The 113,052-nt window shown below is 72.9% G+C and carries 101 protein-coding genes and 1 other RNA gene (1 of these 102 only partly in view); 61 read left to right on the top strand and 41 right to left on the bottom strand.

Features of this window, described 5'->3' with window-relative positions; translation table 11 throughout:
* Together ACBI99_RS11555 and ACBI99_RS11550 are read right to left on the bottom strand one after the other, a co-directional pair.
* Window positions 1–235, bottom strand: the beginning of a protein-coding gene (locus ACBI99_RS11555) for a winged helix-turn-helix domain-containing protein (RefSeq protein WP_219499599.1). The gene continues 962 nt to the left of window position 1, outside the view; only the first 235 of its 1,197 coding nucleotides appear in the window; the start codon lies at window positions 233–235; its stop codon lies beyond the left edge, outside the window.
* Window positions 236–344: 109 nt separating this feature from the next.
* Window positions 345–605 (bottom strand): HGxxPAAW family protein, encoded by a 261-nt coding sequence (locus ACBI99_RS11550; RefSeq protein ID WP_219499584.1) that lies wholly within the window; start codon window positions 603–605, stop codon window positions 345–347.
* Window positions 606–830: 225 nt separating this feature from the next.
* Here ACBI99_RS11550 and secA point away from each other — a divergent pair, with 225 nt between their 5' ends.
* A complete protein-coding gene (secA, locus tag ACBI99_RS11545) occupies window positions 831–3,620 on the top strand; it encodes a preprotein translocase subunit SecA (RefSeq protein WP_375072280.1) in 2,790 nt (929 codons plus the stop codon).
* Window positions 3,621–4,287: 667 nt separating this feature from the next.
* On the opposite strand, the gene ACBI99_RS11540 is transcribed toward secA, so the two are convergent.
* The 4 genes from ACBI99_RS11540 to ACBI99_RS11525 form a co-directional block, all read right to left on the bottom strand.
* The gene (locus tag ACBI99_RS11540; RefSeq protein ID WP_219499580.1) at window positions 4,288–4,659 is read right to left on the bottom strand and encodes an Rv3235 family protein; all 372 of its coding nucleotides are present in this window, start codon (window positions 4,657–4,659) and stop codon (window positions 4,288–4,290) included.
* 155 nt (window positions 4,660–4,814) lie between these two features.
* Window positions 4,815–6,107 (bottom strand): PTS transporter subunit EIIC, encoded by a 1,293-nt coding sequence (locus ACBI99_RS11535; RefSeq protein ID WP_375072279.1) that lies wholly within the window; start codon window positions 6,105–6,107, stop codon window positions 4,815–4,817.
* A 65-nt stretch (window positions 6,108–6,172) separates the two neighbouring features.
* Window positions 6,173–7,450 carry a PTS transporter subunit EIIC gene (locus ACBI99_RS11530; RefSeq protein ID WP_219499946.1) on the bottom strand — a complete coding sequence of 426 codons (1,278 nt, stop codon included), beginning with the start codon at window positions 7,448–7,450 and terminating at the stop codon, window positions 6,173–6,175.
* 69 nt (window positions 7,451–7,519) lie between these two features.
* A complete protein-coding gene (locus ACBI99_RS11525) occupies window positions 7,520–8,260 on the bottom strand; it encodes a GntR family transcriptional regulator (RefSeq protein ID WP_308125580.1) in 741 nt (246 codons plus the stop codon).
* A gap of 126 nt (window positions 8,261–8,386) precedes the next feature.
* Between ACBI99_RS11525 and ACBI99_RS11520 the strand changes: the two genes are divergently transcribed.
* The 6 genes from ACBI99_RS11520 to nagZ are packed head-to-tail and all read left to right on the top strand — an operon-like array spanning window position 8,387 to window position 13,482.
* Window positions 8,387–9,421: an SIS domain-containing protein gene (locus ACBI99_RS11520; RefSeq protein ID WP_364173003.1), complete on the top strand. Its 1,035-nt coding sequence runs from the start codon at window positions 8,387–8,389 to the stop codon at window positions 9,419–9,421.
* A gap of 50 nt (window positions 9,422–9,471) precedes the next feature.
* A complete protein-coding gene (locus tag ACBI99_RS11515; protein ID WP_049564709.1) occupies window positions 9,472–9,708 on the top strand; it encodes a glucose PTS transporter subunit EIIB in 237 nt (78 codons plus the stop codon).
* Between the two features lie 12 nt (window positions 9,709–9,720).
* Window positions 9,721–10,167: a PTS glucose transporter subunit IIA gene (locus ACBI99_RS11510; protein WP_049564710.1), complete on the top strand. Its 447-nt coding sequence runs from the start codon at window positions 9,721–9,723 to the stop codon at window positions 10,165–10,167.
* A gap of 20 nt (window positions 10,168–10,187) precedes the next feature.
* Window positions 10,188–10,448, top strand: coding sequence for an HPr family phosphocarrier protein (locus ACBI99_RS11505; protein WP_219499565.1), 261 nt, complete (start codon window positions 10,188–10,190; stop codon window positions 10,446–10,448).
* Window positions 10,445–12,124, top strand: coding sequence for a phosphoenolpyruvate--protein phosphotransferase (gene ptsP / locus ACBI99_RS11500; RefSeq protein ID WP_308125579.1), 1,680 nt, complete (start codon window positions 10,445–10,447; stop codon window positions 12,122–12,124). The genes ACBI99_RS11505 and ptsP overlap by 4 nt, the downstream gene beginning before the upstream one ends.
* Before the next feature lie 56 nt (window positions 12,125–12,180).
* On the top strand, window positions 12,181–13,482 hold the full coding sequence (nagZ, locus tag ACBI99_RS11495; RefSeq protein ID WP_375072278.1) for a beta-N-acetylhexosaminidase: 1,302 nt from the start codon (window positions 12,181–12,183) through the stop codon (window positions 13,480–13,482).
* Here the strand turns inward: nagZ and atpB are convergent.
* Window positions 13,479–14,273, bottom strand: coding sequence for a F0F1 ATP synthase subunit A (gene atpB, locus ACBI99_RS11490; RefSeq protein ID WP_219499561.1), 795 nt, complete (start codon window positions 14,271–14,273; stop codon window positions 13,479–13,481). The genes nagZ and atpB overlap by 4 nt on opposite strands.
* A 139-nt stretch (window positions 14,274–14,412) precedes the next feature.
* Between atpB and ACBI99_RS11485 the strand changes: the two genes are divergently transcribed.
* The 4 genes from ACBI99_RS11485 to ACBI99_RS11470 all read left to right on the top strand — a co-directional run bounded on the left by ACBI99_RS11485 (window position 14,413) and on the right by ACBI99_RS11470 (window position 17,027).
* Window positions 14,413–15,057, top strand: a complete 645-nt coding sequence (locus tag ACBI99_RS11485; protein WP_219499559.1) for an HAD family phosphatase — start codon at window positions 14,413–14,415, stop codon at window positions 15,055–15,057.
* A 31-nt stretch (window positions 15,058–15,088) separates the two neighbouring features.
* Complete coding sequence (locus ACBI99_RS11480) at window positions 15,089–15,598, top strand: DUF6912 family protein (protein WP_219499557.1); 510 nt, start codon at window positions 15,089–15,091, stop codon at window positions 15,596–15,598.
* A gap of 10 nt (window positions 15,599–15,608) precedes the next feature.
* Window positions 15,609–16,235, top strand: a complete 627-nt coding sequence (locus ACBI99_RS11475) for an HAD family hydrolase (RefSeq protein WP_219499556.1) — start codon at window positions 15,609–15,611, stop codon at window positions 16,233–16,235.
* Between the two features lie 72 nt (window positions 16,236–16,307).
* A complete protein-coding gene (locus ACBI99_RS11470) occupies window positions 16,308–17,027 on the top strand; it encodes an HAD family hydrolase (protein WP_219499944.1) in 720 nt (239 codons plus the stop codon).
* Here ACBI99_RS11470 and ACBI99_RS11465 read toward each other — a convergent pair whose 3' ends face one another.
* Window positions 17,028–18,608 carry a penicillin-binding transpeptidase domain-containing protein gene (locus tag ACBI99_RS11465; RefSeq protein WP_375072277.1) on the bottom strand — a complete coding sequence of 527 codons (1,581 nt, stop codon included), beginning with the start codon at window positions 18,606–18,608 and terminating at the stop codon, window positions 17,028–17,030. It lies immediately after the preceding gene.
* Window positions 18,609–18,716: 108 nt separating this feature from the next.
* On the opposite strand from ACBI99_RS11465, the gene ACBI99_RS11460 reads away from it, so the two are divergent.
* From ACBI99_RS11460 to ACBI99_RS11450, 3 genes are read left to right on the top strand one after another with little or no spacing between them, the layout of a single operon-like run.
* The gene (locus tag ACBI99_RS11460) at window positions 18,717–19,634 is read left to right on the top strand and encodes a LysR family transcriptional regulator (RefSeq protein ID WP_219499552.1); all 918 of its coding nucleotides are present in this window, start codon (window positions 18,717–18,719) and stop codon (window positions 19,632–19,634) included.
* Window positions 19,631–20,488: a serine hydrolase gene (locus ACBI99_RS11455; protein ID WP_357584009.1), complete on the top strand. Its 858-nt coding sequence runs from the start codon at window positions 19,631–19,633 to the stop codon at window positions 20,486–20,488. The genes ACBI99_RS11460 and ACBI99_RS11455 overlap by 4 nt, the downstream gene beginning before the upstream one ends.
* A 58-nt stretch (window positions 20,489–20,546) precedes the next feature.
* Window positions 20,547–22,508: an acetoacetate--CoA ligase gene (locus tag ACBI99_RS11450; protein ID WP_219499548.1), complete on the top strand. Its 1,962-nt coding sequence runs from the start codon at window positions 20,547–20,549 to the stop codon at window positions 22,506–22,508.
* Here ACBI99_RS11450 and ACBI99_RS11445 read toward each other — a convergent pair.
* Window positions 22,498–23,055 carry an NADPH-dependent FMN reductase gene (locus ACBI99_RS11445; RefSeq protein WP_219499546.1) on the bottom strand — a complete coding sequence of 186 codons (558 nt, stop codon included), beginning with the start codon at window positions 23,053–23,055 and terminating at the stop codon, window positions 22,498–22,500. The two genes, ACBI99_RS11450 and ACBI99_RS11445, sit on opposite strands and share 11 nt — an antisense overlap.
* Window positions 23,052–23,963: an NADP-dependent oxidoreductase gene (locus tag ACBI99_RS11440; protein ID WP_375072276.1), complete on the bottom strand. Its 912-nt coding sequence runs from the start codon at window positions 23,961–23,963 to the stop codon at window positions 23,052–23,054. Before ACBI99_RS11440 ends, ACBI99_RS11445 begins: the two co-directional genes overlap by 4 nt.
* A 106-nt stretch (window positions 23,964–24,069) precedes the next feature.
* On the opposite strand from ACBI99_RS11440, the gene ACBI99_RS11435 reads away from it, so the two are divergent.
* Window positions 24,070–25,011 (top strand): AraC family transcriptional regulator, encoded by a 942-nt coding sequence (locus ACBI99_RS11435; RefSeq protein ID WP_219499544.1) that lies wholly within the window; start codon window positions 24,070–24,072, stop codon window positions 25,009–25,011.
* Between the two features lie 38 nt (window positions 25,012–25,049).
* Window positions 25,050–25,679, top strand: coding sequence for a GNAT family N-acetyltransferase (locus ACBI99_RS11430; protein WP_219499542.1), 630 nt, complete (start codon window positions 25,050–25,052; stop codon window positions 25,677–25,679).
* On the opposite strand, the gene ACBI99_RS11425 is transcribed toward ACBI99_RS11430, so the two are convergent.
* Genes ACBI99_RS11425 through ACBI99_RS11410 form a run of 4 tightly spaced genes read right to left on the bottom strand, consistent with a single transcriptional unit; the run spans window position 25,676 to window position 30,080 of the window.
* Complete coding sequence (locus tag ACBI99_RS11425) at window positions 25,676–27,157, bottom strand: NADH-ubiquinone oxidoreductase-F iron-sulfur binding region domain-containing protein (protein WP_308125577.1); 1,482 nt, start codon at window positions 27,155–27,157, stop codon at window positions 25,676–25,678. The genes ACBI99_RS11430 and ACBI99_RS11425 overlap by 4 nt on opposite strands.
* A 28-nt stretch (window positions 27,158–27,185) precedes the next feature.
* A complete protein-coding gene (locus tag ACBI99_RS11420) occupies window positions 27,186–27,965 on the bottom strand; it encodes a hypothetical protein (RefSeq protein ID WP_219499541.1) in 780 nt (259 codons plus the stop codon).
* Window positions 27,966–28,014: 49 nt separating this feature from the next.
* Window positions 28,015–29,439 (bottom strand): DUF1996 domain-containing protein, encoded by a 1,425-nt coding sequence (locus tag ACBI99_RS11415; protein ID WP_375072275.1) that lies wholly within the window; start codon window positions 29,437–29,439, stop codon window positions 28,015–28,017.
* Window positions 29,436–30,080, bottom strand: a complete 645-nt coding sequence (locus ACBI99_RS11410; RefSeq protein WP_219499539.1) for a DUF4142 domain-containing protein — start codon at window positions 30,078–30,080, stop codon at window positions 29,436–29,438. Before ACBI99_RS11410 ends, ACBI99_RS11415 begins: the two co-directional genes overlap by 4 nt.
* A 117-nt stretch (window positions 30,081–30,197) precedes the next feature.
* On the opposite strand from ACBI99_RS11410, the gene ACBI99_RS11405 reads away from it, so the two are divergent.
* The 4 genes from ACBI99_RS11405 to ACBI99_RS11390 all read left to right on the top strand — a co-directional run bounded on the left by ACBI99_RS11405 (window position 30,198) and on the right by ACBI99_RS11390 (window position 36,737).
* On the top strand, window positions 30,198–30,743 hold the full coding sequence (locus ACBI99_RS11405; protein ID WP_219499940.1) for a sigma-70 family RNA polymerase sigma factor: 546 nt from the start codon (window positions 30,198–30,200) through the stop codon (window positions 30,741–30,743).
* Entirely contained in the window at window positions 30,743–30,943 is a 201-nt protein-coding gene (locus ACBI99_RS11400) for a zf-HC2 domain-containing protein (RefSeq protein WP_219499537.1), read from the top strand. Before ACBI99_RS11405 ends, ACBI99_RS11400 begins: the two co-directional genes overlap by 1 nt.
* Window positions 30,944–31,026: 83 nt before the next feature.
* The gene (locus ACBI99_RS11395; RefSeq protein ID WP_219499535.1) at window positions 31,027–31,833 is read left to right on the top strand and encodes a tryptophan 2,3-dioxygenase; all 807 of its coding nucleotides are present in this window, start codon (window positions 31,027–31,029) and stop codon (window positions 31,831–31,833) included.
* A gap of 38 nt (window positions 31,834–31,871) precedes the next feature.
* Window positions 31,872–36,737, top strand: coding sequence for an NAD-glutamate dehydrogenase (locus ACBI99_RS11390; RefSeq protein WP_219499533.1), 4,866 nt, complete (start codon window positions 31,872–31,874; stop codon window positions 36,735–36,737).
* A gap of 48 nt (window positions 36,738–36,785) precedes the next feature.
* Here the strand turns inward: ACBI99_RS11390 and ACBI99_RS11385 are convergent, their stop codons facing one another.
* From ACBI99_RS11385 to ACBI99_RS11370, 4 genes are all read right to left on the bottom strand, one after another.
* The gene (locus ACBI99_RS11385) at window positions 36,786–37,196 is read right to left on the bottom strand and encodes a VOC family protein (protein WP_219499531.1); all 411 of its coding nucleotides are present in this window, start codon (window positions 37,194–37,196) and stop codon (window positions 36,786–36,788) included.
* Between the two features lie 5 nt (window positions 37,197–37,201).
* Window positions 37,202–37,672, bottom strand: a complete 471-nt coding sequence (locus tag ACBI99_RS11380) for a helix-turn-helix transcriptional regulator (RefSeq protein ID WP_372455323.1) — start codon at window positions 37,670–37,672, stop codon at window positions 37,202–37,204.
* A complete protein-coding gene (locus tag ACBI99_RS11375; RefSeq protein WP_219499528.1) occupies window positions 37,672–38,280 on the bottom strand; it encodes a glyoxalase in 609 nt (202 codons plus the stop codon). Before ACBI99_RS11375 ends, ACBI99_RS11380 begins: the two co-directional genes overlap by 1 nt.
* 71 nt (window positions 38,281–38,351) lie before the next feature.
* Window positions 38,352–39,374 carry a hypothetical protein gene (locus ACBI99_RS11370; protein WP_375072274.1) on the bottom strand — a complete coding sequence of 341 codons (1,023 nt, stop codon included), beginning with the start codon at window positions 39,372–39,374 and terminating at the stop codon, window positions 38,352–38,354.
* 47 nt (window positions 39,375–39,421) lie between these two features.
* On the opposite strand from ACBI99_RS11370, the gene prfB reads away from it, so the two are divergent.
* The gene (prfB, locus tag ACBI99_RS11365) at window positions 39,422–40,537 is read left to right on the top strand and encodes a peptide chain release factor 2 (protein WP_357583999.1); all 1,116 of its coding nucleotides are present in this window, start codon (window positions 39,422–39,424) and stop codon (window positions 40,535–40,537) included.
* Here the strand turns inward: prfB and ACBI99_RS11360 are convergent.
* The gene (locus ACBI99_RS11360; protein WP_219499522.1) at window positions 40,523–40,714 is read right to left on the bottom strand and encodes a hypothetical protein; all 192 of its coding nucleotides are present in this window, start codon (window positions 40,712–40,714) and stop codon (window positions 40,523–40,525) included. The two genes, prfB and ACBI99_RS11360, sit on opposite strands and share 15 nt — an antisense overlap.
* Window positions 40,715–40,916: 202 nt before the next feature.
* On the opposite strand from ACBI99_RS11360, the gene ftsE reads away from it, so the two are divergent.
* The 13 genes from ftsE (at window position 40,917) to ACBI99_RS11295 (ending at window position 56,596) form a co-directional block, all read left to right on the top strand.
* Window positions 40,917–41,606, top strand: coding sequence for a cell division ATP-binding protein FtsE (gene ftsE / locus ACBI99_RS11355; RefSeq protein ID WP_091079803.1), 690 nt, complete (start codon window positions 40,917–40,919; stop codon window positions 41,604–41,606).
* 20 nt (window positions 41,607–41,626) lie between these two features.
* Window positions 41,627–42,529, top strand: coding sequence for a permease-like cell division protein FtsX (ftsX, locus tag ACBI99_RS11350; RefSeq protein WP_219499519.1), 903 nt, complete (start codon window positions 41,627–41,629; stop codon window positions 42,527–42,529).
* Between the two features lie 23 nt (window positions 42,530–42,552).
* The gene (gene smpB / locus ACBI99_RS11345; RefSeq protein WP_219499517.1) at window positions 42,553–43,020 is read left to right on the top strand and encodes an SsrA-binding protein SmpB; all 468 of its coding nucleotides are present in this window, start codon (window positions 42,553–42,555) and stop codon (window positions 43,018–43,020) included.
* The gene (locus ACBI99_RS11340) at window positions 43,017–44,876 is read left to right on the top strand and encodes a penicillin-binding transpeptidase domain-containing protein (RefSeq protein WP_375072273.1); all 1,860 of its coding nucleotides are present in this window, start codon (window positions 43,017–43,019) and stop codon (window positions 44,874–44,876) included. The genes smpB and ACBI99_RS11340 overlap by 4 nt, the downstream gene beginning before the upstream one ends.
* A gap of 303 nt (window positions 44,877–45,179) precedes the next feature.
* Window positions 45,180–45,563, top strand: a transfer-messenger RNA (tmRNA) gene (gene ssrA / locus ACBI99_RS11335).
* Between the two features lie 409 nt (window positions 45,564–45,972).
* Entirely contained in the window at window positions 45,973–47,292 is a 1,320-nt protein-coding gene (locus ACBI99_RS11330; protein ID WP_375072272.1) for a hypothetical protein, read from the top strand.
* A gap of 174 nt (window positions 47,293–47,466) precedes the next feature.
* Window positions 47,467–48,306 carry a phosphatidylinositol-specific phospholipase C/glycerophosphodiester phosphodiesterase family protein gene (locus ACBI99_RS11325; protein WP_375072271.1) on the top strand — a complete coding sequence of 280 codons (840 nt, stop codon included), beginning with the start codon at window positions 47,467–47,469 and terminating at the stop codon, window positions 48,304–48,306.
* Between the two features lie 160 nt (window positions 48,307–48,466).
* Window positions 48,467–49,837 carry a hypothetical protein gene (locus tag ACBI99_RS11320; RefSeq protein ID WP_375072270.1) on the top strand — a complete coding sequence of 457 codons (1,371 nt, stop codon included), beginning with the start codon at window positions 48,467–48,469 and terminating at the stop codon, window positions 49,835–49,837.
* Window positions 49,825–50,931 (top strand): hypothetical protein, encoded by a 1,107-nt coding sequence (locus ACBI99_RS11315; protein WP_375072269.1) that lies wholly within the window; start codon window positions 49,825–49,827, stop codon window positions 50,929–50,931. The genes ACBI99_RS11320 and ACBI99_RS11315 overlap by 13 nt, the downstream gene beginning before the upstream one ends.
* Before the next feature lie 14 nt (window positions 50,932–50,945).
* Window positions 50,946–52,439, top strand: coding sequence for a protein kinase (locus ACBI99_RS11310; protein WP_375072268.1), 1,494 nt, complete (start codon window positions 50,946–50,948; stop codon window positions 52,437–52,439).
* Window positions 52,440–52,444: 5 nt separating this feature from the next.
* Window positions 52,445–55,372: a BTAD domain-containing putative transcriptional regulator gene (locus tag ACBI99_RS11305; protein WP_375072267.1), complete on the top strand. Its 2,928-nt coding sequence runs from the start codon at window positions 52,445–52,447 to the stop codon at window positions 55,370–55,372.
* A 77-nt stretch (window positions 55,373–55,449) separates the two neighbouring features.
* Window positions 55,450–56,073, top strand: coding sequence for a hypothetical protein (locus ACBI99_RS11300; RefSeq protein ID WP_219499505.1), 624 nt, complete (start codon window positions 55,450–55,452; stop codon window positions 56,071–56,073).
* Entirely contained in the window at window positions 56,057–56,596 is a 540-nt protein-coding gene (locus ACBI99_RS11295) for an OmpA family protein (RefSeq protein WP_219499497.1), read from the top strand. Before ACBI99_RS11300 ends, ACBI99_RS11295 begins: the two co-directional genes overlap by 17 nt.
* Before the next feature lie 25 nt (window positions 56,597–56,621).
* Here ACBI99_RS11295 and ACBI99_RS11290 read toward each other — a convergent pair whose 3' ends face one another.
* Both ACBI99_RS11290 and ACBI99_RS11285 read right to left on the bottom strand, forming a co-directional pair.
* The gene (locus ACBI99_RS11290) at window positions 56,622–57,701 is read right to left on the bottom strand and encodes a trypsin-like peptidase domain-containing protein (RefSeq protein ID WP_357583982.1); all 1,080 of its coding nucleotides are present in this window, start codon (window positions 57,699–57,701) and stop codon (window positions 56,622–56,624) included.
* Window positions 57,702–57,731: 30 nt separating this feature from the next.
* Window positions 57,732–59,192, bottom strand: a complete 1,461-nt coding sequence (locus tag ACBI99_RS11285) for an AMP-binding protein (protein WP_357583980.1) — start codon at window positions 59,190–59,192, stop codon at window positions 57,732–57,734.
* A 460-nt stretch (window positions 59,193–59,652) separates the two neighbouring features.
* Between ACBI99_RS11285 and ACBI99_RS11280 the strand changes: the two genes are divergently transcribed.
* The 7 genes from ACBI99_RS11280 to ACBI99_RS11250 all read left to right on the top strand — a co-directional run bounded on the left by ACBI99_RS11280 (window position 59,653) and on the right by ACBI99_RS11250 (window position 72,251).
* Window positions 59,653–60,048: a hypothetical protein gene (locus ACBI99_RS11280; protein ID WP_375072266.1), complete on the top strand. Its 396-nt coding sequence runs from the start codon at window positions 59,653–59,655 to the stop codon at window positions 60,046–60,048.
* 62 nt (window positions 60,049–60,110) lie between these two features.
* Window positions 60,111–62,288, top strand: a complete 2,178-nt coding sequence (locus ACBI99_RS11275) for an acyl-CoA dehydrogenase (RefSeq protein ID WP_219499489.1) — start codon at window positions 60,111–60,113, stop codon at window positions 62,286–62,288.
* 37 nt (window positions 62,289–62,325) lie between these two features.
* Complete coding sequence (locus ACBI99_RS11270) at window positions 62,326–63,795, top strand: hypothetical protein (RefSeq protein WP_375072265.1); 1,470 nt, start codon at window positions 62,326–62,328, stop codon at window positions 63,793–63,795.
* A 335-nt stretch (window positions 63,796–64,130) separates the two neighbouring features.
* Window positions 64,131–65,330, top strand: coding sequence for a glycosyltransferase family 4 protein (locus tag ACBI99_RS11265; protein WP_375072264.1), 1,200 nt, complete (start codon window positions 64,131–64,133; stop codon window positions 65,328–65,330).
* On the top strand, window positions 65,327–69,469 hold the full coding sequence (locus ACBI99_RS11260) for an alpha-(1->3)-arabinofuranosyltransferase family protein (RefSeq protein ID WP_375072263.1): 4,143 nt from the start codon (window positions 65,327–65,329) through the stop codon (window positions 69,467–69,469). Before ACBI99_RS11265 ends, ACBI99_RS11260 begins: the two co-directional genes overlap by 4 nt.
* Window positions 69,466–71,280 carry a hypothetical protein gene (locus tag ACBI99_RS11255; RefSeq protein ID WP_375072262.1) on the top strand — a complete coding sequence of 605 codons (1,815 nt, stop codon included), beginning with the start codon at window positions 69,466–69,468 and terminating at the stop codon, window positions 71,278–71,280. Before ACBI99_RS11260 ends, ACBI99_RS11255 begins: the two co-directional genes overlap by 4 nt.
* 2 nt (window positions 71,281–71,282) lie before the next feature.
* Entirely contained in the window at window positions 71,283–72,251 is a 969-nt protein-coding gene (locus ACBI99_RS11250; RefSeq protein WP_357583971.1) for a DUF3068 domain-containing protein, read from the top strand.
* Here ACBI99_RS11250 and ACBI99_RS11245 read toward each other — a convergent pair.
* The gene (locus ACBI99_RS11245; protein WP_219511298.1) at window positions 72,192–72,944 is read right to left on the bottom strand and encodes a methyltransferase domain-containing protein; all 753 of its coding nucleotides are present in this window, start codon (window positions 72,942–72,944) and stop codon (window positions 72,192–72,194) included. The two genes, ACBI99_RS11250 and ACBI99_RS11245, sit on opposite strands and share 60 nt — an antisense overlap.
* Window positions 72,945–72,964: 20 nt before the next feature.
* Between ACBI99_RS11245 and ACBI99_RS11240 the strand changes: the two genes are divergently transcribed.
* Window positions 72,965–74,782, top strand: coding sequence for a hypothetical protein (locus ACBI99_RS11240; RefSeq protein ID WP_375072261.1), 1,818 nt, complete (start codon window positions 72,965–72,967; stop codon window positions 74,780–74,782).
* Here ACBI99_RS11240 and ACBI99_RS11235 read toward each other — a convergent pair.
* Window positions 74,728–75,972 (bottom strand): acyltransferase family protein, encoded by a 1,245-nt coding sequence (locus ACBI99_RS11235; protein ID WP_375072260.1) that lies wholly within the window; start codon window positions 75,970–75,972, stop codon window positions 74,728–74,730. The two genes, ACBI99_RS11240 and ACBI99_RS11235, sit on opposite strands and share 55 nt — an antisense overlap.
* 119 nt (window positions 75,973–76,091) lie before the next feature.
* On the opposite strand from ACBI99_RS11235, the gene ACBI99_RS11230 reads away from it, so the two are divergent.
* The 5 genes from ACBI99_RS11230 to ACBI99_RS11210 all read left to right on the top strand — a co-directional run bounded on the left by ACBI99_RS11230 (window position 76,092) and on the right by ACBI99_RS11210 (window position 81,148).
* Window positions 76,092–77,000, top strand: coding sequence for a DUF3068 domain-containing protein (locus tag ACBI99_RS11230; protein ID WP_219511290.1), 909 nt, complete (start codon window positions 76,092–76,094; stop codon window positions 76,998–77,000).
* Entirely contained in the window at window positions 76,997–77,884 is an 888-nt protein-coding gene (locus ACBI99_RS11225; protein ID WP_375072259.1) for a decaprenyl-phosphate phosphoribosyltransferase, read from the top strand. Before ACBI99_RS11230 ends, ACBI99_RS11225 begins: the two co-directional genes overlap by 4 nt.
* A complete protein-coding gene (locus ACBI99_RS11220) occupies window positions 77,881–79,188 on the top strand; it encodes an FAD-binding protein (RefSeq protein ID WP_375072258.1) in 1,308 nt (435 codons plus the stop codon). The genes ACBI99_RS11225 and ACBI99_RS11220 overlap by 4 nt, the downstream gene beginning before the upstream one ends.
* Window positions 79,185–79,958: an SDR family NAD(P)-dependent oxidoreductase gene (locus ACBI99_RS11215; RefSeq protein ID WP_357583963.1), complete on the top strand. Its 774-nt coding sequence runs from the start codon at window positions 79,185–79,187 to the stop codon at window positions 79,956–79,958. The genes ACBI99_RS11220 and ACBI99_RS11215 overlap by 4 nt, the downstream gene beginning before the upstream one ends.
* Window positions 79,959–80,041: 83 nt before the next feature.
* The gene (locus ACBI99_RS11210) at window positions 80,042–81,148 is read left to right on the top strand and encodes a nitronate monooxygenase family protein (protein ID WP_357583961.1); all 1,107 of its coding nucleotides are present in this window, start codon (window positions 80,042–80,044) and stop codon (window positions 81,146–81,148) included.
* A gap of 8 nt (window positions 81,149–81,156) precedes the next feature.
* Here ACBI99_RS11210 and ACBI99_RS11205 read toward each other — a convergent pair whose 3' ends face one another.
* A complete protein-coding gene (locus ACBI99_RS11205; RefSeq protein ID WP_219511281.1) occupies window positions 81,157–81,966 on the bottom strand; it encodes a crotonase/enoyl-CoA hydratase family protein in 810 nt (269 codons plus the stop codon).
* Between the two features lie 108 nt (window positions 81,967–82,074).
* On the opposite strand from ACBI99_RS11205, the gene ACBI99_RS11200 reads away from it, so the two are divergent.
* The 5 genes from ACBI99_RS11200 to ACBI99_RS11180 are packed head-to-tail and all read left to right on the top strand — an operon-like array spanning window position 82,075 to window position 88,255.
* Window positions 82,075–83,619 carry an acyl-CoA synthetase gene (locus ACBI99_RS11200; protein WP_375072257.1) on the top strand — a complete coding sequence of 515 codons (1,545 nt, stop codon included), beginning with the start codon at window positions 82,075–82,077 and terminating at the stop codon, window positions 83,617–83,619.
* Window positions 83,609–84,511 (top strand): Zn-ribbon domain-containing OB-fold protein, encoded by a 903-nt coding sequence (locus ACBI99_RS11195; protein WP_375072256.1) that lies wholly within the window; start codon window positions 83,609–83,611, stop codon window positions 84,509–84,511. The genes ACBI99_RS11200 and ACBI99_RS11195 overlap by 11 nt, the downstream gene beginning before the upstream one ends.
* Window positions 84,508–85,527 carry a lipid-transfer protein gene (locus tag ACBI99_RS11190; protein ID WP_219511277.1) on the top strand — a complete coding sequence of 340 codons (1,020 nt, stop codon included), beginning with the start codon at window positions 84,508–84,510 and terminating at the stop codon, window positions 85,525–85,527. Before ACBI99_RS11195 ends, ACBI99_RS11190 begins: the two co-directional genes overlap by 4 nt.
* Window positions 85,527–86,675: a thiolase domain-containing protein gene (locus ACBI99_RS11185; RefSeq protein WP_219511304.1), complete on the top strand. Its 1,149-nt coding sequence runs from the start codon at window positions 85,527–85,529 to the stop codon at window positions 86,673–86,675. Before ACBI99_RS11190 ends, ACBI99_RS11185 begins: the two co-directional genes overlap by 1 nt.
* On the top strand, window positions 86,675–88,255 hold the full coding sequence (locus ACBI99_RS11180; protein WP_219511276.1) for an acyl-CoA synthetase: 1,581 nt from the start codon (window positions 86,675–86,677) through the stop codon (window positions 88,253–88,255). The genes ACBI99_RS11185 and ACBI99_RS11180 overlap by 1 nt, the downstream gene beginning before the upstream one ends.
* On the opposite strand, the gene ACBI99_RS11175 is transcribed toward ACBI99_RS11180, so the two are convergent.
* The 3 genes from ACBI99_RS11175 to ACBI99_RS11165 form a co-directional block, all read right to left on the bottom strand.
* On the bottom strand, window positions 88,256–93,205 hold the full coding sequence (locus ACBI99_RS11175; RefSeq protein ID WP_375072255.1) for a hypothetical protein: 4,950 nt from the start codon (window positions 93,203–93,205) through the stop codon (window positions 88,256–88,258).
* A gap of 249 nt (window positions 93,206–93,454) precedes the next feature.
* A complete protein-coding gene (locus ACBI99_RS11170) occupies window positions 93,455–94,081 on the bottom strand; it encodes a LysE family translocator (RefSeq protein ID WP_375072254.1) in 627 nt (208 codons plus the stop codon).
* A 22-nt stretch (window positions 94,082–94,103) separates the two neighbouring features.
* A complete protein-coding gene (locus ACBI99_RS11165; protein WP_375072253.1) occupies window positions 94,104–95,012 on the bottom strand; it encodes a LysR family transcriptional regulator in 909 nt (302 codons plus the stop codon).
* 87 nt (window positions 95,013–95,099) lie between these two features.
* Between ACBI99_RS11165 and ACBI99_RS11160 the strand changes: the two genes are divergently transcribed.
* Entirely contained in the window at window positions 95,100–95,642 is a 543-nt protein-coding gene (locus ACBI99_RS11160; protein WP_375072252.1) for a cysteine dioxygenase, read from the top strand.
* On the opposite strand, the gene ACBI99_RS11155 is transcribed toward ACBI99_RS11160, so the two are convergent.
* Together ACBI99_RS11155 and ACBI99_RS11150 are read right to left on the bottom strand one after the other, a co-directional pair.
* The gene (locus tag ACBI99_RS11155; RefSeq protein ID WP_364182240.1) at window positions 95,597–96,310 is read right to left on the bottom strand and encodes an alpha/beta hydrolase; all 714 of its coding nucleotides are present in this window, start codon (window positions 96,308–96,310) and stop codon (window positions 95,597–95,599) included. The two genes, ACBI99_RS11160 and ACBI99_RS11155, sit on opposite strands and share 46 nt — an antisense overlap.
* A 2-nt stretch (window positions 96,311–96,312) precedes the next feature.
* Window positions 96,313–96,801, bottom strand: coding sequence for a pyridoxamine 5'-phosphate oxidase family protein (locus ACBI99_RS11150; protein WP_364182242.1), 489 nt, complete (start codon window positions 96,799–96,801; stop codon window positions 96,313–96,315).
* Between the two features lie 44 nt (window positions 96,802–96,845).
* Between ACBI99_RS11150 and ACBI99_RS11145 the strand changes: the two genes are divergently transcribed.
* Both ACBI99_RS11145 and ACBI99_RS11140 read left to right on the top strand, forming a co-directional pair.
* Entirely contained in the window at window positions 96,846–97,481 is a 636-nt protein-coding gene (locus ACBI99_RS11145; protein WP_375072251.1) for a winged helix-turn-helix transcriptional regulator, read from the top strand.
* 47 nt (window positions 97,482–97,528) lie between these two features.
* A complete protein-coding gene (locus ACBI99_RS11140) occupies window positions 97,529–98,023 on the top strand; it encodes a pyridoxamine 5'-phosphate oxidase family protein (protein WP_375072250.1) in 495 nt (164 codons plus the stop codon).
* A gap of 14 nt (window positions 98,024–98,037) precedes the next feature.
* Here the strand turns inward: ACBI99_RS11140 and ACBI99_RS11135 are convergent, their stop codons facing one another.
* Window positions 98,038–99,393 (bottom strand): M20/M25/M40 family metallo-hydrolase, encoded by a 1,356-nt coding sequence (locus ACBI99_RS11135; RefSeq protein ID WP_219511258.1) that lies wholly within the window; start codon window positions 99,391–99,393, stop codon window positions 98,038–98,040.
* A 232-nt stretch (window positions 99,394–99,625) separates the two neighbouring features.
* Here ACBI99_RS11135 and ACBI99_RS11130 point away from each other — a divergent pair, with 232 nt between their 5' ends.
* Complete coding sequence (locus ACBI99_RS11130; protein ID WP_219511257.1) at window positions 99,626–101,008, top strand: aspartate aminotransferase family protein; 1,383 nt, start codon at window positions 99,626–99,628, stop codon at window positions 101,006–101,008.
* A gap of 62 nt (window positions 101,009–101,070) precedes the next feature.
* Entirely contained in the window at window positions 101,071–102,186 is a 1,116-nt protein-coding gene (gene ald / locus ACBI99_RS11125) for an alanine dehydrogenase (protein WP_357583938.1), read from the top strand.
* Window positions 102,187–102,214: 28 nt separating this feature from the next.
* Here ald and ACBI99_RS11120 read toward each other — a convergent pair whose 3' ends face one another.
* The 6 genes from ACBI99_RS11120 to ACBI99_RS11095 all read right to left on the bottom strand — a co-directional run bounded on the left by ACBI99_RS11120 (window position 102,215) and on the right by ACBI99_RS11095 (window position 105,901).
* Window positions 102,215–103,642: a tetratricopeptide repeat protein gene (locus ACBI99_RS11120; RefSeq protein ID WP_219511254.1), complete on the bottom strand. Its 1,428-nt coding sequence runs from the start codon at window positions 103,640–103,642 to the stop codon at window positions 102,215–102,217.
* Window positions 103,643–103,696: 54 nt separating this feature from the next.
* Complete coding sequence (locus ACBI99_RS11115) at window positions 103,697–104,521, bottom strand: sulfite exporter TauE/SafE family protein (RefSeq protein ID WP_375072437.1); 825 nt, start codon at window positions 104,519–104,521, stop codon at window positions 103,697–103,699.
* A 50-nt stretch (window positions 104,522–104,571) separates the two neighbouring features.
* Window positions 104,572–104,772 carry a hypothetical protein gene (locus ACBI99_RS11110; RefSeq protein WP_219511251.1) on the bottom strand — a complete coding sequence of 67 codons (201 nt, stop codon included), beginning with the start codon at window positions 104,770–104,772 and terminating at the stop codon, window positions 104,572–104,574.
* Between the two features lie 93 nt (window positions 104,773–104,865).
* Entirely contained in the window at window positions 104,866–105,111 is a 246-nt protein-coding gene (locus ACBI99_RS11105; RefSeq protein ID WP_375072249.1) for an SHOCT domain-containing protein, read from the bottom strand.
* Between the two features lie 116 nt (window positions 105,112–105,227).
* Window positions 105,228–105,695 carry a Clp protease N-terminal domain-containing protein gene (locus ACBI99_RS11100; RefSeq protein WP_375072248.1) on the bottom strand — a complete coding sequence of 156 codons (468 nt, stop codon included), beginning with the start codon at window positions 105,693–105,695 and terminating at the stop codon, window positions 105,228–105,230.
* Between the two features lie 8 nt (window positions 105,696–105,703).
* On the bottom strand, window positions 105,704–105,901 hold the full coding sequence (locus ACBI99_RS11095; RefSeq protein ID WP_197094079.1) for a hypothetical protein: 198 nt from the start codon (window positions 105,899–105,901) through the stop codon (window positions 105,704–105,706).
* A 57-nt stretch (window positions 105,902–105,958) separates the two neighbouring features.
* On the opposite strand from ACBI99_RS11095, the gene ACBI99_RS11090 reads away from it, so the two are divergent.
* The gene (locus ACBI99_RS11090) at window positions 105,959–107,131 is read left to right on the top strand and encodes an FAD-dependent monooxygenase (RefSeq protein ID WP_375072247.1); all 1,173 of its coding nucleotides are present in this window, start codon (window positions 105,959–105,961) and stop codon (window positions 107,129–107,131) included.
* On the opposite strand, the gene ACBI99_RS11085 is transcribed toward ACBI99_RS11090, so the two are convergent.
* Together ACBI99_RS11085 and ACBI99_RS11080 are read right to left on the bottom strand one after the other, a co-directional pair.
* The gene (locus ACBI99_RS11085) at window positions 107,112–107,759 is read right to left on the bottom strand and encodes a response regulator (protein WP_375072246.1); all 648 of its coding nucleotides are present in this window, start codon (window positions 107,757–107,759) and stop codon (window positions 107,112–107,114) included. The genes ACBI99_RS11090 and ACBI99_RS11085 overlap by 20 nt on opposite strands.
* On the bottom strand, window positions 107,759–108,868 hold the full coding sequence (locus ACBI99_RS11080; protein ID WP_219511238.1) for a sensor histidine kinase: 1,110 nt from the start codon (window positions 108,866–108,868) through the stop codon (window positions 107,759–107,761). The genes ACBI99_RS11085 and ACBI99_RS11080 overlap by 1 nt, the downstream gene beginning before the upstream one ends.
* A 94-nt stretch (window positions 108,869–108,962) precedes the next feature.
* Here ACBI99_RS11080 and ACBI99_RS11075 point away from each other — a divergent pair, with 94 nt between their 5' ends.
* A complete protein-coding gene (locus ACBI99_RS11075) occupies window positions 108,963–110,705 on the top strand; it encodes a gamma-glutamyltransferase family protein (RefSeq protein WP_375072245.1) in 1,743 nt (580 codons plus the stop codon).
* A 69-nt stretch (window positions 110,706–110,774) separates the two neighbouring features.
* Here the strand turns inward: ACBI99_RS11075 and ACBI99_RS11070 are convergent, their stop codons facing one another.
* Window positions 110,775–110,945 (bottom strand): hypothetical protein, encoded by a 171-nt coding sequence (locus ACBI99_RS11070; RefSeq protein WP_219511226.1) that lies wholly within the window; start codon window positions 110,943–110,945, stop codon window positions 110,775–110,777.
* Window positions 110,946–111,048: 103 nt separating this feature from the next.
* Between ACBI99_RS11070 and ACBI99_RS11065 the strand changes: the two genes are divergently transcribed.
* A complete protein-coding gene (locus ACBI99_RS11065) occupies window positions 111,049–111,834 on the top strand; it encodes an SURF1 family protein (RefSeq protein WP_219511225.1) in 786 nt (261 codons plus the stop codon).
* 2 nt (window positions 111,835–111,836) lie between these two features.
* A complete protein-coding gene (locus ACBI99_RS11060) occupies window positions 111,837–112,154 on the top strand; it encodes a DUF3817 domain-containing protein (RefSeq protein WP_357583929.1) in 318 nt (105 codons plus the stop codon).
* Window positions 112,155–112,179: 25 nt separating this feature from the next.
* Here ACBI99_RS11060 and ACBI99_RS11055 read toward each other — a convergent pair whose 3' ends face one another.
* Together ACBI99_RS11055 and ACBI99_RS11050 are read right to left on the bottom strand one after the other, a co-directional pair.
* Window positions 112,180–112,374, bottom strand: coding sequence for a hypothetical protein (locus ACBI99_RS11055; protein ID WP_219511221.1), 195 nt, complete (start codon window positions 112,372–112,374; stop codon window positions 112,180–112,182).
* 105 nt (window positions 112,375–112,479) lie between these two features.
* The gene (locus tag ACBI99_RS11050) at window positions 112,480–112,686 is read right to left on the bottom strand and encodes a hypothetical protein (protein ID WP_219511219.1); all 207 of its coding nucleotides are present in this window, start codon (window positions 112,684–112,686) and stop codon (window positions 112,480–112,482) included.
* Window positions 112,687–113,052 lie beyond the last annotated feature (366 nt).

Genomic DNA, 113,052 nt, shown 5'->3' with positions numbered 1-113,052 from the left:
AGCTCTGGGCGGGATTGTGCCAGTAGGCCCGCTCGACGGTCTGCCGGCCGACCGCGCCGAGGCGGGCGTAGGCGACCAGCTCGTGGGAGCGGGCGAGCACCGAGATCGTGTCGAGCTGGATCGCGCCGAGCCGCCGCAGCATCGCGTGCGGCCCGCCCCGGCGCGCGTCCGCGCCCACGAAACCCTGGGCACGCAGGATGAGCCGGCGCGCCTCATCGGGGGTCAAGGCGGTCATCGGGGCGATTCCGTACGGCGAAGCATGCCGGAATGCTAGCGATGGGCACCGACAGAAAGTTCGATGCCCGGTGCGGGGGCGGATCGGCCCGAGGGAGGGGCCTCGGGCGTCAGCGGTGGTCTTCGGCGCGCATGCCCACCCGGGGGGCGTCGATCACGACGTCGGTGAAGATGTCGAACACCAGGGCGAGGATGCCTCCCACCACGAAGAGCCCGACGCCGACCCACACGATCGGCCAGTTGGCGGCGGTGAGACCGAAGCCGCCCACGATGGTGCCCACGAGCATCACCGTCACGGCGAGCCACGAGGACGCGCGGCCGCCGTGGCTGCCGAGGTTCTCCGTGTGCTCCGACTTCTTCCCCTCAACCATGACAAATCCTTCCTTTGCCGGAAATCCCGTTAATCGGTGCGAACCGGCTGTCAACCGGCATACTCTCTGCCTGACCCCCATTCTCCCAGACGTGGTCCGCGCCCTTGTCGTCACGGTGGCTGTGTCTGGTTGCAGAACCGCCTACGATGGCAACCGGGGAAGTTTGTCTCGGCCTCTCCTCCTGGCGGCGCCGCCGGGGTAGACCTGCGAGGAGCTTTACATAAAGTGGCAGCCATTCTCGACAAGATCCTACGTGCCGGCGAGGGCAAGACTCTGCGCAAGCTCAAGCGGATCGCAGACCAGGTCAACTCCATCGAGGACGACTTCACGAGCCTGTCCGACGCGGAGTTGCGCGCGATGACGGACGAGTTCAAGCAGCGCTACGCCGAGGGCGAGTCCCTTGACGATCTGCTTCCCGAAGCGTTCGCGACCGTACGCGAGGCGGCCCGCCGCGTGCTCGGTCAGCGGCACTTCGACGTGCAGATCATGGGCGGCGCTGCCCTGCACATGGGCAACATCTCCGAGATGAAGACGGGTGAGGGCAAGACCCTGACCTGTACTCTGCCCGCCTATCTCAACGCCATCTCCGGCAAAGGCGTGCACGTCATCACGGTCAACGACTACCTGGTCAAGGTCGGCGCCGAGAACATGGGGCGCGTCTACCGCTTCCTCGGCCTAGAGGTCGGCATGATCCTCTCCGGCCAGCAGCCCGACGAGCGCCGCAAGCAATACCAGGCGGACATCACGTACGGCACCAACAACGAGTTCGGCTTCGACTACCTGCGCGACAACATGGCCTGGTCGCTCGACGAGTGCGTCCAGCGCGGCCACAACTACGCGATCGTCGACGAGGTCGACTCCATCCTCATCGACGAGGCCCGTACGCCGCTGATCATCTCCGGCCCCGGCGAGCAGTCCGGCAAGTGGTACGCCGAGTTCGCCAAGATCGTTCCGCGCCTCCGCAAGGGCGTCGAGGCCAAGAACCCCGGCGAGGAGAGCACCGGCGACTACATCGTCGACGAGAAGAAGCGCACCGTCGGCGTGCTGGAGGACGGCGTCGCCAAGGTCGAGGACTGGCTCGGCATCGACAACCTCTACAAGCCCGAGCACACCCACCTCGTCGGCTTCCTCAACAACGCGCTCAAGGCCAAGGAGCTCTTCAAGAAGGACAAGGACTACATCGTCTCCGACGGAGAGGTCCTGATCGTCGACGAGTTCACCGGCCGCATCCTGCACGGCCGCCGCTACAACGAGGGCATGCACCAGGCCATCGAGGCCAAGGAAGGCGTCAAGGTCAAGGACGAGAACCAGACCCTGGCGACCGTCACCCTGCAGAACTACTTCCGCCTGTACGACAAGCTCGCCGGCATGACGGGCACCGCCGTCACCGAGGCCAACGAGTTCCACCAGACGTACAAGCTCGGCGTGGTGCCCATCCCCACCAACCGGCCGATGATCCGCAAGGACCAGCCGGACGTCGTCTACAAGACCGAGGACGCCAAGTTCAACGCGGTCGTCGACGACATCAAGGAGCGCCACGAGGCCGGCCAGCCCGTCCTCGTCGGCACCACCTCCGTCGAGAAGTCCGAGCGGCTGTCCAAGGCGCTCAAGCGCCGCGGCGTCACGCACGAGGTCCTCAACGCCAAGAACCACGCGCGTGAGGCCGCGATCGTCGCCGAGGCCGGCCGCAAGGGCGCCGTCACCGTCGCCACCAACATGGCCGGTCGAGGCACCGACATCATGCTCGGCGGCAACCCCGAGTTCCGCGCCGACGCCGAGCTGCGCCAGCGCGGCCTCGACCCGCTCGAGACCCCCGAGGAATACGAGAAGGCCTGGCCCGAGGCGCTGGAGAAGGCCAAGGCCCAGGTCAAGGCCGAGCACGACGAGGTCAGCGCGCTCGGCGGCCTGTACGTGCTCGGCACCGAACGCCACGAGTCGCGCCGCATCGACAACCAGCTCCGCGGCCGCTCCGGCCGCCAGGGCGACCCCGGCGAGTCGCGCTTCTACCTGTCGCTCGGCGACGACCTGATGCGCCTGTTCAACTCGGCCCGGGTCGAGATGATCATGACGCGCCTCAACATCCCCGACGACCAGCCGATCGAGTCCGGCATCGTCTCCAAGGCCATCGCCTCCGCCCAGCACCAGGTCGAGCAGCAGAACTTCGAGATCCGCAAGGAAGTTCTCAAGTACGACGAAGTGATGAACCGGCAGCGCAAGGTCATCTACGCCGAGCGCCACCGCGTCCTCGAAGGCGCCGACCTGCACGAGCAGGTGCGCGGCTTCATCGGCGACGTCATCGACGGCTACGTCGCCGGCGCCACCGCCGAGGGCTTCGCCGAGGAGTGGGACCTCGACAAGCTGTGGAAGGCCTTCGCCGGCCTCTACCCGGTCTCGCTCAAGCTCGAGGACCTGGTCGAGGAGGTCGGCTCCCGCGAGGAGCTCACCGCCGACATCATCAGCGAGCGGATCAAGGCCGACGCGCTGGAGGCGTACGCCAGACGCGAGGAGGAGTGGGGCGCCGAGGCGACCCGCGACCTGGAGCGCCGCGTCATCCTCTCCGTCCTCGACCGCAAGTGGCGCGAGCACCTCTACGAGATGGACTACCTGCGCGAAGGCATCGGCATGCGGGCCTACGCGCAGAAGGACCCGCAGATCGAGTATCAGCGCGAGGGCTTCGAGATGTTCGCCGCGATGCTCGAAGGCATCAAGGAGGACTCGGTCGGGTTCCTGTTCAACCTTGAGGTGGAGGTTCAGGAGAACCCCATCGTCGAGGAGGTCGAGGACCCGATGATGACCGAGACCCGGTCCATCATCGCCCGCGGACTCCGCGGCCCCGAGCGTCCGGCCGAGCTGGAGTACACGGCGCCGGGCGAGCAGGGTGACGTCGAGCGCACCCGGGTCAGCACCGCCGCCGAGCGCGCCGCCTACGGCAACGTCGAGCGCAACGCGCCCTGCCCGTGCGGGTCCGGCAAGAAGTACAAGCGCTGCCACGGCGACCCGAAGAACGCCGCCTGACCCACGACCCCGAGCAGCCCCCGCCCCTCCCGGGCGGGGGCTGCTCCGCGTCCGGGCCCCTCGAAGGCCCGACGCCACCCCGAAGGGCCGACGCCACCCCGGCCCCCGCCACCGGGCGTCCCGCGCGCCCCAGGCGTCAGGGGCCCAAGGCCCCGGCCCTCCGGCCCCGGCCCCCGGGCGTCCCGCGCGCCCCAGGGGTCAGCGGCCCAAGGCCCCGGCCCTCCGGCCTCGGCCTCCCAGCCCTCCGCCCCCGCCCCCGGCCGCCCGGCCCCACGGGCTCCAAGGCCCCCAGGTGTCCGGGCGGCCGGGCGTCAGGGCCCTGGGTGACCGGGTGCCGAGCCGTTCCGAGACCCGAGCGTCCGGCCCTGGGCGTCCAGGGTCCCGGCCTCTGGGGTCCGGGTGTTGAGCGTTCGAGGCCCCGAGCGCCCGGGCCCGTGTTCGGGACTCCCGAGCGTCCGGTCCCCGAGCGTCCGGGCCCCTGGGGCGGGGTTTCGGGGTGAGGGGCCGGGGTGGGGCTCCCTGGGGTCGGGGTTCCCACGGGCGGACCCTGCGGGCGCTCCCCCGTGGGTCGGGACCGGAGGGGAGCGCCCGCCTCTGGTTCGGAGAGGTGGGGCGCGGTGGCTCAGGGGCAGTGCGGTCGCAGGCTGCCCCGGGGCGCCGGGTGGGGTCAGGCGGTTTCGAAGTCGGTGCAGAGCCATTGGACGCCGCGGCGTTCCAGGCGGAGGGCGAGGACGCGGGCGCGGTCGCCGCAGTGGACGAGCAGGCACATCTCGATGGCCCCGTCCCGGGGCTCCTTGACGTGGGGGACGCCGACGAACGGCGGCCGGGGGGAGTCGATCATGCGGCCGGCCCGGACCAGTTCGCGGTAGGCGCGGTCGGTGAGGCGGTCGATGAGGGTCTCGGGCGGCCGGCGGCCGGCGAGGACCTCGGCGAGGGCCTGGCCGAGCTGCCGGAGCCGCCGCTCGTCGGGCAGGGCACCGGGGGCGCCCCAGACCAGGGTGGTGAGGGCGAGCGATCCGTGGGTGTCGTGCGAGGGCATGGGTCCTCCATCAAGGGGGGCGACAGATCGGTACTAGGAGGTTTCGGCGCGGGCGGCAGATACATCGGCCGCCAACTTGTCCGGAGCGTGTCCGGGTATGGGGCGGCGGGCGTAGAAGGTCGCGGGAAGCTGGAGCGGTGCCGCAGCCTTTCGGGTCAGGCCGGGGGCCGGTCGGGGGTGTCCTCAACTTCGCGGCCGGGGGTGGGGAGCGACAGGGCGCGGATGAGGAAGGTGAACAGCGCGTAGTAGACGACGGCGTAGGCGAGCCCGGCCAGGATGATCAGGTCGATCCGGTGCGTGTTGGACTTGCTGGCGTTGAGGAGCAGGTCGATGGCGCCGCCGGAGAAGGTGAAGCCGAGGCGGGCGCCGAGTTCGGCCATGAGGGCCATCGACAGGCCGGTGAGCACGGCGTGCACGGCGAACAGGGCGGGCGCGACGAAGATGAACGCGAATTCCAGGGGTTCGGTGATGCCGGTGATGAACGAGGTGAGCCCGGCGGAGAGCATGATGCCGCCGACGGCCGCGCGGCGGTGGGGGAGGGCGGCGCGCCACATGGCGATGGCGGCGCCGAGCAGGCCGAACATCATGATGGGGAAGAAGCCGGTCATGAAGATGCCGGCGCCCTGCTCCCCGGCGAAGTAGCAGTTCAGGTCGCCTGCCGCGTCGCGGGTGGCGCCGTGCTGGCCGGCCCGGCATTCGGGGAGCGTGAACCAGACGATGGTGTTGAGCACGTGGTGCAGGCCGAAGGGGATGAGCAGCCGGTTGGCGAGGCCGTAGATGCCGGCTCCGGCGGTGCCGTGGGCGGAGAGCCAGTCGCCGGCGACGGCCAGCCAGTCGGCGACGGGCCGCCACAGGATGCCGAGGACGACGCCGAGCAGGAGGGCGGCGACGGCGGTGATGATGGGGACGAACCGGCGCCCGCCGAAGAAGGCCAGCCAGGAGGGGAGCTTGATGCGGTAGAACCGCTCCCACAGGAGGGCGGCGGCCAGGCCGATGAGGATGCCGCCGAGGACGCCGGTGGGGTTGGCGGCGGCCAGGTCGAGGGCGGGGGCGGTGGCGCCGTCGCGCACGGTGGTGATCATGACCCGGTCGTAGACGGCGCCGCTGCCCGCTTCGAAGAACAGGGTCTTGGTGACGCGGTCGAAGACGAGGTAGCCGACGAGGGCGGCCAGGGCGGTGGAGCCGTCGGCCTTGCGGGCGAAGCCGATCGCGACGCCGATGGCGAACAGCAGCGGCAGGTTGTCGAAGAGCGCGCCGCCGGCCGCGGCGAGCACGTTCGCGACGGGGAGCAGCCAGGGCCAGGTGCCGCCGAGCCCGTCCTTGCCGAGCAGGTCGTCCTGGCCGAAGCGGAACAGCAGGCCGGCGGCGGGCAGGACGGCGATGGGCATCATGAGCGAGCGGCCGACGCGTTGCAGCACCGCGAACGCCGAGCCGCCCTTGCTGGTCATGCATCCCCCCGCACGTCACGGGGGTCGGTCGGTTCCTACCACGCGGGAGGGCGGGGAAAACGGCGCTAGGGGGCGCGGGGCTCGCCGGAGTCGACGTCGGGTTCCGGCTCGCGGCCAGGGGTCATGATGTCGAGTTTGCGGATGAGGAAGCTGAACACGACGTAGTAGACGACGCCGTAGACGACGCCGAGCAGGAGGATGCCGGGCACGTTCTGGGTGTTGGACTTGCTGGCGTTGAGCAGCATGTCGAGCAGTCCCGCGGAGAAGCCGAAGCCGAGTTGCCCGCCGATGAGCGTGGTGAGGGCCATGGCGAGGCCGGTGAGCACGGCGTGCACGACGAGCAGCACGGGGGCGACGAAGATGAACGCGAACTCGATGGGCTCGGTGATGCCGGTGACGAACGAGGCGAGGGCGGCGGTCAGCATGATGCCGCCCACGGCCGTGCGCCGGTGCGCCGGAGCGGCCCGCCACATGGCGAGCGCGGCGGCGGGCAGCGCGAACATCATGACGGGGAAGAACCCGGCCATGAACTCCCCGGCGGTGGGGTCGCCGGCGAAGTAGCAGTTCCAGTCGCCGCCGAGGGCGCGCCCGCCGACGTCGCACTGGGGCACCACGTGCCAGACGATGGAGTTGGCGAAGTGGTGCAGCCCGAGCGGGATGAGCAGCCGGTTGATCAGCCCGTAGATGCCGGTGCCGAGCGGACCGAGCGTGGTGAGCGCCTCGCCGGCGTGGCCGATCCACTCGCCGAGTATGGGCCACACCCAGCCGATGACCACGCCGAGCACCAGCGCGGCCAGCGTGGTGATGATCGGGACGAAGCGCCGCCCGCCGAAGAAGGCGAGCCAGGAGGGCAGCTTGATCCGGTGGAAGCGCTGCCACAGCAGGGCGGTCACCAGGCCCATGAGGATGCCGCCGAGCACCTTGGTGGGGTTCTGCAGGCCGAAGTTGATGACCTCGGCGACGCCCTGGTCCTGGGCCTCCCGGATGATCACGGTGTCGCGGATGCCGGAGCCGGCGAACATCACCTTGGTGACCCGGTCGAAGACCAGGTAGCCGACGACGGCGGCCAGGCCGGTGGTGCCGTCGGCCTTGCGGGCGAAGCCGATGGCGACGCCGACGGCGAAGAGCATCGGCAGGTTCTCCAGCAGGGCGTCGCCGGCGGCCTCCATGACGAGGGCGACGTCGTTCATCCAGGCGAACCCGGCGACGTCGGCCAGGCCGCCGGGTTCGGCGCCGTTGGAGCCCAGCATGTCGGACTGGCCGAAGCGGACCATCAGCGCGGCCACGGGGAGGGCGGCGATGGGCAGCATGAGCGAACGGCCCATCCGCTGGAGCACGTTCATCACGCGTGCTAACGGCGAAGGCCGGGCGGCGGTGGTCTCGTTCACCGGGCGTCCCTCCGGGTCGGGCCCTCAACCCCGTCTTGCGGGCATTTCCAGAATGGTGCGGAGCTGGTAGCGGTCGGCGCGGTAGGTGGAGACGCCGAGTTCGGCGCAGACGCCGCCGGAGAACGAGCGCCGTTGCAGCAGCAGGACGGCGCCGCCGCGGGCCAGCTTGAGCAGGTCGGCATCGCTCGGGTCGGCGATGCCGCCGTCGATGGTGAGCTCGCCGGCGTCCATGACGAGGCCGTAGCGGCTCTCCAGCAGCTCGTAGAGCGAGCGGCCGGACAGGTCGTGCTCGGCGAGGTCGGGGGCGAGCTTGACCGGGATGTGCGCCCGTTCGATGGACAGCGGCTCGCCGTCGGCGGTGCGCAGCCGTTCGATGAAGTGGACCTCCTCGCCCGGCTGGATGCCGAGCTCCTTGGCCAGGTGGGCGCTGGCGCGCACGACGCGCCGGTCGAGGTCGCGCGAGCCGGGCACCATGCCGCGGGCGCGCATGTCCTCGGTGAAGGAGGTGAGCTGGAGCGCCAGCTCGATCTTGGGCCGGGCGACGAACGTGCCCTTGCCCGGCACCCGGTGCAGGCGCCCTTCGGACACGAGATGGTCGACGGCCTGCCGCACGGTCATGCGGGACAGGCCGAACCGCTGGCAGAGCTCGCGCTCTGACGGGATCGCGGCGCCGATGCTGAGCTCGTCGCTGTCGATGAGGTCGAGCAGGATCTCGCGCAGCTGGAAGTACTTGGGCACCGGGCTGTCCGGATCGATGTGTGCCACGGATCCTCCCCTCGATCTGACCTGGGTCATGGGCTATGGTTCGTACTGGTCTAGTCCGGACTAGACCACCACATGACGCAAAACAGGGTCAAGTCCGAACGGTAACAGTTGAGGGATGAACACGAGATGACCACCAAGATGCGCAGCGAGATCGCCGAGCAGCCCGAGGCGCTGCGGGCCACGCTCGACTCCCTGCTCCCCAGGGTCGGCGAGGTGAAGGCGCTGGGTGAGCAGACCCGCCAGCTGCTGTTCATCGCGCGTGGCACCTCCGACAACGCCGCCGTTTACGGCCGCTACCTGGTCGAGTCGCACGCCGGCAGGCTGTCCGCGCTTGCGGCGCCGTCGATCGCGACGACGTACAAGCGCAAGCTCGACCTCGACGGCGTGCTGGCCGTCGCGATCTCCCAGTCGGGGCGCACCGAGGAGATCGTCGAGACGCTGGCCTGGGCGAAGGACTGCGGCGCCCGTACCGTCGGGGTCACGAACGGCGGCGAGGACAGCCCGCTGGCGCAGGTGGCCGACCTGGCGCTGTGCACGCTCGCGGGCGAGGAGAAGGCCGTTCCGGCGACCAAGACCTACACCACGCAGCTTGCCGCGCTGGCCGTGCTGGCGCTGGGCCTGGGCGCCGAGGTGGACGCCGACGAACTGCGGCGGGTGCCGGAGGCGGTGGAGAAGCTGATCTCCGAGCCGGGCGACCTGGACGCGGTCGTGGAGGGGCTGGCGGACAAGCCGGGCGTGGTGGTCTCGGGGCGCGGGATGGCGTTCTCGACGGCGCTGGAGACCGCGCTCAAGCTCAAGGAGGCCTGCTACCTGCACGCGATGGGCCTGTCGTACGCGGACCTGCTGCACGGGCCGATCGCGGTGGTCGACGCCGACACCCCGGCGCTGCTGGTGGCGGCGGAGAACAGCCCGACGCTGCAGGGCACGGTGGCGCTGGCCGAGCGCGTCGTGGCGGCGGGCGCGGCGGCGTTCACGATCGGCGGCGGCGAGGGCCTGGCGCGGGCGGGCACGGCCGCGCTGAACGGCCCCGACCTGCCGGAGTGGCTGGCGCCGATGGGTCTCATCGTCCCCGGGCAGCTGCTGACCGAGGCGCTGGCCAGGCGGCTGGGCATCGACCCCGACGCGCCGCGCGGGCTCAACAAGGTGACCCAGACGGACTGATCACGCAGCGTCGTTTAGCCTGGTCGCAGAGTCATGACGAGGAGGACCGGATGGCGGCGGACGTGAACGCGATCATCGCCGGTCTAGGCGGTGCCGACAACATCATCGAGATCGAGCCCTGCATCACCCGGCTGCGCACGGAGGTCGCCGACGCCACGAAGGTGGACCAGGCCGCGCTCAGGGCGGCCGGCGTCCACGGTGTCATGGCCGCCGGCAACGTGGTGCAGGTCGTCGTAGGGCCGGAGGCCGACACCATCGCCAGCGACATCGAGGACATCATCGGCTAAGAGGGCGAGACCATGACGACTGTTCTCGCCCCGGTCGAGGGGGCGGCTGTGGGACTGGCGGCGGTGCCGGACCCCGTCTTCTCGGCAGGCATGGTGGGGCCGGGAACGGCGATCGACCCGTTGCGGGGCCCGGGGAAGGCTGTTGCCCCCATAGCTGGGAAAATCATGAAACTGCACCCGCATGCGTACGTCATCGTAGGAGATGACGGCAAAGGCGTGCTGGTGCATCTGGGCATCGACACGGTGCAGCTCAAGGGAAAGGGATTCCAGTTGCTGGCCGCCGAAGGCGACAGGGTGAGCGCCGGGCAGCCCGTGGTGTCCTGGGATCCGGCCGCCATCGAGGCGGGCGGGCGTTCGCCCGTCTGCCCGGTGGTGGCTCTCGACGCGGTCGCCGGAGCGGTGACGGACGTGGCACGGGGCGCCGTGCACGCGGGCGACGAGCTTTTTCGATGGACGTAGCAAGAGGGAAGGAAGGGTTCATGGGCGAGCGCAAGGCGACCGTGGCGGCGGAGGTGGGGCTGCATGCCCGGCCCGCGGCCACGTTCGTGCAGACGGCGATGAAAGCCCCGATGGACATCCGCGTCGCCAAGGTCACGGGCGGCGAGCCGGTCAACGGCAAGAGCATCCTGCAGATCATGGCGCTGGACGTCCGGCAGGGGGAGACCATCGTGATCACGGCCGAGGGCGAGGGTGCCGAGGAGGTTCTCGACCAGCTCGCCAGCATCGCCTCCACGCCGTGAACCTGCGGGGGGTGGGGGTCAGCCCGGGCATCGGGCACGGCCCCGCGTACCTCCTGACCGCCCGCGTGCCCGAACCCCCCGAGGGCGCCACACACGCGGGAGACGCGGATCAGGAGAAGGAACGCGCGGTCATGGCGCTCGCGCAGGTCGCGGGCGAGCTTGAGGCGCGCGGTGACCGGGCGGGCGGCGAGGCCCGCGAGATCCTCAAGGCACAGGCCCTGATGGCGGAGGACCCCGGGCTGGTCGTGAAGATCAGGTCGCTGATCGACCGGGGTACGGCCGCCCCCAGGGCCGTGCACGAGGCTTTCACCAAATATCGGGACGTGCTGGAGGGGGTCGGCGGCTACCTCGGTGAGCGGGCGGCCGACCTCGACGACCTCAGGGACCGGGTGATCGCCCAGCTCACCGGCCAGGAGCTGCCCGGCCTGCCGCCGCCGGGCGACACGCCGTACGTGCTGGTCGCGCACGATCTGGCGCCCGCCGACACCGCGCTGCTGTCCGGCCACGCGGTGGCCGCGTTCGTCACCGAGGAGGGCGGACCGACCAGCCACACCGCGATCATGGCCAGGGCGCTGGGCGTGCCCGCCGTCGTGGCCTGCGCGGGCGCGACGACGCTGCGTCCCGGCGTCGAGGTGCTGGTCGACGGCACCTCAGGAGAGGTACGGGCGCGGCCGACGGAGTCCGACGTGGCCAGGGCGGAGAGCGTCGACACCGCCAGGCAGGCCGCCATCGACCGGGTCACGGGCCCGGGGCGGACGAAGGACGGCCACCCGGTGCCGCTCCTGGCGAACGTCGGCGGCCCGGCCGACCTCGAAGCGGCGCGCTCCTGCGGCGCCGAGGGCGTCGGCCTCTACCGCACCGAGTTCCTCTTCCTGGGCCGCGCCGAGCCTCCGGGCGCCGAGGAGCAGGAGCGCGCCTACCGGGCGGCGCTGGAGGCGTTCCCCGGCGGGCCGGTGATCGTGCGGACGCTCGACGCGGGCGCCGACAAGCCGCTGGCGTTCCTGCCGCCCGGCTCGGCCGAGCCGAACCCGGCGCTGGGCGAGCGCGGGCTGCGCCTGCTGCGGGCCCACCCGGAGGTGCTGGAGACGCAGCTCGACGCGCTCGCCACGGCGGGCGCGGGGAGCGGGGGGCGGCTGCGGGTGATGGCGCCGATGGTGACGACGGCCGAGGAGGCCCGGTGGTTCGCCGCCGCGTGCCGGGCCGCCGACCTGCCGGAGGCGGGCGTCATGATCGAGGTCCCGGCGGCGGCGCTGCGCGCCCGCGACCTGGTGGCGGAGGTGGACTTCGTCTCGGCCGGGACCAACGACCTGGCCCAGTACGCCTTCGCCGCCGACCGCGAGCTCGGCGCGCTGAGCGAGCTGCACGACCCGTGGCAGCCGGCGCTGCTCGACCTGCTCGCCGGCCTCCTGGCCGCCGCGGCGCAGGCGGGCAAGCCGGGCGGCGTGTGCGGCGAGGCGGCGGCCGATCCGGGGCTGGCCTGCGTGCTGGCGGGGCTCGGCGCGGCGTCCCTGTCGATGGGGCCGGCCGCGCTGCCCGCCGTACGGGCCGCGCTGGCGTACCACACGCTGGAGCAGTGCCGTGCGGCGGCGGAGTCGGCCAGGGCGGCGACGACGGCGGCCGGGGCCCGGGCGGCGGCCCGCGCCCACCTGACGGAGCTGGAGGCGCTGGGGCTGTAGCAACTTTTGGCCGTCGTCCGGCACGGGCACGTCGCCGCGTGGATACGGTGGTGTTCATGGTTCGACGGATCGGTGCGGCAAGCGTCCTGACGATCGCCCTGGCGGCGTGCAGCGGCGGCGGCGGGGCGGCGACCGCGGCGCCGCCGGCCCAGCAGTCCGCCCAGCAGCCCGCCCAGCCGCCCGCGACCGGCGGCGAGCCCGCCACCTCCGCGCCGCCGTCCGCCCAGGACCCGGTCAAGCGGGTCCTGGCGGGCCTGAGCACCGAGCAGAAGGTCGGCCAGCTCTTCATGCCCGTCCTGTACGGCACCGCCGCCGACACCGTCTCCGGCGAGAACCAGGCCCGCTACGGCGCCCAGACGCCCGCCAAGGTGATCCGCAAATACCATCTCGGCGGCGTCATCCTGTTCCCCGCCAACGTCAGAACCACGGCCCAGGTCGTCGAGCTGACCAACGGCATGCAGCGCGCGTCCGGGCTGCCGCTGCTCGTCGGCACCGACCAGGAGAACGGCCTGGTGTCGCGGATGTCGGCGCTGATGACGCGCTTCCCCGGGGCCTCGCAGATCGGCGCGACCGGCGACACCGGCCTGTCGCGGGCCGTGGCCAGGGCCACCGGCGAGGAGTTGCGCGCCCTCGGCGTCAACCTCGACTTCGCGCCCGTCGCCGACGTCAACATCGACCCGAGGAACCCGGTCATCGGCCCGCGCGCCTTCGGTGACGACCCGGCGAAGGTGGCCAAGATGGTCGCCGCCGCCGTCAAGGGGTTCGGCGACGCGAAGGTGGCCTCCACCGCCAAGCACTTCCCTGGCCACGGCGACACCCGGATCGACAGCCACACCGGCCTGCCGGTGATCAAGCACACCCGCGCGCAGTGGGAGCGCCTGGACGCGCCGCCGTTCCGGGCGGCCATCGCGGCCGGGGTCGACGCGGTGATGAGCGCGCACATCGTCTTCCCCAAGCTCGACCCGTCGGGCGACCCGGCGACGCTGTCCAAGCCGATCCTGACCGGGCTGCTCAGGAAGGAGCTCGGCTTCAAGGGCGTCATCTCCACCGACGCGCTCAACATGGAGGGCGTGCGCAAGAAGTACGGCGACGGGGAGGTGGCCGTCCGCGCCGTCCTGGCCGGCGCCGACCTGCTGCTGATGCCGTACGACCTGCCGAAGGCCTACGGCGCCGTGCTGGCGGCGGTCAAGGACGGGCGGATCTCGCAGCAGCGGCTCGACCAGTCGGTCACCCGGCTGCTCAAGCTCAAGCAGGCCCGCGGCCTGCTCCAGGAGGCGCCGGTGGCGTCGGCGAAGCGGGCGGCCCAGGTGCTGCGTTCGCCGGAGCACCGCAAGCTGGCCGCCCGCGTCATCCGTTAGTGCTCGCCGTGCAGGCCGCTCGCCACGTACATGGCGGCGAGCATGGCGAACAGGTAGGCCTGCAGGAACTGGATGAACATCTCGAACGCGGTCAGCAGGATCGTCATGAGCACGCCGACCACGCCGATCCCGGCGCCGAGCGGCGTGAGCTTCTCGAACAGGAACCAGAAGCCCACGGAGCTGAAGAACGCCAGCAGGATGTGGCCGGCGAACATGTTCGCGAACAGCCGGATGAGGTGCGTGAACAGTGACAGGAAGAACACCTCGGCGAGGATGAGCGGCGCGTACAGCGGATAGGCCCAGCCGGGCAGCCCCGGCAGGATCACGATGCCCTTGAGGTAGCCGATCAGGCCGTGGTGCCGGACGCCGAGGTAGATCTTGATGCCGTACACGAGCAGCGCCAGCGTCGCCGGGAACGTGATGTGCGCGGCGACGGGGAACTGGACGAACGGGATGACGCCCATGAGGTTCCAGGCCATCACGGTCAGGAACAGGCTGAGCAGGAAGCCCATCCACCGGTCGGCGTCCTTGCCCAGGTTGGGCCGGGCCACCTGGTCGCGGACGAACTCGTAGACGTACTCGCCGTAGCTCTGCCAGCCGCGTGGCACGAGTTTGGGCCGGGCGAAGGCGGCCCATGACAGGGCGATGACGAGGACCGAGCAGAGGAGGGCGACCAGGACGGGTTTGGTGAGCCAGGCCGGTCCGCCGGCGAAGATCGGCGGGAGGTCGAAGAGCTCGAGTCCGGGAGCTCTGAACCGGTCGGGGGAGGTGATCAGGATCGTCGTTCGCAACGGCGGTCCCTTCAGGGATCGGACAGGAATCTCACGATAAACAGGTGATTTGGCGATCCCTAACAGGGGGTTTATAACCGGCGAAACGCCCTGTGCGAGGCTCTACGCTGGAGTGCCGGACTGCCACGAGGAGGCGAATGTGGTCGCAGGTGTGCTGATCGACTGGGGCGGGGTGCTCACGACCAGCCTGACCGACTCCATCGCCAGGTGGATCGAGGCCGACCGCATCGACGGCGACCACTACCGTCAGGTCATGCGCGAGCTCGTCGAGGCCGCCTACGACGGCCAGGAGGAGAACGTCATCCACGCCCTGGAGCGCGGCGAGCTCGACGGATCGGCGTTCGAGCGCGACCTGGCGGCCCGGCTGCTGACCCTCGACGGCGCGCCGCCGGAGGCCGAGGGCCTGCTGGAGCGCATGTTCGCGGGCTTCGAACGCGTCGAGGCCATGTACGACATGCTGGCCGAGGTCAGGAAGGCCGGGCTGAAGACCTGCCTGCTGTCCAACTCGTGGTCCAACACCTACCCGCGCGACGGCTGGGACGAGGTGTTCGACGCGATCGTGATCTCCGGCGAGGTCGGCATGCGCAAGCCCGAGCCGCGCATCTTCGAGCACGCGCTCGGCGCGATCGGCCTGCCGGGGGAGTCGTGCGTGTTCATCGACGACATCGAGGCCAACATCGCGGCGGCGCGTACCCTGGGGATCACCGGAATCCACCACCGCGACGCGGACACGACCATCCGGGAACTCGAGTCCCTCCTCCGGCTGCCTCTGCGGCGGGCATGATGGGACCCTCGCACGCTGTGAAAGGTTCGTGATGCGCGTCTACCTGCCGTGCACCCTGCCCGCGCTGGCCAGGGCCGCCGAGGCCGGGGAGCTGGCCCCGGCCCCGCTGACCGGCTACGCGGTGACCCCCGCGCTGACCGAGTGGTACGCCTCGGGCGACACCGAGGAGCTCGAGTACGTGGCGCTCACCGAGGCGGCCCGCGCCTCGCTGCGCATGCTGGCCGCCGACCACGCCGACGGCGTGGCCGTCCCGGCGCGGCGGGTGGTCGTCGCGGCCGAGGTCGACGGGCCCGTGCCGCACAACGGCGCCGACCTCCAGGAGAAGGCCCGGGTCCGGCTGACCGAGCCGATCCCGCTGGCCAAGGTGGCCGCCGTGCACATCGACGACCTCTACGCGGTGCCCGACATCGAGGCGGCGATCGCCGCGCTGCCGGCGGCCGACAAGGGCGACGACGACGCCCGTTTCACGGTCGACGGCGCGGAGGCGCACGAGCTCATGTGGTACGCCACCCAGGAGATCCCGGACCTGCTGGCCGGATAAGCTGGACATGATGACCAAGCACATTGTCTGGGACTGGAACGGCACGCTCTTTCACGACATCGACGCCGTCGTCGGCGCGACCAACGAGCTCTTCCGGCCGTACGAGCTTCCCCCGCTGACGGCCGACGGGTTCCGCGCCGTCTACACCCGGCCCATCTGGGTGGCCTACGAGCGGATGCTCGGCCGCCCGCTGTCGGAGGGCGAGTGGGAGCGGCTCGACGTCGGCTTCCACGACCACTACTTCCGGCTGGCCGCGGAGTGCGGGCTGGCCGAGGGCGCGGAGCTGGCGCTGAGCGGCTGGACGGGCACGCAGTCGCTGTGCTCGATGGCCCCGCACGACCACCTGGTGCCGAAGGTCGACTCGTTCGGCATCAGCCGCCACTTCACCCGCATCGACGGCCTGATCGGGGTGACCGGAGGGGAGAAGGCGGCGCACATGGCCGCCCACATCCGGTCGGCCGGGGTCGACCCGCGCGAGGTGCTGGTGATCGGCGACAGCGTCGACGACGGCGTGGCCGCCCGCCACGTGGGCGCCCGCGCGGTGCTCTACACCGGCGGCATGTCCACCAGGGCCGAGCTGGAGTCGACCGGGTTCCCGGTCGTCGACACGCTCGCCGAAGCCCTGGATCATGCCTGATTCGACCGGTCACCCGCCGCCCGAGGGGGCGGTGGCCCTACTCTGGGGGCGGTTCGCAGTCAGGAGGCCGCCATCAACCGCCTAGTTCTCTGGAACGTCGACCTGACCCTGGTCGACGTCGCGATCGTGACGCGTGACGCCTACGCCGAGGCGTTCCGCGCGGTCACCGGGCGTCCGCTGGTCAAGCTGGTGCCGCCGATGGGCCGGCCCGACTCCGAGATCGTCTTCGAGACGCTCGCGGTCAACGGCGTCGAGGCCGAGGACGACCACCTGCCGCGCTTCCTGGCCGCGCTGGCCTCGGCCTTCGCCGACCGGCGCAAGCGGCTGCCCAAGGAGGGCAAGGTGATGCCCGGGGCCAAGGACGCGCTCAGGTCCGTGGCCCGGCTCGACGGGGTGATCCAGACCGTGCTCACCGGCACGATCAAGAGCAACGCGGTGCTCAAGCTCCAGGCGTTCGGCCTGGACCGCTACGTGGACTTCGAGCTCGGCGGCTACGGCGAGGAGGTCTACCCCAAGGCGTCGCTGCTGCAGGTCGCGCAGGGCCGGGCCAAGCAGCGGCTCGGCGTCCCGTTCACGCCGGCCAACACGGTGCTGATCGGCGACTCGGCCCGGGACGTGCAGGCGGCCAGGATCGGCGGGGCCGCGATGATCGCGGTGGCCTCGGGCCGGTCGACGGCCGCCGAGCTGCGCGAGGCCGGGGCCGACGTGGTGCTGCCGGACCTGTCCGACGCCGCCGAGGTGGTGGCCGCCGTGGCGGCGCTCACCACCCCGCTCGACCGCAAGGCGGGCTGATCAGCTCAGCTCGGCGAGGAAGCGGGCCGCGACCGGGGCCGCCACCGCCGAGCCGGCGCCGCCGCCCTCCACGATGACGGCGAAGGCCAGGTCGTCCTTGTAGCCGATGAACCACGAGTGCGCGGGCGGCTCCTTGCCCGACCCGTACTCGGCGGTGCCGGTCTTGCCGGCCGTCCCGCCGGGGAAGCGGACGGCGTGGGCGGTGCCCTCGGTGACGACGGCGGGCATGAGCGTGCGCAGCGCGCTCACCACGTCGGCGTCGAGCTTGCGGGGCCGCAGGTCGCCGGGCGCGATGTCGGCGCCGACCAGCCGGGGCGGACGCCAGGCGCCGTCGGCGACGGCGGCGGCGACCGAGGCCATGTTGAGCGGGCTGGCCAGCACCCGGCCCTGCCCGATGGAGGCGGAGGCCAGGTCGGTGGCGTCCTTGGGGGCGGGGAAGTCGGCCTTGACCGCCGGGACGCCGGGCTTGATCGGGGCGCCGAAGCCGAAGCTGGCGGCGACCTCGGCGAGCCGTTCGGCACCCAGGTCGCCGACGACCATCGCGCCGAACGTGGTGTTGCACGAGTGCGCGAAGGCGTCGCGGAAGGCGAGCGTGCCGTAGTCCTTGAAGCCGGCGTTGTGGAAGGGGAAGCCGCCGATGTTCTGCTCGGCCGGGCAGCTCACCCGCTCGTCCGGCCGGACCCCGTCGGCGACCAGCGCGGAGGCGGTGACGACCTTGAACGTCGAGCCCGGCGGGTACTTGCCGAGCAGCGCCCGGTTGAACCCGCCCGGCTTGTTGACCGCGGCCAGGATCTCGCCCGTCGAGGCGCGCACGGCCACCAGCGAGGCGGGCTTGCCCACGCTGTCCAGGGCGTCGGCGCCGGCCCGGTGCACCTTCAGGTCGAGGGTGGTCCTGATCGGCTTCCACTTCGGCGGGTCGAGCAGGTTCTTGACGACCTCGCCGTTCTCGACCAGCTCGATCCGGTCGCTGTCGCGCTCGGCGAACCAGTCGGGGTAGGTCTGCGCCAGGCCCGCGACGAGCTGCTGCACCGAGCCGGGCGCGTCCGGGGTGTCGATGCGGGTGCCGTCGGCGGCCTGCACCTCCAGGCCCTTGACCCGCTCGGTGACCAGCCGCACCGTGCGGTCGCGGGTCAGCGAGGGGTGCAGGGTGGCCGGGGTCCAGTCGATCTTCCAGGTGCGGTCGCGCTCGACGAACTTCAGGTCGCCGAAGTACTTCCAGTCGACGGCGCCGCTGAGGGTGGCGCCGAAGCTGACCTCGCCGGTGTCGGCGCCGTCGGCGGCGAAGACCCCGCCGGTGGTGATCCGGTGGAAGGTCTGCCGCTCGGCCTTGACGGCAGCGCTGAACTGCCGGTGCCGCTGCTCGAAGTCGGCCGGCGGATCGGCGACCAACTCGCGCATGGCCCGGTAGTCCCCCGCGGACCAGGCCGACAGGTAGGCGTCGGCGACCTGCTCCGGCGATCCGGTCGTGCGCAGGATCCAGAACGTCCCGGCCGCCGCGACGACCGGGACGAGCACCCCGGCGACCCAGGGCCAGCGCCGCCTCCGTCTGGGCGGGTTCTCCGGCCGGAGATGTGCGTACATTGCCCCCGTTTGTGAAGCCATGCGTCAGAGGACAGCAGAGCCCCGGCCTGGCTGTCCAATACTGATATGACCGGTTCATCGATATGGATTTGGCTATAGTCACTGCTCATGGACCTGGTCCGGCACTTGCGTTACTTCACCGTGGTCGCGGAGGAGCTGCACTTCGGCAACGCCGCGATCCGGCTCGGCATGGCCCAGCCCCCGCTCAGCCAGCGGATCAAGCGACTGGAGGAGGAGCTCGGCGTGCGGCTGTTCGACCGCTCGGCCCGGCAGGTCAGGCTCACCGAGGCGGGCCGGCTGCTGCTCGGCGAGGCCAGGGAGATCGTCGCCCGCGTCGACCGGCTGCACGAGGTGGTCCGCCACGGCCAGGCCGCCGTCCTCAAGGTCGGCGTCCCGCCCGACCTGGCCGCCGCCGTCCTGGCCGCCCTCGTCGAGGGCTTCCGCGAGAGCAACCCCGAGGTACGCCTCGCGCCCGCCGAGATCTGGACCGCCGACCAGGTCGGCGCGCTGGCCGAAGGCGTGATCGACGTGGGCGTGGTCCGACACCCGGTCACCGCCCCCGGCCTGCACTTCGGCCGGACGCTGGTGCAGGCGCAGGGCGTGCTGCTCGCCGCCGGCGACCCGCTCGCCGGATCGGGCGAGCTGCACCTGGCCGACCTGGCCGGCCGCGAGCTGCTCATGCCGCCCCGGGAGGGCGAGCCCGGCGCCCACGCCGAGCTGCTGGCCGAGTGCCGCCGCCACGGCTACGTGCCCGCGCAGGTCCACCAGGGCGCCGGGCTCGGCCTGGTGATGGCCGGGGCCGCCGTCGCGTTCGGGCCCAAGGCGGACGTGGCGGGGCTGGCCTGGCGTCCGCTGCTAGGCTCGCCCATCGCCTACCGGGTCTCCACCGCCTGGCGGGCGGCCACGGCGACGGTGACCGACTTCTCCGCCGTGGCCGTACGGATCTTGAAGGAGCGCGCCGGGATGACCGACGAGGACGCGACGCCCGTGCGGCGGGTCAGCCGCAGGCCGGGGATGCTGGCATGAGCGGTCCGGACCTGGAGGCGGTGTTCCGCGCGGCCGGCGTGCGCGGCTGGCTGCTGGCCACCGACGTCGACACCGGCCGGGAGATCGGTCACGGGGCCGACGACCCGGTGCCCACCGCGTCGATCTTCAAGGTGCCGCTCATGGTGGAGTTCTGCCGGCAGGCCGACGCCGGGCTGCTCGACCCGGCCGGCCGCGTCACCGTGACCGGCCGCGACCGCGTCTCCGGGCCCACGGGACTGTCCGCGATGCTCGACGACGTCACGATCTCGCTGCGCGACCTGGCCTACCTGATGATCGCCGTCAGCGACAACACCGCCGCCGACGCGCTGCTCGCCCGGGTCGGCAGGGAGGCGGTCAACGCCATGCTCGACGGGTTCGGCCTGACCGGCACCCGGGTGCTGCAGAGCGCCGGGGAGATCAACACGAGCATGGCCGACGACGCCGGACACGGCTGGCCGTACCTCGAACCCGACGACCTGGCCCGGCTGCGCGTGCTCGACCCGGCCCGCACCAACCACAGCACCGCGCGGGAGCTGACCCGGCTGTTCGGGCTGATCTGGCGGGACGAGGCGGCCTCGCCCGGCTCCTGCGCGTGGATGCGCGGCGTGCTCAACCTCCAGGTGTGGCCGCACCGGCTGGCCTCCGGGTTCCCGTACGACGACGTGGCGGTCAGCGGCAAGACCGGGACGCTGCCGACGCTGCGCGGCGAGGCGGGCGTGGTCGAGTACCCCGACGGCGGGCGCTACGCGGTGGCCGTGATCACCCGCTCCTACTCCACCGCGCTCAACCAGCCACGCGCTGACGCGGTGATCGGCACGGCCGCGCGTATGGCGGTGGACCACCTGAGGAGATAGCAAGTTATGTGGGAGGTCGGGTATGACTTTCCGCCTACCGGCCGACAGGATGGGGCACATGGTTGCTGAAGGTGCACTGCTCTGGGAACCCACCGACGAGACCACCGGACGGGCGCGGCTGACGCGCTATCTGGAGTCGGTGGGCCGCGCCGGTGAGCCCTACGAGGACGTGTGGCGCTGGTCGGTCGAGCGGCCGGAGGAGTTCTGGACGTCGATCTGGGACTACTTCGAGGTCATCGGGGAGCGTGGCGACGGGCCCGTCATCTCCGGAACGATGCCCGGCGCCGAATGGTTCACCGGAAGCACGCTCAACTACGCCGAGAACGCGCTGCGCCGCACCGACGGCGTGGCCGTGGTGTTCGTCTCCGAGGACGGCGCCCGGCAGGAGATCAGCTACGCCGAGCTGCGCGAGGAGGTGGCGCGGGTGCGCGCCGGGCTGGTCCGGCTCGGGGTCGGGCGCGGCGACCGGGTGGCCGGCTACCTGCCGAACATCCCGCAGGCGCTGATCGCGTTCCTGGCCACCGCCTCTCTGGGGGCGATCTGGTCGGCCGGGTCGCCCGACTTCGGCGTGCCCAGCGTGGTCGACCGGTTCAAGCAGATCGAGCCCAAGGTGCTCATCGCGGTCGACGGCTACCACTACAACGGCAAGACCTACGACCGCTCGGCCGCCGTCAACGAGATCGCCGCCGCGCTGCCCGGCCTGCGCGCCACCGTGTGGATCCCGTACCTGGCCGCCGTGGACGAGGGGCGCGCGCCGCAGCAGGCCGAGCCCGCGCCCGGCCACGACGAGGAGCTGCCGCGCGGCGAGGTGATCGGCTGGGAGGGGCTGCGCGCGCAGAGCGCGCCGCTGGAGTTCGAGCGCGTGCCGTTCGGCCACCCGCTGTGGATCCTCTACTCCAGCGGCACCACCGGGCTGCCCAAGCCGATCGTGCACGGGCACGGCGGCGTGGTGCTGGAGCACCTGAAGTCGCTCACCTTCCACCAGGACCTGGGGGAGGGCGACGTGTTCTTCTGGTACACCACCACGGGCTGGATGATGTGGAACTACCTCATCGGCGCCCTGCTGGTCGGGGCCACGCCGGTGCTCTACGACGGCGCGGCCACGCATCCCTCGCCCGCCGCGCTGTGGCGCATCGCCGCCACCGAAGGGGTGACCTACTTCGGCGTGGGCGCGCCGTACATCATGGCCTCGCTGAAGGCGGGCCTGACGCCCGAAGGGCTGGAGCGGCTGCGCGGCATCGGCTCGACCGGGTCGCCGCTGCCGCCCGAAGGGTTCGCCTGGGTGGCGGAGAAGCTGCCCGGGGTGCCGCTCGGGTCGTTCTCCGGCGGCACCGACGTGTGCACCGGGTTCGTCGGCGCGACCGTGCTGCACCCGATCCGGGCGGGCGTCATCCCGTGCCGGTCGCTGGGCGCCCGGGTCGAGTCCTTCGACCCCTCGGGCAAACCGGTCTTCGGCGAGGTCGGGGAGCTGGTGCTGACCGCGCCGATGCCGTCGATGCCGGTGATGTTCTGGAACGACCCGACCGGCGAGCGCTACCGCGACAGCTACTTCGACGTCTACCCCGGCGTGTGGCGCCACGGCGACTGGATCAAGCTGGAGCGCGACGGGAGCTGCGTCATCTACGGCCGCTCCGACTCCACGCTCAACCGGGGCGGCGTCCGGATGGGCACCAGCGAGTTCTACCGGGTCGTCGAGCGCTTCGAGCCGATCGTCGACAGCCTCGTCATCGACACCGGCCGGCTCGGCCGCGAGGGCAGGCTGCTCCTGTACGTGACCCTCGCCGAGGGCGCCGAGCTGACCCCCGCCTTCGAGCAGGAGCTGCGCACGACGCTGCGCCGCGAGCTGTCGCCCCGGCACGTGCCCGACGAGATCCACGCGGTGCCCGGCATCCCCCGCACGCTGTCGGGCAAGAAGCTGGAGGTCCCGGTGCGCAAGATCCTGCTCGGCACCCCGGTCGAGGAGGCCGCCAACCCGGATGCGATGGCCAACCCGGAGGTGCTGCGCTACTTCACGCCCTGAGCGGGCGCAGCGCCCGGCTCCAGGAGACGAGCTGGTCGAGCATGACGGTGACGCGCTCCTCCTGGTGGGCCGCGGGCCTGAACTCGGAGAGGTTCTCGAAGTCGGCGAACAGCGAGAGCGTCACCTGGGCCTGGACGGTGGCGACCTGGAGCTGGCCGAGCACCTGCCGCAGGTGCTCGGCCGCCCGCACGCCCCCGTCGACGCCGTAGCTGACGAACGCCGCCGCCTTGTCGGCCCACTCGGCATAGAGGAAGTCGATCGCGTTCTTCAGCACGCCGCTGGTCGAGCGGTTGTATTCAGGCGTCACGAAGATGAAGCCGTCGAAGCGGGCGATCCGCTCCGACCACGCCAGCGTGTGCGGGTTCTCGTAGCTGCCCGCCGCTGCGGGCTGCGGCTCGTCCAGGTGCGGCAGCGCGTGCTCGTGCAGGTCCACGAGCTCGAACCGGGCGTCGTCACGCTTGGCGGCCAGGTCGTGCACCCAGCGGGCGACGTTCTCGCCGTTGCGTCCGGGACGGGTGCTGCCGATCACGATGCCGATGTCGATCACGAGTTCTCCAGGGTGATGAGGATCTTGCCACGGGTGCGACCGGCCTCGGCCCTGCGGTGCAGCTCGGTCAGGCCGGTCAGGGGATGGGTCTCGGCGATCTCGACGACGAGCTCGCCCTTGTCGATCAGGCCGGCGAGCTCGGTGAGCTGACCGGCGTCGGCGCGGCCGATGAAGTGGCGCGCGTTCGGCGCGTCGACCGGGGTGGCGATCGTGATGACGGTCCGGCCCAGCGGCGCCAGCGCCGCGGCCTGCTCCGGCGGCACGGCGGCCAGGTTGAGCACCACGTCCATGCCGCCGGGCAGCGGCGTGGTGGTGTAGTCGACCACCTCGTCGGCGCCCAGCCGGCGGACCGCCTCGGCGCTGCGCGGGCTCGCGGTGGCGATCACGGTCGCGCCCGCGAGCTTGGCGAGCTGGACGGCGAACAGGCCGACCCCGCCGCCCGCGCCGTTGACCAGCACGCGGGCGCCGCTTCCCGCCTGCCCGATCCCCGCCTGTTCGTGGACCGCCTGCCACGCCGTCAGCCCGGCCACCGGGATCGCCGCCGCGTGCGCTAGCGGGATCGAGCGCGGCGCCGGGGCCAGCAGGTCCACGGGCGCGACCACGTACTCGGCGGCGGCCCCCGCGACCAGCCCGATGACCGGGTCACCCACCTCCAGGGCGGTGACGCCGGGGCCGAGCGCGGCCACGGTGCCCGCCACGTCCCAGCCCAGCGTGTGCGGCAGCGTGATGCCCAGCGCCTCGTGCAGGTACCCGGACCGCAGGCCCGCGTCCGACGGGTTGAACGAGGTCGCGGCCTGCCGCACGAGCACCTCGCCCGGGCCGGGCGACGGCACGGGGAGCTCGTCGTAGCGGATGACGTCCGGGCCGCCGTAGGCGTGCACCCGGGCGGCCCGCATGGTTCGGCTCACGTGGAGCTCCTTTCGGTTGATGCAACCGTAGGAGGCTCAGACGCGACATCCAATGCGTGAGTGACTGCCTTTTATACGCGATCGTCTTTCACGGTAGACTCAGGTCATGGACGTGCTCAGTGACGTGATCGCCGGCATGCGGGTCGGGCTGCCCAACTCCACGCGGATCGCCTGGCACGCGCCGTGGGGCCAGCGCTTCGCCTCAGGGCCCGGCTCGGCCGGGTTCCACGTGATCCTGGAGGGCTCCTGCTGGGTGATCCCCGACAAGGGCGAGCCCTTCCCGCTGGGCGTCGGCGACGTGATCTTCTTCCCTCGCGGCGACGGCTACGCGCTGGCCGACTCTCCCACCACGCCCATCACCCACACCGCCTGCGACCCGGGCGACGAGGCCCAGCTCTACGCCTCGGCCTCCGTCGGCGGGCCCGGGGCGGTCACGGTGACGCTCTGCGGCGGCTACCGGCTCGACGAGTCGCGCTCCCACCCGATCCTGCTCAACCTGCCCGGCCTGATCCACCTGCCCGCCCGGCTGGGCCACCATCCCGAGCTGCGCACCGCCGTCAGCCTGCTGGCCAGCGAGGTTGCCGACCCGCGCCTGGGGGCCGACACCGTCGTGGCGTCCCTGCTCGACATGCTGCTGCTCTACATCCTGCGCGCGCACATCGAGGCCGACCCCGAGCGGTGCGAGTCCCACGGCTGGGCGGCGGCGCTCGCCGACCCCGCCGTCAGCGTCGCGCTCGACGCCATCCACCGCGACCCGGCCCACCCGTGGACCGTGCAGTCGCTGGCCGCGCGGGCCGGGCTGTCGCGGGCCGCCTTCTCACGCCGCTTCTCCATGCTGGTCGGGCAGCCGCCGCTGGGCTATCTCACCTGGTGGCGGCTCTCCACCGCAGCCCGGCTGCTCCGCTCGTCCGACGCGCCGCTGAGCGAGGTGGCCACCCGGGTCGGGTACGGGTCCGAGTTCGCCTTCGCGAACGCGTTCAAAAGGGAGCACGGCATGGCCCCGGGAAAGTACCGCCGCCTGAGTTGCCCGCTCCCGCAATCCCGATAATGGGGTGTTCTTCAGTTTGATCGCGGAAGTGGGAAAATATGCGTAATTGGCCGTTCTTCAATCTTTCAGTCACCACCCCCAGGATCGAACTGCGCTTCCCGTCGCTCGAGGATCTCGACGAACTCGCCGAGCGCGCCGCCGAGGGCGTGCACGAGGCCGGCGTCATGCCGTTCGTCCACCCGTGGAGCGAGGCCGCGCCCGCCGACCGGGCCCGCTCCACCATCCAGTACCACTTCCGCCAGTGGGCCGCGCTCACCCCCGACGACTGGTCGCTCAACTTCGTGGCCGTGTACGAAGGCCAGGTCGTCGGCACGCAGGGCATCATGGGCGCCGACTTCCCCGTCCTGCGCGAGGTGAAGTCCGGCTCCTGGCTCGGCCACCGCTTCCAGGGCATGGGCATCGGCACCGAGATGCGCGCCGCGATCCTGCACCTGGCCTTCGAAGGGCTCGGCGCCGCCCACGCCACCACCGAGGCGTTCGCCGACAACCCGTCGTCCCTGGCCGTGACCGGCAAGCTGGGCTACCACGACGACGGCGTCACCCTCTACAAGCGGCAGGGCAAGCCGGTCGTCTCCCGCAGGTTCCGGCTCCCCAGGGCCGACTGGACCCCGGTGCCCGGCATCGAGATCCACCACCTGGAGCCCTGCCTGCCCCTGCTCGGCCTCTAACCGGCGCGGGCCAGCCGCAGCGCGAGGGCCGGGCACATGCCGACCGCGCGGCTGGCCTCCTTCACCATCCAGCCCGGCACCGTCCGGAACGACGGGAAACCGTAGTCGTCCAGCTCCACGAACTCCGGCAGCAGGTGCGCGCACAGGCCGTGGCCCTGGCAGCGGGTCCAGTCCACGTCCAGGCGATACTCGGGCTCGTCCTCCGGCTCCGGCAGCGGCAGCACGCCGCGCACCGGCCGGCCGCACGAACCGTGCTCCAGGTGCAGGGCGATGTCGCTCTCGAACGCGTCCAGCGACGACAGCACGAACCTGGCCGTGCCGTCCGGATGGAAGCACGCGCCCCGCCTCTCGACCGAGCGCACCGAACGCCGTACCGCGTCGATCGAGCCCGTGCCCTCCACCAGGGCGCCGAGCGCCCGCGCCACGTCCGGGAGGCCGAGCCGGCACGGGCCGCACTGGCCCGACGACTGCGCGGCCAGGTACGCGGCGACCCGGGCGGCCTCGCCGACCGGGCAGGTCGACTCGCCGAGCGGCACCACGATGCCGGCGCCGAGGCTGCCGCCCGCCAGCTTCATGCCCTCGCGCGAGACGACGGCGGAGACCGCGGTCTCGGCGTCCAGCCAGGCGCCGTGGTAGCCGCCGATCAGCACCCCGTCGCCGATCTCCGCCTCGCACAGGTCGAGCACGTCGATCAGCGGCGTGCCGGTCGGCGCCTCCACGACCGCCGCCGTCGCCGCCCCGCCGCTCACGCTGAGCAGCACGGTGCCGGGCTCCCTGCTGGTGCCCGTCTTGGCGTACTGCTCGGGGCCCAGCTCGGCGAGCACGGCGAGCTGGGCGAACGTCTCGGTGTTGGACAGCAGCGTGGGCAGTCCGTCGACGCCGCTCTCGCTGGCTCGCCGCTTGCGGCCGGGCGGCACCGGGTCCATGCCGTTGACCGCCCGCACCAGCGCGCCGCCCTCGCCGGAGATGAACCGCTCCCGCAGGCCGACGACCCTGATGCCGATGCGGCTCTCGGCCGCGCCCGCCACGTTGGCGGCGCGCCGCTCGGCGACGGCGGCGGTGATCGACGCCTCCGCGACCTCGCCCTCGACCGTGGCGACGACCACCTCGCGGGCGTTCAACGCCTCGGCCGCGAGCACCGCGCCGTCGAGCACCAGGTGCGGGTTGCGGACCAGCAGCATCGCGTCCTTGGAGCTGGCGGGCTCGCCCTCGGCGCCGTTGACCAGCACCACGCTCTCCCGCCCGCGGCGGGCGTCGGCGACCGCCCGCAGCTTGCGCGCGAACGGGAACGCCGCGCCGCCCCGCCCGCGCATGTCCACCTCCTCCACCTGGGCGATGATGTCGTCGAGGGTGCGCGGCACCTGGTCGCCGTGCAGCGTGCGGTGCGCCGGCAGGTCGAGCCGCCGGGTGTGGTCGAGGCCGGCGGTGAGCCGGGCCGGTCCCATGCGCAGCACGCGCGGCACCGAATGCGGGATCAAGGCCACTCCTGCTCTGTCCTGTGCGGGTTCATCCCGCTTCCCGGTACTTCCGCCGGGCCTCGGCGAGGCTCACCGGCGCGTCCATCCGCTCGGCCGGCTCGGCCGGAGCGGCACTGACCGCAGGCGCGTCCACCTGCTCGGCCATCAGCGGCGGCCGCAGCATGGTGGCCAGCAGCCGCACGAGCAGGGCCGACGCCACGGCCGCCAGGCTGGCCATGTACGACCAGGCCACCCAGCTCGCCGCCCACCGGCCCGCCGTCAGCCCGTGCAGGATGGCGACCGGCCACGACACGTACGCCGTGGCGTGCATCAGCCGCCACATCCACGGCCTGCCGGTCACCGCGAACCGGCCCCGGGCGATCCCCGTCACCACGACGACGATCATCAGGTCGAAGGCCAGCGTGCCCAGGCCCACCCAGATCCCCGCCATCGGGATCAGCAGCGCGGCCGGCGGCACGTGCCCCAGCGAGACCATCAGCGCCACGTGCGTGAGCAGGAACGCCGTGCCCGCGAACGCCGCCGCCCGGTGGGCGAGCTGCGCGCGGACCCGGTTCGCCGGCGACAGGAACACGCGCTCGGTGGTGAGCAGCCCGAGCGCCACCGTCGCCGTCAGCGACACCAGCGCGAACACGCCGGCGAAGTACTCAAGGAAGGCCACCCCGCGGCCGAGCAGCTCGATCCCGCGTTCCGTCATGGTCAGGGCGATCCCCGACAGCAGGACGGCGGCGATCGACGCGCTCACCCCGAGCCGGACGTTCCTGGCGTCCAGGCCGCCCGGGGCGTGCCGCGGCTGTCTTCTGTGGAGCATCGGTTCCCTCCAAGGTCGGGTGAGGGTGCGACTCGGGAGGGTCGCCGGGTCAGCAGCGCCGGCCGCGGTTGATGCAGTTGACGGCGAACGACATCAGGCGGTCGGGCATCACGTTCACGAAGTCCGCGTGGTCCGTGACCGGGTTGTGCAGCTGTTCGGGGAAGGCGTCCACGGCGAACGAGCGGCCCGGCGGCACCGAGTACGTCAGCGTCATCCGCAACTGCGGGACCGCCCTGGTGCCCTGCGGGCAGGCGCCGCCCTCGTCGGGGAAGACGATGTGGTTGCGATGGTTGGCGCTGTCGGTGTTCTGGCCGTCCCAGCAGCTCGGGAAGTCCAGGATGCGGGCCACCTGGCTGCCGCGCGGGCACAGCGGGTACTTGTCCGGGCTGATCCGGTTGGTGAAGCCGGTGCAGCTCCAGCCTGCGCGGGCGTTGGCGCCGCCGTTCGTCGCGGCCTTGGCGTCGCCCATGATGATCCGCAGGAAGCGGGGCATGGCCGTCACGCGGGAGGTCGCGTTGCCACGGAACTGCAGCGTCACCGAGCGCGGCCGGAGCACCTGGCCCACGTTGCCGTCCGGGTCGTCGGCGTTGGCGTCCACCTGGCGGTTGCGGAGCACCGGCCAGTAGTAGGTGGACTTGTCGCCCAGGCGGCAGGTGGTGCCGGACGCCTCCAGGCTCTCGTCGGTCGAGAAGGCGTCGGCCGACAGGTTGCCCACGTAGTCGTGCAGGTGGTGTGCGCCGTTGCGGACTCCGGGGGCGACGATGAAGTTGTCCGGGTTGTGGTGGCCTTCGCCGTTCGTCCCGCAGCGGGAGACGAACGAGCCTCGGGAGCCGGTCCGGCCGAGGCGCGCGTCGCCCTGGGACGGCGGGACCTGCCGGATGTCGACGAAGTCGGCGGGGAAGGGGCCGACGTCGGTGCAGTCGCTCTCCTCACCGGTGGGGGAGGGGGAGGGCGACGGGGACTCGGTGGGCTCCTCGGTGGGCTGGCCGGTGGGCTCCTCTGTGGGCTCGTCCGTGGGCTGCTGGGTGGGCTGCTGGGTGGGGGTGCGGGTGGGGCGGCCTCGGCGGCCGAAGGTCTCCGCGGTGGGCTCCTCGACGGGCTCCAGCGCCGGCGCGACGCCCCCGCCCTGGACGAACACGTCGCCGTCGTCCTGCTGCTGCCCCCGGTCCCGGTCCTGGTTCTGGTCCCGGTCCCGGTTCTGGTCCTGGTCCTGGTCCTGGTCCTGGTCCTGAGGGGCTTGCGGGTCCTGGGGTTCCTGCGGGTCCTGGGGGGCCTGGTCGTCGGGGTCCTGCGGCACCTGCTCCTCGGGGTCCTGCGGGGCCTGGTCCTGGCGCTGGTCCGGGGGTCGCTGATTGTCGACCTCGCACTGGTCCGCGCTGGCTGGTGGCGCGCTGCCGATGACGGCCGCGGACACCAGCCCGCCGGCCACCATGGCCAGGGCGGACATGGCCGCGGCCATGCGTCTGGATCTCAAGGTTGTCTCCTTGGGTCGGCCGCCGCGGGGGCGGGTGCTGCGGGTACGGGCATCGGGGGTTCGGGCAGCTCGTCGAAGTCGACGAGCCCGGTGGACTCCAGCAGCGTCATGTGGCGCATGACCACCGTCACCGCCGTCTGGGCGAACTTTCTGATCTCCGTGTTGCGGGTGCCGGCTCGGACGTCCGCCACGACGGCGAACACCTTGCCGTGCGCGGCGCGCAGCAGCCTGGCGAAGTCCCGGTCGAACGCCGGACCGGTCTCGGCGGCCAGTTGAGCCATCCACCGTTGCTGGTCCGGGCTCGGCCGGTCGGGCAGCGGCACGGCGAGCCGTGCAGCCAACCGGCGGACCTGGGCGTCGAGCTTCTTGTGGTCCTCCACGAGGTGCGCTCCGACGTCCTTGACCCGCGCGGAGTCGCCTCGTTGCTGGGCCCACTGCCCGACGGGGATCTCCCAGAGACCCGCCTGCCGTACCTTGACCAGGAAGTCGCGGTCGGCCGGCCCGAGGGGGCCGGCGGCCGTCTGGGTGACCTCGGTCAGGACGGCGGTGTTCGCCTGCGGCATGATCAGCAGAATCGTGAGCGATGCCGCGAGTGCGAAGCCGCCGAACATCACTACTTCGCCGCGCAAAAGCCTGTGCATGGTCGAAGGTACGCGGTCTTTTCCCGACTGGTTCAGCTATGCCCAGAGATAGTTAGAAATGACTGGAGTTATCGGAGTGGCTGCCAGAGTGATAACGAAGGTGTAAAGATGTGCCCCGTGCTAGGTCACCTCGACGGCAGGTTCGAGAGTGCGGATGCCGAGGCCGAGCACCGCATCGCGGTGCTTTACCAAGAGTTCGGCGGCCCTCTACTGCGCCACGTACGCAAGTCGACCGGTAACGATCTTCAATGGGCCGAGGACGTGGTGCAGGAGACGATCGTCCGAGCTTGGCGTAACTCGGCAAGACTGCAATGGGAACCGGGCCTCATCTGGGCGTGGCTGCTGACAGTAGCCCGCAGAATCGTCATCGACGGACGTCGGCGCAGGAGCGTGAGACCTCACGAGGTCGAGCCGCCTGAGGTCGACATGCTCGCGGTGCCGGACGGCTCCGAGCGCGCGTTGTCGGCCATCGTGGTCGCCGATGCGCTCCGTAGCCTTTCGGACGAACACCGTGAAGTCATTGAACAGACCTACCTTCGGGACCGTACGATAAGTGAAGCGGCGGAGATTCTGGGGATCCCGCCGGGCACGGTGAAGTCCCGGCTCTACTACGGCATCCGGGCGCTCCGTGAACTTTTGCGGGACAAGGGGGTAGCCGGCTGATGCATGACGGGGTGGCCGCCTACGTTCTCGGCGTCCTCGACGACGAGGAGCACGAGGCGTTCGAGCGTCACCTCGACGTGTGCGCACGGTGCCAGGCCGAGCTGGTCGAGCTCGCCGGGGTTCCCGACCGGCTCGACGAGCTCAAACGCGAGCCCTCCGCCTCCTCCGGAGACGATCCGCCGATGTCGATGTCGCGTTGACGTATTTCCCCTTTTCGGGTGATATCGGTACGGCGAGGCGTACGCCCGGTCACCCAGGACCGGGCGGTCAGGGGAGGTGTTCGGTGGGCATCGGCGAAGATGCGGCCGCTCCTCGCGACCGCCAGTTCGGTGAGGAGGGCGGCCGCCTGTCCTACGGCGGCTACCTGCGCCTGCCCGAGCTGCTCGACCAGCAGCGCCCCGAGTCGCAGGCGCCCGACGAGCTGCTGTTCATCACCATCCACCAGGTCTACGAGCTGTGGTTCAAGCTGCTGCTGCACGAGCTGGAGGTGGCCAGGACCGCCATGTTCGACGGTGAGCTGTGGCGGGCTCGGCACCAGTTCAAGCGGGTGCACGCGGTGGAGCGGGTGCTGATCGAGCAGGTCGAGGTCCTGGAGACGATGACGCCCCAGGACTTCCTGGCGTTCCGGTCCAAGCTGGCGCCGGCCAGCGGGTTCCAGTCCGTGCAGTTCCGCGAGCTGGAGTTCCTGTCAGGCGCCAAGGACGCCCGCTACCTCGCGCGGCTCCGCGACGCCGACGACACCGAGATCGCCCGGCTGAGACGGCGACTGGAGGAGCCCACGCTGTGGGATGCTTATCTGACCGCCCTCTCCCAGCGTGGCCTGCCGGTCTCCGACGATGACGAGATCATGGGCTCGCTGCTGGCCGTGGCGAGGGACCGCCGGTCGTACGACGACCTGTGGCAACTGGCCGAAGACCTGCTGACGCATGACGAGACCACCGCACAGTGGCGCATGCGCCACGTGCAGATGGTCGAACGGCAGATCGGTACGAAATCGGGCACCGGCGGCTCGACGGGCGCACCCTACCTGCGGGGACGCGTCCGACTGCACTACTTCCCGCAGCTGTGGGAACTCAGAGCCTGGCTGTGAGAAGTCCAGGCGAACCCTCACAAAGGAGTGAGAGCGAAATGCCGCTCGACGAGGCCAAGGATGAGCTGCTCCAAAGAGCCGCGCAACGGTGCGCGGTGAGCAGCGATCATGTGAGCCCCGATGAGGCACTGTCCTTCCTGCGCGTCTACTACCGGCACGTCGCGCCGGAGGACCTGCTCGATCGCAACCCCGTCGACGTGTACGGCCCGGCGATGTCCCAGCGCCAGCTCGCCGAGACGCGCCCCCAGGGCAGAGCCGTCGTCCGTGCCTACACCCCCACCCTGGACGAGAACGGGTGGGACCCGGGCCACTCCGTCGTGGAGGTCGTCACCGACGACATGCCGTTCCTCGTCGACTCCGTGACCATGGAGCTCGACCGGCACGGCATCGGCATGCATCTGGTGGTCCACCCGCAGATGCGGGTGCGCCGCGACATGACGGGCAGGATGCTCGGCCGCGGCCAGGAGGACGTCACCGGCCAGATGCTGGTCGAGTCCTGGATGCACATCGAGATCGACAGGCAGCCGGACCCCGAGGTCCTGCGGAGCCTGGAGACCGACCTGCAGCGGGTGCTCACCGACGTGCGCCACGCGGTCGAGGACTTCGCCAAGATGCGCGCGCTGGCCGTGCAGACCGCCGAGGACCTGAGCGTCAACCCGCCGCCGCTGGAGCCCGCCGAGGTCGAGGACAGCCTCGACCTGCTGCGCTGGCTCGCCGACGGGCACTTCACCTTCCTCGGCTACCGCGAGTACCGGCTGGAGGAGACCGAGCAGGGCGAGGCGCTGCGCGCGCTGCCCGGCGCCGCGCTCGGCATCCTGCGCCACGACAAGATCGGCTCGGAGAGCTTCTCGGTGCTGCCGCCCGAGGTGCGCGCCAAGGCCCGCGAGAAGCAGCTCCTGATCATCACCAAGGCCAACTCGCGCGCCACCGTCCACCGCGCCGCCTACCTGGACTACATCGGCGTCAAGCTGTTCTCGCCCGACGGCGAGGTGATCGGCGAGCGCCGTTTCCTCGGCCTGTTCACGCACGTCGCCTACAACGAGTCGATCTCGCGCATCCCGGTGCTGCGCCGCAAGCTCGCCGACGTGCTGCAACTGGCCGGGCTGACCCCCGACAGCCACGACGGCAAGGACCTCATCGAGATCCTGGAGACGTTCCCGCGTGACGAGCTGTTCCAGACCTCGATCGACCAGCTCCTGCCGATCGCGATGGGCGTGCTGCGGCTGCGCGAGCGCAAGCAGGTCAAGCTGTTCCTGCGCCGCGACGACTACGGGCGCTACATCTCCTGCCTGATCTACCTGCCGCGCGACCGCTACACCACGGACGTGCGGCTGCGGATGCAGGAGGTGCTGCTCAAGGCGCTGGGCGGGCGGACGCTCGACTACAGCGCGATGATCGGCGAGTCCGCGCTGGCCCGGCTGCACGTGGTGATCCGCGGCGAGCGCGGCAAGCAACTCCCGCCGCCGGGCGTGGACGTGGAGGAGCTGGAGGCGCGGCTGGCCGCGATCACCCGCTCGTGGACCGACGACCTGGGCTCGGCGCTGCTGGAGCTGACCTCCGAGGAGGAGGCCCCGGCCCTCCTGAGGCGCTACCAGTCCGCCTTCCCCGAGGGTTACAAGGCCGACTTCCCGCCCAAGATGGCGGTCAACGACCTGCGCCGCCTGGAGCAGGTCGCCGCCGACGGCGAGATCGAGATCAACCTGTACGAGCCGTACGACGCGGCCGAGGGCGAGCGGCGCCTGAAGATCTACAAGGTCGGCTCGCCGATCTCCCTGTCCCAGGTGCTGCCGCTCATCCAGCGCCTCGGCGTCGAGGTCGTCGACGAGCGGCCGTACGAGATCGACCGCGACAACGACCCGCGCACCAAGAACGCCTGGATCTACGACTTCGGGCTGCGCTACACGCCCTCTCCCGAGGTCGACCGCGACGCGTTCAAGCAGCTCTTCCAGGACGGGCTCATGGCCCTGTGGCGGGGCGACGTGCAGGCCGACAACTTCAACGCGCTCATCCTGAAGGCCGGGCTGACCTGGGAGCAGGTCGAGATCCTGCGCGTCTACGCGCAGTACCTGCGCCAGGCGGGCAGCACCTTCTCCCAGCGCTACATGGAGCGGGTGGTGCTGGGCAACATCCGGCTGGCCCGGCTGCTCGTCAAGCTGTTCGAGGCCCGGCTGGACCCGCGGCGCACCGACGAGTCGCGGTTCGACCTGGCCGAGGCGCTGCACGAGGAGATCCTGGGCGCGCTCGACGAGGTCGCCTCGCTCGACGAGGACCGGATCCTGCGCGCGTACCTGGAGATGATCCAGGCGACGCTGCGCACCAACTACTTCCAGACGGTCGACGGGCGGCGCAAGCCGTACATCTCGCTGAAGGTCGACCCGCAGGCGATCAGCGTGCTGCCGCTGCCCCGGCCGAAGTTCGAGATCTTCGTCTACTCGCCCCGCGTGGAGGGCGTGCACCTGCGGTTCGGGAAGGTGGCCCGGGGCGGGCTGCGCTGGTCGGACCGCATGGAGGACTTCCGGACGGAGATCCTCGGCCTGGTCAAGGCCCAGATGGTGAAGAACACCGTGATCGTGCCGACCGGCTCCAAGGGCGGCTTCGTCGTCAAGCGGCCGCCCGTGGGCGGGTCGCGCGAGGAACTGCTCGCCGAGGGCGTCGCCTGCTACCGGATGTTCATCTCCGGCCTGCTCGACGTCACCGACAACCTCGTCGACGGCAAGGTCGTGCCCCCGCCGGACGTCGTCAGGCACGACGGCGACGACACCTACCTGGTCGTGGCCGCCGACAAGGGCACCGCGACGTTCTCCGACATCGCCAACGGCGTCGCCAAGGAGTACGGCTTCTGGCTCGGCGACGCCTTCGCCTCCGGCGGCTCGATCGGCTACGACCACAAGGCCATGGGCATCACCGCCCGGGGCGCCTGGGAATCGGTCAAGTACCACTTCCGCACCACCGGCGTGGACGTGCAGACGACCGACTTCACCGTGGCCGGCATCGGCGACATGTCGGGCGACGTGTTCGGCAACGGCATGCTGCTGTCGCAGCACATCCGGCTGGTGGCCGCCTTCGACCACCGCCACGTCTTCGTCGACCCCGACCCCGACGCCGCCCGCTCCTACGCCGAGCGGCGCCGCCTGTTCGAGCTGCCCCGCAGCTCCTGGGCCGACTACGACCCCGAGCTGATCTCGGCGGGCGGCGGCGTCTTCCCCCGCACCGCCAAGTCCGTCCAGATCACCCCGCAGATGCGCGAGGCGCTCGGCATCCCCGCCGACGTCACCTCGCTGGCGCCCAACGACCTCATCAGCGCCATCCTGCGCGCCCCCGTCGACCTGCTGTGGAACGGCGGCATCGGCACGTACGTCAAGGCGTCGTCCGAGTCGAACGCCGACGTCGGCGACAAGGCCAACGACCCGCTGCGCGTCGACGCCGCCGACCTGCGCTGCAAGGTCATCGGCGAGGGCGGAAACCTGGGCTTCACCCAGCTCGCCCGCATAGAGTTCGCGCTCAACGGCGGCCTGGTCAACACCGACTTCATCGACAACTCGGCCGGGGTCGACACCTCCGACCACGAGGTCAACATCAAGATCCTGCTCGACCAGGTCGTCCGCGACGGCGAGCTGACCGACAAGCAGCGCAACCAGGTGTTCACGTCCATGACGGACGAGGTCGCCGAGCTGGTGCTGCGCGACAACCACGCGCAGAACGTGGTGCTGGCCGCCGCCCGCGCCCAGTCGGTCGAGATGCTCCACATCCACGCCCGCTACCTGCGCCGCCTGGAACGGGACGGGCTGGTCAACCGGGAGCTGGAGTTCCTGCCGTCGGACAAGGTGCTCGCCGAGCGCCGCCAGGCCAGGGAGGGGCTGACCGCCCCCGAGTTCTCGGTGCTGCTCGCCTACACCAAGCTGGTGGCCGACGCCGAGCTGCTCGGCAGCGACCTGCCGGACGACCCGTATCTCGCCTCCTGGCTCGTGTCGTACTTCCCGTCGGCGCTGCGCGACCGGTTCAGGACGTACATGGACGTGCACCCGCTGCGACGCGAGATCATCACCACCGGCGTGGTGAACGAGCTCGTCAACTCGATGGGCACCACGTTCATGTTCCGCGTCGGGGAGGAGACGGGCGCGTCCACGCCCGACATCGCCCGCGCCTACCTGGTCGCCCGCGAGGTCTTCGACTTCGCCAGCTTCTACCGGCAGATCGACGCCCTGGACAACCAGGTCGACAACGCCACCCAGCTCGCCATGCTCCTGGAGGCGCGCAAGCTCGCCGAGCGCGGCACCCGGTGGCTGCTCACCAACCGGCGGCCCCCGCTGGACCTGGCGGGCTCGATCGGCTTCTTCGTCAAGGGCGTCAACGGGCTGCTCACCCACATGCCCAAGCTGCTGACCGGGCCCGACCTGGCCGCCTTCGAGGAGCGCCGCGACTCGTTCGTGGCGCGGGGCGTCCCGGCCGACCTCGCCGAGCGGGTCGCGGCCATGGTGCCCGCCTACTCGACGTTCGACCTGGTCGAGGTCGCGTCGGTGACCGGGCGGCCGGTCAACGAGGTGGCCGAGGTCTATTGGGACCTGGCCGACCGCCTCCAGCTCGCCCGGCTGCGCGAGCGGGTCATCGCGCTGCCCCGCGACAACCGGTGGAACGCGATGGCGCGGGCCGCCCTGCGCGACGACCTGTACGCGGCGCACGCCTCGCTCACCCGTGACGTGCTGGCCCACAGCACGCCGGGGCTGCCTCCGGAGGAGCGGCTGGCCCGCTGGTCGGAGGCCAACTCGGCGGCGGTCGGACGCTCGCGGCAGACGCTGTCGGAGATCTGGGAGAGCGACAACTTCGACCTGGCCACCCTGTCGGTCGCGCTGCGCGCCATCCGCACGCTCGTCTCGGCGAGCAGCCTGCCCCGCGCGGAGGCGTAGCCCGGCGACCCGGCGTGGGCGTCTCCTCCGGGGGCGCCTGCGCCGGCGTCAGCCTGCCTGCTGGATGCGCACCAGGTTGCCCGCCGGGTCGCGGAAGGCGCAGTCGCGCATCCCGTACGGCTGGTCGGTCGGCTCCTGCACCACCTCGGCCCCGCTGGCGGCCACCCGCTCGAACGTGCCGTCCAGGTCGGGCGTGGCCAGCAGGATCCACCCGTACGTGCCCTTGGCCATCATCTCCGCGATCGTGCGGCGCTCGTCCTCGGTCACGCCCGGATCGGCGGCCGGCGGCGCCAGCAGGATGGACGTGCCCGGCTGCCCGGCCGGCCCCACCGTGATCCAGCGCATCCGGCCCTGCCCGACGTCGGAGCGCACCTCGAAGCCGAGTGCGTCACGCCAGAAGGCCAGCGAGGCGTCCGGATCGTCATGCGGCAGGAAACTGGAGTGAATCGTGATGTCCATGACGGTTACGGTAGTTGCGGCTCGGTCATCGACGCCCCCCGATTCCTGACCGGTCTGGTCACCTGTTTCGCCACGCACGACGGCATGCCCTCCGTCGCGCCCGCCGCCTGCCGCCTGTAGACGCTCGGCGGCACGCCCACGAGCTGGGCGAAGTGGCTGCTGAACGTGCCCAGCGACGAGCAGCCGACCGCGAAGCACACCTCCGTGACGCTCAGCTCGCCGCGCCGCAGCAGGGCCATCGCCCGCTCGATCCGGCGCGTCATCAGGTAGGAGTACGGAGACTCGCCGTACGCCTGGCGGAATCGGCGGCTCAGGTGCCCGGCCGACATGTGCGCGCCCCGGGCCAGCGCCTCCACGTTCAGCGGCTGGGCGTACTCGCGGTCGATCCGGTCCTTGACCCGGCGCAGCCGCGTCAGGTCGTCCTGGACCCGCACCGGGGCGGCGAGGTCGGCGCGCCCCCAGCCGGGGCGGCACACTACGCCGTCTCCCACAGGTAGCCGTCCGGGTCGGCGAAGGCACCCGCGTCGGCGCCGACCACGAGCCGGTGCGAACCGGAGCCGTCGGGGGACACGCCGGCGACCTTCGCCAGCCCCTTGCGCTTGTACAGCGCCAGCTTGACCGGGCTCGAACCGGCGGCGAACTCGACGTACTTGCTGCCGAAGCTCTTGCCCACGGTGAGGCCGCGCTCCACGTAGAACCGCTTGCTCTCGGCCATGTCGGCCACGCCCAGCAGCAGCACGAACTCGTCGACCTGCCGGGCGGCCGGGCCGGTGTCCTTCTTCGACGACGACGCCACCTGCCAGACCGTCCCGTCGGGGGCCCGCAGCACGCCGCCGTAGCCCCACAGCGACTTGGCCGCCGGCTTCAGGGCCGTCGCTCCCGCCTCCACGGCGGCGTCGAAGAAGGCGTTCACGTTGGCGGGCTGGGAGACGACGAGCGACAGCGTGAAGCCGCGGAAGCCGGTCGCCGGCGCCTCCGAGGGCCGCAGGCGAAGCTGCTCGCACGGGCCGAAGGCGGCGGAGTAGAACTTCTCGGCGGCGGCGAGGTCGTCCACCTCAAGGGTGACGGAGTCGATGGATGTCATGTCGCCGACGCTAGTGGCGGGCCCCGCCCGGAGGCTTCTCGATTCCTGACCGGTACGGGGACCGCGCCGCGTCAGTCGCCGCCGGCGCGGACCAGGGAGCCGTCGTGGGCGATGACCTCGGCGGCCTTGCGGGTCGTGGAGGCCGGGACGGAGGTGACGTACTGGTGCACCTCGGAGAGGCGGAGGGTGCGGCGGACGACGGGGGCGGAGATGGCCCAGCGGGCGGAGGACGGGACCGGGATGTAGTCGTCCTCGGCCGTCTTCGTGGTCGTCGTGGTGGTGCGCGAGAGCGCGTACTGGATCAGGGCGCCGCCGTCGGCGGTGCGCAGGCCGTAGACGGGGAAGTCGTTGGCCGTGAAGATCGAGTCGTAGCTGAAGCCGTTCTTCTTGGCCTTCTCGCGGTCGGCGGTGATCTGGGTGGCGACCTCGGTGGTGTGGGGGCCCGCGGCGATGAGGCCGGCGGCCACGCCGTCGCCGCCGGTCTCGGCGACGGTGGCGTGCAGGGGGCCCAGGTATTGCGGGCTGACGGTGATGGCCTTGTCGTCGGCGGGGATCGCCGTGGCGTAGCCGTCGGGGTCGAGCGCGACGGGCGGCAGCTCCCGGCCGGGCAGGAGCCGGGCGGCGGCGCCGAGCCGCCAGTCGCCGGCCTTGGCGAAGGTCAGCACCGTGGGGTGGCCGTCGCGGGTGGCCACCACGCTGAACCAGGGCGCCCGCTCGCCTGCCGGGAAGCGGGGGACGTACAGCGTGGGGGAGCCCCAGGCGCGGGTCGGCGGCTTGCCGGAGGTCGACAGGAACGCGGCGGCGGTGAGCCGCGCCTCGGCGTCGCGGGTCAGCTCCATGTCGAGCCGCTGGTCACCGGCCGCGCGCAGCAGGTTGTCGGTGGCGGTGAAGGTGGCGAACACCTCGGCCGCCTCCTCCGGCGTCACGGCGGTGACGGGCGCCGTCGGGGAGGCCGTGGGCGAGGGCGTGGGCGTGGCGCCCCGGGGTGTCGCCGCCGGGCCGGGAGCCGGGGCGGCAGCGCTGGAACAGCCGGCCGCCCCCGTCAGCAAGGCGACGGTGAGTGCCAGCGCCTTCAGCCGACCGTGTACACGCACCTCGCCATGTTATTCGGGCACGCGAGGGTCGCGTACCCTAGGGAGACGTGGCAGTCATCGATCCGGCAGAAGAGATCAACGAGCTCGCGGGCACGCTGCGCAGCATCCAGGACGTGCTCGACCTCGACGGCATGCGCAAGCAGATCGAGGAGCTGGAGGAGCAGGTGGCCGCCCCCGACCTGTGGGACGAGCCCGACAAGGCGCAGAAGGTCACCAGCAGGCTCTCCCACATGCAGGGCGAGCTCAACCGCGTGGAGGGGCTGGTGCGCCGCCTCGACGACCTGTCGGTGCTCTTCGAGCTGGCGGCCGAGGAGAGCGACGACGACACGCGGGCCGAGGCCGACCGCGAGCTCGCCTCGCTGCGCTCCGACATCGGCGCGCTGGAGGTGCGCACGCTGCTGTCGGGCGAGTACGACGCGCGTGAGGCCCTGGTGACGATCAACTCCCAGGCCGGCGGCGTCGACGCGGCCGACTGGGCCGAGATGCTGCTGCGCATGTACCTGCGCTGGGCCGAGCGGAAGAACTACTCCACCGAGGTCTACGAGACCTCCTACGCCGAAGAGGCCGGGATCAAGTCGGCCACGTTCGCCGTCAAGGCCCCCTACGCCTACGGCACGCTCCGCGGCGAGCACGGCACCCACCGGCTGGTGCGCATCAGCCCGTTCGACAACCAGGGCCGCCGGCAGACGTCGTTCGCGGGCGTGGACGTGGTGCCGGTCGTGGAGCAGACCGACCACATCGACATCAACGAGGACGAGATCCGCGTCGACGTCTACCGCTCGTCGGGCCCCGGCGGCCAGGGCGTCAACACGACCGACTCGGCCGTCCGCATCACCCACCTGCCGTCCGGCATCGTGGTCTCCTGCCAGAACGAGCGTTCGCAGCTCCAGAACCGCGCCACGGCGATGAACGTGCTGCAGGCCAAGCTGCTGGAGCGCAAGCGCCAGGAGGAGGCCGAGAAGATGTCGGAGCTGCGCGGCGCCACGACCACGTCATGGGGCACCCAGATCCGCAACTACGTGCTGCACCCGTACCAGATCGTGAAGGACCTGCGCACGGGCACGGAGGCGGGCAACCCGTCGGCGGTGCTCGACGGCGACCTCGACGGCTTCATCGAGTCGGAGATCCGCTGGATGCGCCGCCAGGAGTCAGAGCCCGCCTAGGTGCCGCAGGGCCAGGGCCGCGAACAGCAGCACGACCAGCAGCGTGACGATGAGGGCGGGTGACAGCCCGGCGAAGCCGTGGCCGTGCATCCGCTCCCGGTTGGCGCGGCACAGAGCGCACCGGCCCTCGATGACTGGGTGGGCGCACTGCGCGCATACGAGGTGTTGGCAACTCATGTCAGCCCCAAGTCTAGCCGCACAATCGTTTTGTTTCCGTTATGGACGTTCCATGCCAGTCTTCCCCCTAGACTGTGCTCTGGCCAATCGGAACGTCGATCATCGGTAAAGATGGGCGTCCCCGATCGGCGTGCGGCGGGAAGTGGGCATGTGCCACCCTCGCTCCGTCCTGACCCCTAGACTGGCATGCCGTGATGCTCTCGTGATCCATTTCGATAATGTCACCAAGGTCTACGCGAACCAGAACCGGCCCGCTCTCGACCACGTCTCCGTCGACGTGGACAAGGGCGAGTTCGTGTTCCTCGTCGGCCCTTCGGGGTCAGGCAAGTCCACGTTCCTGCGACTGATCCTCAAGGAGGAGCGGCCCAACTCCGGCGCGATCCACGTCGCCGGCAAGGACCTGGCCCGCCTCTCCAACTTCAAGGTGCCGCACCTGCGCCGCCGCATCGGCTGCGTCTTCCAGGACTTCAGGCTGCTGCCCAACAAGAACGTCTACGAGAACGTGGCGTTCGCCCTCGAGGTCATCGGCAAGCCCCGGCGGTTCATCCGCAAGGTCGTGCCGGAGGTCATCGAGCTCGTCGGCCTGGAGGGCAAGGCCCACCGGATGCCCGACGAGCTCTCCGGCGGCGAGCAGCAGCGCGTCGCCATGGCCCGCGCGTTCGTCAACCGCCCGATGATCCTGCTGGCGGACGAGCCCACGGGCAACATCGACCCCGCGACGAGCATCGGCATCATGAAGGTGCTCGACCGGATCAACAGGACCGGCACCACGGTCGTCATGGCCACGCACGACGCGGCCATCGTCGACTCCATGCGCAAGCGTGTCGTGGAGCTGGAGGACGGCAAGATCGTCCGCGACCAGTCGCGTGGCGTCTACGGCCAGGCGTACTGACAGGGAGCAGCTGACACATCATGCGGGCGAACTTCATCTTCTCCGAGGTCTGGATCGGCCTCCGTCGCAATCTGACCATGACGATCGCGGTCATCATCACCGTGGCTGTCGGCATGGCGATGCTGGGCGTCGGCTTGATGATCAACGCCCAGGTCACGATGATGCAGGGCTACTGGTACGACAAGGTCGAGGTGTCGGTCTTCCTCTGCGCCAAGAACAGCCAGATACCCGCCTGCAACGGCAAGGCCATCACCGACGCCCAGACGAAGGCGCTGGAGCAGCAGATCAAGGCCATGCCCGGCGTCGAGAAGGTCTACTTCGAGGACCAGGCCAAGGCCTACGAGAACTTCCAGGACTCCGCCGCCAACAACCCGCTGGTCAACGCGACCAAGGTCGAGGACATGCCGACCTCGTTCCGCGTCAAGCTGGCCGATCCCGACAAGTACCAACCGGTGATCGACGCCTTGAACGGCCAGCCGGGCGTCGCCCAGGCGATGAACCAGAAAGAGCTGATCGAGAAGTTCTTCGTGATGCTCGACAAACTACGTGGCGGCGCGCTGGCGGTCGCCATCATCTTGGTGCTCGCGGCGGCCCTGCTGATCGGCAACACGGTGCGGCTGTCGGCGTTCAACCGGCGGCGCGAAACGGGCATCATGCGGCTGGTCGGCGCCTCCAACCTCTACATCCAGCTCCCCTTCGTCATGGAGGGCATGATCGCCGGCCTGGTCGGCGGCGTGTTCGCGGCCGTGATGCTGATCGTGGCCAAGGTCTTCCTGTTCGAGGAGATCGGCCGCTACCTGGCGCTAGGGGCGCAGATCGGCTGGAACGACGTCGCCTCCGTGATCACCCTGACCATGGTCATCGGCGTGCTGATCTGTGTGCTGGCGTCGTTCGTCACGCTTCGCCGCTACCTCAGGGTCTGACGAAACGCCGGTAAGGTCGAAGCATGCCACGTGAGACCGGGCGGAAGGTCATCGCCCAGAACAAGCGTGCCCGGCACGACTACCACGTCGAGGACACCTTCGAGGCGGGGCTCGTGCTGCAGGGCACCGAGGTGAAGTCGCTGCGTGAGGGCCGCGCCTCGCTCGTCGACGGCTACGCCACGATCGACAACGGCGAAGCGTGGCTGATGAACGTCCACATCCCCGAATACACCCAGGGGACGTGGACCAACCACGCCGCCCGCCGCAAGCGCAAGCTGCTGCTGCACCGCAAGGAGATCGACAAGCTCGCCGCCAAGACCAAGGAGGGCGGGCTCACGATCGTGCCGCTGTCGCTGTACTTCAAGGACGGCCGCGCCAAGATCGAGATCGGCCTGGCGCGCGGAAAGAAGGACTGGGACAAGCGGCAGTCGCTGGCCGAGCAGCAGGCCAAGCGGGAGATGGCCCGGGCGCTCCGGCACCGCAACCGATGAGCCGAGTTCGCCGTACACTCGCCGCGACCGTCACGCTGGCGGTCGCGAGCATGACGCTGACCGGCTGTTTCGAGGAGGCGTCACCGCACGACGCGGTGCGCGACTTCCTGGTGGGCTGGCAGGCCGGCGACTACGAGCTGGCCGCCGGCCGCACCGACGCCGATCCGGCCGCGGTGAGCAAGGCGCTGTCCGAGGTCAAGCTGCAGCTCGACGCCGCCTCGTTCCGGTTCAGGATCAAGAGCGTGAAGGTGACCGGCGAGGAGTCGCGGGCCGACTTCGCCGCCGAGGTCGACCTGGGCGACAACAACCCGCTGTGGACCTACGACGGCGTGCTGCCGCTGCACCTCATCGACGGGGCCTGGAAGGTGCGCTGGTCGCCGTCCGTGCTGCACCCGCAGCTCCAGGAGGGGCAGCGGTTCGCGGTCAAGACCGAGCCGCGCTCGCGCCAGCCCGTCCTCGACCGGGACGGCAACGCGCTGCAGGAGCAGACCTACCTGTACGTGGCGGGCGTGGTGCCGTCGCAGCTCGGCGACCGCGCCGAAGCGGTCGTCAAGCAGCTCTCCCAGGTCACCGGCTACGCCGAGGACCGGCTGCTGAGCCGGATCCGCTCGGCGCCGCCGAACGTGACCGTGCCGCTCGTGACGTTCGGCCGCACCCGCTACCTGTCGATCAAGGCCAAGCTCGACGCGATCCCCGAGATCTCGACCGTGCCGCAGGAGCAGCCGGTCGACCCGGACGATCCCAAGCAGATCGTCGGCAAGGTCAGCGCGCTCACCCCGGAGACCGAGCAGAAGCTCGGCGGCCCGCAGCGGGCCGGCGACTCCATCGGGCAGAGCGGCCTCCAGCAGGCCTACCAGGCCTACCTCACCGGCTCCACCAGCACCCGGGTCATCACGCTCGACCTCAAGTCCGGCCGGGAGATGGCCTCGCTGAAGGAGTGGCCGGGCAGGCAGAACGTCTCCGTCGAAACCACGATCGACAGCTCCGTGCAGGCCGCGGCCGAGCACGCGGTGTCGGCCACCCGGACGAGTGCGATCGTGGCGGTCAACTCGCGCACCGGCGAGATCCTCGCGGTCGGCGCCAAGGGCATGCACCAGGAGAAGGACGCGCTGGCGGGCCGGTTCCCGGCGGGCACCGCGTTCTCCGTCGTGGCCGCCGACGCGCTCGTCAACGCCGGCGTGCGCACCACGCAGCGGCTGCCGTGCCCGCCCGAGCGGTCGGTCGGCGGGGCGCGGTTCGCCAACACCAGCCAGATGACCGGGGCCACGCCGACGTTCCAGGAGAACTTCGCCAAGGGCTGCGTCACCGCGCTCGCCTCGCTGGCCCGCCGGGTGAACGCCACCGACCTGGCCAAGAGCGCCGAGGACTTCGGCATCGGCCGGCCCTGGCAGCTTCCGCTCAAGTCGTTCAGCGGCGAGCTGCCCAAGCTGGCCAGCGACGCCGACAAGGCCAGGGCCATCGCCGGGCAGAGCGTGCTCGTGAGCCCGCTCAGCATGGCGCTGGTCGCGGGCGCGGTCGCCTCCGGCATCTGGCACCCGCCGGTCCTGGTCACCAAGCCCAGCTCGCCCGACCCCACGGCCGAGATGACGCCACAGCCGCCGCTCCAGCCGGTGCCCGTCGACCCGGCCGTGCGCAAGGCGCTGGTGTCGATGATGAAGGCGGGAGCCCAGGGCACCCCGGCACAGGCGGGACGCGGCCGCGTCTACGGGGTCCGCGCGACGGCCGTCGACAAGGACAAGCAGCTGGGCTGGTTCGTCGGCTGGCAGGGCGAGATCGCCATCGCGGCGCTGACCAGGAACCACGACCCGTCGGCCGTGGCAGGCAGCTTCTTCGCGGCGCTCAATGACTCTCCGTGATTTGTTGTGACACAGAGCAACCATTGGGCGGTGCGGCTGCGTCTTACAGGATGACTGTGCCCGCTCGGGGGGTTGCGGGTTCAGTCGCCGTGATGGGACAGGACTTCATCTCGGGGGAAGTCCTGCCGTCCGGACCGGCTCGACCCTGCCGGTCGACCCCCGGGAACGCGAGCAGCTGTGCCACGTTCCCGGGGGTTTCGGCATGCCGGGAATTGAGTTGGCATCCTCGGTGTTGTGAGAGGTATCGTCGTCATGCGCGATCTCCTCGGGTTCCATCCGAGGGCTCGTGTTGACAACTGCACAGGGGGTGACTGGCTTCGACTTCGACTTTGCAAGTCAGGTGAAGCGGGCCGAGGACTGCGGACATAACCTCGTTAATCCTGTGACCGCAAACAACAAGTGCCAATTCCAAGCGCACTGAGGTCAGCCAGGGTTCCCTGGCTCTCGCTGCCTAAGTAGCGAAACCTCTGTCAGCCCGGGAGTGCCTTCGGCCCGGGATCTGGCATCGCTAGAAGGCTCAACCGATCAACCCGGCCACGGGGGTGATCGGGAAACCAAACAGTGGCTGAGCCCGTCGGCGACTCGCCTGCGTGATCGCCGGGGCTGAGAAAAGCACAGCAGGCTGCGCCCGGAGAAGCCCTGCCTTGGGGTTGAAGGACGCGGGTTCGATTCCCGCCACCTCCACATCTGTGGTCTCGCCCTCCGCGCCTTCGGGCGCGGGGGGCGAGTCTTTTGTGACGGCTCCCGCTTCGGCGGGGGCCGTTTTTTCGTTGGTACGGGTGCCGCTTTGTCGGGTGTTTGCCTGACATGCGTCGGGGGCGGTGGGTCGTAGGCTCGCGGACTGCCATGCCTGGAGAACGGGCGCGTGCCGAGCCCTGCGAGAGGTCGTCGAGTGTCCACCCCCTTCCCGCCACCTCCCGGACCGATGCCCGCCCGGCCGCCGGGGCCGTCCGGGTGGCAGCCCGGCGGTCCGCAGCCGAACCCGCAGGGGCCGCCATACGGGCCGGCAGGGCCGGGCGGGCCTGGGGGACCGTGGCCGCCTCGGGCGCCCCGGCGTAAGGGCGGTGGGTCGGGGCCGCTAATCGTGGTGCTGGCCGTGGTGGGGGTCGTGGTCGTGGTCGGCGGGCTGGCCGGGGGGTGGCTGCTGCTCAACCAGGACCGCGGTGAGCCGCGGGGCAGGGTGGGGGCCGTGGACGACGACCGGCGGGGGCGGACCCGGTCGCCGTCGCCCGTGGCCGAGGCGGTGAAGCTGCGGGCGGTCACCGGGGACCAGATCTGCGCCGTCGTCCCGGACGCCCTGCGCAAGAGCCTGGTCGCCGACGGCAGGTACGCGAGCGAGGACGCCTCGACGCAGGCGGCCACCGAACGCGAGAAGCGGGCCGCGTGCGCGTGGCGCAACAGCAAGATGGACGTCGGCGGCGGCGTCATCGGCTACCGCCATATGAGCATCACCGTGGCAGCCCGCGCCGCCGAGGGCCGCGACGCGCTCGCGTACGCCAAGGAGCGCTTCGGCAAGGACAAGGAGGCCGCCGGGCGGCGGGTGAACGTCCGCGACGGCAAGCGGGTCGACGGCCGGACGTCCGGCTCGGCGTTCGGCGAGATCAAGGAGCTGACGTACGGCGACGCCTCCTACAGCCAGTCGTCCATCGGGCACGGCGGGCTGAAGGCCGAGGTGTTCGTCCGGCAGGGGCCGTGGCTGATCGAGGTCGAGTACGGCGGCGACAACCGGACCGGGGCCAAGTACCCCGAAGGGGACGAGGTGCGCGCGGCGGCGAACAAGGTCGCCGAGCTGGTCGCCGCCGAGATGGCCAAGGACGCCGGCCGGGTGAAGCTCACCGGCCCGTGCGCGATCCTGGCCGCCCGCGACGTGGAGGCCGCGTTCTTCCCGGCCGCCGAGGGCCCGGCCGTCGGCGGGAGCGACGGAAGGATCAAGCAGACCACCTGTACGTGGACCGTCGCCGAGCGGGTCGAGCACGAGCCCGGCCAGGAGTACGCCGCCCGGGGCGGCCGGTTGGGCGTCCACGTGACCGAGTGGGGCGGCGGCGACACGGGGGCGGCGTTCCAGTTCGACAGGGACGCCAGGAAGTACGACCGCTACCGGGCCGAGGGCGGTATCGGCAACGACGTCACCCACACCACCTACGAGCCCCGGCAGCAGGTCGCCGGGCTCGGTGACCGGGCGTTCGCGGTGGTCTCCGCGACGACCGACCCGAAGGACCCGGACAAGCCGCCCCGGATGGAGCTGCTGCTTAAGGTGCTGGCCGGGGACCGTACGGTCGAGTTCACGTTCCGGGGGACGACGACGGGCGGCGGCGTGGTCGGCGCCGACGGCTACCGGGAGCCGGTTTTCGACCCGTCGGTGGCGCGCAAGGGGCTGGAGAAGCTGGCCAGGTCGTTCATGGCCGGTGCCGGATGACGCCCGCGACCGGTGGGGTGCCCGTCGTGGGCCAGGGGCGGGCGGGAGGGGGCCGACATGGCGGGATCATCGCAGACTTTACTTATCCGTGTATTGGGCGAAACGTCACTCCTGTCACACTTTGCTGATCTACGGTGTGTCGCATCTCTGGTTCCTGATGTGTGAGGAGATGTGATGTTCCGTCGAGCTCTGGGGGCTCTGGTCGCCGCGGGGGCACTGGTCCTGATGGCGGCTCCCGCGTCGGCGGCCGGGGCGCAGCCGCTGCCACGGGCGCACGCGCACAACGACTACGAGCACGACCGCCCCCTGCTGGACGCCCTCGACCACAGGTTCACCAGCGTCGAGGCGGACATCTACCTGGTGGACGGGGAACTGCTCGTCGGGCACGACCCGGAGGACCTGCGTCCCGGCCGCACCCTCCAGGCGCTCTACCTCGACCCGCTGGCCCGGCGCGTACGGGACAACCACGGGCACGTCTACCCGCGCAGCCGGCAGCAGCTCCAGCTCCTCGTGGACATCAAGAACAACGGCGCCGCCACCTACACCGAGCTCGACCAGGTGCTGCGCTCCTACCGCAAGATGCTGACCACCTACCACAAGGGCAAGGTCAAGCCCGGCGCCGTGACGGTCGTGATCAGCGGCGACCGGCCGCGTGACCTGATGGCGGGCCAGGAGCGGCGGTCGGCGTTCTACGACGGCCGCCTGTCGGACCTGGGCCAGGGCGGCGCGTCGCTGGTCCCGCTGATCAGCGACAACTGGACCAACCACTTCACCTGGCGCGGTGAGGGCCCGATGCCGGAGGCGGAGCGAACCAAGCTGCGTGACATCGTGGCGACGGCCCACCGGGACGGGCAGCGGGTCCGCTTCTGGGCGACGCCGGACGTGGCCGGTCCCGCCCGGGACGCGCTCTGGCGCGAGCTGGTCGCGGCGGACGTGGACCACGTCAACACCGACGACCTGGCCGGGCTGCAGCGGTTCCTGCTGGAGCACGACGGCGAACGTGCGGCGGCCTGACGAGGCGGTTAATTCGTCGCGTAGGTGTGGATGATTCGGTAAGTTCCGGATCAGGCTGACCGCGGGACTCCGGTGCGACTTCCGGAAACCGCCTTTACCGCGATGCTTCGCAGCTCGTGCCCTCATTCCCCGGTCAGCCCCACCGTCATCCGGGGGCCTCATGGACACCTATGCCGACCTGATCGAGTGCGAGGACGTGCTGCTCTTCGCCAACGCGGCGATCACCGCCACCGGGCAGCGCGAGTTCCACGGCGGGGCGGGCGAGCAGCGGCTCTCGCTCGACTTCCTGCACCGCTACGTGCACGGCAACTATCCCGGCCTCTACGCGGCCACGCTGGCGCTCGACGTCAACGACCACAACGCCGCACTGATCATCGCCACCGTGCTCAGGGAGCGCAGCGCCGCTGACGGGCGGCTGATCGCCCGGCGGCTGGCCCGGATGAGCCCGGCCCGCGTCTACCGGCTGTTCAGGCAGCTCCAGCGCGACGGCGTGAATAACCGGCGCACCAGGGCTATCGTGCGCGACTGGCTGCTCGCCCGCCCCGACCTCGCCTTCGACGCGGTCAAGTACCGCTCGGCGGTCAAGGCGGCGGTGCGGCACGCGCATCTGACGCCGCCGGGCGAGCTGGGCGACTTCCTGTTCGCGCCGCGCAGCCGCACCCGCTTCGAGACGCCGGTGCTGGAGGCGTGGCGGCGGGCGCACTACGACAAGAACGCCCTGTACGACCTGCCGTACACGGTCGCGGAGGGCTTCGCCGCCCGGCACGGGATCAGCCGGGCGGTGTTCCTGGAGCGGATCGCGCCCCGGCTGACGAGGCTGGAGCGGCTGCGGCTGACCGGCGCGGCACGCGGGAGCGGCGTCGAGACCGGCGCCGACCTGGCCGCGCTGCCGCTGGTCCGCGCGGCCTCGTACGTGCTGTCGCTGCCCGTGGACGAGCGGCGGCAGCACGTCGCGGCGCTGCGCGCGGGCGCGCGGCGGGTCGCGGGGGCGCGGACGGGCACGTGGGGGAGCGTCACGGCAGTGCTGGACGACAGCTTCTCCTCCTACGGCTCGCCGGTGAAGCGGCGCCGGCCGCTCGCGGTCGCGCTGGCCTGCCACTACCTGCTGGAGGCGCTGGCCTCCCGCTACACCGGGCTGTGGCTGTCGGGGCGGGCCGAGCCCGTGGCCGCGCGGCCGGCCGGGGCGACGCCGCTCGGGCTGCGCGTCCTCGACGCGCTGGAGACGCGGCCCGACCGGCTGGTGATCGTCTCCGACGGCTGGGACAACGCGCCTCCCGGGCTGGCCGCCGAGGTGCTGCGCGTGTGGCGGCGCAAGCTCGACCCCGCGGGCGAGGTACGGGTCGCGCACCTCAACCCGGTGTACGACGCCGACCGGTTCGACGTGCGGCGGCTCTCGCCCCTGGTGCCGACGGCCGGGATCCGCGACGCCGAGGACCTGCCCGCGCTGGTTGAGCTGGCCCGCTTCGCCGAGGGGCGCACCGGGCTGGGCGAGCTGCGGGCGTACCTGGAGGAGCGGGCATGCTCGATCTGACCGGCCTGGTCACCATGCCCGCCCAGACCTGGGGCAGCGTGCGGCTGGTGCCGCTGGTGCGGCCCGAGCCGATCGTGGACCTGCGGCTGCACGCCCGGGTGTACGGCGACGAGCTGTCCATGGCGCTCCTGCCGGACCGGACCGTCTACACCGCGTACGTGCCGCACGCGTTCGTGGCGTCGTGGACCGGCGACGGCACGCCCGCCGCGGCCTACGGGACGCAGCTCGGCGAGCCGCTGCGGCACGTGCCCATCAGGACGCACCGCCGCCTGGTCCAGCGGGAGGCGAAGAACCGGCTGCGTATCCTGCCCCTGCACCTGGCCCTGGAGGGTTACCTGGCGCTGCACTACGACCTGCCGGGGATCGCCTGGGAGGAGTGGACCCGGGCGGCGGTCGCCGATGGGCTATCGCCGCGCGTCGAGGCCGCCTACTCCGGCGCGCACGTGCGCGGGCTGGACGACGCGCTGCGGGTCTTCGAGTTCCACGCGGGGCAGTGCGGGCTGCTCCTGTACGTGGGCGACACGCTGGCCAGCGCGTTCGTGACGCCGCACCCGGAGGACTACCGGGCGTTGCACCCGACGCTGATCCGCGACCTGTACGGGGAGCTGATCTACGAGTACGCCCTGCACTACCCCGTGCGCGACTTCCGCGCGGCCATCGACGACAGCCGGGTGGACACGCTCGCCGACCTGCGGCGCGAGGCCGAGCGGCAGGGGGAGGAGTGGGCCGCGTTCCACGACTCCGTCATGGCGGGGGGCCTGCGGGCGCCGAACGTGCGGGACGTCTACCAGCTCGGGCGCTTCACGCTCCAGCGGTTCCTGCCCGTCTTCGACCGGTTCGCCGAGAACCACATCGGTGAGATGATCACCGACGACCAGGGGCGGACGGCGTATCTGAAGACGTTCCGGCTCTCGCAGGCGCAGGTCAGGCGGGGCTACCTGCTGAGCAGGCTGGCCGAGAACCAGTGGAGTCTCCCGGACACCGCCGCCGCGCTCGGCGTCACGACCGGTGAGCTCCGCGCGCGGATGGACAGGGCGGGGTTCGGCCACCTGCTGCGACCGGAGTCCAGAGTCGGCGGACATATCCGGACCTGACTACTCTGTCTGCGGTGAGCGGCGATCGGGTCATCGGCGGGTACACGCTGCGGCGCGTGCTGGGCCGGGGCGGCATGGGTGAGGTGCACCTGGCCGCCACGCCCACCGGCGGCTTGGCGGCCGTGAAGCTGATTCACCCCTCGCTGGCCGGGGACCCGGCCTTCCGCCGCAGGTTCGAGCGGGAGGTCGCCGCCGCCCGGCGGGTGGCGCGGTTCTGCACGGCTCCGGTGCTCGACGCGGGCATCGACGGGGACGTCGCCTATCTCGTCACCGAATACGTCCAAGGCCCCGACCTGGCCCGGGCCGTACGGGAACAGGGACCGCTGTCCGGCGGCAACCTCGACGCGCTGGCCGTGGGCATCGCGACCGCGCTCAGCGCCATCCACGCCGCCGGGGTCGTCCACCGCGACCTCAAGCCGTCCAACGTGCTGCTCTCGCCGCTCGGGCCCAAGGTGATCGACTTCGGCATCGCGCAGCTCGCCGGCTCCGACGGCCAGGCCAGCCAGGCGATCCTCGGGACGCCCGCGTACATGGCCCCCGAGCAGGCGCGCGGCGAGCCGGTCACGCCCGCCACCGACGTGTACGCGTGGGGCGGGGTGATCGCGTTCGCCGGGACGGGACGGGCCCCGTTCGGCGAGGGCGCGCCCGGCGAGGTGCTGTACCGGATCGTCGCTGAGGAGCCCCGGCTCGACGGGCTGGACGAGGGCATCCGCGACCTGGTGGCGCGGGCGCTGGCCAAGGACCCGCGCGAGCGGCCCACCGTCCAGGCACTCCTCGCGGGGCTGCTCGGCGGCACGGACGTGAGCGCCGCCTCGGCCACCCAGGTCGTCGAACGCACCTGGACGAACCCGGCGCCCCATGCCCCCGAGCGGGGCCGCCGCCGGTGGGGCTGGGCGGTCGCGGGGGTCGCCGGGATCGCCGTGCTGGCCGTCGCCGCGGTGCTCGGGCTGCGGGGGACGCAGGCCGCGACCTGGCCGTACGAGGCGGGCTTCGGCTCGTGGGAGGTCGGCGCGTCCGAGGGCGGGAACGTGCGCCTCGACGGCTCCGCGTACGAGCTGACCGTCAAGGACGGGTGGCGGCTGTGGAAGTCGGCGCCCAGGCCCGAGCCGGACGGCGGCGTGGTCGTGAGCGCGAAGGCGATCCTGGAGGAGGGACGCGGCGAGTACGGCGTGTGGTGCCGCGGCGACGGCGGCGACCGCTACGAGTTCGCCGTGAGCGGGTCGGGCGAGGTCGCCATCGTCAAGCGCCGCGCCGGGCGGGAGGGCGCCGTCCTGTACGGTCCCCTGCGGGTGAAGACCGGCCAGGCGAACCGCGTCGTGGCCGAGTGCGCCGGAAGCGGGGACGAGGTGAAGCTGCGCATGTGGCTGAACGAGAGCCTCGTCGCCGAGGCCGCCGACGCCGACGACCCCTACGGGCCGGGCAGCGCCGGGGTGCACGCGGCGCCCGACTCGGGGGCGGCGGTGCGGGTGCGGTTCGAGTCGTTCGCGCTGCGGCCCGCGCAGGGGTGAGCGGCGTGCGGTTCCGGGTGCTGGGCCCGCTGCGGGTCGAGGACGGGCAGGGGCCGGGCCCGGCCAAGCACCGGGCGCTGCTGGCGGCCCTGCTGCTGACGGCGGGCCGGGCGGTGCCGGTCGAGCGGCTGGTGAGCGTGCTGTGGGGCGATCAGCCGCCGCAGTCGGCGGACCCGGTGCTCCGGGTGTACGTCAGCGCGCTGCGCAAGATCGTCGACGGGATCACCACGGTGCCCGGCGGCTACCTGATCGCGGCGGATCCGGACGAGGTGGACTGCCACCGGTTCGAGCGGCTGGTCGGGCAGGCCAGGATGGCGCGTGACGCGGGCGCGGTCGCCGAGGCGGCCGGCACGTTCCGGGAGGCGCTCGGGCTGTGGCGGGGGCAGGCGCTCGCGGACGTCGACAGCGCCGAGCTGCGCCGGGCGCACGGGGTGCCGCTGGAGGAGCTGCGGCTGACCGCCGTGGAGGAACGGGTCGAGCTGGACCTGCGGCTCGGGCGGGGCGCCGAGGTCGTCGGCGAGCTGCGGGCGCTGGTCAACGCGCATCCGCTGCGGGAGCGGGCCTGGGCGCATCTGCTGGCGGCGCTGCACCAGGCGGGCCGCCGTTCGGAGGCGCTGGCCGCCTACCAGGAGGCGCGCCGGATCCTGGTGGACGACCTGGGGCTGGAGCCGGGGGCCGAGCTGCGGGAGGCGCACGAGCGGGTGCTGCGGGGGGAGGTGGCCGCCGTTCCGGTGGCGGAACGGCGGGTCCCGCTCAACGAGACGCCGCCCGATATTTCGGACTTTACGGGGAGAGCGGACGTGCTCGCCTGGATTCTCCGCGCCGCCACCCCGGAAGGCGGTGGCGGGGCGCCCGTGCTGCTGGTGGTGCACGGGCCGCCCGGGTCCGGGAAGTCGGCGGTGGCGGTGCGGGCCGCGTCCCGCATGGACCTGCCCGACGGGCGGCTGTACGCCGTGCTGGGCGGCCGCGCGCCCGGCGCCGTGCTGGAGGACCTGCTGCGGTCCCTCGGCTGCCCCGACGGGAGCGTGCCGCCCACCCTCGGCGAACGGGTGCGGCTCTACCGGCGGCTCACCTCCGGGCGGCGGCTCCTGCTCGTGCTCGACGACGCCGCCGACGAGATGCAGGTACGTCCTCTGCTCCCCACCGGGGCGGGCAGCGTGACCCTGGTGACGAGCCGGTCGCCGCTCGCCGGGCTGGAGGCGGCCAGGGCGTACGAGCTGGGGGTGCTGGCCCCGGACGAGGCGCTGGACATGCTCGCCGGGGTGGCCGGGCGCGACCGGGTGGCCGCCGAGCCCGAGGCGGCGCGGGAGATCGTACGGCTGTGCGGCGGGCTGCCGCTGGCGCTGCGGATCGCCGGGTCGCGGCTGGCCAGGAAGACCGGGTGGACGGTGGCGCACCTGGCCGGGCGGCTCGGGGACGAACGGCGCAGACTGGACGAGCTCAGCGCCGGTGACCTCGCCGTGCGGGGCAGCCTGGCGGTGGGGTATCGCGGGCTGGCCGAGCCGGAGCGGCGGCTGCTGCGGGAGCTGGGGGCGTGGACGGGGCCTGACTTCGCGGACTGGGCTCTGGGGGCCGACCTGGAGCCGCTGGCCGAGGCCGGGCTGTTGCAGTCGCTCGGGCTGGACGAGGCCGGGCAGGAGCGTTACGGGTGGCACGATCTGACCCGGCTCTACGCCGTGGAGCGGCTGGCCGAGGCGGGCGGGCCCGGCCCGGTGCTGCGCGCCCGCGCCGCCGAGGTGCTCGACCGGGCCAGGCGTGCCCGGTCCGCCCTTCTCCCCGCCGAACCGGGGTCCGGCCGGACCCTGGTCTCCACCCCCGACGACCCGCCCACCCCGAGACCCCCGTCCGCCCGTGGTGATCAGGCTGGCCGAGGGCCGGGGGCCGTCCCGTACGGGGTGTTCCCCCACAGCGGGGAGGGGGCGCCGTGGGAGGAGGCCGGGGCCGGGTGGGGGCCGGGGGTCGGGCGGCGGGAGGAGACGTCGCGGGGGACGGCGTGGTTGCGGCGGGAGGCGCGGTGGCTGGCGGCGGAGCGGCGGTTCCTGGCCGCGGCCGTGGGGGACTTCCACCGGGCCGGGCTGCACGAGGCGGCGTGGCGGCTGGCCTTCTATCTGACGCCGCTGTTCGAGCTGGGCGGGCACCACGACGACTGGCACGCCACCACCGCGACCGGGCTGGACGCGGCGCGGGCGGCGGGGCACCGGCAGGGCGAGGCGCTGCTGCTGCGCGGCCTGGCGGACCTGCACCGGGTGGAGGGCAGGGCCGATGCCGCGGCGGCGGCGCTGAGGGCGGCGCAGCCGCTGGTGGAGGGGCTGGAGCTGGCCCGCGTGACGCTCCGGCTCGGCCTGGTGGAGCCGCGCAGGCCCGAGGCCGAGCGGGTGCTGCGCCGCGCGCTGACGGTCTTCGAGCAGGCGGGCGACCTGCGCGGCCGGGCGGACGCGCTGCGCGGGCTGGGCGCGCTGCTGGACGATCAGGCCATGCTGGAGCGGAGCCTGGCCGGTTACGAGGAGCTGGGCGACCCGCGCGGGGCGGCCGAGGCGCGGCTGGACCTGGCCAGGCTGCACCTGAGGGCGGGCCGCTACGCGGAGGCGCGCGAGCACGCGGAGCTGCGCATCGCGGCGAACCGGCGGCTCGGCGACCGCCTGCCGGAGGCCGCCGGGCTGCTCGTGCTGGCGGCGGTCGCCAGGGCGGCGGGCGTGCCGGAGTCGGCGGCCGAACCGGCCAGGCAGGCGGCGGAGACGTACACGGCGTACGGGGACCGGCGCAACGCGGCGGCGGCCCTGCTCGTCCTGGCGCGCACGTACCTGGAACTCGGCCGGAACGACGGGGCGGTTGATGCGTTGATGCGTGCTATGGGAGAGTTTGACGTTCTCGGCGACCGGCAGAGCCGCGCCGAGGCCGAACACCTGGCGCGGGAGGCGCGCCGGCGCCTATAGCGGGCTATGCGGATCCTGAAGGTCGCAGCGTTAGCTTGTCGAGCCAAGAGTCGAACCCCCGAAAGGTGACCATGGACATGCGCAGGACGATCGCGCTCGTGGCGGCGGCCGTCGCGCTGGCGGGCTGCGGGATGCTCCCGGCCCAGCCGGGCAGCGGCGGCGGTGGCGAGGAGAAGCAGCAGACGGCCGCCACCACGCAGCAGGAGAGCGCCGCGCCCGCCGAGGAGCCCACCCCCGAGCAGCCCGGCGAGCAGCCCGCCGACCAGCAGAGCGCGCCGCCGCAGAGCGGGAAGGCCATCGCCACCCACGAGACCGACGTGTCCGGCGCGGGCGACACCGGCCGGGCCCGCGTCGAGATCACCGCGCTCAAGCGGCAGGGCAGGACGGTCACGCTCAACTGGACCGTCACCGCCGTCGAGGGCAAGGTCAACATGCACAACGGCATGGCCGAGACCCCGTCGGACTACTCGGTCTCCGGCGTGTCGCTCATCGACCCGGTCAACGCCAAGCGCTACCGCGTCGCCCGCAACAACTCCGGCCCCGGCGCGGAGTGCGTCTGCTCCGAGACCCAGGGCGGCTTCCTGAAGGCGGGCGACAAGAGCTCTCTGTACGCGGTCTTCGCCGCGCCGCCCGCCGACGTGACGAAGGTCAACGTCGAGATGCCGATGATCGGCGTGCTGACCGATGTTCCGATCTCTTAGCCTGGCGCTCGCCCTGGTGCTGTCCCCCACGCCGCCGCCCGAGTCGGCGGTCGGCGCGGTGGAGGACCTGGTGATGCCGGTGGAGGACATCATCGGCGCCGTGGAGTCGCTCGACGGCACCGAGAGCGAGACCCAGCAGGGCACCCAGGTGACGGTGGCGCTGACCAGCGACGTGCTGTTCGCGCTGGACAAGTGGGCGCTGACCGGCAAGGCCAGGCAGCGGCTCAAGCAGGTCGCCGAACAGATCAACGCCGAGGGCGCGGGCGGCGTCGTCAAGATCGAGGGGCACACGGACGACCAGGGCTCCGACTCCTACAACCGGACGCTCTCCACCCGCCGCGCCCAGGCCGTCCAGCAGGCCATGCGCGGGCTGCTCACCGGCGCGGGCGTGTCGCTCCAGGCGCAGGGCTTCGGCGAGAGCCGCCCCAAGCTGCCGAACATCGTCGACGGCGAGCCCGTACCGGCGAACCGCGCCAAGAACCGCCGCGTCGAGATCGTCTACGACGTCAAGGAATCCGGATGAGCGCGTCGCCTCGGGGCGCGCGGGTTCAGTCGGCTGCGAGCTCGCCGAGCGTCACCGTGACCGTCTGCGGGGCGCCGCCGCCCCTGGTCAGCTCGATCCGTACCTTGTCGCCCGGCTTGTAGGTGGTGAGCGCCTCGGTGAGGGCCGCCATCGTGGGCGTCTCGGTGTCGTTGACGCCGGTGATCACGTCCCCCTCCTGGATGCCGGCCTTCTCCGCGCCGCTGTTCTTGACCAGCGACACGACGCCCACGCCCGCGGGCTGGCCGTTCTCGCCGATGACCGTGCTGCCCCGGACGCCGAGCGCCGCCCGATGGCTGTTGATCACCTTGCCGTGCTTGATGATCTGGGCGGCGATGTCCGTGGCGGTGTTGCTCGGGATGGCGAACCCGATGCCCGGCGCCGCCCCGCCGCCCAGGCTCGGATCGGTGGCCGCCAGCGTCGGGATGCCGATCACCTGGCCCGACAGGTCCACCAGCGCGCCGCCGCTGTTGCCCGGGTTGATCGCCGCCGACGTCTGGACCGCCCCCGCGATCGTCGCGCCCGGCGAGCCCGGGTTCTCCGGCTCGCTGACGGTACGGCCCAGCGCCGACACGATGCCGTTCGTCACGCTGCCCGACAGGCCCAGCGGGTTGCCCATGGCCAGCACGAGCTGCCCCACGCGGAGCTTGGCCGAGTCGCCGAACCTGGCCGGCTGCAGCCCCTGCGGATCGTCCACCTTGATCACCGCCAGGTCGCCGGCCGGGAACGCCTTGACCAGCCTGGCCCGCCGGGTGGCGCCGCCGGTGGCGAGCGTGACGTCCATCTGCTTGGCGTCGCCCACCACGTGCGCGTTGGTGACGATGTGGCCCTCGGCGTCGTAGACGACGCCGGAGCCGAGGCCGGTGCTCGTGTTGATCTGCACGATCGACGGCAGCACTTCTGCGATGACGCGCTCGTACGCGGTCTCCAGCGCCTGCGCGTGCGAGGTGGGCGACGCGGGCGGTGGATGCGAGGCGGTGTCCGTGTGCGTGGCCGACGGCGGCGCCGGGGTGCCCGGCGACTGCGCGCCCGGCGGAGGTATCTGGCCACAGCCCGCGACCAGCGTCAACGCGGTGAGTGCTGGCAAGATCCGCTGCATGGAGCACTACTGCCCGGCTCAGCCGGAAAGATACGCCTCCCGGACATTTCGCCTGCTCAGCTTGCCTGTGGGCGTACGCGGCAGCGACTCCCGGTACTCGATCGCGCGCGGGTGCTTCAGCCTGGCCAGCCGGGGGCCGCAGTGGCGCAGCAGCTCCGCCGTCAGCTCGTCGTCGCCAGTGGCCCCCGGCGCCGGCTGCACCAGCGCCACCACCTTCTGCCCCCATTCCGGGTCGGGCACCCCGATCACCGCCACGTCCGCCACCGCCGGATGCTCCAGCAGCGCCGCCTCCACCTCCGCCGGGTAGATGTTGACACCGCCCGAGATGATCAAATCCGTCCTGCGGTCCAGCAGGAACAGGTAGCCCTCCTCGTCCACGTAGCCGATGTCGCCCGGCGTGTAGTCGCGGCCCCGCATCGCCTCCGCGGTCTTGCCCGGATCGCCGTGATACTCGAACCGGTTGATGCCGCCGATGTACACCAGGCCCGGCTGCCCCGGCGGCACCTCCTCGCCGTCCTCGCCGACGATCGTGAACGCCATCCCGTCCAGCGCCCGGCCCACCGTGCCCGGCCTGGCCAGCCACTCTTGCGACGACACCATCGTGGCCACCGCCGCCTCCGTCGAGCCGTAGTACTCCCACAGCACCGGGCCCAGCCAGTCGATCATCGCCTGCTTGGTCGCGGGCGGGCACGGGGCGGCGCCGTGGTAGAGATGCGTGAGCGACGACAGGTCGTACGACTCCCGGTCCGGCACGGCCAGCAGCCGGTGGAACATCGTCGGCACCATGAACGCGTTCGTCACCCGGTGACGCTCGATCAGCCGCAGCGCCTGCGCCGCCTCGAACCGCTCCGGCGCCACGATCGCGTGCCCGAACTGCAGCGCCATCATCGCCTGGCCGTACGGGGCCGAATGGTAGAGCTGCGAGCAGACCAGGTGCACGCCGTCCTGCGGCAGGCCGAAATGCCGCCAGCTCTTGCGCATGAGGATCGGGTACAGGTCCTCCGGCGTCAGATCCAGCAGCCTGCGCCGCACGCCCTTCGGCCTGCCGGTCGTGCCGGACGTGTAGAGCATCATCGACCCGGCTCGGCGGTTCGCCGGAGGCTCGGCCGGGCGGCCCTCGGCCAGGTCGTCCACCGTGAGCCGGTCCGGGGCCACCACGACCTTGGCCCGGGAGTCGGCCACGATGTAGGCGATCTCGTCGTCGGTGTAATGCCAGTTGACCGGGACCAGGTAGGCGCCCGTCTGGTAGGTGGCGAGCATCATGGTCAGCGCGTCGAGCCCGTTCTTCAGCACGGTCACCACCGCGTCGCCGTGGCCCACGCCCTTGTCCATCAGGCCGTGCGAGGCCCGGTTCACCCGGGCATGCAACTCTCCGTACGTGACGGTCCCGTGGCTGGTGCTGGTGCTGTCGCTCTCGCTGTCGCCGAGTAGGGCGGGCCGTCCTGGGTCGTTCGCCGCGATCTCATAGAAGCCCCTCATATCTGGCGACATTACAGAATTTAGTTCTGCAAACGGAATAGCGGAAATTTCGGCTTCCGGGGTGACGTAGCCTCGTCCCATGGCGGACGTCGGCGACCAGGACCACACCAACGATGCTCCCACCGCTCCCTTCCGCAAGATCGTCGTCCCCCCGCCGGACGACCCCGCGGCGGACGAGACGATCATCACCACGGACTGGCGCGCCCTCTCACCCACCCCCGGCCCCGTCCAGCGAGCCCTGACCCAACCCCCACCCGACCAAGCCCCGGGAACCGTTCCCCCCGCACACCCCGGAGGTCCCGCCCCCACGCCCAGCGCGCCCGCGCCCGGGTGGTCCGGCCCCGCGCCTGGAGGGCCCGCGCCCGTACCTGGGGGCCCCGCGCCCCTACCCGGAGGGGCCGCGTCCCTGCCCGGAGGGGGCGCTCCTGGAGGGGGCTTTCCTGAGCAGGGTGGGTCGTGGGTGGGGTTGCCGCCGGAGCCCAAGGGCGGGGTGGTGAGCCGGATCGGGGATGTGCCGATCAAGGTGATCTATCTGGTCGGCGCCGTGGTGGCGACCGTGGCGGCGGTGTTGCTGGTGTTCGTGGTGTTCTCGGGCGATGTGCCGGAGGAGCCGGCGGTCGAGGAGGTGGTGCCGGTCGTGCCGGTGCCGTCCGCGAGCGGAAGCGTGAGCGGGTCCCCGACGGCGACCGGGACCACGGCGGGGGCGGCGTTGCCGGCGGTGCCGGCGAAGCGGGCGTTCCCGAGGCTGGGCGGGAAGGCGGCGGTGCCGCAGACGGTGGTCGCGTCGATTCCGGAGCCGGGAAAGGCGTACTGGGCGGATTTGAAGACGTTGGCGGCGAAAGTTCGTCCACTCTAGGCCAGAAGCATCCTCTAGAATATGGTTCTGGCATCGATGGGACCTGCCTGGAGGATGAGCACATGGCGATCGGGTTGAGCGAGGAGCACGAGGCGCTCCGCGAGTCGGTGACCGGCTGGGCCGAGCGGAACATTCCGGCCGAGCTGCTGCGCGCCGGAGGCGAGGGGCGGCCCGCGTTCTGGCCGGGGCTCGCCGAGCAGGGGCTGCTCGGCCTGCACCTGCCCGAGGAGGCCGGCGGCTCCGGCTACGGCCTGCTGGAGGCCGCCGTGGCCGTGGAGGCGCTGGCCGAGCGGATGGCGCCCGGCCCGTACGTGCCGACGGTGCTGGCGAGCGCGGTGATCCACGCCTCGAAGCGGCACGAGCTGCTGCCGGGGCTGGCCGACGGCACGCTGACCGGCGCGCTCGCCCTGGGCGGGCAGCTGACCGGGACGCCGTCGGACGACGGCACGCTGGTCGTCGGCGGCACGGCCGAGCCGGTGCTCGGCGGTTCGCTGGCGGACGTGCTGGTGCTGCCGGTGTCGACGGCCGACGGCGAGGTGTGGGTGGCGCTCGACGCCGCCTCGGCCACGGTGACCGAGGTCAAGTCGCTGGACCTGACCCGCCCGGTGGCGAAGGTGGAGCTGGACGGCGTGAGCGTGCCCGCCGACCGCGTGCTGGAGGGCGTGTCGGGCTCGGACGTGCGCGACCTGGCCGCCGTCCTGCTGGGCGCGGAGGCCGCCGGCGTGGCGTCCTGGTGCGTCACGGCCGCCGCCGACTACGCCAAGGTACGCGTCCAGTTCGGCAGGCCGATCGGCCAGTTCCAGGGCATCAAGCACAAGCTGTCGCGGATGCTGGTCGCGCTGGAGCAGGCCCGCGCCACCGTGTGGGACGCCACGCGCGCCACCGGCAAGGAGCTGGAGTACGCGGCCGCGATCGCCGGGGTGATGGCCCCGGACGCCGCCGTGCAGTGCGCCAAGGACGCGATCCAGACGTTCGGCGGCATCGGCTACACCTTCGAGCACGACGCCCACCTCTACTACCGCCGCGCGCTCACCCTGCGCGCCCTGCTGGGCCCGTCGGCCGAGTGGGCGGCCCGGGTGACGGACCTGGCGCTCCAGGGCGTCTCGCGGGAGATGGAGATCGACCTGCCGGAGGACGCCGAGCCGATGCGCGAGGCGATCCGGGCGGAGATCGCGGAGATCGCCGCCCTGGAGGGCCAGGAGCAGAAGCGGGCGCTGGCCGACCGCGGGTTCGTCATGTCGCACCTGCCGAGGCCGTGGGGCCGGGGCGCCTCGCCGCTGGAGCAGGTGCTGATCGCGCAGGAGCTCAAGGCCGCCAAGGTCAGGCTGCCCGCGATGATCATCGGCGCCTGGGTGGTGCCGTCGGTGGCCGCGTACGGCACGCCGGAGCAGCAGCAGCGCTTCCTGCCCAAGACGCTCAGCGGCGAGATGATCTGGTGCCAGCTCTTCTCCGAGCCGGGCGCGGGCTCCGACCTGGCGGCGCTGCAGATGAAGGCCGAGCAGGTCGAGGGCGGCTGGAAGCTGAACGGCCAGAAGATCTGGACGTCGGTCGCGCACTTCGCCGAGTGGGGCATCTGCATCGCCCGCAACTCCTCGGAGGGCACCAAGCACGAGGGCATCACGTACTTCCTGGTGGACATGAAGTCGCCGGGCGTCACGGTGCGCCCGCTGACGGAGATGACCGGCGAGAACCTGTTCAACGAGGTCTTCCTGGACGACGTGTTCGTGCCGGACGACCTGGTCGTGGGCGAGGTCGGCGACGGCTGGAAGGTGGCGCGCAACACGCTGTCGAACGAGCGCGTCTCGCTCTCGTCGGGCTCCGGCGGCACCGGCGCGTCCGTGCCGGACCTGCTGGGCCTGGCCGGGCGGCTGGGCCGCGAGCTCACGCCGGTCGAGCGGCACGAGCTGGCCGGGGTGATCTGCGAGGGCCACTCGATCAACGCGCTGTCGCTGCGGGTGACGCTCAAGCAGCTCGCCGGGTCGGAGCCGGGGGCCGACGCGTCGGTGCGCAAGCTGCTGTCGACCTCGCACGCCCAGCACGTCTCCGAGGCGGCGGTGAGCCTGCTCGGCGCCCAGGCGGTGACGGCGGCCGACATGAAGCTCGGCGACGCCGGCTACTGGAACCGCGCGGTGCTGGCCACCCGGGCGATGACGATCTACGGCGGCACGACCGAGGTGCAGCTCAACATCATCGGTGAGCGCATGCTGGGCCTGCCTCGGGATCCCGAGCCCGGCAAGTAACCGGCTACCCTCCCTCCTCGTGGGGAGGCTCGAACGGATGGGACCCGCGCTCCTGGGCGCGGGTCTCGCCGTGCTGGCGCTGGGGCCGGCGCTCGGGTGGGGGTTCGTGCTCCGGTACGACCTGGTGTTCGTGCCGGATCCGCCGCTGCTGCCCGACTCCGGAGGGTTCCCCCGGGCGGTGCCGAGCGATCTCGTGGCGGCGCTGCTGTCGCGGGTCCTGCCCGGGGAGCTGGTCCAGAAGGGGCTGCTGGTCGCGATCTTCGTGCTGGCGGCGAGCGGCGCGGCGGCGCTGGTGCCGCCGGAGCGCCGGATCGGGCGGCTGGTCGCGGCCGTCTTCTACGCGTGGAACGTCTACCTGGCCCAGCGGCTCCTGCTCGGCCAGTGGGCGCTGCTGCTGGGGGTGGCGGGGCTGCCCTGGGCGGTCCGGGCCGTGGCCGCCGCCGGGCACCAGCGGTGGCACGGGTGGTGGCGCGGAGGGTGGCGCCAGTGGTGGCGGCTCGTCGTGGCGCTGGTGCCGGCGGCGGTGGGCGGGTTCCAGGCGATGCTGGTGACCGCGCTGACGCTGGCGCCGATCGCGGTCGCGCGGCGGCGGGCGGCCGTGACGGGGGTGACGCTCGGCGTGCTGAGCCTGCCGTGGCTGGTGCCCGCGCTGACCTCGGGCGCGGTGACGGACCCGGCGGGGGTCGACGCGTTCGCGGCGCGGGCCGACGGGCCGTTCGGGGTGCTGGGGAGCCTGCTGTCGCTCGGCGGGATCTGGAACGCCGAGGCCGGGGTGCCGGGCCAGGAGTCGTGGTGGCTCGCCGCCGGACGGCTGGCGCTCGCGCTGACCGGTCTGTACGGGTACGCCAGGATGCGCGCGGAGGAACGGCCGCAGTGGTGGGGCGGGCTGGCCGTGGCCGCCGGGGCGGGGTTCGGGGTCGCGTGCCTGGGGGCGTTCGCGCCGGGCGTGCTGAAGTGGCTGATCGGGGCGTGGGCGGGGTTCGGGCCGCTGCGTGACGGCCAGGCGTACCTGGCGCCGCTGGTCCTGGTGGCGGCCGTGGGCCTGGGCTCGCTGCTGCGGTCGGGCGCCCCGGCCGTGGTCGGGCTGCTGGCGCCGGTGCTGGTGCTGCCGACGTTCGCGTGGGGGGCGTCGGGGCGGCTGGAGGCGGTGGCGTACCCGCAGGAGTGGCGGGCGGTGCAGCGGATCGTGAACGCCGACCCGGCTCCGGGCGCGCTGCTGTCGCTGCCGTGGGGCGCGCACCGGGCGTTCGGCTGGAACGGCGGGCGGGTGACGCTCGACCCGGCCGCCAAGATGTTCGCGCGCCGGGTGGTCCGGGACGACACGCTGCTGGTCGGGCTGCCGGACGGGGGGCGGTTGCGGGTGCGGGGCGAGGACCCGCGCAACAGGCTGTCGCCCGCCGGTGTCAGGTACGTGCTCGTGGCCGGCACCGAGAACCGGTTCCCCTTCGATCGGCGCGGCTGGACGCCCGTGCACAAGGGCCGGGAGCTGACGCTATGGCGCCGCTGACCGGCTCATTCACGTCTTACTTGAGGGTAACTTATTACATCACGGTTTGACGATACCTATGGATTCGTCCCGTAACACGTTCTAGTGTCGGCACACATCGTACCGATGTGGAGGGAGCGCTCTGTGTTGCGAATTCTCGCGGCATTGGCCATTGGAGCCCTGCTGGCGGTCGGCGCGTCGGTCGCGGTGGTCAACGTAGCGTCGCCGGCCCCGACCCCGCCGAACCAGCCGCTCTACAACTACGGCACCAGGTAGTCCTTCCCGCCTGACAAGGCCTTACCAGCGGAGCACCGGGCGTGGCTTCGCCATGCCCGCATGCCCGCCGTCGAGGAGTGATGGTGGTCTTCACCGGTGAGCACGCCGACCAGTCACATGCGGTCGTCCGCGGCGAGGGGCCGCTCGCCGGGGTGCGGATCGCCATGCTCAACTTCCGCGAGCCCCGGCAGACGACCGCGGGCGGCGCGGAGGAGTACGCCTGGCAGGTCAGCCGCCACCTGCTGACCCAGGGCGCCTCGGTGGTGTTCGTGACCGGACGCCAGCGCGGCCAGCGCCGGGCCGAGACGCGCGAGGGCATCGCGCTGCGCCGGATGGGCAACCCGTACCTGGTCTACCTGCTGGTGCCGCTCTGGCTGCTGCTGCACCGGCGGCGCTTCGACGCGGTGATCGACTCGATGAACGGCATCCCGTTCTTCGCCCCGCTCGTGATGCCGCGCCGCACGCCGGTGGTGTGCCTGGTGCACCACGTGCACGACCGGCAGTTCGCCGCGTTCCTGCCCCGCTGGCTGGCGGTGATCGGCTGTTTCGTCGAGGGGCCCGTCGCCCGGCTCGTCTACCGGCGCTGCATGACGGTCACGGTGTCGGAGTCGTCCCGGCGGGAGCTGGTCGGCAAGCTGCGCTGGCTGGGCCCGATCGTCGTCGTGCCGAACGGGTGCGCGCACCCCGAGCCGCCGCCGGTCCGGGAGCCCGGCCCCGACCCGGTGATCGTGTACGCGGGCCGGCTGGTCGGGCACAAGCGCATCGATCGGGTGGTGGACCTGGCCGGGGAGCTGTCGGGGATGTGGCCGGGCCTGACCGTGCACATCGCCGGGCGCGGCCCGGAGTCGGGCCCGCTGGCCGGGCACGTGGCCGCCCGGGGGCTGGGCGACCGGGTCCGGCTGCACGGGTTCGTGCCGGAGGCGCGCAAGGTCGCGCTGCTGGCCGGGGCGACGCTGAACGTGACGGCCTCGGAGTTCGAGGGCTGGGGGCTGACCGTGATCGAGGCGGCGGCGCTCGGCGTGCCGACGGTCGCCTACGACGTGGCCGGGCTGCGCGACTCGGTGCGTCACGGCGTCACCGGCTGGCTCGTGCGGGATGGCGAGAGCCTGGCCGACGTGACCGCCCGCGCGCTCAAGGAGCTGGCCGATCCGCGCCGCCGCGCCGAGGTGTCCAAAGCGTGTCGGGCCTGGGCAAAGGAGTTCACCTGGTCCCGAACTGGGGCTAACATGACTGAACTTATCGTGGCGGAACTCCAAGATCGCGGCGGAGCCCATCAGTGACCCATGCCTCGCCTGGACGACGGGACGAGCTCCCCGACTCCGAAGCCGAGAGCTATGACAAGCGGATCGGGCACCGGCTGCGCCTGCTGGCCGGCTGCCTCCTGCTGGTCGCGATCGCGTTCAACACCTCGACCGAGAAGATCATCCCCGAGACGAAGCTCGACATGGCGGTCAACCCGCTCGGCTTCCTCGGCAGGGCCCTGCACCTGTGGGACGGCGCCTACTTCGGCCACCTGCAGAACCAGGCGTACGGCTACCTGTTCCCGATGGGCCCCTTCTACGCGCTCGGCCTCAACCTGGGCATGGAAGCCTGGACGGTGCAGCGGCTGTGGATGTCGCTGGTGCTGTGCACCGCCTTCCTCGGCACCGTGCAGCTCGCCCGCGCGCTGCGGATCGGTGGCCCGGTCTCGCGGATCGTCGCCGGGTTCGCCTACGCGCTCGCGCCGCACGCGCAGGCGCTGATCGGCATCAACTCCTCGGAGTTCCTGCCCAGCGCCGTGCTGCCGTGGATCGTGCTCCCGCTGGTCCTGGGGGCGCGGAGGGCGCTGTCGCCGCGCCGGGCCGCCGCGCTGTCGGCGCTCGCCTTCCTGTGCTGCGGCGGCGTCAACGCCGTGGCCGAGCTGGCCGTCCTCGTCGTCCCCATGCTCTACCTGCTGACCCGGGGGCGCGGCCCGGTCAAACGCAGGCTGATCGCCTGGTGGCTGCCGCTGATCGCGCTCGCCTCGCTGTGGTGGGCCGTGCCGCTGCTCACGCTGGGCCGCTACATCTTCTCCTTCCTGCCCTACATCGAGACGGCGGGCGCGACGACCAGCGTCACGTCCCTGGTCAACGCGCTGCGCGGGACGTCGAGCTGGCTCAGCTTCCTCACCGTGGACGGGCAGGTGTGGCTGCCGGACGCCCACCAGCAGTCGACCGTCCCCTGGCTGATCCTCGTCACCTCGGCCGTCGCCGCGCTGGGCTTCGCCGGGCTGGCCCTGCGCGCCTTCCCGGAGCGGACGTTCCTGCTGGTCAGCCTGCTGGCGGGGGTCGTCATCGTGACGACCGGGCACCCCGGCACCCCGCACGCCGCCTTCATGGCCGAGCTGCTGGACGGCCCGCTGTCGGCCTTCCGCAACCTGCACAAGTTCGACGCGCTGATCCGGCTGCCCGCCGCCCTCGGCGTCGCCGGCCTCATCACCCTCGTACGGCCGGACCTGCGCAGGCACCTGACCGTTGCGGCGGCCGGGCTGGTCGCCCTGTCGGGCCTGCCCATCCTGTACGCGGGACTCGCCCCGGCGGGCGGCTTCACCGCGATCCCCGACTACTGGAAACAGGCCGTCTCCTGGCTGGGCCGCAACGCCGGCGACGGCATGGTGCTGGCCGTGCCGGGGGCCAAACGCGGCGAGTACCTGTGGGGTCGCCCGCTGGACGAGCCGCTGCAGCCGCTCGCGCGGACCCGGTGGGCCACGCACACGATCGTGCCGTGGGGGTCGGCGGGCGGGTCGCGGCTGATGGCGGCCATCGACGACCGCCTGGCGTCGGGCAAGGGCTCGGCCGGGCTGGCCGCCACGCTGCGGCGCATCGGCGTGAGCCACCTGGTGGTCCGCAACGACCTGGACCGGGCCACGATCGGCACCGCCTGGCCGGCCCGCGTGCACCAGGCGCTGGAGGACTCGCCCGGCATCTCGCTGGAGGCCAGGTTCGGGCCCGGCGTGGGCGTCGGCAGGCACGGCCAGGCGGCCTCCTGGCTGGACCAGCCGTACCCGGCGGTCGAGGTCTACAAGGTGGCCGGGGCCGCGCCGCTCGTCGGCACCGTCCCCGCCGACCGGGCGCTGCGCGTCGGCGGCGCGCCCGAGGCCGTGCTGGCGCTGGCCGAGGAGGGGCTGCTCGACGGCGACCGGCCGGTGCTGCTCAACGACGACGACGGCGTGCTGCCCGCCGCCGAGTCGGTGCTCACCGACACGCTGCGCCGCCGCGAGGTGGCCTACGCCGACCTGCGGCGCAACGCCGGCGCGACGCTCACGGCCGACGAGGAGCGGCGCGGCAGCTCGCCGGCCGCCGACCTGCTCGACCCCGGCTGGGAGCGGTACCTGGCCACGGCCGGGTTCAGCGGGATCGCCGGGGTGAGCGCGTCCTCGGCGGAGTCGGACGTCACGGCGTTCGGCGAGGCGCGGGAGCCGGGGCACCAGCCGTTCGCCGCGCTCGACGGCGACCCGCGCACGAGCTGGCGCTCCACCGGCTGGACGGGCGCGACCGGCGAGTGGCTGGAGGTCGCGCTCGCCGGCCCCCGGCGGCTCGACACGATCACGGTGGCGTTCGAGACCGCGCCGATCGGGCCGCCGCCCGCCGAGGTCGTGGTCGAGACCGACGCCGGCGAGCTGCGCCAGGACGTCAGGGCCGGCGCCGGGCCGCAGGAGCTGGCCGTGCCCGAAGGGCCGACCTCCAGGGTGCGCGTCACCGTCACCCGCACCGCCTACGAGCCGGAGAGCGCGCTGGGCAGCCGCGTCGGCATCACCGAGCTGACGATCCCCGGCGTCCAGGCCGGCCGCTCGATCGTCGTGCCCGACCCGGGCGAGCAGCCGGGGGAGCCCGCGATCGCGCTCAGCAGGCAGGGCGACGTGCCCGGCTGCCTGCGCGGCTCGATGGTGTGGAGCTGCTCCGAGGGCCACGAGGTGCTCGGCGACGACGGCCACGGCTTCGACCGCCTCTTCACCACCAGGAAGGACGGCGACTACACCGTCACCGGCCGGGCCGTGCTGCGCGACCGCGTCGCCGTGGAGAAGCTGAGCGCGCTCCCGGACGACGCGCTGACCGTCACCGCGTCCTCCACCTCCGTGGCGCACGGCGCGGCGGCCGGCCGGTGGGCGTTCGACGACGACCCGAGAACCGTGTGGTTCGCCGACCCGCTCGACCCCAGGCCGACGCTCACCGTCGAGCTGGCCCGCCACACCACGCTGACGGAGCTGCGCGTCACCACGCCCGACTCCTACCTCGGCGCCCCGCCCCTCCGCGTGACGGTCCGCGCGGACGGCGGCGTCCGGCAGAGCTGGATCGGCAAGGACGGGCTCGTCGAGTTCCCCGCCCTGTCGGCCAGGAAGATCGAGCTGGAGTTCGGCGCGTCCGGCGGCCGGCCGGTCGAGATCAGCGACATCGCGATCCCCGGCGCCAGCCCGCTCGGCGCGCTGACCGGCTTCCCGCTGCGGCTGCCGTGCGGTTACGGCCCGACCTTCACCGTGAACGGCCGGACCGTCCACACCGAGGTCACCGAGGGCACGCTGCACGACGTCGTCACCGGGCGGCCGGTGCGGTTCGAGACCTGCGAGCGGCTGCTCATGGTGGCCGGGCGCACCAGGCTGGCACTGCGGCCCGGCGACTCCTACCGCGTCGAGTCCGCCGTGGTCCGCCGCCTCGACGAGGACGCGCGGCGGGCCGGGCCGCAGCGCATGCGCGAGACGCCCGTGCGGAGCTGGGAGGCGGGCGAGCGGGTGGTCCAGGTCGACGTCACCGCCGACTCCTACCTGGTCGTCAACGAGAACTTCAACGCCGGCTGGAAGGCCACGCTGGGAGTCGCCGAGCTCAAGCCGGTGCGGCTCGACGGCTGGCGGCAGGCCTGGTTCGTGCCCGCGTACACGTCCGGGACCGTGACGCTCACGTACGTCCCCGACGAGCCGTACCGGGCCGGGCTGGCGGCGGGCGGCGCGCTCGCGCTGCTGGTCGTGGCGCTGGCGCTGACGCCCGGCCGGGGGCGGCTGCGGCGGCTGCCGCCGTGCCGGCCCGCCGCGCCGCGCGGGGGCCTGATGCTGCCCGTGGCCGTCGCGGTCGGCTACTGGGTGGGCGGGCCGGCGGGCGCGGTGGTCGCGGCGCTCACGTTCCTGCCGGGCCTGTGGCTGCGCCCGCTGCGCGACGCCGAGCACCTGCGCGCGGGAGCGCGGGCCCGGCTGCTGCGCCCGCTGTCCGGCCCGTACGCGGGCATCGCGCTGTATCTGGTCGCCGCCGCCGGGGTCGCGGCCGGCGTGGGCGGGCTGTGGACGCAGCTCCTGTGCGTGCCGCTGCTGGCGCAGCTCTGCGTCGAGGCCGCCGCCAGGACGCGGCCCGCGCCCAGGACCCGAGCCCCCGTCCCCGTCGCCGCGGGCGGCCCGACCATGACGAGCGTGCCATGACGACGACGGAGCAGCGCGGCCGGATCGTGATCGCGGTGCCCGGGCCGCTGGTCAGGGCGGTGCGCCGGCACGGCGTGGTGCTGACCGGGGTCGTGATGGTCGCCGCCGCGCTGGCGTGGAAGGCGGTGCTCCTCCAGCACGCCTACTTCAAGGAGGACGACTACGAGTTCGTGGCCAGGGCGGTCGAGAGCGGGCTCTCCTTCGACTACCTGACCCGGATCCACTTCGGCCAGTTCATGCCCGGCGGATTCCTGCTGGCCTGGCTCTCGGCCCGGCTGGAGCCGTACGGATGGGGGGTGGCGGCGGGCGGCGTGCTCGTGCTGCACGCGGCCGCCGGGCTCGCCGTGCTGCGCATGCTGCGGGTCGTGTTCGGCGCGCGCCCGGCGATCCTGGCGCCGCTGCTGGTGTTCCTGCTGGCGCCGATCACGTTCCCGGCGCTCGCCTGGTGGGCGGCGGCGCTCAACACGGTGTTCCTGCAGCTCGCGCTGCCGATGGCGGTGGCCTCGCACTGGCACCACCTGCGCACCGGGCGGCTGCGCCACGCGGTGGTGGCGGCGGCGTGGGTGCTGGTCGGGCTGCTCGGCTTCGTCAAGGGCTTCGCCGTGCCGCTGGTGCTGCTCGCGCTGACGGCGATCTACTTCGGCGGGCTGCGCAGGCGCCTGGCCGCCTGGCTGATGTACGCGGGCGTGCTGGCCGCGTTCGGCGCCCTGTACGCGCAGCGGTCGCTGGCCGCGCCGAACACCGGCGGCCTGCCCCTCTTCGACCAGGCCGCGAGCTTCCTGTGGGAGCTGCTCGGCAGGACGTTCGCGACGACCGTGCTGGGCGGGCCGTGGAAGTGGTTCGCCGGCGGCGACTGGGGCGTCGCCGCGCCGCCCACCGCGCTGGTGGTGCTCTCGCTGCTGGTCCTCGCGCTGCTGGTCGTGGTGACCGGCTACTACCGGCGGCGGGCGTACCTGGCCTGGGGGCTGCTGCTCGGCTACGCCGTCGTGGCCGACGCGCTGCCCGTCCTGTGGGGGCGGGTGCACCTGCTCGGCTCGTTCGCCGGTACGGACACCCGCTACGTGGCCGACGCCGCGCCGCTGCTCGCGCTCGTCGTCGGGCTCGTGCTGCTGCCGCTGCCCGGTGAGGCCGAGCCGTACCGCAGGCCGCTGCCCGCCAGGGAACGGGTGAGCGGGCTGTGCGGCGCGGCCCTCGGCGTGTTCGCGGGCGCGTCGCTCGTCTCGGTGACGATCTTCGCCGGCTACCTGGGCGCGGACCGGCGGCACGGCTACATCGAGACCGCCCGCGCCGAGCTGGCGAAGGCCGCTCCCGGCGCCGTCGTCTACGACCGGCTGGTGCCCGCCGACGTGGTGCCGGGCGGCTACCGCACCTACAGCCTCACCTCCAGGGTGCTGGGCGCGATGGCGTCGCCGCGGCTCCGGGCCCGCATGCAGGACCCGCCTGCGGCGCTGGACGGCCTGGTCTTCGACGACCTGGGCCGGCTGCGGCCGGTGGAGGTCGCCGGGACCGAGCTCGCGCCGCGCACGCCCGACGGCTGCTGGCCCGCGACGGGAGGGACCGTGCAGGTGCCGCTGGCCGCCTCGCCGCCGCGCGTCGAGGGCACGCTGATCCGGCTCGGCTACTCCGCCCGCGCCGACACCGAGGTCACGCTGTGGATGGGCGACCGGCCCGTCGACGTGAAGCTGCGCGCCGGGCTCGGCAAGGTGTTCATGGTCGCCGAGCCCGGCGCGGACCGCATCGTGCTGCCCGACCTGCCGCCCGGCGTGTGCGTCGGCGCGGTCACCCCCGGTCAGGCGGTGCCCGCCCGGTGAACGTGAGCCGCACGACCCTCGCGCTGGTCCTGGCCGCGGCCGGGGCGTTCCTGCTGACGATGGTCCCGCTGATGCGCTGGCACGTCTCCGCGCGGGTGTTCGTGGCGCCGCTGGAGCAGCAGACGATGACCAGGTCGGTGGCCGAGTCCGCGACCTACCTGGACCCGGCCACGATGAAGCCGCAGCGGGGCCCGCTGGTGCTGACCCGCTGGCTGATCGGCGACGTGCTGGCCGGGGACGAGCGGCGGGCGGTGTGGACCGAGTCGGTCTCGCTGGCCACCCGTGACGACCGGCGGCTCGACTACCACGAGCGGCGGCTGGCCTTCGACCGGCGGACCGGCGTGATCGTCAACTGCTGCGGCGAGTATCTGGACGAGGACGCCCGGATCAAGCAGTCGGGCCAGGCGTACCGGTGGCCGTTCCGGGCGGAGCCGCGCGACTACACGCTGTTCGACCTGCGGCTGCGGCGGGCGGTGCCGGTCACGTACGAAGGGGTCGAGCGGGTGCGCGGCGTCGAGACGCACCGCTACGCGCAGCGCACGCCGAGGCAGCTCGTGCCGGGGGAGCAGCCGCCGGTGCCGCGCCGGCTGCTCGGGCTCAAGGGCGCGGGCGACGTGGGCGTGGCCCGCTACGCGGAGATCCGCCGGACCTTCTGGGTCGAACCGGTCAGCGGGCTGCCCGTGAAGACCGCGGACCGGGTGACGGAGACGCTCGTCACGGCCGACGGGAGCGGCAGGCTGGTGGCGCTGGACGCCGACTTCACCACGGCGGCGGGCGACGTGCGGGCGGCGCTGGAGACGGCGGCCTTCTACCGGCGCTGGGAGCTGATCGCCGGGACGGTCGCGCCGGTCGGCGGCGGGCTGCTCGGCGCGGGCTGCGTGGCCGCCGCGCTGTGGCTGGCGCGGCGGCGCTCACCTGCGGCGCAGGACCAGCAGCAGGTTCCAGGTGACGAGCTCGCGGACGCCAGGTAGGTGGACGACATGCCGGGCCCAGCGCGGGTGGTAGCGGGGGATCGCGTCGAGCACGTCCACGTCGCGGTGGCGGCGCGCCCACGCCAGCGGCCCCGCCACGCCGACGGCGAACATGCTCTCCCCGTAGACGTTCTTGGGCGGCCTGCCGTGCGTGCGCTCGTAGCGGCGGGCGGCCCGGTGGCCGCCGAGGTAGTGCCACGGCGAGGTCTCGTGGCCGCCCCAGGGCGACAGCCAGATCGTGTAGGACAGGTAGACGACGCCGCCCGGCCGGGTGACGCGGACCATCTCGTCGGCCATGCGTCGCGGGTCCGGCACGTGCTCCAGCACATTGGACGAGAAGCACACGTCGACCGAGCCGGTGGCCAGCGGCAGGTCCAGCGCGCTGCCCAGCACCGCGTCGCGCGGGGGCGCGCCGTCGCGCAGCCGCATCTCGCCGGCGTCGCAGTCGACGCACACCGGGCGCGCCCCCGCCGCGCGCAGCGCGTCGGCGAAGTAGCCGGGCCCGCCGCCCACGTCGGCCACCGTCGCGCCGTCGAGATCCGTGTACGTGCCGAGCTGCGCCACCGTGTCGGCGGCCAGCGTGCCGTAGAAGAAGTCGGGATCGCTCTGTTCGAGGCGGAAGGCGCGCAGCAGCCGGACGGACCTCGCCAAATCCGCCCGGAACGGTGCAGGGGTGTCCACGGCGCGGAGCATACTCCAGAGGAGGGAACGCGTTGACGGTCCAGGACGAACGCCCCGCCGGCTTCCAGATCACCCTGCCCTCCCTCGGCACCGGTCCGGTCGTCGGCGCCGGTCTGCTGCTCGTCGCGATCTCGCTGGCCTTCAGGGCGAGCGTGCTGGGCCGGGCGTACTTCGTCGAGGACGACTTCCTGTTCGTCGCCGCGGCCGGTGACAGCGGCCTGACCTGGGACTATCTGACCCGGGTGCACAAGGGGCACTTCATGCCGGGCGCGCTCACGCTGGTGTGGGTGCTCTCGGCGGTCGCGCCCTACAGCTGGGCGCTGGTCTCGTTCGTGACGATCGCGCTCCAGGCGGCGGCGTCGGTCATGTTCCTGGTGCTGCTGCGGCGGCTGTTCGGCGACCGGCCCTGGGTGCTCGCGCCGCTGGCCGTGTACGTGTTCGCGCCGCTGACCGTGCCCGCGATGAGCTGGTGGTCGGCGGCGCTCAACGCGGTCCCGCTCCAGCTCGCGCTGGCGGGGGCGCTGGCCGCGCACGTCCGGTACGCCAGGACCGGGCAGGGCAGGTGGCACGCGCTGATCTGGACGGCCGCCGGCATGGCCTTCTCCACCAAGGGGGTGTTCATCCCCTTCGTGATCCTCGGGGTGTCCAGCGCCTTCCTCGGCAGGGGTCTGTGGGCCCGCTCGATCCTGGCGGAGCTGCGCCGGCCGGGCTGGTGGGCGCAGGGGGCGCTGCTGGCCGGCTACGCGGTGCTCTACCTGCTGCGCCGCGACAGCGCCGGGTCCGACGCGCTGACCGGGCCGAAGGCCGAGCTGGTGCCGGGGGTGGTGCGCCGGCTGCTGGGCGAGACGTTCCCGACAGGCGCCGTGGGCGGGCCGCTGCGCTGGGGCGGCGTCACCGCCACCGGGGGCCTCGCGGACCCGGAGGCGGTCACGGTGGTGGCCTCGTGGGCGCTGATCGCGCTGCTGGTGGCGCTCACCTGCGTGTACCGGCGGCGGGCCTGGCGGGCGTGGGCGATCCTGGCCGCCTACGTCGTGGTGGCCGACGCGGTCCCCACGGTGATCGCCCGCGCCACGCTGTGGGACATGGTGGGGGCCGAGACGCGCTACGTCGCCGACGCCGCCGTGCTGTTCGCCCTCTGCCTGGCCCTGGCCGCGCTGCCGGTCGCCGGGGAGGAGGACGCCGTGCGGCGGCGGACGCCCGGCGGCCTGCCCGCCGCGGCGGGCGCGCTCACGGCCGCCTTCGTGGTCGCGGCGCTGGTCTCCACCAACGCCTACGCCGACACCCTCACCGGCGACCGCGTCAGGACCTATCTGGACGCCGCCCGGCAGTCGCTGGCCGAGGCCCCGGACCTCGACGTGTACGACCGGCCGGTGCCGCCGCACCTCGTGCTGCCGTGGAACGGCTCCCGGCGGCTCACCTCGAACGTGCTGGGCCCGCTGACCGACCCGGAGACGCGGCAGCGGATGCGCGACCCGCGCCCGTCGGCCAGGCCGTACGTGTTCGACGACGCCGGGAAGCTGGTGCCGGTGGGCCGGGTGGTGCCGTTCTTCGACGAGGTGGCCGGGGCCGAGTGCTATCCGGCGGGCGCGGTGTTCCCCGTCGAGTCGATGGGCGGGCCCGGCATGGTGGTCGCCCTGGCCTACACCAGCGAGGTGCCGGTGCGGGTGGTGGCCGACCTGGGCGGCACGGAACGGGCGGCGAGCCTGCCCGCCACGCCCGCCGACGGCGGCCTGTTCTACGTCCCGCACGACGGCGCGGGCGCCGGGCTGCGCGTCACCGTGGCGGGCGCCGGGGCTCAGGACTTCTGTCTCAGGGCGGTCGCGTTCGGCGAGCCGGGGCCCGCCCTGTGAGGCACGAACCGGATCAGCGCCCTGGCCGGCTCCTCGACCCAGCGGTAGGTGAGCGCCGACAGCCCGACCGTGATGGCGCCGATCGCGACCAGGTTGACCAGCAGGTTGCCGCTCCACGGCTGCTGCCCGGTGAAGTCGTACCAGAGATAGATCACCACGAACTGCCACAGGAACACGCCGTAGGAGATCTCGCCCAGCCGGCTCATCATCCGCCCGCCGATCACCCGCCGCACCCGCGTGACCCCCTCGGGCTCCAGCGCGGCGGGCGCCACCAGGCAGAAGGCGATGACCGTGTAGAGGAGCTGCTCGGAGAACGCGGTCCAGATGCCGCCCAGGCCGACGAAGCGCGGCCCGGTGAGCGGCGTGGCCGCGATGGCGTACGCCAGGCCGGCGATGACCCACAGCGTGCCCCACGAGGCCGCCAGGGCCGCGCCCAGCCGCCGTGCCGGGCCGTCCTCTGCCCTGGCCCAGACGGTCAGCACCGCCAGGGCCATGCCGGGCACGAAGAACGTCCACGAGCGCGGCAGCCACACGTTCATCCACGGCCGGTACTCGGGGAAGTACTCGAAGATCGTGTACACGTACGAGAGCGCGCCGAAGACGGCCAGGCCGATCAGCAGGCGCTTGGCGCGGGCGGCGACGCCGGGCCCGGCCCGCAGCGCGAAGGCGCGCAGGGCGGCGGCCATGAGCGGCAGCGTGAGGTAGAAGGCCGCCTCGACCGCGAGGCTCCACATCTGGCCGAGCCCCCTGGGCCCGAGGCCGAACCACCACGGGTCGAGGTCGTAGATGTGCACCAGGAACAGCATCTTCGCCCACGTCCACACGTCGCCGCGGTGCGCGCCGCCCCACAGCAGCAGCGCGACGGCGACGACCAGCCAGTACGCGGGGACGATCCGGAAGAAGCGCCGCCACAGGTAGCGGCCGGCGGCGGGCTCGGGGTCGCCGGTCAGCAGGGCGGCCGCCCACGGCCGGTAGAGCAGCAGGCCGGAGAGCGTGAAGAAGATCGGCACGCCGATCTCGCCGCGCGACAGCAGCCCGCCGAGGAAGCCGGGCTGGAGCGCCGTGCCCGCCTCCATGGAGACGTGGAAGAGCAGGACCGCGAGGGCGGCGACGGCGCGGATGCCGTCGAGCGCGGGCTGGCGGCCGGACACCACGGGTCTGCCCGCCGATGTAGAACCTGTTTCGGTCACGTTTCCGCATCCCTGGTGACGTCGCTCACTGGCGGCAATAACATACCGGCAAGTAGAACTCGTTTTCAGTACGTAATCGCCCAAAACCGGCATCCGTGCACCTGTCCCATGGAGGTTCCATGAACCGGGTCGTTGGAAGCGTTCTGATCGCCATCGGTGCCTTTCTCGTCGTGCTGTCCCCCCTGACGCACTTCCAGGTGGCCTCGGCGCTGATCGCCGCCAAGGCCGACCAGTACGGGATCAGCAACCTCCGGGCCACGGGCGCACAGTACTTCAGCGCCGCCGACGGCAAGGTGCTGACCGCCGACCTCGACATCACCGTCACCACCCGGGGCGACGTCAAGGGAGCCGAGGGCGACACGGTCGTCTGGGACGAGTTCACCTACGTCAACGACGTCACCCACAGCAAGCCGATCGACTACACCGAGCGGCGCAGCGCCTTCGACAAGCGCTCCGGCGTCGGCCTCAACTGCTGCGGCGTCAGCATCGACAAGGAGCCCGTCCAGCTCCAGGGCCAGATCTACAAGTTCCCCTTCGACGTGGAGAAGAAGAGCTACCAGGTCTTCAACTCCACGGCCGGCAAGGCGTTCGAGGCCAAGTTCGTCGCCGAGGAGCAGGTCAACGGCCTGACCGTGTACAAGTTCGAGCAGACGGTCCCGGAGACCAAGACGGAGACCAGGACCGCCCCCGCCGCCTGGTTCGGCATGGGCGAGTCGGGTGACGTCCAGCTCGACCGCGTCTACTCCGGCGTCAACACCTACTGGATCGAGCCGGTCACCGGCGCGCCCGTCAAGCAGGAGCAGCAGCGCAACGAGGTGCTGCGCAGCCAGGACGGCGTCGAGCGGTCCAAGGCGTTCGTCGCCCACGCCAAGATGACGGACGAGACGGTCAAGAAGCTCGTCGACAGCGCCGCCGACAGCAAGAGCCAGATCACGCTGATCAGGACCACGATCCCGCTCGTGCTGGCGATCGTCGGCGTCGTGCTGCTGGCCGTGGGGATCTTCGCGGTGAGCCGCAAGCGCGCATGAGCCAGGACGGGGTGGTGGCGCGGCCCGTCGCCGCGCCCGTCCTCGGGCTGATCAGGGCGGCCCGGCCGCGCCAGTGGCTGAAGAACGTGCTGGTGCTGGCCGCGCCCATGGCCGCCGGAGTGATCGGCGAGCCGCGTAGCCTGCTGGCGGCGATGCTCGTGTTCGCCGCGTTTTGCCTGGCCGCCAGCGGGTCCTACCTGCTCAACGACGCCGCCGACGTGGTCGCCGACCGGCTGCACCCGCGCAAGAGCAAGCGGGCGGTCGCCTCCGGCGTGGTGCCGGTGCCGGTGGCCCGCTGGACCGGCGTGGCGCTCATGGTGCTCGCCCCCGGCGTCGCCGCGCTCACCGGCGACTGGCGTCCGGCCGCCGTCGTGGCCGGCTACCTGGCCCTGACCCTCGCGTACACGCTGTGGCTCAAGCACGTCGAGGTCGTGGACCTGATCGCGGTCGCCGGCTGCCACGTGGTCCGCGCCTACGCCGGGGCCGTCGCCGTGGACGTGCCGGTGACCGGCTGGTTCCTCGTCGTGGTGTCGCTGGCCGCGCTGCAGCTCGTCGCGGGCAAGCGGGAGACCGAGCTGCGCGCCCAGGGCGTGAGCGGCACCCGCGCCACGCTGGCCGCCTACACGCCCGCCTACCTGTCCCAGGTCCGCGTCATGTGCTCGGGCGCGATGATCGTGACCTACTGCCTGTGGGCGCTCAACGCGCACGCGAACCTGTTCTACGGGCTCAGCATCGTGCCCTTCGTGCTGCTCGTCCTGCGGCACAATCTCCTGGTGGACCGGGGGATCGGAGAAGAGCCCGAGGAGCTTGCCGTGCGCGACCCGCAGATCAGGATCTTCGCCGCGCTGCTGATCGCGCTGGCAGGGCTGGGGATCTACACATGACGACGTTCCTGACCGGGTGGGGCCGCACGTCACCCTCCCCGGCGACCGTGGTCAGGCCGCGCGACGCCGCCGAGGTGGCCGCGCTGGTCGGCGCCGCCCCCGGCCGCGGCCTCCTGGCCCGCGGCCTCGGCAGGGCGTACGGCGACGCCGCCCAGAACTCCGGCGGCCTGGTCCTCGACTGCACCGGGCTGGGCGGCTGGAGCTTCGACGAGGCGACCGGGCTGGTGACCGCCTCGGCCGGGGTGAGCCTGCACGAGCTGATGACGGCCCTGGTGCCGCGCGGCTGGTTCGTGCCCGTCAGCCCCGGCACCCGTCACGTCACCGTCGGCGGCGCCGTCGCGGCCGACGTGCACGGCAAGAACCACCACCGCGACTCCTCCTTCGGCGCCCACCTGCGCTCGCTCACGCTGGTCACGGCCGACGGCGCGGTGCGCACGCTCACCCCGGACGAGCCGCTGTTCCACGCCACCGTGGGCGGCATGGGGCTGACCGGCGTGGTGTGCGAGGTGACGTTCGGCTGCGTGCCCGTGGCGAGCTCCCTCATGCGGGTGGACGTGCGGCGCACCGGCGACCTGGACGAGACGCTGGCCGCCATGGCCGACGACGACGACCGCCACCGCTACACGGTCGCCTGGATCGACCTGCTGGCGCGCGGGCGCCGGATGGGGCGCGGCGTGCTGACCAGCGGCGACCACGCCGAGCGTGGCGCCCGCGACTTCGCACCCCGCACCCTGCTGCGCGCCCCGCGCCGGGCCCCCGGCGGGCTGCTCAACGGCGTGAGCGTGCGGGCCTTCAACGAGGCGTGGTACCACAGGGCGCCCCGGCGGGCGAGCGTCGTGCAGGGGATCGCGCCGTTCTTCCACCCGCTCGACGCCGTCGAGGGCTGGAACCGCGTCTACGGCCCGCGGGGCTTCGTCCAATACCAGTTCGTGGTGCCGTTCGGAGCCGAGAAGACGCTGCGGGAGATCGTCGGACGGCTGTCGTCGACCGGGACCGTGTCGTTCCTGACCGTGCTCAAGCGGTTCGGAGCCGGGTCCAGCGGGCTGCTGTCGTTCCCGATGCCGGGCTGGACGCTGGCCCTCGACATCCCGGCCGGGCAGCGCGGGCTGGGCCGGCTGCTGCGCGGCTTCGACGAGCGGGTCGCCGAGGCGGGCGGGCGCGTCTACCTGGCCAAGGACTCGCGGCTGCGAGCTGACATGATGGCCCGCATGTATCCCGGGCTGGACCGGTGGCGGCGGATCAGGGACGAGGCCGACCCCGCCGGGCTGTTCCGCTCCGACCTGGCCAGGAGGCTCGGCCTGTGAAGAACGCTCTGGGCGCGGTCGACACCGTGCTGCTGCTCGGCGGACGCAGCGAGATCGGGCTGGAGATCGTCCGGCTGCTGGTGGGGCTGGGCGCGAGCCGGATCGTGCTGGCGATGCGCGAGCCCGGCGGCCCGCCGCCCGCCGTGACGCCGAACGTCGAGCGGCCCGCCGGGGCGGCGCCGCCCGAGGTGCACGTGCTGCCGTTCGACGCGCTCGACGCGGCCTCCCACGGCGAGGTCTTCGACAAGGCCGTGGAGCTGGTCGGCGACCTCGACGTGGTGATCTCCGCGTTCGGCGTGCTGGGCAGCCAGGACGCCTACGACGCCGACCCGGCGGCGGCCATGACCGACGTGGCCGTCAACTACGGCGCGCACGTGTCGGCGGGCCTGCACGCGGCCCGGGTGCTGCGCCGCCAGGGCCACGGCACGCTCGTGGTGCTGTCGTCGGTGGCGGGCGCGCGGGTGCGCCGGGCCAACTTCGTGTACGGGTCGGCCAAGGCCGGGCTCGACGGGTTCGCGCAGGGGCTCGGCGACGCGCTGCACGGCACCGGGGCCCGGGTGCTGATCGTGCGGCCGGGGTTCGTGATCGGGCGGATGACCGAGGGGCTGACGCCGGCGCCGCTGTCGTCGACGCCCCGGCAGGTGGCGCTGGCCACGGTGCGGGCGCTGCGTGAGGGCCGGGCGAGCGTGTGGGTGCCTCCGGCGCTCGGGCCGGCGTTCGGCCTGATGCGGCTGCTGCCCCGCGCGCTCTGGCGCCGGATGCCGCGTTAGAACCCGTTCCACAGAACCCGGTGTAGCCGAACCGCGGAGTAGAACACGTTGCAGTTGGCGGGGTCGCGGCTTATCGTCGAGCCATGCGGACCCGGGTCACGGACATGTTCGGAATCGACCTCCCGATCTTCGCTTTCAGCCACTGCCGGGACGTGGTGGCGGCCGTCAGCCGCGCCGGAGGGATGGGCGTGCTCGGCGCGCTCTACTTCACCCCGGAAGAGCTCGAACAGGAGCTCAAGTGGATCGACGACCACGTGGACGGCAAGCCGTACGGCGTCGACGTGGTCATGCCCGCCTCCTACGAGGGCGCCGACTTCGCGCCCGAGGAGCTCGTCGGCCGCCTCCAGGGGATGATCCCGCAGGGGCACCGGGAGTTCGTCGACGGCCTGCTGGCCGCCCACGGCGTGCCGCCGCTCGGCGAGGACGCCGACGCCGGCCGGGTGCTGCTCGGCTGGACAGACGCCACCGCCCGCCCGCAGGTCGAGGTCGCGCTGCGGCACCCGATCGCGCTGCTGGCCAACGCGCTCGGCCCGCCGCCCGCCGACATCGTCGAGCTGGCCCACGCGCACGGCGTCAAGGTCGCCGCGCTGGCCTCCACGCCCCGCCACGCGCTCAAGCAGGTCGAGGTCGGCGTGGACGTGGTCGTCGCGCAGGGCACCGAGGCCGGCGGCCACACCGGCGAGATCTCCACCATGGTCCTCATCCCGCAGGTGGTCGACGCGGTCGACGTGCCCGTGCTGGCGGCGGGCGGGATCGGCAACGGCCGCCAGATGGCCGCCGGGCTGGCGCTCGGCGCGGAAGGCGTGTGGACCGGCTCGCTCTGGCTCACGGTCGAGGAGGCCGACACGCCGGAGATGGCCAAGCGGCGCATCCTGGAGGCTACCTCCCGCGACACGGTCCGCTCCCGGAGCTGGACGGGCAAGCCCGCCCGCCTGCTCAGGAACGAGTGGACCGACGCCTGGGAGTCGGCCGGGTCGCCGGGCACGCTGCCGATGCCGCTGCAGTTCATGCTGGTGTCGGACGCGCTGCGGCGCATCGGCCGCTCCGATGCCGCCGAGCTGGCCACGTTCCCGGCGGGCCAGATCATCGGCATCACCAACCAGGTCCGCGCCACCAAGGACGTCGTCTTCTCCCTCGTCGAGGAGTACGCCGACGCCCTGGAGCGGCTGGAGCGCATCACCCGCGACTGAGCGGCGCGTCAGCGGCCCCGGTAGACGGGCAGGCGCTTCTCGCGGAAGGCGAGCGTGCCCTCCTTGGCGTCCTCGGAGCCGATGACCGGCCAGCCGAGCTCGTCGGAGACCTTGAGCGCCTCGGGCTCCGGCAGGCCGAGCGTGTCGCGGTAGGCGCGCAGGATGGCCTGGACGGCCAGCGGGCCGCTGGCCGCGACGTCGGCGGCCAGCTTCAGCGCCTCGGGCAGCGCCTGCCCGTCGGGGACGACGCGGTTGACCAGCCCCATCGACAGGGCCTCGGCGGCGGTGACGGCCCGCCCGGTCAGCAGGAGGTCCATGGCGTGGCAGTACGGGATCTGCCGGGGCAGCCGGATCGCGCTGCCGCCCATCGGGAACAGCGCGCGCCTGGCCTCGAACAGGCCGAGCGTGGCCGACTCGGCGACGATGCGCAGGTCGGTGCCGACCAGCAGCTCGGTGCCCCCGGCCACGGCGTGGCCCTCGACGGCGCTGATGATCGGCTTGGTGGGCAGGTCGGCGCGCAGCAGGCCCTTCCAGTGGTAGTCGGCGATCTTCGCGCCGCGCGCCTGGACCTCGGGGTCCTGCGGCGGCCGGCCCATGGCCTTGAGGTCGGCGCCCGCGCAGAACGTGCCCTGCGCGCCGGTCAGGACGGCGACGCGGACGGACGGCTCGGCCGACACGTACGCCCATGCGCTCGCCAGGCCGATCAGCATGTCCGACGACAGCGCGTTGCGGGCCTCGGGGCGGTCCATGGTGACGACGACCACGTGGCCGTCCCGTTCGACGCGGCAGTGGGGGGTGCTGATCGGCAGCGATTCCACGGACACCTCCTGAAATCAAGCGCTTGCTCCCACATTAGCGGCGGGTTACGCTCCCGGAAAGAAACGAGAACAGGTTCTCGTTTGTCTGCGCCCGGGTGAGGAGTTCCGATGGGCACGCTCGGTTTCTGGAGACTGGCGCAGGCGGACCCCGGCTGGGTCGCCGCCGTGGACCCCGACGGCACGGAACATCGCGCCGGTGACCTGCTGGCCAAGGCGAACCGGCTGGTGCACGGCCTGCGCGAGCTCGGGCTGCGACCCGGCGACGGCTTCTGCGGGCTGGTGCCCAACGGGGCCGACGGCCTGGTGCTCTACCTGGCCGCGTTACAGGCGGGCTGGTACTACACGCCGATCAACTGGCACCTGACCGGCCCGGAGATCGCCTACATCCTGGCCGACAGCGAGGCCCGCGCGTTCTTCGCGCACCCGCGCTACGCGGCCGAGGCCGCCCGCGCCGCCGAGGCCGTCGACCCCGGCAGGTGCTTCGGCGTCCCGGAGCTCCCCGGCTTCCGCCCGCTGAGCGACCTGACCGACGGCAGGCCGGACACCCTGCCCGGCGACCGGACGGCCGGCGCCACCATGCACTACACCTCCGGCACCACCGGCCGGCCCAAGGGCGTGCGCCGCCCGCTCAGCGGCCTCGACCCCGACGACGCGGCCGAGCTGATGACGTTCCTGCCCGGCCTGTTCGGCATCACGCCCGGCCGCCCCAACGCCCACCTGGTCACCTCGCCCGGCTATCACACGGCCGTCACCCAGTTCGGCGGCACCGCCCTGCACATGGGCCACACCCTCGTGTACATGGACCGGTGGGACGCCGAGGAGATGCTGAGGCTCTGCGAGCGCCACCGGGTGACGAACTCGCACATGGTCCCCACGCACTTCAAACGCCTGCTGTCGCTGCCCGCGGAGACCCGGGACCGCTACGACCTGTCGTCGCTGAGGTGGATGATCCACGCCGCCGCGCCCTGCCCGGTGCCGGTCAAGCGGGCGATGCTGGACTGGTGGGGCGACTGCGTCTACGAGTACTACGCGGCCACCGAGGGCGGCGGCACCCTGGCCACCCCCGCCGACTGGAAGGCGCACCCCGGCACCGTCGGGCGGGCCTGGCCGATCAGCGAGCTGCTCGTCGTCGACGACGCGGGCGACCCGGTGCCCACCGGCACCCCCGGGACCATCTACATGAAGATGATGGGCGCCTCCTTCGAGTACAAGGGCGACCCGGCCAAGACCGAGGCGAACCGGCTCAAGGACTACTTCACCGTCGGCGACATCGGCTACCTGGACGAGGACGGCTTCCTGTTCCTGTGCGACCGCAAGGCCGACATGATCATTTCGGGCGGGACCAACATCTACCCCGCCGAGATCGAGAACGAGATCGTCGTCCACCCCAAGGTCGCCGACGTGGCCGTCTTCGGCATCCCGGACGAGGAGTGGGGCGAGCAGATCAAGGCCGTCGTCGAGCCCGCCCCCGGCGCCGAACCCGGGCCCGAGCTGGCCCGGGAGATCCTGGCCTCGCTGGAGGGCCGGCTGTCGCGGATGAAGTGGCCCAGGACCGTCGACTTCATCGCCGAGATGCCCCGCGAGCCCAACGGCAAGCTGCTCAAACGCAAGCTCCGGGCGCCCTACTGGGAGGGACACGAGCGTGCCATCTGACGAGCCGCTGACGGCCGAGCACGTGCTGGAGTTCCCCGGCGGCTACACGCGCACCACCGGGCCGGTGATCGGCCGGTTCCTGACCGAGCTGCGCGCCGGGCGGCTCGTCGGCGTGCGCACCGCCGAGGGCCGGGTGCTGGTGCCGCCGCTGGAGTACGACCCCGCGACCGGCGAACCGGTCACCGGCGAGTACGTCGAGGTCGGGCCCGCCGGGACCGTCACGGCCTGCGCCTGGGTGCCCGAGCCGCTGGACGGCCACCCGCTGGACCGGCCGTTCGCCTGGGCGCTGATCAAGCTGGACGGGGCCGACACGGCGCTCGTGCACGCCGTGGACGCGGGCAACCCCAAGGCCGTCGCCGCCGGGACCCGGGTGTGGCCGGTGTGGCGCGGCGAACGCACCGGTCACATCACCGACATCTCCTGCTTCGCGCCGGAGGTGACGAAGATCGTCTCACCGGTGCGGAGCGCGTACACGCTCAGGGCGGGCGGGGCGCTCGGCGTCTTCCTGGAGGGCATCGGGCGCGGCGTGTTCGTCGGCGGGCGATGCGGCGGCTGCGGCAAGGTGTACGTCCCGTACCGGCTGTCGTGCCCGGAGTGCGGCCTGCGGATCGCCGAGCGGACCGAGCTGCCCGGCACCGGCACCGTCACCACCTTCGCGATCAACAACCTGCCCGACCCGCGCGCCCCCGAGGTGCCGTTCGTGTCCGCGTACATCCTGCTCGACGGCGCGGACGTGCCGATGATCGCGCTCGTCGGCGGGGTGCCCGCGCACGAGGTGCGCCACGGCATGCGGGTGCGCGCCGTATGGGTCCCCGAGGACGAGCGGACGCCGTCGATGGCCAGCGTGCGGTGGTTCGCCCCCACCGGCGAGCCGGATGTGGAGCTGTCATGAGAAGGGTGGCGATCGTCGCCTTCGCCCAGAGCGAGCACACCGACCACGACACCGGGCTGGCCGAGCCGGAGCTGATCCTGCCCGTGATCGACGCGGTCAAGGCGGCCACCGGGCTCAGCCGGTTCGGCTTCACCTGCTCCGGGAGCTGCGACTACCTGGCGGGCGCGCCGTTCTCGTTCGTCTCGGCCCTCGACGCGCTCGGCGCCTGGCCGCCCATCTCCGAGAGCCACGTCGAGATGGACGGCGCCTGGGCGCTGTACGAGGCATGGGTGCGGCTCCAGCACGGGGACGTGGACAGCGCGCTGGTGTACGGCTTCGGCAAGTCCACGCCCGGCGATCCGCGCACGCTCATGACCCTGCAGCTCGACCCGTACTACCTGGCGCCGCTCGGGCTCGACCAGGTGTCCTACGCGGCGCTGCAGGCGTCGGCGGCGGGCGTGCCGCGCGCGGAGCTGGACGCGATCGTCCGGCGCAGCCGGGCCGACGGGCGGCGCAACCCGTACGCGCTCGACCTGCCCGACGAACTGGCCGCCGACCCCGTCGCGGGGCCGGTGCTGGCCTGCGACGTGGCTCCCGTGACCGACGGCGCGGCCGCGGTCGTGCTCGCCGCCGGCGACCTGGCCGCCGAGCTGTGCGAGCGGCCCGCGTACGTGACCGGCATCGCGCACCGCATCGAGCCGCACTACCTCGGCCTGCGCGACCTGTCCAGGTCCGCGTCCGCCGCCGACGCCGCGCGGGCCGCCGGGGTCGGCAAGGGGCCCGTCGAGGTGGCCGAGCTGCACGCGCAGTTCGCGCACGAGGAGCCCATCCTGCGCCGCGCCCTGGAACTGCCGGACGACACGGTGATCAACCCGTCGGGCGGCCCGCTCGCCGCCAACCCCGTCATGGCCACCGGCCTGATCCGCATCGGCGAGGCCGCCCGCCGCGTCCACGACGGCACCGCCCGGCGCGTCGTCGGCCACGCCGCCGGCGGGCCCTGCCTGCAGCACAACCTCGTCACCGTCCTGGAGGCATGATGGCGCAGCGCTGCGCGGTGATCGGCGTCGGGCAGACGCACTACACGACCAAGCGCCGGGACGTGTCCATGGCCGGGCTGGTGCGCGAGGCCGCGCTGCGCGCGCTGGAGGACGCCGGGCTGACGTTCAAGGACATCGACGCGGTCGTCATCGGCAAGGCCCCCGACCTGTTCGAGGGCGTCATGATGCCCGAGGCGTACCTGGCCGACGCGCTCGGCGCCGCCGGCAAGCCGATGATGCGCGTGCACACCGCCGGCAGCGTCGGCGGCTCCACCGCCCTCGTCGGCGCCGGGCTCGTCCAGGGCGGCGTGCACGAGCGGGTGCTCGTCGTCGCCTACGAGAAGCAGTCCGAGTCCAACGCCACCTGGGCGCTGTCCACGCACCTGCCGTTCAGCTCCTCCCTCGTCGTCGGCGCGGGCGGCTACTTCGCCCCGCACATCCGCGAGTACATGCGCCGCACCGGAGCCCCCGGCCACATCGGCACCCTCGTGGCCGTCAAGGACCGGCTCAACGCGCTGCGCAACCCGTACGCGCACCTGAAGATCCCCGGCATCGACCGGGCGATGGTCGAGTCCACCCCCATGCTGTGGGAGCCGATCCGCTACCTGGAGACCTGCCCGTCCAGCGACGGCGCCTGCGCGCTCGTGCTGTCGTCCGAACGCGCCGCCACCGGCACCCCCGCCTGGGTGCACGGCGGCGCCATGCGCTCCGAGCCGATCTTCCGTGCCGGGCGCGACACCGTCAGCCCGCAGGCGGGCAAGGACTGCGCCGCCGACGTCTACCGGCAGGCCGGCGTCACCGACCCCCGGCGGCAGATCGACGTCGCCGAGGTGTACGTGCCCTTCTCCTGGTACGAGCCGATGTGGCTGGAGAACCTGGGATTCGCCGCCGAGGGCGAGGGCTGGAAGCTGACCGAGTCGGGCGCCACCGCGCTCGACGGCGACACCCCGTGGAACCCCTCGGGCGGCGTCCTGTCCAGCAACCCGATCGGCGCGTCCGGGCTGATCCGGTTCGCCGAGGCGGCGCTCCAGGTGCGCGGCGCGGCGGGGGAGCACCAGGTGGACGGCGCCCGGCTGGCGCTCGGGCACGCCTACGGCGGAGGAGCCCAGTTCTTCGCGATGTGGATCGTCGGACGGGAGAAGCCCTGATGGAGTTCAACCACGCTGACCTGTACGAAGGGCTCGCGGACGCGATCGGGGACCGGGTCGCCGTGGTCTGCGGCGCCGAACGCCGCACCTACGCCGAACTCGACGCCGAGGCCAACCGGCTCGCCCACCACCTGAAGGACCTCGGCGTCCGGCCCGGCGAGCACGTCGGCATCCACCTGTGCAACGGCGTCGAGTACGTCGCCGGGCTGCTGGCCGCCCTCAAGATCCGGGCGGTGCCCGTCAACGTCAACTACCGCTACGTCGAGGCCGAGCTGCTCTACCTCTACCGCGACTCCGACATCCGGGCGCTGCTCTACGACGTGGAGTTCGACGCCCGGGTGGCCGCCGTCGCCGGCGACGCGCCCCGGCTGGAGCACCTGATCGCCGTCGGCGGGTCGTCGGCCGTCCCGTACGCGGTCCCGTACGAGGAGGCGTTACGCGCCGGGCGGCCCGAGCGCGGGTTCGGGCCGCGCTCCGGGCAGGACGTGTACATCATCTACACCGGCGGCACCACCGGCCTGCCCAAGGGCGCCATGTGGCACGTCGAGGACCTGTTCATGGCCTTCGGCGGCGGCAACCCGTACGGCGAGCCGCGGGCCACGCCCCGCGAGGTGGTGGAGGAGGCCACCAGGACCGCCCCGATGATCATGATGGCGGCGCCGCCCCTCATGCACGGCGCCGCCCAGATGGCCACGTTCATCACCTGGTGGATGGGCTCCACCATGGTGTACGTGCGCAAGTTCCACGCCGCCGAGGTGTGGCGGACCGTCGAACGCGAGCGCGTCTTCACCCTCAACATCACCGGCGACGCCATGGCCAGGCCGCTCGCCGAAGCCCTGGAGGCCGGCTCGTACGACGTGTCCTCGCTGTGCGTCGTCAGCTCCACCGGCGCCATCCTCAGCGGGGCGGTGCGCGACCGGCTCCAGGAACTGCTGCCCAACGTGATCATCCTCGACAACTTCGGCTCCACCGAGTCCGGCTACACCGCCTCCGGCATCGCCGGCTCCTCGCCCGAGACCGGGCTGCGCTACCGGCCGAACGCCACCGCCGGGCTGGCCGTGCTCGACGACAAGCTGCGCCCCGTCACGCCCGGCTCCGGCGAGCTCGGCACCGTGGCCAAGGCCGGGCGGATCGCGTTCGGCTACTACAACGACCCCGGCAAGACCGCCCGCACCTTCGTCACCGACTCCGCGGGCACCCGCTGGCTGCTGACCGGCGACCTGGCCAGCGTCGAGCCCGACGGCACCGTCAACGTGTTCGGGCGCGGGTCCCAGTGCGTCAACACCGGGGGCGAGAAGGTCTTCCCCGAGGAGGTGGAGGCCGTGCTCAAGGGGCATCCCGCCGTCTTCGACGCCGTCGTCACCGGCGTGCCCGACGAGCGGTGGGGCAGCAGGGTCGCCGCCGTGATCGAGCCCCGGCCCGGCCTGCACGTCACCGAGGCCGAGCTCGACGCCCACTGCCGGCGGCTGCTGGCCGGCTACAAGGTGCCGCGCGCGTGGGCGTTCGTCGCCGAGATGATCCGCTCCCCGGCCGGCAAGGCCGACTACCGGTGGGCCAAGCAGGTGCTCACCGGAGGGTGATCACTGGGCATCGGTAGCGCGCAGCACCGTCTCGCGCACCCCGGCGGCCATGGCACGCAGCGGTGCCACGCGGTCCGCCTGCTCCGGGGGCACCCGCTCCTGCTCCGCCAGCGACCAGCCCGCCGCGTCCAGCGCCGCCCCCGGCCGGTCGAGCGCCACCAGCCCCGCCGCCAGATACGCGTACGTCAGCGCCGACGTCGCCGGGTCGTCAGGCTCGTCGCACAGGTCGGCCGCCCGCTCCAGCAGCGCCACCGCCTCCGCCGTCCGGCCCGCCTCCAGCAGCGCGATCCCGTACAGCGCCGTCGCCCGGCCGCCGCCCGGCACGTCCGCCGCCCGCGCCAGCACCGTCAGATCCGGCCGGCCCAGCTCATGCAGCAGCCCGCCCAGCCGCCCCAGCGCCGCGCCCAGCTCCGCCCCGTAACGGGCCGGATCGCACGCGGCCAGGCACTCCAGCACCCGCACCGCCAGCTCCGCCCCGTCCGCCGCCGTCTCCGGATCGCCGACGACCTCCGTTACCGCCGCGTACGTCTCCAGGCAGCGCCCCAGCAGCTCGTACGCCTCCGCGCCCGCCCGCACCGGGACGTCACGCTCCAGCGCGGCGGCGTGGTCCGTCAACGGCGGCAGCAGCTCGGCCATCGCCTCCGCCAGCCGCGCCCGCTCCCCGGGGCCGCCGCGCGAGGCGGCCTCGAACGCCACCCCGAGATAACCGGCCAGCTCGCCCAGCACCTCCAGGCCGCCCGCCGGACCCTCCAGCGCCCGCCCGTAGAACGCCGCCGCCTCGGCCGGCTCGCCCTGGTCCACGTACCGCCCGCCCAGCCGCAGCAACGCGAGCCGGTGCGTCGCCGCGACCTCGGGAGCCACCGGGACCTGCTCGTCGAACAGCCCCGACAGCAGGGTCGTTCCGCGCACCAGCTCCACCGCCGCCCGCTCACCGTCGCCGAGCAGGCTCCGGCACAGGCCGCTGAGCTGCAGACACGTACCGGCCAGCACCTCACGGCCCACCGGCGGCAGCACCGCCAGCGCCGCACCGGCCGCCTCCAGCGCCCCCTCCAGATCGCCACTGGCCAGCCGGATCCCGCCGCGCAACCGCAACGCCCCGGCCAGCGCCGCCACCCCCACCCCGGCGGGCACCCCCCACTGCCTCGACTCCCGCGAAGGCTGCTCCACCTGGGCGCGCAGCAGCTCGACCAGCCGGTCCGCGGCGGCCTCCGCCTCCGCGTCGCGGCGCGTCCTGGACAGCGCCGTGGCCGCCAGCACCAGGCGCTCCACCAGCTCCAGCCTTACCTCCGGCCCGCACGCCGCCACCGCCGCCGTCAGGTGCGGCACCGCCTCCTCGTCCCGGCCCAGCGCCACCAGCGACCGGCCCAGCGCCGCCGCCACGTCCCCGGCCAGTCCCGTACGCGCCTCCGCAGGGACGTACCGGTCGAGCAGCTCGGCGGCCTGCTCCGCCAGCACCACGCCGTCCGCCGGGCGGCCCGTCGCCGCCCACGTCCAGGCGAGCCTGGCCTGCACCGCGACATGCTCGCGCACGTCGCCGTCGCCGCGCCGGTGGTCGGCCAGCTCCCGTTCGGCCTTGGTCACGTCCTCCTCAGGGCGCACGCTCGGCACCAGGTTGATCAGCGCCGGCGGAGGCGGCGCCGCCTCCGCCTCCCGGCCCCGCTCCACGGCGGCGAGCACGTCCACCCGCCGCTCGCCCCGCTCCCGGTACAGCTCCGCGGCCCGCTCCAGGTACGCCGTGCCGTCGACGTTGCGGCCCAGCTCCAGCAGGCACATGCCGAGCAGCCGCGCCCCCCTCGCCGACAGGCCGCCGCCGGTCGCCGCCTCGCGCAACGGCTCCAGCGCCTCCTCCGCGCGCCCGTCACCCAGCAGGCACTCGCCCAGGTCGAGCAGCCGCCGTACGAGCTCGGGCCGATGCCCGTCCGGCTCCGTCACCACCAGCGCCCGCAGGCACGCCACGGCCTCGGCCGCGCTCACGGCCGCCTCGCCGTAGCGGCCCCGGTCCGCGTACAGCCCGGCCAGCTCCCCGGCCGCCGACGCCAGCTCCGCACCCAGGCCCGGCTCCCGCGCGGCCGCCCCGCGCAGCCTCGCCACCGCCTCGGCCGCCGGGACCAGGGCCCCGTCCGCCTTCCCCAGCCGCCCGGCCACCCGCCGCAACGCCCGCCACACACCCTCGTCCGCCGACTCCGGCAGGGCCCGCGTGGCGGCGACCGCCAGCGCCGTCCCGAGCTCTCTCAGCCTGCCCTCGTCCAGCGCCATCCCGGGCCCCAGCGGCGCCGGCCCGTCCGTCATGACCCCGGCCCGGCCCGCGCCGGTGCGGGCGAGCAGCACGTCTCCGACGGCCCCGGCCAGCTCCACGTCCCCGCCCGCCGCCGCGAACGCCGCCACCGCCTCCCCGAGCCGTCCCGCCCCGAGCAGCGCACACGCCAGGTTGTACTGCGCCCCGGCGGCCTGCCCGGCATACCCGGCCTCCACCTCGGCCAGCCGCCGAAACCGCCCCGCCGCCTCCCGCGCCACATCCACCGGGGTAGGGGCGCCCACCGCTTCCCGCGCTGCGGGCTCCGGGGGCGGCGCGTCCGTTGCCTCGGGCGCTCGCTCGTGCGGCGGCCTCTCCCGGGGTGCGGCCGGTGGGTGCCCGGTGGCCGTCTCTCGTGCTCGTCCGGGTGGTGCGGGCTCGCGTGACGGCGTCTCCCCGGGTGGGGTGGTCAGGAGGAGGCAGGCGGCGTGGTTGAAGAGGGCCTGGGCGACCGGGTGGCTGTCCGGGGGTGTGGTGGCGAAGGTCTCGACGGCCTCCGCCGCGGCGGCGGTCGCCTCCGGGAGCCTGCCCAGGGCCGCCAGCCGGACGGACAGGTCCGACAGGGCGGCGGCCAGCTCGGCGGGGTCGCCGCCGGCGCGCAGCGACTCGGCGCGCAGCTCCGCCAGCGTGGCCTCCAGCGCCCGGAGCCCGAGCTGCCCGGGCGGGCCCGGCGGCACCGCCATCGCCGCCCGGGCCAGCGCGGGCTCGTCGCGTAACGCCCGCACGGCCGCGTCCAGCAGGTCGCCGAGCTGCTCCCCGGGACCGGTGGCCGCCTCGACCGCCATCCGGTCGAGCCGGCCGGTCAGCAGGGCCAGCAGCGCCTCCCGGACCCGCGCGTCGCCGCACGCCGCCCGCAGCACCGCGAGCATCCGCGCCAGGTGCCCGGCCGTGCGCGCCGGGTGGTCGTGCAGGGCGAGCACCAGGTCGGTGAGCTCGTCGACGCCGCCGAGCAGCCGTTCGGCCACGACCGCCGAGGCGGGCCCGTCGTCGTCGAACCCCGCCGCGCCCGGCACCACGGACAGCAGCGCCCGCCGCTCGCCGGGGGCCGGTGCGGTCAGCGTGACGACCGCCGCCGCCTGACGCCAGGCCGGGTCGCCGTGCCTGGCCTGCTCGTGTTCGAGGAGCCGCTCGACGGGGTCGCCGCCGGGCTCGGGGGCCAGTCCCCGTACGCGCATCAGCGCGGCGACGTGCACCTGGAGCGGCCGGTCCGGCTCGTCCTCGCGCGCCTGCGGGTGCCGGTGGGCGGGCCGCTCGTCGCCCACGACGAAGAACCGGCCCGGGGCGGGCTGGTCCTGCCGGGGCGCGGGCGGGGAGCTCACCTGGGCGGAGTGCAGGGTGAAGGCGTGGGTGGCGGCGGTGGCATGGGCGGTGCGTTCGACCGGGCTGAGCGGCCGGGCGTCGAGGTGGATGGCGGTGCGGGTGAGGTGCTTGAGCAGCCCGCCGGCCGCCGCGTCGAAGCGCTGCCACCAGTCGGGCCCGGCGTGGGCCCGTGCCACGAGGAGGACGCGTACGCGAGGGTTGTGCGGGTGGGCGGCCAGCCGCCGGATCAGCTCGCCGGGCAGGGCGGCCGACGGCTCCGGGAGGTCGACGACCAGGAGCGTCGGGCCCAGGGCGTCCAGCGGGACGGCCGGGCCGGACAGGGGCGGGAGGCGGAGGAATCCGGTGTCCCAGCCGATGGAGCCGAGCTCGTCGCAGAGCTCGGCGGCCAGGCGGGTCTTGCCGGTGCCGCCCGCGCCGGTCAGGACCGCGATCGAGAGGCGGTCGGGGCTCGCGGCCCAGCTGCGCAGCGTGGCCAGCTCGTGGGTACGGCCGAGGAACGGGACGACGGCGTGGCGCGGGGCGAGCAGCGCCCAGTCGGGGGAGCCGGGCGGCAGCTCGTCGAGGGCGGACAGCAGCAGGTCGGGCAGGAGGAGGCCGGGCTCGCCGGTCAGCTCCTCGACCTGCTCGGGCCGTACGCCTGCCAGCTCGCGGAACCCGGCGTCGGCGAGCAGCGCGGCGACGGGCACGACGTCCAGCCGGCGGTGGGCGTGCCCGGAGCGGCCGGCGCGCACGACGCCGAGCACCTGCCGGCCGTGAGCGCCGACGAGCGCGGCTCCCGAGAGCCCGAGCCAGTCCGGCAGCGCCACGTCCGCGCCGCCGGGCGCCTCGGCGGGGGGCACGGCGGGGGGCACGGTCCAGCCGGTCACGGTGGCGGTGGGCGGGCCCCAGCCGGGGATGCCGTCGAGGTGGCCGGTTGCCGTGATCATGGGGCGGCGGCCGTTCGGGTGGGTGGGTTGGTCGCCGTTGGGGTGGGCGCGCGGGTGGTCGTCGCGGCTGTGGGCGAGGGCGTAGCCGTGCGCGACGCAGGGCAGGCCGGCCTGCCGGGTGGCGGCCCAGCGGACGTGGTCGATGCCTGGCACGTTCCGCCAGGGCGCGTCGGGGACGCGGAGGAGGGCGGCGTCGGTGCTGCCGCGCCCGCGCCACACCTGCTCGGCCTCGGCCCACCAGGGCCAGCGCGAGGAGCGCACCTGGCAGGGGGACTCGGGGTCGCGCGCCGAGGTCAGCACGAGGTCGGGGCCGATCACGTACCCGGATCCGGTCGCGCCGACGAGGTCGTCGTGACCGGAGTAGACCTCGACGACCCGCTGGAGCCCGAGGCTGTGCGGTGGCCTGTGCATGGGGCCCGCCTCTTCGCTACATGCCGTCCGAAGTGTCGTCCATGACGAGGGTGTCACCCTTTCCGGCCGCTGCGAAGGCGGTGGCGGGGTGACATGGGGTTCGCCGATGGCGGGTGCCGCGCAGAAACGCCTGGAGCCCCCGCCACCCGCTCACTATGGCACTAGAGACACGAAATTTCCGGCTTGTCGCTCTTCTTCGCCGCCTGGCGATCATTCGGGAAGAGGCATGTCACCCGGCGGCTACATCCGTTACGCCTTCTCGCCGGTGAGCCAGGCCGCCAGCCCCAGGTAGACCAGCCCGCTGCCCACGTCGAGCCGCCGCCGCGCCCGGGCCGAGCTGCGCACGTAACCGGCCAGGGCCGACGACAGCAGCGCGTACGTGCCGTCACTGGCCATGCCGAGCACCATCCAGATCAGCCCCAGCACCAGCATCTGCGGCGCGACCGGCCCGGCGGACGGGTCGGTGAACTGCGGCAGGAACGCCAGGAAGAAGATGGCCGTCTTCGGGTTGAGCACGTTGACCACGAACCCCTCCCAGAACATCCGCCGCCTCGACTGCTCCGGCACCGCCACGGCCTCCTCGCCGCCGCCCCGGCGCACCAGCTTGCGCAGCCCGAGCCAGACCAGGTAGGCGACGCCCGCGTACTTGACGACGGTGAAGGCCGTCGCCGAGGCCGCCAGCAGGGCGCTGACCCCGAGCGTGGCGGCGGCGACGTGCACCACGGACCCGGCGTGCACGCCCAGGACGGAGACGAGCCCCGCGGACCTGCCCTGGGCGACGCTGCGCGTGACGATGAAGAGCACCGCGGGCCCGGGGACCAGCAGCAGCGCGAGCGTGGCCGCGCAGAAGAGGGCGAGTGTCGTCAGATCCGGCATGCGGCCATCGTAGGAGGGCGCGTCAAAGGGTTTCCCGCAGCGCCGACCCCAGCGCCGACCGTGGTGCCGACCCCAGTGCAGACCGCAGCGCCGCCAGCAGCGCCTCGGTGGCCGGCGGGTGCGGCGGCTCGCCGTAGACGGCGGCGTAGACGTGCCTGGTCGAGCCCGGGATCGGGGTCGCCGACACCTCCGGGTGGCGGTGCGCGCGCAGCGCCAGCCCCGGCAGGACGGTGACGCCCATCCCGGCCGCCACCAGCGCCTGCACGGCCACGATGTCGTCGCTGGTGAACGTGATGTCCGGGGCGAATCCCGCCTTGTCGCACAGGTCGAGCAGATGGCTGCGGCACCGGTCGCACCCGGCGATCCACGCCGATCCGGCATGCCCTTCCAGCGTCCGGTCCGGGCCGGGCGAGACCAGGTAGCTCGGGTCGTCGAGCAGGTGGACCATCTGGATGCCGTTGTCCTCCGGCGCGGTGTCGTCGTAGCGGAAGATGACCGCGACGTCGACCCGCCCGGCGCGCAGCAGCCTGAGCGCCTCGGGCGGCTCGGTCTCGGTCAGGTGCAGCCGCAGCCCCGGGTGCTCGCGCCCGAGCAGCCCGGCCGCCCCAGGGACGAACGTGCCGAGCGCCGACGGGAACGCCGCCAGCCGCACCCGCCCCGACCGCAGCCCGACGTGCGCGGCCAGGTCGTCCTCGGCGGCGTCGAGCCGGCTCACGATGTCGGCGGCGCGCTCGGCCAGCAGCCGCCCCGCCTCGGTCAGCCGGATGCCGCGCCCGGCCCGCTGGATCAGCTTGGCCCCGGTCTCCGCCTCCAGCCTGGCCAGGTGATGGCTGACGGACGGCTGCGCGTAGTGCAGCTCCTTGGCCGCGGCCGTGAGCGATCCCTTCCGGGCGACCGCCAGCAGGACGCGAAGCCGCACGACATCAAGCATCCATCAACCGTACCTATGAATGAGCCTCATTACTTCTGTTGGACCTATCGATGCCGCCGTAGGACCGTGGAGGAAAGGAGGCAAGCCATGAAGACGACCCTGCGTCCCGGGCTCGGCGAGCTGGTGCCGGGCATCCGCGCGATCACCGACCGCGGCCTCGGCCGCCGCGAGACCGCGTTCGCGGTCGCCGACCTGCTGCGCGACGGGCTCCCCCCGCTGGACATCCTCACCGAGGAGGAGCGCGCCGGCTCACCCGACGGGTACGTGTCCCGCGTGCTGCACGCGCAGGACGCGTTCTCGGTCGTGGCGGTCGTCTGGCGGCCCGGCCAGGACACCGTCATCCACGACCACGTCTCGTGGTGCGCGTTCGGCGTCCTCAGCGGCGTCGAGCACGAGACCCTCTACCGGGACATGGGCGACCACCTGCTGGAGATCGGGCGCGCCGACAACCGGCCCGGCGAGGTCAGCGGCTTCGCGCCGCCCGGCGACATCCACCAGGTGCGCAACACCAGCGCCGAGGTCGGGGTGTCGATCCACGTGTACGGGGCCGACGTGAGCAGGCTGGGCAGCAGCGTCCGCCGCGTCTACGACCTGCCGGTCCGCGCGTCCTCGGCGGCCTCCCGGTCGTAGGCTTCGAGCCGGTCGGCCAGCGCGGCGGGCCGCGACAGCGTGACGCTGTGGCTGCCGTCGATCTCGTCGGCCGTCACCCCGAGCCGCGCGCGGGCCATCTCCCGCATGAACGGCGCCGGGAACCAGCGGTCGTCGCGGCAGAGCAGGAAGCGGGTCGGCACGTCCGGCCACCGCTCCAGCGGCCACGGCTCGACGAGCGCCTTGTCCGCGTGCGCCCGGTTGTGCCGCGACGCCTCGGCGGCCAGCTCGGGCGGCACGTCGTGCATGAACAGCGCCACCTCGTCGTCGATGTCCTTGTCGCCGAAGCCGGTGTTGGCCCACCAGTCGCCGGGCGCCTCCCCGGGTACGGGCACCATCGCGGCCAGCATCACCAGCAGGTCGGCCCTGACCCGGTCGCACACCAGCGGGCCGACGAAGCCGCCCCACGAGTGCGCCACCACGACCAGCCGCCCGGCGCGCTCCCCTGTGCCCTCCCCGCCGGCCTTCGGAGCGGCCCGCCGGACCGCGTCGGCCACGGTGTCCGCGTAGTCGCCGAGCCCGGCGTCCGGGTCCTCGATGGGCAGGTCGACGGCCACCGTGGTGTGGCCGCGCCGGCGCAGCTCGTCCTCCAGCAGGTGCCAGTACCAGGCGCTGCCGCCGCCGCCGTGGATCAGTGCGAACGTCGTCACGCTCACTCCCGGCCGGCGATCGGCGCGGGCAGGCGGGTCTGGAAGTCCAGCACCCCGACCCAGGCGGGCCGGACCGCGATGCGGGCCATGCGCACGCCGGGCCGGTCAGCCTCGGCCACGTTCCTGGCGCCCTGCTCCGGGCCGGCGTAGCGGTGGTGGGCCAGGGCGTACTCCGGGACGATGCCCTCCCAGTCGGTCACCTCGGCCCGGCCCCGGATGAGCAGCACGTCGGGCGGCATCGTGTTGGCGTCGATGGTGATGGCGACGTCGGGCCTGGCGCGCAGCGCGGTGATCTTGGCCGCGCCGGCGAACGTGGCCATGACCAGCTCCTCGCCGTTCCAGTGGAACATCGTCGGGTAGACGCGGGGCGTGCCGTCGGCGGCGACGTAGGCGACCCTGGCCAGCTCCGTCGAGACGAGCAGCCTGCGGGCCACCTCGTGCTCCAGCAGCCTGAGGTCGCCCTGCGGCAGTGTGTTCAGGTCGGTCTCCATAGTCCTAAACTAGGACTAGCTGGTGCGAGTTGGCAAGGAGCCTGATGAGAACGTACGACGACCCCTGTGGCATCGCCCGCGCCCTCGACCACGTCGGCGAGCGGTGGGCGCTGCTGATCGTCCGCGAGCTGCTGCTCGGCCCCAAGCGCTTCACCGACCTGCGCGCGGGCCTGCCCGGCGCGAGCCAGAACGTGCTCTCCCAGCGCCTGCGCGAGCTGGAGGAGTCGGAGGTGGTGCGCCGCCGCAAGCTGCCGCCGCCCGCCGCGAGCCAGGTCTACGAGCTGACCGGCCTCGGCCGCGACCTGGAGCCCGTCGTGCTCGCGCTGGCCCGCTGGGGCAGCCGCACGCCGCTGCGCTCCGACCGGCCGCTCAGCCCCGACGCGCTCATGTACGCCCTGAAGTCCACCTTCGACCCCCGGGCCGCCGAAGGCTTCACCGGCAGCGTCGAGCTGCGCCTCGGCGAGCAGAGCTTCCTGGCCGCGGTGGACGGCGGTCGGCTCACGCTGACCCGGGCGGCCGACGGGCAGGCCCCGGCCCAGGCCGTCCTCGACACCGACCCCGGCACGCTGCGCGCCGTCGTGTTCATGGGCGAGCCCTGCGACAGGATGGCCGTCGAGGGGGACAAGCAGGTCGCCGAGCGGTTCGTCCGGCTCTTCCCGCGCCCGGCGACGAGTTCCTGACCCCGCCGGAGTCCAATCCCCCGAACCGACACGGGAAGGACCCCGCCATGGAGACCCATCTCGACGAGCGCTTCAGCGCGCCGGGCGCCACCGCCACGCCGTGGGAGCAGGCCCGCGACGAGCTGGCCCGCGCGCAGACGTACTGGCTGTCGACCGTGCGGGCGGACGGCCGCCCGCACGTCACGCCGCTGATCGCCGTCTGGCACGAGCGCGCGCTCTACTTCTGCACCGGCCCCGGCGAGCAGAAGGCCCGCAACCTGGAGACCAACCAGCGGTGCGCGCTCACGACCGGCGCCAGCACCCTGCGCGAGGGCCTCGACCTGGTCGTCGAGGGCGTCGCCGCCCAGGTGTCCGGCCCCGGCCTGCTCCACGCGCTCGCCGCCGCCTACGTGGCCAAGTACGGCGAGGAGTGGCGCTTCGAGGTGCGCGACGGCGCCTTCCACAGCGAGGAGGGCGGCCCGGCGCTGGTCTTCGAGGTCGCCCCGGACAAGGTGCTCGGCTTCCGCAAGGGCGACTACGCCCAGACCCGCTGGCGCCCCTGACCCATTGGCTTTCCCTAGACGCCGAGCGCCGAGGGGAGGCTGAGCTCGCGCAGGAACAGCGCCTCGGTGGTGGCCACCCGGCGCAGCTCCTCCAGGTCGAGCCGCTCGTTGGGCGCGTGGATGGCCGCGTCCTCGTCCTCGGCGCCGAACAGCAGGATCTCCGCCGCCGGGAACTGCTTGAGCAGCGTGTTGACCAGCGGGATGGAGCCGCCGGCGCCGACGTCGCGCGGCGGGCGGCCGAAGGCGCGCTCCATGGCGCGGTTGAGCGCCGAGCGGGCCTTGCCGCCGGAGTCGGCCTGGAAGCCGGAGCCCACGGTGAAGTCGCCGAACGACACCTTGACGCCCCACGGCGCCACCTGGCGCAGGAACTCCACGACCGCGTTGACCGTGGTCTTGGGGTCGCCCGCCGGGGGGACGCGGACGGTGACGCGGGCCCGCGCGACCGGCTGGACGGCGTTGACCGCGCCCGAGACGCTGGGCACGTCGAGGCCGGTCACGGTGATCGCGTAGGAGGCCCAGAGGCGGTCGGCGAGCGAGCCGGAGCCGACCAGCGAGACGCCGTCGACGACGCCGGCCGTCTTGCGGAACTCCTCCTCGGAGGGGCCCTGGCCGAGGAAGCTGCCGCGCGGCAGGCCGGGCACGCGGATGTCGCCGTTCTCGTCGTGGAGCGCGCTCACCATGCGCATCAGGGCGGCGAGCGCGTCGGGGGCGGCGCCGCCGAACGAGCCGCTGTGCACGGGCTCGCGCAGGGTGCGCACCTCCATCGTGAAGGCCGCCATGCCGCGCAGCGACGTGGTCACCGCGGGGTCGCCGACGCGCGGGTTGCCGGTGTCGGCGACCACGATGGCGTCGGCGCGCAGCAGGTCGGGGTTGCGCTCGACGAACGCCTCCAGCCGCTCGCCGGCGTACTCCTCCTGGCCCTCGATGATGACCTTGATGCCGACGGGGAAGCGGCCCTGGAAGGCGCGCAGGGCGGTGACGTGGGAGATGATGCCGGACTTGTCGTCGGCCACGCCCCGGCCGAAGAGCTGCCCGTCGATGAGGGTGGGCTCGAAGGGCGGGGTGCGCCAGGCGGCCGGGTCGCCGGCGGGCTGCACGTCGTAGTGGGCGTACAGCAGGACCGTGGGCATGCCGGGCGGGGCCGGCGATTCGCCGTAGACGGCGGGGAAGCTGCCCTCGACGGGGATCTGCTGCACGCGGGCCAGGCCGGTGCTGCGCAGCAGCTCCTCCACCGCCGCCGCCGCCGCGAGCACGGGCTCCTCGGGGTGCCCCGGGAAGGCCACGGAGGGGATGGCGGCCAGGCGCCTCAGTTCCTCGACGGACTGGGGCATGGCGGCCGCGACGGCGCTCTCGATCTGGTCAGGAGTCACGGGTGGGTCCCCCGGGGTCGTTCTCGATAGTTAACGTCTCATTGCATCACACAAGGCTTCACTGTGCGTGAAACCGGATGCTGCAACGGCTAATCTACCTGCGGATTTCGTAGTTGTTACATACCGGTTCTGCGGATCTCGGTTTTCTTGCAGAGTGTCGCGACGCATTCGCTTGGCAAAGCGCAGGTGAAGATGCAGACTGTGGGGAGGTCAGACACAAGGGAAGATAGCTATGACGCAGCCGGAAAACGACGTCCTGAAGGCCGCTCAGGACAACCTGTGGTTGCACTTCACGAGGCACAGCGCCTACCAGCAGTCCGAGGTCCCGACCATCGTCCGCGGTGAGGGCTCCTACATCTACGACATCAACGGCAAACGCTACCTCGACGGGCTGGCGGGACTCTTCGTGGTCCAGGTCGGCCACGGGCGCGGCGAGCTGGCCGAGGCCGCCGCCAAGCAGGCCCAGGAGCTGGCGTTCTTCCCCCTGTGGTCCTACGCGCACCCGAAGGCCGCCGAGCTGGCCCAGCGCCTGGCGGCGATGACGCCGGGCGACCTCAACCGCGTGTTCTTCACCACAGGCGGCGGCGAGGCCGTCGAGACCGCGTGGAAGCTGGCCAAGCAGTATTACAAGCTCGTCGGCAAGCCGCTCAAGCACAAGGTCATCAGCCGCCAGATCGCCTACCACGGCACCCCGCAGGGCGCGCTGTCGATCACCGGCATCCCGGCGTTCAAGCAGATGTTCGAGCCGCTGGTGCCCGGCTCGGTGCGGGTGCCCAACACCAACCACTACCGCGCCGACGAGATCACCGGCGTGCCGGGCATGACGCCCGAGCAGTACGGGATCTGGGCGGCCGACCGGGTGGCCAGGGCGATCGAGATGGAGGGCCCCGACACGGTGGCCGCCGTGTTCGCCGAGCCCGTGCAGAACGCCGGCGGCTGCTTCCCGCCGCCTCCCGGCTACTTCCAGCGGCTGCGCGAGATCTGCGACGAGTACGACGTGCTGCTCGTCTCCGACGAGGTCATCTGCGCCTTCGGCCGGCTCGGCACCATGTTCGGCGGCGAGAAGTTCGACTACGTGCCCGACATCATCACCTGCGCCAAGGGCATGACCAGCGGCTACTCGCCGATCGGCGCCATGATCGCGCACGAGCGGCTGTTCGAGCCGTTCAAGAACGGCGACCAGATGTTCGCCCACGGCTACACCTTCGGCGGCCACCCCGTCTCCGCCGCCGTCGCGCTGGCCAACCTGGACATCTTCGAGCGCGAGGACCTGCTCGGCCACGTCACCAGGAACGAGCCCGTGTTCCAGGCCACGCTCGACGGCCTGAAGGACCTGCCGATCGTCGGCGACGTGCGCGGCTCCGGCTACTTCTGGGGCATCGAGCTGGTCAAGGACAAGGCCACCAAGGAGACGTTCGACGCCGACGAGTCGGAGCGGCTGCTGCGCGGCTACCTGTCGCACGCGCTGTACGACGCCGGCCTCTACTGCCGGGCCGACGATCGCGGCGACCCGGTCATCCAGCTCGCGCCACCGCTGATCGCAGGACCGAAGGAGTTCGACGAGATCGGGTCGATACTCCGCTCGGTGCTCACGGAAGCGTGGGCGCGATTGTAGAAACCCCCCATCCGGTACGGCTCGCCGTACCGGATTTTTTGTTCCCGAAAGGAGCATCGCCCATGAAGATCGGCGTGCCGACCGAGGTCAAGAACCACGAATACCGCGTCGCGGTCACCCCTGCTGGCGTCCACGAGCTGGTCAACCACGGCCACAGCGTGACGGTCCAGCGCGGCGCGGGGCTCGGCTCGCACATCACGGACGAGGAGTACCTGTCGGCGGGCGCGAAGATCCGCGAGGGCGCCGACGCGGTCTGGGAAGAGGCCGACCTTGTCCTCAAGGTCAAGGAACCGATCGCGGAGGAGTACCACCGCCTGCGCGAGGGCCAGGTGCTGTTCACCTACCTCCATCTGGCGGCGTCGCGGCCGTGCACCGACGCGCTGCTGGCGGCGCGCACCACCGCGATCGCGTACGAGACGGTCCAGGAGGGCCGGGCGCTGCCGCTGCTCGCCCCCATGTCGGAGGTCGCGGGCAGGCTGGCGCCGCAGGTCGGCGCGTACAACCTGATGCGCTCCAACGGCGGGCGCGGCGTGCTGCCGGGAGGCGTGCCCGGCGTGGCCCCGGCCAAGGTCGTGGTGATCGGCGGCGGCGTCTCGGGGCTGAACGCGGCCCAGATCGCCGTCGGCATGGGCGCCGAGGTCACCGTCCTCGACACGAACGTCGACCGGCTGCGCTTCATCGACGCCGTCTACCAGGGCCGGCTGCGCACGCTGGTGTCGACGGCGTACGCGATCGAGCAGGAGGTGCTGCGGGCCGACCTGGTGATCGGCGCGGTCCTCATCCCCGGCGCGAAGGCTCCCACGCTGGTCAGCAACGAGCTGGTCTCGCGGATGAAGCCCGGCTCCGTGCTCGTCGACATCGCGATCGACCAGGGCGGCTGCTTCGAGGACTCCCGGCCGACCACCCACGCCAACCCCACTTACACGGTGCACGGCTCGGTCTTCTACTGCGTGGGCAACATGCCGGGCTCGGTGCCCAACACCTCCACGAACGCGCTGACCAACGCCACCCTCCCGTACGCGGTCAAGCTGGCGGACCTGGGCTGGCAGGAGGCGCTCGCCGCGGACGCGACCCTGGCGGGCGGCCTCAACACGCACGCCGGCACGCTCACCAACGAGCCGGTCGCCCAGGCGCTCCAGCTTCCGTACACGCCGGTGGCCGAGGTGCTGGCCGCCTGACCGAGCCGCGGGGCCGGTCGGCGGTTGTTCACCGGCGGCGCGGCGAGCCGCCTCCGTCGCGGGCGGCGCCGGCCGTCCCGAGGCGGCGGCGCAGCTCGCGGGCCGTGGCCAGCACGTGCTCGATCTCGCCCGGGCTCGGCCACGGCCCGCTGCCGGGCCGCAGCAGCGTGCCGCGCACCGAGGCCAGGTGCTCGACCGCGCTGGCGTGCAGCCCGCTGCGGCTCACCAGCCAGCCGATCACGTCGGCGTGGTCGAGCAGCGGCCTGGTCATCAGGTCCCAGGTGCCGAGGATCTCCGTCAGCTCCGTCACCGACAGCCCGTGGCCGCCCCGGCGGCCGGTGGCGGCGGCGGCCAGCTCGGCGCGGGCCACCAGCTCCGGCTCGGCGGGCCGGTCCCAGATGGGCGGCGGCGGGTCGGCCAGCCACTCCTCGGCTTCGGCCGTCTTGCCCGCCGCCGTCAGCAGGCCGCCCAGCTCCACGGCCGCCCGGTGGTGCCCGGCCAGCGCCGCCTGGCGGAACCAGTGCTGGCCGCCGCCCAGGTCGCCGAACTCGGCGATGAGCAGCAGCGCGAAGTTGAACGCCGACTCGGCGTCGCCGCCCGCCGCGCCCCTGCCGAACCAGTGGCTGGCGCCCTGCGCGTCGTTCAGCTCCACGCAGACGAACCCGGCCATCCGCTGGTCCTCCAGCCGCCCCGCCCCGGCGGCCTGCTCGTACCAGCCGCGCGCGGTGCGCAGGTCGCGGCGCGACAGCGCGATGGCGCCGAGCTGCGAGGCGGCGCCCGGGTGCTCGCTCTTGGCGGCCAGCCGGTAGTAGCCCTCCGCGCCCTCGGGGTCGCGGCTGGCCTGGAGGAACAGGCCCAGGCAGTAGGCCGACTCGGCGTGCCCGGCCCGGGAGGCGGTCTCCCACCAGCGCACGGTCTCCTCCTCGTCGCCGCCCGAGTAGGCGAGGAACCCGGCGTCGTGCGCGGAGGGCGCGTCACCGGCGGCGGCGGCGTGCCGGTGCCACTCCCGCGCCGCCTGGATCTCGCCCGCGTCCTCGCACATCAGCGCCAGCCGGCGCGCCGCGGCCCGCGACCCGGCCCGCGCGGCGTTCTCGTACCAGCTCCGCGCCATCGCGTAGTCGCCGCGCTGCTCCAGCAGCAGCGTGGCCAGGTTGACGGCGGCCTCCGCGTCGCCGGTGCCGGCGGCCAGCTCGTACCAGGTGACGGCCTCGTCGAGGCTGCCGTGCTTCTCGTGCCAGATGCCGAGGTTGTAGGCGCTGTCGATGTTGCCGCCCGCGGCGGCGCGCTCCCACCACTGCCTGGCCGACAGGCGGTCGCCGCGCTGCGCGTAGAGCCTGCCCAGCCGGTGCGCGGCCTGCGCGTCGCCCGCCTGCGCCGCCATCAGCAGCTCGGCCTCGTCCCCCACCCGTGGCGCCGGCACGGCCGGCAGCGCCACGTCACCTTGCCTCCACGCCATGGCCCACAGGGTGGCACGTGATCGCCCGATCGCGAACGGTAATCGCCGAGCCTGTCAGGAGAACTTGATGAAGCCTGTGAACATGCCCATCCCGCAGGCGTAACGCAGCTCTCCCGGCGGCTGCGGCGGCAGCTTCACCGTCGCCGGCACGGCCAGGTCGCGCCCGGCGAACGCCACGGTCTGCGCGCATCCCCGGTCGACCAGCTTGAACACCACCTCGACGGGCACCCCGGCCGGCGCCTCCACGGCCGCGGGCCGGTAGCCGTCGTGGGTGGCGTGGATGGTGACGGTCCTGCTCAGCGGCCGGTCCGGCCCGGCGCTCGCGCCCGCGGGCAGCCAGCCGCCCAGGTTGACGCCCGCCCCGATCGTCCACAGCCCCGCCGCGACGGCCAGCACCGCCGTCACCTTGGACAGCCGGGTACGGGACACGCGCCGCAGCACGTAACCCAGGAGCGCCAGCGCGGGCGAGCTGCCGAGCACGAACCCGGCCATCACCGCCGCGCCCGGCAGCGGCGAGCCGCTGGAGACCGCGACCAGCTCCATGCCGATCGTCACCCCGCACGGCACCAGGATCGTGGCGGCCCCGAGCAGCGGCGCGGCCATCGGGGGCAGCTCCCGCCCGCCCGGCGCGCAGCCGGTGCGGCGCAGCGCCCGCACGGCGAAGACGATCACCAGGACGCCCGCGGCGACCAGCAGGACCGCCCGGGCGGCGGGCGGCGGCTTGACGGCGGCGCCGATCAGCCCGAGCAGCGCGCCGGCCGCCGAGTAGGAGGCGAGCCGGCCGGCCAGGAACCAGGCCACCGCCCGGCCCCGCCCCTCGGCCAGCCCGACCATCAGGCCGCCGTGCACGGCGGTGCACGAGGCGGTGCCCGCCAGCAGCCCGGCGGCCAGGCCGCTGCCGAGCAGCGTGAGCGCCTGTGCCGTGGTGCTCAGTGGACCAGCGCCAGCTCGTCCAGCGATCCGGCCTTGGCCGCCTCCACGATCGAGGCGAACTGGTCGTGGCTCATCTCGACCCGCTGGCCGAAGTCGTCCGTGATGACCACCTGGCGATCCTCAGGCGCCGTCGGGTCGACGAACAGCTCCGGGCAGCCGCAGCTGCACTGGCCGCAGAACCTGGCGATTGACCGCATCTCATCCCCACTTCTGGAAGAGGTCCTGTAGGGAAAGTAACCTTGCGTGCCGAATGCGGCCAGTGACAGTTGTTTCACCCTGCGTACCGTTTATCAGGCCCCGCCTCTGAGCACGGACATCCTTTCGAGGTATTCGTCGTCGCTCATCTCGCCGCGGGCGTACCTCTCGGCGAGGATCTGCTCGGCGGGCGCGGTGGGCCTGGTCTCCGCGGGGCGTCCCCGCCGGCCCCAGACGCCCCGGCGCCAGGTCCAGGCGGCGAGCGCGACGACGGCGATCCAGAACAGGCCCCAGATCATCGGGATGACGGGCCAGAAGCCCGCGTGCGCGAACGTGGTCATGTTCTCCTCCTTCGGCTTACCTCCAGGGTCGCCGCCGGAGGGTCGCGGCGAATCGGACGGCGGGCGTGTCCTGGGGTCCGCCCGGGGGAGTACGCGCTGCCCGGTGGCCGTACGCCTCAGGGGGAGAGGCGGGCGCGGGCGGCGGCGCGGTCGACGCCGAGGGCGTCGATGAGCTCGGCCACCGGGTCGGGGTGGCGCTGGTCGAGCAGGGCCAGCAGGAGCCGGCCCGGACCTTCCTGGTCGCGATTCTTCCTGGTGGTGGCCTTGGCCGCCTGGACGATGGCGACGCGGGCGCTGGAGGACAGCGCGGTGCCGGGGAGCGGCGGGTGCTTGCGCGGCCTGGCCGCCGGGGCGTCGCCGACGTCGATGCCGATCGCGCGCAGGGCGGCCCGGTCGAGGGTGTCGAGCGCGCCCCGGGCCGTCGCGGCGTCGACGCCCAGCGCCCGCGCCGGGGCGCCGGACGGGTCGCGGAGCAGGCCGAGCAGCAGGTGCTCGGTGCCCAGGCGGCGGTCGCCGCGCTGCCGGGCCTCGTCCTGGGCGGCCTTGATCGCCTGACCGAACGGGCTCTTGTCCATGCCGAACATGGCGGGCCTCACTTTCCGTACTTGGCGTGCACCGACTGGCGCGACATCCCGAGGGCGTCGCCGATCTGCTCCCACGTCCAGCCCTGCTCGCGGGCGAGCCCGACCGAGACGGCCTCGACCTGCTCGGCGAGCCGGTGGAGTGCGCCGACAGCGCGCAGGCCCACGGCGGGGTCGTGGGACTTGATGCGTTCAGACAGTTCTCCCATGTCCACGCTGTCAGGCTAGATTGACAGCCGGAGATTTGTCAATCTAGCCTGACAGGCATGGACGATGTCGTGATCGTGGGAGCCGGGCCCGTCGGGCTGATGCTGGCGGGTGAGCTGGCGTTGGCCGGAGTGCGGCCGCTCGTGCTGGACAAGAGGCCGGAGCCGAGCGAGCTGCCGCGCGCCAACGGCGTCATCGGGCAGGCCGTCGACCTGCTCGAACAGCGGGGACTGCTGAAGGGGGCCCGCAGGCCGCCGCGCTTCCCGTTCGGGCCGGTGCCGCTGCCGCTGGCCCGGCTGGACGTGCCGCTCCGGACGGTGGTCATCCAGCAGCCGCGCCTGGAGAGACTGCTGGCCGGGCGCGCCGCCGAGCTGGGGGCGGAGATCCGGCGCGGCCGGGAGGTGCGCTCGCTCACCCAGGACGAGCAGGGCGTGACGCTGCACGTCGCGGGCGAGCGGCCGGTGCGGGCCGGGTTCGCCGTCGGCTGCGACGGCGGCCGCAGCCTGGTCCGCGAGCAGGCGGGGATCGGCTTCCCCGGCACCACCGACGACGAGGTGCTGCGGCTCGGCCACTTCCGGGGCAGGCCGAAGCTCGGCGGGCTGGCGCGGGGCTGGAACGAGTTCCCCGGCGGCCGCGTCCTGCTGACCTCGCTGCGGCCCGGCGTCCACATCGTCGCCGTACGCGAGAAGGGCGGCCCGGGGGAGAAGGGCGGGGCCGTCACCGTCGGCGACCTGCGGGCCGCCCTGCGCCGGGTCACCGGCCGCGACCTGCCGCTGGGCGAGCCGATCTGGCTGACCGCCACCGTCGCCCAGGCCCGGCTCGCCGAGCGCTACCGGGCCGGGCGGGTGTTCCTCGCGGGCGACGCCGCCCACCTGTTCCCGGCGGGCGGATCGGCGCTGAACGTCGGCCTCGTCGACGCCGCCGAGCTCGCTGCCAAGCTCGCCGCCCACCTGGCCGGCGCCCCCGCCCGGGTGCTCGACGCGTACGAGGCCGAGCGCCGCCCGCAGGCCGAGCGGACGCTCGCGCACACCCGCGCCCAGCGGGCGCTGGAACGGCTGTCCGGCGAGGAGGGCGCGGCCCTGCGCGACCTGCTCGGCGAGGTGTTCGCCCACCCGGAGTCCGCCCGCCACCTGGCCGCGCTGCTGCACGGCTCGACCGGCCCGTACGCGCCCCCGGGCGCGCCGGCCCGCCGGCGGCGGCGCCGGCCGACGCTCAGAGCCAGCCGGGCTTGACCAGGCCCGACTCGTAGGCGATCACGACGAGCTGGGCCCGGTCGCGGGCGTGCAGCTTCATCATCGCCCGGCTCACGTGCGTCTTGGCCGTCGCCGGCGACATGAACAGCCGGGCGGCGATCTCGTCGTTCGTCATGCCGGAGCCGACCAGCGTCAGCACCTCCCGCTCGCGGTCGGTGAGCTGGTCCAGGCCCCCGGCGGCCAGCGGCTCCTTGGCGCGGGAGGCGTACTCGGCGATCAGGCGGCGGGTCACGCTGGGCGACAGCAGCGCCTCCCCGGCCGCCACCACCCGCACGGCCTGGATCAGCTCGGCCGGCTCGGTGTCCTTGACCAGGAAGCCGCTCGCGCCGCCGCGCAGCGCCTCGAACACGTACTCGTCCAGCTCGAACGTCGTCAGGATGACGATGCGCGGCCCCTCCGGCATCTGCCGGGTCGCGGTGAGCCCGTCGGTGCCCGGCATCCGGATGTCCATCAGCACCACGTCGGGGCGGTGCTCGGCGGCCAGCCGGACCGCCTCGGCCCCGTCGGCCGCCTCGGCCACCACCGACATGTCCGGCTGGGCGTCCAGCAGCGCCTTGAACCCGGCCCGCACGAGCGCCTGGTCGTCGGCCAGCAACAGCTTGATCATCAATCCTCCTGGGGTAGGGGCAGCCGGGCCGAGACCTGGAAGCCGTCGCCCGACGGGCCGGCCACCAGCGTGCCGCCCAGGGCCGAGGCCCGCTCCCGCATGCCGGGGATGCCGTTGCCGCTGCCCTCCTCGGACAGCGCGCCCGGCGCCGTCGCGCCGGAGTCGGTCACCCGGACGGCCAGCTCGTCCGCGCCGTACTCCAGCCGCACCGTAACCCGCGAGCCGGGCGCGTGGCGGGCGGCGTTCGTCAGCGACTCCTGGACGATTCGGTAGGCGGCCCGCTCCACCGGCAGCGGCAGCGGGCGCGAGCCCACCCGCTTGATCGTCACGTCCAGGCCGCTGCGCTCGGCCAGGTCGTCCAGCCGGTCGAGCCCCGCCGTGGGGGCGCGCGGGGCGCCCTCGCGCAGCACGTTCAGCACCGAGCGCATCTCGCCCAGCACCTCCTTGGAGGCGGCCTTGATCGTGGTCAGCGCGGTGCGGGCCTGCTCGGGCTGGTCGTCGATCAGGTGCAGCGCGGTCGACGCCTGCACGTGGATGAGCGAGATGTTGTGCGCCAGCACGTCGTGCAGCTCCTGCGCCATCGTCAGCCGCTCCTCGCTGGCCTGGCGCCTGGTCTCCTCCTCGGCGGCCCGCTGCTGCTGGGCGCGGCGCTCGCGCCAGATCCGGGTGAGCTCCGCGACCACCATGATGAGCAGGATGAACGCGGTGACGGCCAGGTCGTGGAAGAGCCCGAGCGACAGCTCGCTGCCGATGTAGCCGTACGCGACGAAGACCGCGAGCGTGATCCCCGCCATGATCCAGCCGGCCAGCCGCCGCCCCTGGGTGATCAGGCAGAACAGCAGGATCGCCGGGGCGAAGTAGACGGGCCCGAGCGGGTAGTCGAGCCAGGTGTAGGCGTACGTGGCGAGCAGCGCCACGACCGACGAGGCGACCGGGAACTTGCGGCGGAACACGATCGCCGCCGGGCCGATCAGCAGCAGCACGTACGCCACCGCGTCGAGCGGCCGCCTGAACTCCCGCTGCCCCCAGGCCGCCCCCTGGGACAGCACGACCTGGGCGACCGCCATGATCAAAGCGAGGTAGGGATCGAACCCGGACTTCTTGCCCACACCCCCACGCTAGGCCCCGCGCATGACCATCGCATCCTCCGGTTGTGGCAGGGGGCCCTACCACGACAGGCGTAGCTGGGTCATCGTGGACACCATGCGCCGAGTGATCGTTCCCGCAGCAGCAGTCCTCGTCTCACTGGCCCCCGCCGCCCCGGCCGTGGCCGCGCACCACCCGCCCCCGCAGAAGGTCCCCGTCGCCGAAGGCCACGGCGGCGCCGTCGCCACCGTCGACCTTGACGCCAGCCGGGCGGCCGTCGCCGTGCTCAGGCGCGGCGGCAACGCCATGGACGCCGCCGTCGCCGCCGGCGCCGTGCTCGGCGTCACCGAGCCCTACTCCGCCGGGCTGGCCGGCGGCGGCTTCATGGTCTACTACGACGCCAGGAGACGCCAGGTCCACACCATCGACGGCCGCGAGACCGCCCCGCGCGCCATGACCTCGACCAGCCTCGAAGGCATCCCGTTCGAGGAGGCCGTCACCAGCGGCCTGTCGGCGGGCGTCCCCGGTGCCGTCGCCCAGTGGGACCTCGCGCTGCGCCGGTTCGGCACGCTGTCGTTGCGCCAGGCGCTCCAGCCCGCGATCGAGGTCGCGTCCAAGGGCTTCGTCGTCGACCAGACCTTCCACGACCAGACCGCCCAGAACGCCGCCCGGTTCAAGGACTTCACCTCCACCGCCGCCCTCTACCTGCCCGGCGGCGCGCCCCCGGCGGTCGGCTCCGTCTTCCGCAACCCCGACCTCGCCGCCACCTACCGCGAGCTGGCCCGGCGCGGCCCCGGCTGGCTGTACGGCGGGCGGCTCGGCAGCGAGATCGTGGAAACGGTCAAACGGCCCCGCGTGACCCCCGGCTCGACGCGCAACGTCCGGCCCGGCCTGATGGAGCTCGGCGACCTGCGCGCCTACCGGGCCCTCATGCGGGAGCCCACGCGCGTCGGCTACCGGGGCCTGACCGTCTACGGCATGGCGCCCCCGTCGTCCGGCGGCTCGACCGTGGGGGAGGCGCTCAACATCCTCGACGCGCTGCCCCGCGTCGGCGTGCACGAATACCTGGAGGCGTCCCGGCTCGCCTTCGCCGACCGCAACGCCTACGTCGGCGACATCCCCGGCGTCCCGCTGCGCGAGCTCCTGTCGGACGGCTTCGCCAAGGAACGCGCCTGCCTGATCGGCGAGCGCGCCGTCAAGCACCCGGCCCCGCCCGGCGCCCCCGACGGCGACTACGGGCCCTGCGCCCCGCCTTCGGACACCGCACCCGCCACCCCCACCGCCGCCGAAGGCCCCGAGACCACCCACCTCGTCGTCGCCGACCGGTGGGGCAACGTCGTCGCCTACAACCTCACCATCGAGTCCACGGGCGGCAACGGCATCGTCGTCCCCGGCCGGGGCTTCCTGCTCAACAACGAGCTGACCGACTTCACCTTCGGCCCCGCCCCCGGCGACCCGAACCTGCCCGCCCCCGGCAAGCGGCCCCGCTCGTCGATGGCGCCCACCCTCGTGTTCGACGACGGCAGGCCCGTGATGGCGCTCGGCTCGCCCGGCGGCTCCACGATCATCACGACCGTGCTGCAGATCCTGGTCAACCGGTACGAGTTCGGCATGCGGCTGCCGGAAGCGCTCGCCGCGCCGCGCGCCACCCAGCGCAACACCGCCCAGACGCAGGCCGAGCAGGCGTTCCTCGACGCGTACGAGACCGAACTGGAGGCGAGAGGGCACGACCTGGTGCTGAACCCGGAGATCGGGGCGGCCACGGCGCTGGAGTTCCTCGGCCGAGGCCGGATCCAGGCGGTCGCCGAGCCGGTCAGGCGCGGCGGCGGCAGCGCGATGGTGGCCGGCTCACACCGCTGAGCGGCGCGGCCCCGGGGCACGACGAGAACCCGCCACGGCGCGTGGCGGGGAGGGTCCGGCCCCGGGGCGCTAGCGCAGGAGCAGGAACGCGGCGACGCCGATGGCGGCGACCACCACGACGACGGCGACGATCGGCAGGACCGGCGACTTCTTCACCGTCTTGGACTCCTGCTCGGACCGCTGCGCGAACGCGCGGAACTGCTGAGTGTTGCCCGCAGGGTCGATATGCTGGTCAGACATGCGCAGCAGCCTAGCGGGATCGCCTGCCGCTTTTGCGCCTTTTCGCGTGATCCACGGGTGGGTTGGTTACGAGACCGGCCCCCCGGGCGGATAGCTTGGAACCATGCTCAAGACCCTGTTCTCGCTGCGCGTCATGGGGTTGCACCTGCTCACGATCGCGGTCGTCACCGCGTTCATCCTGCTCGGGCGCTGGCAACTCGGCGTGTTCCAGGACTCGGGCAAGCCGCAGGCCACCACCGACCCCGCGCCGGTGAGCGTAACCACGCTCTCCGACGTCGGCGGCCACATGCTCACCGCAGCGGTCGGGCGCAGGGTCACCGCCGAAGGCGTCTACGACGCCGACCGGCAGCTCCTCGTCGCCGACCGGCCGCCGCACGTCGACGCGCCCGGCGGCAACGTCTCACGCGGCGAGGGCTACTGGGTCCTCACACCGCTCCGGCTCGACGACGGCACCCTCATGCCCGTCGTCCGGGGCTGGGTCGCCCAGGCCGGCGACCCCGGCACCGCCGTGCCCGCCGGACGTGCCACCGTCGAGGGCAGGCTGCGCCCCCCGCAGGGCACCGACAGCGTCCAGCGCCGCCCCGAAGGCGTGCCCGCGGGCCAGGTGCAGACCGTGTCGACCGGCGAGCTGATCAACCTGTGGAGCGGGCAGAAGGTGCGCAACGGCTTCGTCGTCGCCCAGCCCGCCGCCGGCGCCGCCCTCACCCCCGTCGAGGTGTCACCGCCCGTGGTCGGAGGCACGCTCACGTGGCGTAACCTGGCTTACGCCGCCAACTGGTGGATCTTCGCCGGATTCGCCGTGTTCATGTGGTTCCACTTCGTACGCGACGCCGTACGGAGTGACCGGGACCGGGCAGCCGGGTCCCCCGAGATGGTTCTGGAAGGTTAACGGTGGAATCGGCTCTCAAGCCCTTCCGGGTGCTCGCCTACATTGTCGGCGTCATGCTCCTGATCCTCTGCGTCGCCATGGTCATGCGCTACGGCTTCGGCGTCGACGGGCTGTCGAAGGTCATCGCGCCCATCCACGGCGGCCTCTACATGCTCTACCTCGTCGCCGTGATGAACCTGGGCATGAAAGCCCGCTGGTCCTGGCCGTACATGCTGGGCGTGATGCTCGGCGGCACCGTGCCGTTCCTGTCGTTCTACGTCGAGCGCCGCGTCACCGTGCGCGTCGCCGTGCAGGTGGACGGCCGGACGGCGGAGGCCTGACGCCCCCGCCGCCCGCCGCGCCCCGTCAACGGCCGATGCCGCGCCTGCGCGCCCGCTTCAACCGCTCACGCTGCGACGGGTCCAGCATCATGTAGCCGACCACCGGGGCCGCGACCACGCCGAGGATGACGAGCAGGGTGATGAACCCGGGGCCGAAGAACCACAGCGAGAGCAAGACGGCGGCGCCTGCGCCGATGGCGTACTTCGTGATTGGCGACATCCTCAGCTTCCTCCGAACGCGGGGCCCACGCCCCGCCTCTCCCACATTGTGCGTCGCCCGTCCAACGATTGGAGCCACCGGCGTGGTTCCAATTCGCGACCTATCTCAACCGGCGTGCGCCAGCGCGGCCAGCAACTCCCGCCGCAGCACCCCGTGCGCCGGGCGCCGCGCCGGGTCCCCGGACAGCAAACCCACCAGGACCGGCGCCATCACCCCCGCCCTGGCGAGCGCCGCCCCCGGCACCGGCGGCCGCCCCTCCACGGCCGCGAACAGCACCGCCCCGAGCGACCACAGGTCCCCCGCGGCACTCACCACCCCCTCCGGCGGCGCGTACACACTGCCCTGAAACCCGCCGTACGGGGGCGCCCCCTGGGTTGGGGTATGCCCGTCACCCCGCCCCGCGGGCGCGCCTTCCCGGAGGGAGGCCGGGGGCGCCTGGGACGCGGCTTCCCCGGGGGCGCGGCTGCCGGCCCACCCGGGCGGGGCGGCTCCCGGCGGTACGGCCACCCCGCCGTACGGGGGTGCGCCAGTTCCCTGCGCGGGGTCCCGCCCGTTGGGGACGGCCCCGCTGCCGTACGGGGGTGCGCCTTCCTGGAGGGAGGGCGAAGGGCTCTGGAGGGGCGTGCGCCCGTCCGGCGGGGTGGGCTGGGGCCAGTCGGGGGGCGCGGCGCCGGGGGG

It is taken from the genome of Nonomuraea sp. ATR24 (genome assembly GCF_041950485.1).
Classification (GTDB): Bacteria; Actinomycetota; Actinomycetes; order Streptosporangiales; family Streptosporangiaceae; genus Nonomuraea; species Nonomuraea ceibae.
This window is presented reverse-complemented; position numbering and strand designations above follow the sequence as displayed.

Excerpts from the sequence above, each read along its gene's own strand:
- ACBI99_RS11550 (WP_219499584.1), bottom strand. The coding sequence starts at position 605 with ATGGTTGAGGGGAAGAAGTCGGAGCACACGGAGAACCTCGGCAGCCAC.
- ACBI99_RS11540 (WP_219499580.1), bottom strand. The coding sequence starts at position 4,659 with ATGCCCTCGCACGACACCCACGGATCGCTCGCCCTCACCACCCTGGTC.
- ACBI99_RS11535 (WP_375072279.1), bottom strand. The coding sequence starts at position 6,107 with ATGACCAGCAAGGGCGGCTCGGCGTTCGCGGTGCTGCAACGCGTCGGC.
- ACBI99_RS11530 (WP_219499946.1), bottom strand. The coding sequence starts at position 7,450 with ATGAACGTGCTCCAGCGGATGGGCCGTTCGCTCATGCTGCCCATCGCC.
- ACBI99_RS11520 (WP_364173003.1), top strand. The coding sequence starts at position 8,387 with ATGACCACCAAGATGCGCAGCGAGATCGCCGAGCAGCCCGAGGCGCTG.
- ACBI99_RS11515 (WP_049564709.1), top strand. The coding sequence starts at position 9,472 with ATGGCGGCGGACGTGAACGCGATCATCGCCGGTCTAGGCGGTGCCGAC.
- ACBI99_RS11510 (WP_049564710.1), top strand. The coding sequence starts at position 9,721 with ATGACGACTGTTCTCGCCCCGGTCGAGGGGGCGGCTGTGGGACTGGCG.
- ACBI99_RS11505 (WP_219499565.1), top strand. The coding sequence starts at position 10,188 with ATGGGCGAGCGCAAGGCGACCGTGGCGGCGGAGGTGGGGCTGCATGCC.
- nagZ (WP_375072278.1), top strand. The coding sequence starts at position 12,181 with ATGGTTCGACGGATCGGTGCGGCAAGCGTCCTGACGATCGCCCTGGCG.
- ACBI99_RS11480 (WP_219499557.1), top strand. The coding sequence starts at position 15,089 with ATGCGCGTCTACCTGCCGTGCACCCTGCCCGCGCTGGCCAGGGCCGCC.
- ACBI99_RS11475 (WP_219499556.1), top strand. The coding sequence starts at position 15,609 with ATGACCAAGCACATTGTCTGGGACTGGAACGGCACGCTCTTTCACGAC.
- ACBI99_RS11465 (WP_375072277.1), bottom strand. The coding sequence starts at position 18,608 with ATGTACGCACATCTCCGGCCGGAGAACCCGCCCAGACGGAGGCGGCGC.
- ACBI99_RS11460 (WP_219499552.1), top strand. The coding sequence starts at position 18,717 with ATGGACCTGGTCCGGCACTTGCGTTACTTCACCGTGGTCGCGGAGGAG.
- ACBI99_RS11455 (WP_357584009.1), top strand. The coding sequence starts at position 19,631 with ATGAGCGGTCCGGACCTGGAGGCGGTGTTCCGCGCGGCCGGCGTGCGC.
- ACBI99_RS11450 (WP_219499548.1), top strand. The coding sequence starts at position 20,547 with ATGGTTGCTGAAGGTGCACTGCTCTGGGAACCCACCGACGAGACCACC.
- ACBI99_RS11435 (WP_219499544.1), top strand. The coding sequence starts at position 24,070 with ATGGACGTGCTCAGTGACGTGATCGCCGGCATGCGGGTCGGGCTGCCC.
- ACBI99_RS11430 (WP_219499542.1), top strand. The coding sequence starts at position 25,050 with ATGCGTAATTGGCCGTTCTTCAATCTTTCAGTCACCACCCCCAGGATC.
- ACBI99_RS11420 (WP_219499541.1), bottom strand. The coding sequence starts at position 27,965 with ATGCTCCACAGAAGACAGCCGCGGCACGCCCCGGGCGGCCTGGACGCC.
- ACBI99_RS11410 (WP_219499539.1), bottom strand. The coding sequence starts at position 30,080 with ATGCACAGGCTTTTGCGCGGCGAAGTAGTGATGTTCGGCGGCTTCGCA.
- ACBI99_RS11400 (WP_219499537.1), top strand. The coding sequence starts at position 30,743 with ATGCATGACGGGGTGGCCGCCTACGTTCTCGGCGTCCTCGACGACGAG.
- ACBI99_RS11390 (WP_219499533.1), top strand. The coding sequence starts at position 31,872 with ATGCCGCTCGACGAGGCCAAGGATGAGCTGCTCCAAAGAGCCGCGCAA.
- ACBI99_RS11385 (WP_219499531.1), bottom strand. The coding sequence starts at position 37,196 with ATGGACATCACGATTCACTCCAGTTTCCTGCCGCATGACGATCCGGAC.
- ACBI99_RS11375 (WP_219499528.1), bottom strand. The coding sequence starts at position 38,280 with ATGACATCCATCGACTCCGTCACCCTTGAGGTGGACGACCTCGCCGCC.
- ACBI99_RS11360 (WP_219499522.1), bottom strand. The coding sequence starts at position 40,714 with ATGAGTTGCCAACACCTCGTATGCGCGCAGTGCGCCCACCCAGTCATC.
- ftsX (WP_219499519.1), top strand. The coding sequence starts at position 41,627 with ATGCGGGCGAACTTCATCTTCTCCGAGGTCTGGATCGGCCTCCGTCGC.
- smpB (WP_219499517.1), top strand. The coding sequence starts at position 42,553 with ATGCCACGTGAGACCGGGCGGAAGGTCATCGCCCAGAACAAGCGTGCC.
- ACBI99_RS11340 (WP_375072273.1), top strand. The coding sequence starts at position 43,017 with ATGAGCCGAGTTCGCCGTACACTCGCCGCGACCGTCACGCTGGCGGTC.
- ACBI99_RS11325 (WP_375072271.1), top strand. The coding sequence starts at position 47,467 with ATGTTCCGTCGAGCTCTGGGGGCTCTGGTCGCCGCGGGGGCACTGGTC.
- ACBI99_RS11320 (WP_375072270.1), top strand. The coding sequence starts at position 48,467 with ATGGACACCTATGCCGACCTGATCGAGTGCGAGGACGTGCTGCTCTTC.
- ACBI99_RS11315 (WP_375072269.1), top strand. The coding sequence starts at position 49,825 with ATGCTCGATCTGACCGGCCTGGTCACCATGCCCGCCCAGACCTGGGGC.
- ACBI99_RS11300 (WP_219499505.1), top strand. The coding sequence starts at position 55,450 with ATGCGCAGGACGATCGCGCTCGTGGCGGCGGCCGTCGCGCTGGCGGGC.
- ACBI99_RS11295 (WP_219499497.1), top strand. The coding sequence starts at position 56,057 with ATGTTCCGATCTCTTAGCCTGGCGCTCGCCCTGGTGCTGTCCCCCACG.
- ACBI99_RS11285 (WP_357583980.1), bottom strand. The coding sequence starts at position 59,192 with ATGAGGGGCTTCTATGAGATCGCGGCGAACGACCCAGGACGGCCCGCC.
- ACBI99_RS11275 (WP_219499489.1), top strand. The coding sequence starts at position 60,111 with ATGGCGATCGGGTTGAGCGAGGAGCACGAGGCGCTCCGCGAGTCGGTG.
- ACBI99_RS11270 (WP_375072265.1), top strand. The coding sequence starts at position 62,326 with ATGGGACCCGCGCTCCTGGGCGCGGGTCTCGCCGTGCTGGCGCTGGGG.
- ACBI99_RS11265 (WP_375072264.1), top strand. The coding sequence starts at position 64,131 with ATGGTGGTCTTCACCGGTGAGCACGCCGACCAGTCACATGCGGTCGTC.
- ACBI99_RS11255 (WP_375072262.1), top strand. The coding sequence starts at position 69,466 with ATGACGACGACGGAGCAGCGCGGCCGGATCGTGATCGCGGTGCCCGGG.
- ACBI99_RS11245 (WP_219511298.1), bottom strand. The coding sequence starts at position 72,944 with ATGCTCCGCGCCGTGGACACCCCTGCACCGTTCCGGGCGGATTTGGCG.
- ACBI99_RS11230 (WP_219511290.1), top strand. The coding sequence starts at position 76,092 with ATGAACCGGGTCGTTGGAAGCGTTCTGATCGCCATCGGTGCCTTTCTC.
- ACBI99_RS11225 (WP_375072259.1), top strand. The coding sequence starts at position 76,997 with ATGAGCCAGGACGGGGTGGTGGCGCGGCCCGTCGCCGCGCCCGTCCTC.
- ACBI99_RS11220 (WP_375072258.1), top strand. The coding sequence starts at position 77,881 with ATGACGACGTTCCTGACCGGGTGGGGCCGCACGTCACCCTCCCCGGCG.
- ACBI99_RS11210 (WP_357583961.1), top strand. The coding sequence starts at position 80,042 with ATGCGGACCCGGGTCACGGACATGTTCGGAATCGACCTCCCGATCTTC.
- ACBI99_RS11200 (WP_375072257.1), top strand. The coding sequence starts at position 82,075 with ATGGGCACGCTCGGTTTCTGGAGACTGGCGCAGGCGGACCCCGGCTGG.
- ACBI99_RS11190 (WP_219511277.1), top strand. The coding sequence starts at position 84,508 with ATGAGAAGGGTGGCGATCGTCGCCTTCGCCCAGAGCGAGCACACCGAC.
- ACBI99_RS11185 (WP_219511304.1), top strand. The coding sequence starts at position 85,527 with ATGGCGCAGCGCTGCGCGGTGATCGGCGTCGGGCAGACGCACTACACG.
- ACBI99_RS11180 (WP_219511276.1), top strand. The coding sequence starts at position 86,675 with ATGGAGTTCAACCACGCTGACCTGTACGAAGGGCTCGCGGACGCGATC.
- ACBI99_RS11175 (WP_375072255.1), bottom strand. The coding sequence starts at position 93,205 with ATGCACAGGCCACCGCACAGCCTCGGGCTCCAGCGGGTCGTCGAGGTC.
- ACBI99_RS11170 (WP_375072254.1), bottom strand. The coding sequence starts at position 94,081 with ATGCCGGATCTGACGACACTCGCCCTCTTCTGCGCGGCCACGCTCGCG.
- ACBI99_RS11165 (WP_375072253.1), bottom strand. The coding sequence starts at position 95,012 with ATGCTTGATGTCGTGCGGCTTCGCGTCCTGCTGGCGGTCGCCCGGAAG.
- ACBI99_RS11160 (WP_375072252.1), top strand. The coding sequence starts at position 95,100 with ATGAAGACGACCCTGCGTCCCGGGCTCGGCGAGCTGGTGCCGGGCATC.
- ACBI99_RS11150 (WP_364182242.1), bottom strand. The coding sequence starts at position 96,801 with ATGGAGACCGACCTGAACACACTGCCGCAGGGCGACCTCAGGCTGCTG.
- ACBI99_RS11145 (WP_375072251.1), top strand. The coding sequence starts at position 96,846 with ATGAGAACGTACGACGACCCCTGTGGCATCGCCCGCGCCCTCGACCAC.
- ACBI99_RS11140 (WP_375072250.1), top strand. The coding sequence starts at position 97,529 with ATGGAGACCCATCTCGACGAGCGCTTCAGCGCGCCGGGCGCCACCGCC.
- ACBI99_RS11130 (WP_219511257.1), top strand. The coding sequence starts at position 99,626 with ATGACGCAGCCGGAAAACGACGTCCTGAAGGCCGCTCAGGACAACCTG.
- ald (WP_357583938.1), top strand. The coding sequence starts at position 101,071 with ATGAAGATCGGCGTGCCGACCGAGGTCAAGAACCACGAATACCGCGTC.
- ACBI99_RS11120 (WP_219511254.1), bottom strand. The coding sequence starts at position 103,642 with ATGGCGTGGAGGCAAGGTGACGTGGCGCTGCCGGCCGTGCCGGCGCCA.
- ACBI99_RS11110 (WP_219511251.1), bottom strand. The coding sequence starts at position 104,772 with ATGCGGTCAATCGCCAGGTTCTGCGGCCAGTGCAGCTGCGGCTGCCCG.
- ACBI99_RS11105 (WP_375072249.1), bottom strand. The coding sequence starts at position 105,111 with ATGACCACGTTCGCGCACGCGGGCTTCTGGCCCGTCATCCCGATGATC.
- ACBI99_RS11100 (WP_375072248.1), bottom strand. The coding sequence starts at position 105,695 with ATGTTCGGCATGGACAAGAGCCCGTTCGGTCAGGCGATCAAGGCCGCC.
- ACBI99_RS11095 (WP_197094079.1), bottom strand. The coding sequence starts at position 105,901 with ATGGGAGAACTGTCTGAACGCATCAAGTCCCACGACCCCGCCGTGGGC.
- ACBI99_RS11090 (WP_375072247.1), top strand. The coding sequence starts at position 105,959 with ATGGACGATGTCGTGATCGTGGGAGCCGGGCCCGTCGGGCTGATGCTG.
- ACBI99_RS11085 (WP_375072246.1), bottom strand. The coding sequence starts at position 107,759 with ATGATCAAGCTGTTGCTGGCCGACGACCAGGCGCTCGTGCGGGCCGGG.
- ACBI99_RS11075 (WP_375072245.1), top strand. The coding sequence starts at position 108,963 with ATGCGCCGAGTGATCGTTCCCGCAGCAGCAGTCCTCGTCTCACTGGCC.
- ACBI99_RS11070 (WP_219511226.1), bottom strand. The coding sequence starts at position 110,945 with ATGTCTGACCAGCATATCGACCCTGCGGGCAACACTCAGCAGTTCCGC.
- ACBI99_RS11065 (WP_219511225.1), top strand. The coding sequence starts at position 111,049 with ATGCTCAAGACCCTGTTCTCGCTGCGCGTCATGGGGTTGCACCTGCTC.
- ACBI99_RS11055 (WP_219511221.1), bottom strand. The coding sequence starts at position 112,374 with ATGTCGCCAATCACGAAGTACGCCATCGGCGCAGGCGCCGCCGTCTTG.